The 115,343-nt window shown below is 52.5% G+C and carries 92 protein-coding genes and 2 pseudogenes (2 of these 94 running past the window's edge); 36 read left to right on the forward strand and 58 right to left on the reverse strand.

Translation table 11 applies throughout. The features are described from left to right. The 4 genes from M2371_RS05695 to M2371_RS05710 form a co-directional block, all read right to left on the reverse strand. Positions 1 to 802, reverse strand: the 5' end (the start) of a protein-coding gene (locus tag M2371_RS05695) for a glycoside hydrolase family 94 protein (protein ID WP_259267127.1). 7,787 nt of this gene lie to the left of the window's left edge; only the first 802 of its 8,589 coding nucleotides appear in the window; the start codon lies at positions 800 to 802; its stop codon lies beyond the left edge, outside the window. 182 nt (positions 803 to 984) lie between these two features. Continuing rightward, positions 985 to 1,149 (reverse strand): YnfU family zinc-binding protein, encoded by a 165-nt coding sequence (locus M2371_RS05700; protein ID WP_156104872.1) that lies wholly within the window; start codon positions 1,147 to 1,149, stop codon positions 985 to 987. A gap of 155 nt (positions 1,150 to 1,304) precedes the next feature. Then, positions 1,305 to 1,667, reverse strand: a complete 363-nt coding sequence (locus tag M2371_RS05705) for a VOC family protein (RefSeq protein ID WP_259267128.1) — start codon at positions 1,665 to 1,667, stop codon at positions 1,305 to 1,307. 10 nt (positions 1,668 to 1,677) lie between these two features. Next, entirely contained in the window at positions 1,678 to 2,133 is a 456-nt protein-coding gene (locus M2371_RS05710) for an NUDIX hydrolase (protein ID WP_259267129.1), read from the reverse strand. Between the two features lie 199 nt (positions 2,134 to 2,332). Between M2371_RS05710 and M2371_RS05715 the strand changes: the two genes are divergently transcribed. Continuing rightward, positions 2,333 to 3,940 (forward strand): ABC-F family ATP-binding cassette domain-containing protein, encoded by a 1,608-nt coding sequence (locus tag M2371_RS05715; RefSeq protein WP_259267130.1) that lies wholly within the window; start codon positions 2,333 to 2,335, stop codon positions 3,938 to 3,940. A gap of 40 nt (positions 3,941 to 3,980) precedes the next feature. On the opposite strand, the gene M2371_RS05720 is transcribed toward M2371_RS05715, so the two are convergent. Both M2371_RS05720 and M2371_RS05725 read right to left on the reverse strand, forming a co-directional pair. Further along, complete coding sequence (locus M2371_RS05720; RefSeq protein ID WP_259267131.1) at positions 3,981 to 5,147, reverse strand: methyl-accepting chemotaxis protein; 1,167 nt, start codon at positions 5,145 to 5,147, stop codon at positions 3,981 to 3,983. A gap of 230 nt (positions 5,148 to 5,377) precedes the next feature. Further along, the gene (locus M2371_RS05725) at positions 5,378 to 5,968 is read right to left on the reverse strand and encodes a YSC84-related protein (RefSeq protein WP_259267132.1); all 591 of its coding nucleotides are present in this window, start codon (positions 5,966 to 5,968) and stop codon (positions 5,378 to 5,380) included. 194 nt (positions 5,969 to 6,162) lie between these two features. Here M2371_RS05725 and M2371_RS05730 point away from each other — a divergent pair, with 194 nt between their 5' ends. Beyond that, entirely contained in the window at positions 6,163 to 6,888 is a 726-nt protein-coding gene (locus M2371_RS05730) for a substrate-binding domain-containing protein (protein WP_259267276.1), read from the forward strand. Here M2371_RS05730 and M2371_RS05735 read toward each other — a convergent pair. The 3 genes from M2371_RS05735 to M2371_RS05745 are packed head-to-tail and all read right to left on the reverse strand — an operon-like array spanning position 6,872 to position 9,667. Beyond that, positions 6,872 to 7,624: an ABC transporter ATP-binding protein gene (locus tag M2371_RS05735; protein ID WP_259267133.1), complete on the reverse strand. Its 753-nt coding sequence runs from the start codon at positions 7,622 to 7,624 to the stop codon at positions 6,872 to 6,874. The genes M2371_RS05730 and M2371_RS05735 overlap by 17 nt on opposite strands. After that, positions 7,621 to 8,625, reverse strand: coding sequence for an iron ABC transporter permease (locus tag M2371_RS05740; RefSeq protein WP_259267134.1), 1,005 nt, complete (start codon positions 8,623 to 8,625; stop codon positions 7,621 to 7,623). Before M2371_RS05740 ends, M2371_RS05735 begins: the two co-directional genes overlap by 4 nt. Further along, positions 8,612 to 9,667: an ABC transporter substrate-binding protein gene (locus tag M2371_RS05745; protein WP_259267135.1), complete on the reverse strand. Its 1,056-nt coding sequence runs from the start codon at positions 9,665 to 9,667 to the stop codon at positions 8,612 to 8,614. The genes M2371_RS05740 and M2371_RS05745 overlap by 14 nt, the downstream gene beginning before the upstream one ends. Before the next feature lie 145 nt (positions 9,668 to 9,812). Between M2371_RS05745 and M2371_RS05750 the strand changes: the two genes are divergently transcribed. From M2371_RS05750 to M2371_RS05760, 3 genes are all read left to right on the forward strand, one after another. Then, positions 9,813 to 10,610, forward strand: a complete 798-nt coding sequence (locus tag M2371_RS05750; RefSeq protein WP_259267136.1) for an ABC transporter ATP-binding protein — start codon at positions 9,813 to 9,815, stop codon at positions 10,608 to 10,610. Positions 10,611 to 10,723: 113 nt separating this feature from the next. Further along, positions 10,724 to 11,680, forward strand: coding sequence for an ABC transporter substrate-binding protein (locus M2371_RS05755; RefSeq protein WP_404979372.1), 957 nt, complete (start codon positions 10,724 to 10,726; stop codon positions 11,678 to 11,680). Further along, positions 11,680 to 12,684, forward strand: a complete 1,005-nt coding sequence (locus M2371_RS05760) for an iron ABC transporter permease (protein ID WP_259267137.1) — start codon at positions 11,680 to 11,682, stop codon at positions 12,682 to 12,684. The genes M2371_RS05755 and M2371_RS05760 overlap by 1 nt, the downstream gene beginning before the upstream one ends. A gap of 3 nt (positions 12,685 to 12,687) precedes the next feature. On the opposite strand, the gene M2371_RS05765 is transcribed toward M2371_RS05760, so the two are convergent. Beyond that, positions 12,688 to 13,197, reverse strand: a complete 510-nt coding sequence (locus M2371_RS05765; RefSeq protein ID WP_034495333.1) for an Rrf2 family transcriptional regulator — start codon at positions 13,195 to 13,197, stop codon at positions 12,688 to 12,690. A 224-nt stretch (positions 13,198 to 13,421) separates the two neighbouring features. On the opposite strand from M2371_RS05765, the gene M2371_RS05770 reads away from it, so the two are divergent. Beyond that, positions 13,422 to 14,621, forward strand: a complete 1,200-nt coding sequence (locus tag M2371_RS05770) for an NAD(P)/FAD-dependent oxidoreductase (protein WP_259267138.1) — start codon at positions 13,422 to 13,424, stop codon at positions 14,619 to 14,621. 47 nt (positions 14,622 to 14,668) lie between these two features. Here the strand turns inward: M2371_RS05770 and M2371_RS05775 are convergent, their stop codons facing one another. After that, the gene (locus M2371_RS05775; protein ID WP_259267139.1) at positions 14,669 to 14,956 is read right to left on the reverse strand and encodes a VF530 family protein; all 288 of its coding nucleotides are present in this window, start codon (positions 14,954 to 14,956) and stop codon (positions 14,669 to 14,671) included. 134 nt (positions 14,957 to 15,090) lie between these two features. Here M2371_RS05775 and dsbG point away from each other — a divergent pair, with 134 nt between their 5' ends. Beyond that, the gene (dsbG, locus tag M2371_RS05780) at positions 15,091 to 15,855 is read left to right on the forward strand and encodes a thiol:disulfide interchange protein DsbG (RefSeq protein ID WP_259267140.1); all 765 of its coding nucleotides are present in this window, start codon (positions 15,091 to 15,093) and stop codon (positions 15,853 to 15,855) included. A gap of 24 nt (positions 15,856 to 15,879) precedes the next feature. Here the strand turns inward: dsbG and M2371_RS05785 are convergent, their stop codons facing one another. The 5 genes from M2371_RS05785 to sad form a co-directional block, all read right to left on the reverse strand. Further along, a complete protein-coding gene (locus M2371_RS05785; protein ID WP_259267141.1) occupies positions 15,880 to 16,815 on the reverse strand; it encodes a zinc-dependent alcohol dehydrogenase family protein in 936 nt (311 codons plus the stop codon). A 134-nt stretch (positions 16,816 to 16,949) separates the two neighbouring features. Next, positions 16,950 to 18,401, reverse strand: a complete 1,452-nt coding sequence (locus M2371_RS05790; protein WP_259267142.1) for a tagaturonate reductase — start codon at positions 18,399 to 18,401, stop codon at positions 16,950 to 16,952. A 152-nt stretch (positions 18,402 to 18,553) separates the two neighbouring features. Then, positions 18,554 to 19,993 (reverse strand): sensor domain-containing diguanylate cyclase, encoded by a 1,440-nt coding sequence (locus M2371_RS05795; protein ID WP_259267143.1) that lies wholly within the window; start codon positions 19,991 to 19,993, stop codon positions 18,554 to 18,556. A gap of 144 nt (positions 19,994 to 20,137) precedes the next feature. Next, positions 20,138 to 21,064: a glutaminase B gene (gene glsB, locus M2371_RS05800; RefSeq protein ID WP_259267144.1), complete on the reverse strand. Its 927-nt coding sequence runs from the start codon at positions 21,062 to 21,064 to the stop codon at positions 20,138 to 20,140. A 49-nt stretch (positions 21,065 to 21,113) separates the two neighbouring features. Further along, entirely contained in the window at positions 21,114 to 22,490 is a 1,377-nt protein-coding gene (gene sad, locus M2371_RS05805; RefSeq protein WP_259267145.1) for a succinate-semialdehyde dehydrogenase, read from the reverse strand. Between the two features lie 101 nt (positions 22,491 to 22,591). Here sad and M2371_RS05810 point away from each other — a divergent pair, with 101 nt between their 5' ends. Beyond that, on the forward strand, positions 22,592 to 23,452 hold the full coding sequence (locus M2371_RS05810) for a putrescine utilization regulator PtrR (RefSeq protein ID WP_259267146.1): 861 nt from the start codon (positions 22,592 to 22,594) through the stop codon (positions 23,450 to 23,452). On the opposite strand, the gene M2371_RS05815 is transcribed toward M2371_RS05810, so the two are convergent. Further along, the gene (locus tag M2371_RS05815) at positions 23,449 to 24,243 is read right to left on the reverse strand and encodes a PhzF family phenazine biosynthesis protein (protein ID WP_259267147.1); all 795 of its coding nucleotides are present in this window, start codon (positions 24,241 to 24,243) and stop codon (positions 23,449 to 23,451) included. The two genes, M2371_RS05810 and M2371_RS05815, sit on opposite strands and share 4 nt — an antisense overlap. A 167-nt stretch (positions 24,244 to 24,410) precedes the next feature. Between M2371_RS05815 and M2371_RS05820 the strand changes: the two genes are divergently transcribed. Further along, positions 24,411 to 25,604 (forward strand): sugar transporter, encoded by a 1,194-nt coding sequence (locus M2371_RS05820; protein WP_259267148.1) that lies wholly within the window; start codon positions 24,411 to 24,413, stop codon positions 25,602 to 25,604. Between the two features lie 43 nt (positions 25,605 to 25,647). Here M2371_RS05820 and M2371_RS05825 read toward each other — a convergent pair whose 3' ends face one another. Then, positions 25,648 to 26,319 (reverse strand): MarC family NAAT transporter, encoded by a 672-nt coding sequence (locus tag M2371_RS05825; protein WP_259267149.1) that lies wholly within the window; start codon positions 26,317 to 26,319, stop codon positions 25,648 to 25,650. A 200-nt stretch (positions 26,320 to 26,519) separates the two neighbouring features. Here M2371_RS05825 and marR point away from each other — a divergent pair, with 200 nt between their 5' ends. The 3 genes from marR to marB are packed head-to-tail and all read left to right on the forward strand — an operon-like array spanning position 26,520 to position 27,611. Continuing rightward, on the forward strand, positions 26,520 to 26,954 hold the full coding sequence (gene marR, locus M2371_RS05830; RefSeq protein ID WP_034495310.1) for a multiple antibiotic resistance transcriptional regulator MarR: 435 nt from the start codon (positions 26,520 to 26,522) through the stop codon (positions 26,952 to 26,954). 20 nt (positions 26,955 to 26,974) lie between these two features. After that, a complete protein-coding gene (gene marA, locus M2371_RS05835; RefSeq protein WP_034495308.1) occupies positions 26,975 to 27,349 on the forward strand; it encodes an MDR efflux pump AcrAB transcriptional activator MarA in 375 nt (124 codons plus the stop codon). A 52-nt stretch (positions 27,350 to 27,401) separates the two neighbouring features. Next, on the forward strand, positions 27,402 to 27,611 hold the full coding sequence (gene marB, locus M2371_RS05840) for a multiple antibiotic resistance regulatory protein MarB (protein WP_034495306.1): 210 nt from the start codon (positions 27,402 to 27,404) through the stop codon (positions 27,609 to 27,611). Between the two features lie 45 nt (positions 27,612 to 27,656). Here the strand turns inward: marB and eamA are convergent, their stop codons facing one another. Then, entirely contained in the window at positions 27,657 to 28,550 is an 894-nt protein-coding gene (gene eamA / locus M2371_RS05845; protein WP_259267150.1) for an O-acetylserine/cysteine exporter, read from the reverse strand. A 188-nt stretch (positions 28,551 to 28,738) separates the two neighbouring features. On the opposite strand from eamA, the gene ydeE reads away from it, so the two are divergent. Next, the gene (gene ydeE, locus M2371_RS05850; RefSeq protein ID WP_259267151.1) at positions 28,739 to 29,944 is read left to right on the forward strand and encodes an efflux MFS transporter YdeE; all 1,206 of its coding nucleotides are present in this window, start codon (positions 28,739 to 28,741) and stop codon (positions 29,942 to 29,944) included. Between the two features lie 23 nt (positions 29,945 to 29,967). On the opposite strand, the gene M2371_RS05855 is transcribed toward ydeE, so the two are convergent. From M2371_RS05855 to M2371_RS05905, 11 genes are all read right to left on the reverse strand, one after another. Beyond that, on the reverse strand, positions 29,968 to 30,606 hold the full coding sequence (locus M2371_RS05855) for a hypothetical protein (protein WP_259267152.1): 639 nt from the start codon (positions 30,604 to 30,606) through the stop codon (positions 29,968 to 29,970). A 73-nt stretch (positions 30,607 to 30,679) separates the two neighbouring features. After that, the gene (locus M2371_RS05860; RefSeq protein WP_259267278.1) at positions 30,680 to 31,846 is read right to left on the reverse strand and encodes a GNAT family N-acetyltransferase; all 1,167 of its coding nucleotides are present in this window, start codon (positions 31,844 to 31,846) and stop codon (positions 30,680 to 30,682) included. Between the two features lie 116 nt (positions 31,847 to 31,962). After that, a complete protein-coding gene (urtE, locus tag M2371_RS05865) occupies positions 31,963 to 32,661 on the reverse strand; it encodes an urea ABC transporter ATP-binding subunit UrtE (protein ID WP_259267153.1) in 699 nt (232 codons plus the stop codon). 108 nt (positions 32,662 to 32,769) lie between these two features. Then, on the reverse strand, positions 32,770 to 33,567 hold the full coding sequence (gene urtD, locus M2371_RS05870) for an urea ABC transporter ATP-binding protein UrtD (RefSeq protein WP_259267154.1): 798 nt from the start codon (positions 33,565 to 33,567) through the stop codon (positions 32,770 to 32,772). Then, positions 33,567 to 34,640 carry an urea ABC transporter permease subunit UrtC gene (gene urtC, locus M2371_RS05875; RefSeq protein WP_259267155.1) on the reverse strand — a complete coding sequence of 358 codons (1,074 nt, stop codon included), beginning with the start codon at positions 34,638 to 34,640 and terminating at the stop codon, positions 33,567 to 33,569. Before urtC ends, urtD begins: the two co-directional genes overlap by 1 nt. Then, the gene (urtB, locus tag M2371_RS05880; RefSeq protein ID WP_259267156.1) at positions 34,640 to 36,130 is read right to left on the reverse strand and encodes an urea ABC transporter permease subunit UrtB; all 1,491 of its coding nucleotides are present in this window, start codon (positions 36,128 to 36,130) and stop codon (positions 34,640 to 34,642) included. The genes urtC and urtB overlap by 1 nt, the downstream gene beginning before the upstream one ends. Before the next feature lie 117 nt (positions 36,131 to 36,247). Then, positions 36,248 to 37,519: an urea ABC transporter substrate-binding protein gene (gene urtA, locus M2371_RS05885; protein WP_034495292.1), complete on the reverse strand. Its 1,272-nt coding sequence runs from the start codon at positions 37,517 to 37,519 to the stop codon at positions 36,248 to 36,250. Between the two features lie 20 nt (positions 37,520 to 37,539). After that, positions 37,540 to 38,217, reverse strand: a complete 678-nt coding sequence (locus tag M2371_RS05890; protein ID WP_259267157.1) for a GntR family transcriptional regulator — start codon at positions 38,215 to 38,217, stop codon at positions 37,540 to 37,542. A gap of 97 nt (positions 38,218 to 38,314) precedes the next feature. Then, the gene (gene uca, locus M2371_RS05895) at positions 38,315 to 41,935 is read right to left on the reverse strand and encodes an urea carboxylase (protein WP_259267158.1); all 3,621 of its coding nucleotides are present in this window, start codon (positions 41,933 to 41,935) and stop codon (positions 38,315 to 38,317) included. Positions 41,936 to 41,945: 10 nt separating this feature from the next. Continuing rightward, positions 41,946 to 43,742 (reverse strand): allophanate hydrolase, encoded by a 1,797-nt coding sequence (gene atzF, locus M2371_RS05900; RefSeq protein WP_259267159.1) that lies wholly within the window; start codon positions 43,740 to 43,742, stop codon positions 41,946 to 41,948. Positions 43,743 to 43,922: 180 nt separating this feature from the next. Next, positions 43,923 to 46,877, reverse strand: a complete 2,955-nt coding sequence (locus M2371_RS05905) for an autotransporter outer membrane beta-barrel domain-containing protein (protein ID WP_259267160.1) — start codon at positions 46,875 to 46,877, stop codon at positions 43,923 to 43,925. A 279-nt stretch (positions 46,878 to 47,156) separates the two neighbouring features. On the opposite strand from M2371_RS05905, the gene dtpB reads away from it, so the two are divergent. Then, positions 47,157 to 48,635 (forward strand): dipeptide/tripeptide permease DtpB, encoded by a 1,479-nt coding sequence (gene dtpB, locus M2371_RS05910; protein WP_259267161.1) that lies wholly within the window; start codon positions 47,157 to 47,159, stop codon positions 48,633 to 48,635. 68 nt (positions 48,636 to 48,703) lie between these two features. Here the strand turns inward: dtpB and M2371_RS05915 are convergent, their stop codons facing one another. From M2371_RS05915 to M2371_RS05925, 3 genes are all read right to left on the reverse strand, one after another. After that, positions 48,704 to 48,937 (reverse strand): DUF2526 family protein, encoded by a 234-nt coding sequence (locus M2371_RS05915; RefSeq protein WP_034495278.1) that lies wholly within the window; start codon positions 48,935 to 48,937, stop codon positions 48,704 to 48,706. A 65-nt stretch (positions 48,938 to 49,002) separates the two neighbouring features. Beyond that, the gene (locus tag M2371_RS05920) at positions 49,003 to 49,758 is read right to left on the reverse strand and encodes an alpha/beta fold hydrolase (RefSeq protein ID WP_259267162.1); all 756 of its coding nucleotides are present in this window, start codon (positions 49,756 to 49,758) and stop codon (positions 49,003 to 49,005) included. Positions 49,759 to 50,033: 275 nt separating this feature from the next. Next, positions 50,034 to 50,747 carry a glutamine amidotransferase gene (locus M2371_RS05925; RefSeq protein ID WP_259267163.1) on the reverse strand — a complete coding sequence of 238 codons (714 nt, stop codon included), beginning with the start codon at positions 50,745 to 50,747 and terminating at the stop codon, positions 50,034 to 50,036. Positions 50,748 to 50,942: 195 nt separating this feature from the next. Here M2371_RS05925 and M2371_RS05930 point away from each other — a divergent pair, with 195 nt between their 5' ends. Genes M2371_RS05930 through M2371_RS05940 form a run of 3 tightly spaced genes read left to right on the forward strand, consistent with a single transcriptional unit; the run spans position 50,943 to position 57,375 of the window. Further along, positions 50,943 to 52,268 (forward strand): SrfA family protein, encoded by a 1,326-nt coding sequence (locus M2371_RS05930; protein ID WP_259267164.1) that lies wholly within the window; start codon positions 50,943 to 50,945, stop codon positions 52,266 to 52,268. A 2-nt stretch (positions 52,269 to 52,270) separates the two neighbouring features. After that, positions 52,271 to 55,243, forward strand: coding sequence for a virulence factor SrfB (locus M2371_RS05935; RefSeq protein ID WP_259267165.1), 2,973 nt, complete (start codon positions 52,271 to 52,273; stop codon positions 55,241 to 55,243). Next, a complete protein-coding gene (locus M2371_RS05940; protein WP_259267166.1) occupies positions 55,240 to 57,375 on the forward strand; it encodes a virulence factor SrfC family protein in 2,136 nt (711 codons plus the stop codon). The genes M2371_RS05935 and M2371_RS05940 overlap by 4 nt, the downstream gene beginning before the upstream one ends. 43 nt (positions 57,376 to 57,418) lie before the next feature. Here the strand turns inward: M2371_RS05940 and M2371_RS05945 are convergent, their stop codons facing one another. Beyond that, positions 57,419 to 58,222 (reverse strand): MBL fold metallo-hydrolase, encoded by an 804-nt coding sequence (locus tag M2371_RS05945; protein ID WP_259267167.1) that lies wholly within the window; start codon positions 58,220 to 58,222, stop codon positions 57,419 to 57,421. Between the two features lie 507 nt (positions 58,223 to 58,729). Here M2371_RS05945 and M2371_RS05950 point away from each other — a divergent pair. After that, on the forward strand, positions 58,730 to 60,463 hold the full coding sequence (locus M2371_RS05950; protein ID WP_259267168.1) for an ABC-F family ATP-binding cassette domain-containing protein: 1,734 nt from the start codon (positions 58,730 to 58,732) through the stop codon (positions 60,461 to 60,463). 63 nt (positions 60,464 to 60,526) lie between these two features. Here the strand turns inward: M2371_RS05950 and M2371_RS05955 are convergent, their stop codons facing one another. The 5 genes from M2371_RS05955 to M2371_RS05975 all read right to left on the reverse strand — a co-directional run bounded on the left by M2371_RS05955 (position 60,527) and on the right by M2371_RS05975 (position 67,175). Next, complete coding sequence (locus M2371_RS05955; protein ID WP_259267169.1) at positions 60,527 to 61,363, reverse strand: 4Fe-4S binding protein; 837 nt, start codon at positions 61,361 to 61,363, stop codon at positions 60,527 to 60,529. A 39-nt stretch (positions 61,364 to 61,402) separates the two neighbouring features. Then, positions 61,403 to 62,251, reverse strand: a complete 849-nt coding sequence (locus M2371_RS05960) for a DmsC/YnfH family molybdoenzyme membrane anchor subunit (RefSeq protein ID WP_259267170.1) — start codon at positions 62,249 to 62,251, stop codon at positions 61,403 to 61,405. Between the two features lie 2 nt (positions 62,252 to 62,253). Beyond that, entirely contained in the window at positions 62,254 to 62,874 is a 621-nt protein-coding gene (locus tag M2371_RS05965) for a DMSO/selenate family reductase complex B subunit (protein WP_259267171.1), read from the reverse strand. After that, positions 62,871 to 65,249: a DMSO/selenate family reductase complex A subunit gene (locus M2371_RS05970; RefSeq protein WP_259267172.1), complete on the reverse strand. Its 2,379-nt coding sequence runs from the start codon at positions 65,247 to 65,249 to the stop codon at positions 62,871 to 62,873. The genes M2371_RS05965 and M2371_RS05970 overlap by 4 nt, the downstream gene beginning before the upstream one ends. A gap of 246 nt (positions 65,250 to 65,495) precedes the next feature. Next, positions 65,496 to 67,175: a methyl-accepting chemotaxis protein gene (locus M2371_RS05975; protein WP_259267173.1), complete on the reverse strand. Its 1,680-nt coding sequence runs from the start codon at positions 67,173 to 67,175 to the stop codon at positions 65,496 to 65,498. A gap of 142 nt (positions 67,176 to 67,317) precedes the next feature. Here M2371_RS05975 and M2371_RS05980 point away from each other — a divergent pair, with 142 nt between their 5' ends. The 4 genes and pseudogenes from M2371_RS05980 (at position 67,318) to M2371_RS06000 (ending at position 71,661) form a co-directional block, all read left to right on the forward strand. Next, positions 67,318 to 67,554, forward strand: a complete 237-nt coding sequence (locus M2371_RS05980; RefSeq protein ID WP_259267285.1) for a hypothetical protein — start codon at positions 67,318 to 67,320, stop codon at positions 67,552 to 67,554. A gap of 69 nt (positions 67,555 to 67,623) precedes the next feature. Beyond that, positions 67,624 to 68,315 (forward strand): annotated as a pseudogene (locus M2371_RS05985) (hypothetical protein). A 284-nt stretch (positions 68,316 to 68,599) separates the two neighbouring features. Continuing rightward, positions 68,600 to 68,941, forward strand: a pseudogene (locus M2371_RS05995) (Hcp family type VI secretion system effector); the annotation flags it as partial. A gap of 329 nt (positions 68,942 to 69,270) precedes the next feature. After that, on the forward strand, positions 69,271 to 71,661 hold the full coding sequence (locus tag M2371_RS06000; RefSeq protein ID WP_259267174.1) for a glucose/quinate/shikimate family membrane-bound PQQ-dependent dehydrogenase: 2,391 nt from the start codon (positions 69,271 to 69,273) through the stop codon (positions 71,659 to 71,661). A 46-nt stretch (positions 71,662 to 71,707) separates the two neighbouring features. On the opposite strand, the gene M2371_RS06005 is transcribed toward M2371_RS06000, so the two are convergent. Further along, positions 71,708 to 73,312: an ABC transporter substrate-binding protein gene (locus M2371_RS06005; RefSeq protein WP_259267175.1), complete on the reverse strand. Its 1,605-nt coding sequence runs from the start codon at positions 73,310 to 73,312 to the stop codon at positions 71,708 to 71,710. 121 nt (positions 73,313 to 73,433) lie between these two features. Here M2371_RS06005 and pepT point away from each other — a divergent pair, with 121 nt between their 5' ends. Then, a complete protein-coding gene (gene pepT, locus M2371_RS06010; protein WP_259267176.1) occupies positions 73,434 to 74,663 on the forward strand; it encodes a peptidase T in 1,230 nt (409 codons plus the stop codon). Between the two features lie 62 nt (positions 74,664 to 74,725). Here pepT and M2371_RS06015 read toward each other — a convergent pair whose 3' ends face one another. Together M2371_RS06015 and hrpA are read right to left on the reverse strand one after the other, a co-directional pair. Then, on the reverse strand, positions 74,726 to 75,490 hold the full coding sequence (locus M2371_RS06015; protein ID WP_259267177.1) for an SDR family oxidoreductase: 765 nt from the start codon (positions 75,488 to 75,490) through the stop codon (positions 74,726 to 74,728). A 63-nt stretch (positions 75,491 to 75,553) separates the two neighbouring features. Next, the gene (gene hrpA / locus M2371_RS06020; RefSeq protein ID WP_259267178.1) at positions 75,554 to 79,453 is read right to left on the reverse strand and encodes an ATP-dependent RNA helicase HrpA; all 3,900 of its coding nucleotides are present in this window, start codon (positions 79,451 to 79,453) and stop codon (positions 75,554 to 75,556) included. Between the two features lie 205 nt (positions 79,454 to 79,658). On the opposite strand from hrpA, the gene azoR reads away from it, so the two are divergent. After that, a complete protein-coding gene (azoR, locus tag M2371_RS06025) occupies positions 79,659 to 80,264 on the forward strand; it encodes an FMN-dependent NADH-azoreductase (protein WP_115628733.1) in 606 nt (201 codons plus the stop codon). 564 nt (positions 80,265 to 80,828) lie between these two features. On the opposite strand, the gene M2371_RS06030 is transcribed toward azoR, so the two are convergent. The 5 genes from M2371_RS06030 to M2371_RS06050 all read right to left on the reverse strand — a co-directional run bounded on the left by M2371_RS06030 (position 80,829) and on the right by M2371_RS06050 (position 87,216). Further along, positions 80,829 to 82,298, reverse strand: a complete 1,470-nt coding sequence (locus tag M2371_RS06030) for an aspartate aminotransferase family protein (RefSeq protein WP_259267179.1) — start codon at positions 82,296 to 82,298, stop codon at positions 80,829 to 80,831. A gap of 17 nt (positions 82,299 to 82,315) precedes the next feature. Beyond that, positions 82,316 to 83,701, reverse strand: a complete 1,386-nt coding sequence (locus M2371_RS06035) for a diaminobutyrate--2-oxoglutarate transaminase (RefSeq protein ID WP_259267180.1) — start codon at positions 83,699 to 83,701, stop codon at positions 82,316 to 82,318. Positions 83,702 to 84,047: 346 nt separating this feature from the next. Beyond that, positions 84,048 to 84,374: a YdbL family protein gene (locus M2371_RS06040; RefSeq protein ID WP_259267281.1), complete on the reverse strand. Its 327-nt coding sequence runs from the start codon at positions 84,372 to 84,374 to the stop codon at positions 84,048 to 84,050. A 2-nt stretch (positions 84,375 to 84,376) separates the two neighbouring features. After that, positions 84,377 to 84,577: a YnbE family lipoprotein gene (locus tag M2371_RS06045; RefSeq protein WP_259267181.1), complete on the reverse strand. Its 201-nt coding sequence runs from the start codon at positions 84,575 to 84,577 to the stop codon at positions 84,377 to 84,379. Next, positions 84,574 to 87,216, reverse strand: coding sequence for a YdbH family protein (locus M2371_RS06050; RefSeq protein ID WP_259267182.1), 2,643 nt, complete (start codon positions 87,214 to 87,216; stop codon positions 84,574 to 84,576). Before M2371_RS06050 ends, M2371_RS06045 begins: the two co-directional genes overlap by 4 nt. Positions 87,217 to 87,428: 212 nt before the next feature. On the opposite strand from M2371_RS06050, the gene M2371_RS06055 reads away from it, so the two are divergent. Then, a complete protein-coding gene (locus M2371_RS06055; protein WP_259267183.1) occupies positions 87,429 to 88,418 on the forward strand; it encodes a 2-hydroxyacid dehydrogenase in 990 nt (329 codons plus the stop codon). Between the two features lie 702 nt (positions 88,419 to 89,120). Beyond that, a complete protein-coding gene (gene hslJ / locus M2371_RS06060; protein WP_034495233.1) occupies positions 89,121 to 89,546 on the forward strand; it encodes a heat shock protein HslJ in 426 nt (141 codons plus the stop codon). 10 nt (positions 89,547 to 89,556) lie between these two features. On the opposite strand, the gene M2371_RS06065 is transcribed toward hslJ, so the two are convergent. Then, positions 89,557 to 89,823: a DUF333 domain-containing protein gene (locus tag M2371_RS06065; protein WP_034495231.1), complete on the reverse strand. Its 267-nt coding sequence runs from the start codon at positions 89,821 to 89,823 to the stop codon at positions 89,557 to 89,559. A gap of 286 nt (positions 89,824 to 90,109) precedes the next feature. Here M2371_RS06065 and nifJ point away from each other — a divergent pair, with 286 nt between their 5' ends. Both nifJ and M2371_RS06075 read left to right on the forward strand, forming a co-directional pair. Beyond that, positions 90,110 to 93,640, forward strand: a complete 3,531-nt coding sequence (nifJ, locus tag M2371_RS06070) for a pyruvate:ferredoxin (flavodoxin) oxidoreductase (protein ID WP_259267184.1) — start codon at positions 90,110 to 90,112, stop codon at positions 93,638 to 93,640. 173 nt (positions 93,641 to 93,813) lie between these two features. After that, positions 93,814 to 94,767: an alpha/beta hydrolase gene (locus M2371_RS06075; RefSeq protein WP_259267185.1), complete on the forward strand. Its 954-nt coding sequence runs from the start codon at positions 93,814 to 93,816 to the stop codon at positions 94,765 to 94,767. 75 nt (positions 94,768 to 94,842) lie between these two features. Here M2371_RS06075 and M2371_RS06080 read toward each other — a convergent pair whose 3' ends face one another. The 3 genes from M2371_RS06080 to M2371_RS06090 all read right to left on the reverse strand — a co-directional run bounded on the left by M2371_RS06080 (position 94,843) and on the right by M2371_RS06090 (position 98,608). After that, on the reverse strand, positions 94,843 to 95,904 hold the full coding sequence (locus M2371_RS06080) for a YncE family protein (RefSeq protein WP_259267186.1): 1,062 nt from the start codon (positions 95,902 to 95,904) through the stop codon (positions 94,843 to 94,845). Between the two features lie 108 nt (positions 95,905 to 96,012). After that, positions 96,013 to 97,452: an aldehyde dehydrogenase gene (aldA, locus tag M2371_RS06085; RefSeq protein ID WP_259267187.1), complete on the reverse strand. Its 1,440-nt coding sequence runs from the start codon at positions 97,450 to 97,452 to the stop codon at positions 96,013 to 96,015. Positions 97,453 to 97,663: 211 nt separating this feature from the next. Next, on the reverse strand, positions 97,664 to 98,608 hold the full coding sequence (locus M2371_RS06090) for a sugar-binding transcriptional regulator (RefSeq protein ID WP_259267188.1): 945 nt from the start codon (positions 98,606 to 98,608) through the stop codon (positions 97,664 to 97,666). 211 nt (positions 98,609 to 98,819) lie between these two features. On the opposite strand from M2371_RS06090, the gene M2371_RS06095 reads away from it, so the two are divergent. From M2371_RS06095 to M2371_RS06130, 8 genes are all read left to right on the forward strand, one after another. Then, entirely contained in the window at positions 98,820 to 99,761 is a 942-nt protein-coding gene (locus M2371_RS06095) for a D-ribose ABC transporter substrate-binding protein (RefSeq protein ID WP_172894305.1), read from the forward strand. Positions 99,762 to 99,774: 13 nt separating this feature from the next. Then, on the forward strand, positions 99,775 to 100,377 hold the full coding sequence (locus M2371_RS06100) for a DUF2291 family protein (protein WP_259267189.1): 603 nt from the start codon (positions 99,775 to 99,777) through the stop codon (positions 100,375 to 100,377). Continuing rightward, positions 100,377 to 101,894 carry a sugar ABC transporter ATP-binding protein gene (locus M2371_RS06105; protein WP_115628780.1) on the forward strand — a complete coding sequence of 506 codons (1,518 nt, stop codon included), beginning with the start codon at positions 100,377 to 100,379 and terminating at the stop codon, positions 101,892 to 101,894. Before M2371_RS06100 ends, M2371_RS06105 begins: the two co-directional genes overlap by 1 nt. A 1-nt stretch (position 101,895) precedes the next feature. Continuing rightward, on the forward strand, positions 101,896 to 102,996 hold the full coding sequence (locus M2371_RS06110) for an ABC transporter permease (protein WP_034495216.1): 1,101 nt from the start codon (positions 101,896 to 101,898) through the stop codon (positions 102,994 to 102,996). A gap of 86 nt (positions 102,997 to 103,082) precedes the next feature. Then, positions 103,083 to 103,913, forward strand: a complete 831-nt coding sequence (locus M2371_RS06115) for a transketolase (protein WP_259267190.1) — start codon at positions 103,083 to 103,085, stop codon at positions 103,911 to 103,913. Further along, the gene (locus M2371_RS06120; RefSeq protein WP_034495213.1) at positions 103,906 to 104,850 is read left to right on the forward strand and encodes a transketolase family protein; all 945 of its coding nucleotides are present in this window, start codon (positions 103,906 to 103,908) and stop codon (positions 104,848 to 104,850) included. The genes M2371_RS06115 and M2371_RS06120 overlap by 8 nt, the downstream gene beginning before the upstream one ends. Before the next feature lie 2 nt (positions 104,851 to 104,852). Next, complete coding sequence (locus M2371_RS06125) at positions 104,853 to 106,343, forward strand: FGGY family carbohydrate kinase (protein WP_259267191.1); 1,491 nt, start codon at positions 104,853 to 104,855, stop codon at positions 106,341 to 106,343. A 24-nt stretch (positions 106,344 to 106,367) separates the two neighbouring features. Then, complete coding sequence (locus tag M2371_RS06130) at positions 106,368 to 107,786, forward strand: L-fucose/L-arabinose isomerase family protein (protein WP_064518734.1); 1,419 nt, start codon at positions 106,368 to 106,370, stop codon at positions 107,784 to 107,786. Positions 107,787 to 107,790: 4 nt separating this feature from the next. Here the strand turns inward: M2371_RS06130 and M2371_RS06135 are convergent, their stop codons facing one another. The 7 genes from M2371_RS06135 to M2371_RS06165 all read right to left on the reverse strand — a co-directional run. Beyond that, positions 107,791 to 108,591: a YdcF family protein gene (locus M2371_RS06135; protein WP_259267192.1), complete on the reverse strand. Its 801-nt coding sequence runs from the start codon at positions 108,589 to 108,591 to the stop codon at positions 107,791 to 107,793. Between the two features lie 176 nt (positions 108,592 to 108,767). Beyond that, the gene (locus M2371_RS06140) at positions 108,768 to 110,417 is read right to left on the reverse strand and encodes an alpha-glucosidase (RefSeq protein WP_259267193.1); all 1,650 of its coding nucleotides are present in this window, start codon (positions 110,415 to 110,417) and stop codon (positions 108,768 to 108,770) included. A gap of 3 nt (positions 110,418 to 110,420) precedes the next feature. Then, positions 110,421 to 112,061: an alpha-glucosidase gene (locus M2371_RS06145; protein WP_259267194.1), complete on the reverse strand. Its 1,641-nt coding sequence runs from the start codon at positions 112,059 to 112,061 to the stop codon at positions 110,421 to 110,423. An 80-nt stretch (positions 112,062 to 112,141) separates the two neighbouring features. Next, complete coding sequence (locus M2371_RS06150; protein ID WP_259267195.1) at positions 112,142 to 113,260, reverse strand: ABC transporter ATP-binding protein; 1,119 nt, start codon at positions 113,258 to 113,260, stop codon at positions 112,142 to 112,144. A 2-nt stretch (positions 113,261 to 113,262) separates the two neighbouring features. Beyond that, positions 113,263 to 114,108, reverse strand: a complete 846-nt coding sequence (locus M2371_RS06155) for a carbohydrate ABC transporter permease (RefSeq protein ID WP_232903620.1) — start codon at positions 114,106 to 114,108, stop codon at positions 113,263 to 113,265. Next, positions 114,108 to 115,025: a carbohydrate ABC transporter permease gene (locus M2371_RS06160; RefSeq protein WP_259267196.1), complete on the reverse strand. Its 918-nt coding sequence runs from the start codon at positions 115,023 to 115,025 to the stop codon at positions 114,108 to 114,110. Before M2371_RS06160 ends, M2371_RS06155 begins: the two co-directional genes overlap by 1 nt. Continuing rightward, positions 115,026 to 115,343, reverse strand: partial view of an ABC transporter substrate-binding protein gene (locus tag M2371_RS06165; protein ID WP_259267197.1) — the end only. It continues 948 nt past the right edge of the window; the window shows 318 of its 1,266 coding nt (coding positions 949-1,266); the start codon falls outside the window, past its right edge; it ends in the stop codon at positions 115,026 to 115,028.

The raw sequence follows: 115,343 nt of genomic DNA on the forward strand, positions 1-115,343 counted from the left end.
GTTCAACCCAGGTCAGCGGCAAAGAGAGCATATTCCCTCGCCCCTGTAAGCGGCGAACCAGTTCCGCCACAAAAGCACTGCTTAATGGTGGGCGCGAACGTGCCATATCCGCAATCACCATAATCAAATCGGCTGGCGTGTTTTCGGCACATTCAAAAATTCGCGTCACCCAGACATCTGCCAGATTGCGCTCTTTCTGAGCTTCGGCCACTTCGATACTGACCCGGCGTAAATTCTCAATCAGCGCCAGGCGCAACATGCCCGGCAGCGCCCAAAGCTCGCCGAGCGTTAACGGTGTTACCTGCTGATACGCCGCAATATAACTGGTGAGACTGACCGCATCCCAACGCCCATCGGCATGCGCAATGGCTTCGGAGGCAATATCATAAATACGTGGGCAATTGTGCGGCGCGGCAAGCGGTGGAAGCCCCTTGCCAAAGTTCTTGGGCAAATGATGGCGAACCACGCGGATCTGTTCTTCGATCAGATAATAGTTATCCAGCAGCCATTCACCCGCAGGCGTAATACCCGATTTTTCACCCGCGTTGAGCAGATAACAGTTGCTGGTAATGATCGCTTCGTTATCTTCCAGGCGTTTCAGCAAATAGTAAGGCAGCCTGGTGGTCGATATTTTATGGGAACGCGCCAGCTTCTGGCCGTAACGTTCCATTTGAGCAGCAGAAAATAGCTCTGATTTGATAGGGCTTTCATTTGCGGGTTCTGTACCCAACCAGCCGGGGATTTCTGAATGGGGCTCCAGTGTGTTACTCGCGGTAAACCACTGTTTTAAATTTAATTTCATGAATTTGCTCGTCAGGCGATGTGAACGCGCAGGAGCAGTTGTTCAATCAAATCAGAAACGTTCTCTCAGGATGGGGTGTCAGGCATCAGGGATTTAACAGCTGCAAGATTCTTCAAAGTATAGGTTAAAACTTGTTCGTTTTATTCTTGCGGGATTTTCGTCAGGCGTGCCAAAAAGAATAATCAGCGCGGAACGACGAAGAGTGATTTGCATTTTGGGCAGAGCAAGGTTTGCCCCTGACGGATTTTGCTGGCGGCAAACTGGGATTTGTTGCCACAGATCGGACATGTCACGGTGCCGTTAGCGGCATTTTTGAAGCGTTTCATTGCGGAATCTAAGAAGGACATGATGATTTACCTTTCAATGAATGAGGTTCATCGTATCACGCCCTGAATAAATAACGCACAGTTATCGGTTGGTCTGTTTCAATAGATTAGCGAGCCAGGCTGGAGTCTTTGAAAAAGGTTTCAAGTTTGCGTTTCTGCGCGCCGTTCATGAAATCTCACCAGGCTTCAGGTTCGCGCAGCATATGAACGATATTACACGGACTCATCACCCATCCTCCTTTAAAACCCTCTGGTAGCGGCTCGACCGCATCACAGCGAACAACACCAGAATCTGCAATATGTTTTTCAGCCAGCTTGAAATCCGGGGTAAACAGTTCGAGCCAGACTTCAGCCTGGCTTAATGCTGGCGCTTCATCTATCCACAAGCGGTTCGGGCCAAGTTCGAACCCGGTGGCGGGCGGTTTATCGGTAATCTCAGGAAGCCCGAGAACATTGCGGTAAAAGTCGAGTGTCTGTTGAAACTGATGGGGTGGAACTTTGATGGCAATATCAATCCCACCTTTAAATTCTGCGCTCATAAAGTTCTCCTTATTGATGGTTTTTAAACGCTGTTTCGATCATTTCAGTCAGATTGTGCGGATAAACCAAATCAGAAGTCGCGAGCAACTCGTCTGCACTCCACCAGTGATGGTCGCTGATTATTTTAACTTCATTATGGCTCCAGCACTGGGTATTTATCGCATGACTGCCCGAGCGCACCACGTAATATCGCTCCTGCGCCTGAACGACTTCTCCGCTGGGTAGCTTCATGATGAAGTCTCTGCGCGCGACAGACTCCCCCATATCCTGGCAAACAATGCCTGTTTCTTCCTGTAGTTCCCTGATGGCGGCTTGCTCGAAGGATTCACCTGCTTCAACTCCGCCACCCGGCGTGGCCCAATAAGACTTGCCTGCCAGCGCATCATCCTTGTGGGTGTATCTGAACAGTAATAGTCGCCCTGCTTCGTCAATAATCAACAATCTGGCTGCGGGTCGCTTTCTCAATTTTATTCTCCTGTCTGACGAGGCGATTCTGCTCAAAAAAAATCCGATTCTTTACTTTATCGTTTCCTGAATTAAAATAGCTCACTTCATTTCTTCTCTATAGGTATTCGTCCAATGCGCTATTGATGCTGCCGTCACCGTGACGGCCAATGTTCTTGCCCCGGTTTCCGGGTCAGTTTCTGGCATCTGTGGAGTACCTATGACGAATATTTATATCGCGCTGGAAAGCGTTGGTTTTACCTTACCTGACGGCACCCCGCTGTTCACCCAACTTAACGAAAGTTTCGACTCACGACACACCGGCCTGGTCGGGCGCAATGGCGTAGGGAAAAGCGTGCTTGCGCAAATTCTGGCGGGCAAAATCCCTCCGTCTTTCGGGCGCTGCATCCGTTCCGGCTCGGTGTATTACCTCGCGCAACAAGTTACCGCCAGGGCAGACAAAACCGTCGCTGAACTGGCGGGTGTCGGGAATATTATTGCTGCGCTGGAACGTATCGAAATGGGCAGTGTGTCTCCCCTGGATTTTGATACTGTCGGCAACCGCTGGGATATCCGTCAGCAGCTACAACATGAACTGGAGCGCTGCGGCCTGGGATACCTGGAAGCATCAACGCCCGCCCAACGGTTAAGCGGCGGTGAATCTATGCGCGTTTCACTGATTGGCGCATGGCTTTCCGAAGCCGATTTTTTGATTCTGGATGAACCCAGCAACCACCTCGACCGCGCCGCCCGACAGGCACTCACTGCACAGTTACAGCGCTGGCCCGGAGGATTATTGGTAGTCAGCCATGACCGGGATCTACTGCAATCCATGTCGCGAATTGTGGAGCTGTCATCGCAAGGATTGAGCAGCTACGGCGGTAACTATTCGCTCTATGCACAGCTCAAAGCGCAGGAAACACAAGCCACGCTGCAACAGTATGAATTACGCAAACGCGAACGTCAGCGTGAACAAAAAGCCCTTCGCGAGCAAAAAGAACGCCTTGAAAAACGGCAGGCGCGAGGAAACCGCCAGGGGCGCGAAGCCAATCAGGCTAAAATTTTACTCGGCGGACAGAAGCAACGAAGTGAAGCGTCAGCGGGTAAATTGCACCAGCAGCATGCCGCTACTCTCTCGACTCTCGACCAACGGGTGCGCGAAGCGGCAAGCCAGGTGGAGGAAAACGCCGCCATCGTCGTGCATTCGCTGGCAGTGAGTTCACTCTCGCGTCGCCAGATTGGCGAACTAAAGGATGTCCAACTTCCCTTCGTGGCTAACTTTGTCTCACCGTTGAATCTAACGTTAACCGCCCAGCAACGTATCGGTGTCGTCGGGAATAATGGCTGTGGGAAATCCACCTTATTGAAAGTACTGGCGGGGAAACTCAAGCCTTCAGCCGGAGAGTGCCGGGTTGTTGAGCAGAGTGTCTGGCTTGATCAACACCTCGCCACACTTGATCCACGTCGCACGGTTCTTGAGCAAATGCTGGAAACCAATCGCATATCAGGGGAAGCCGATTTGCGTATGCGGCTGGCGCAGATTGGCCTGCACGCAGATAAAATCCAGGCGCCCAGCGGCTCACTGAGCGGTGGCGAACGCTTGAAAGCCGCGCTAGCTTGTGTGCTGTATGCCGATCCCACGCCGCAATTACTTTTGCTTGATGAACCCGGAAACCATCTGGATTTACCGTCAATTCAGGCACTCGAAACCATGTTGTGCTACTACCAGGGGGCAATGGTTGTGGTTTCACACGATGAGATGTTCCTGAAGAATCTGAATTTAACCGAGCGTTTATCGCTTGCTGAAGGGAATTGGTGTCTGGAATAAATGGGTTTATAGGGTGGATAAGCGTCATCCACCCTACAAGTTAAAATGTCTGCCAGTGCCCTTCTGGTGCATTTTTAATTAACTTCTTTGGCACCGGTTGTGCAATTACCGCCGCCGCGACATTTTGCTCATCGCTCAAACGCAAATTGCTGGTTCTGTTTTGCAATTCGACGACCTGGTTTTTAAGCACGTCAGAGGATTCAGCGAGTTCATCAACGACTGCGGCATTACTCAGCGTGACCTTTTCCAGCTCGGACAAGGCAATCGTAATTTGCTGAATCCCTTTTTCCTGCTCGTTTGTCGATAAGAAAATATGCTCCATCAAAACATTAAGATCTTCTGACCCCGATACGATGGCCTGCATATTTTTTTCTGCCTCCGAGACCAGTTTGGCCCCCTGCAAAACATTAGTATTGGTCGTTTCAATCAGCGATTTAATGTTTTTCGCCGATTCTGAGCTTTTTTGCGCCAGCACCCTGACCTCACCGGCGACCACCGCAAATCCTTTACCATGTTCGCCAGCTCTCGCGGCTTCAACGGCGGCATTCAGGGCTAAAATATTGGTCTGGAAGGCAATGCCATCAATGATGCTGATGATTTCCGTCATTTTCTTCGAGCAATTGGTAATCGATACCATGTTCTCGGTCAGCTTCTGCATTAGCTCGCTGCCATGGCCTGCGGACTGATGAGCCTCGCTGGTAATAGTATTTAATTGACGGGTGTTCTCGGCGTTACTTTTCGTCCCTGCCGAGATTTCTTCCATACTTGATGCGGTTTGCATCAACATGGCCGATTGCTGCTCTGTTTTTACTGAAAGTTCGGCACTCTGATTAGCAAGCGTTGCGGATAATACACTGGCCGAATTAGAAGACTTTCTAATATCCATCACCAGACTGGAAATTTCTCGAGCGAGGCTGTTAATGCCAGGGATTAATTTACCTGCACAGTTATTACCAAATTCGCGGATAGATATTGATAAATTCCCGGAGTTGATTTCATCAATATTTCTTTTTACTTCATTAATCGGCTTCACCAGATATCGCGTCATGTAAAACCAAAGCGTTAAAAGTAATACGATGCCGATCCCATTTAGCATGAGGTAAAAATGCATATTTGCTGATAATAAATACGCCATGACATCCATCATGACCAGAGAGGCTGCTGTAAAAACAATGATAACGGTTCTGACGCTGTAATTGTTAAGCATGTTTAACTCTGGAGACTATTTTGTTGGTACCTTTATTTATTGCGGGTATTCAGGGAAAATCCAGTCCGGAATACAAATTGAAGCTATCTCCTGACATAAGTAAATGAAGGAGTCTTTTAAACTTCTTTACCTGTCGCGTGATAAATGGGTTTTGTAGGGTGGATAAGCGCAAGCGTCATCCACCGTTTATCTTTGTGATGCCGGATGACGCTTCGCTTAACCGACCGACATTATTTACCGTTCAGCGTATCATCAGGCCAGTATTTATAACCGTTGACCATCGCCTGGGCAGCAAGACCTTTTTCAGTAATCTCATAAACATCGACGGGTTTTGGAACCGAGATAGTACCCGGTGCTACGGCGCTGGCTGATGCGCTAACGGCTGGCAATCCTTTATCGTCATATTTAGCGGCGGCATTCGCATCTGCACCCACGATATAGCCATTCTTAACAAAATCGCTCAGCGCTTTGCTGTCATTGAACACCAGTACGGTACGCAATTGTTTCACGCCGATACCCACCCCGGCACCGGCCTGTGCCATTTTCATGTATGTGTCTTTGCCCGTTTTGAGGTCTTTTACCACGCCGTAGCCACTGCCAAATCCGAAGACAAAAATCTTGCTGCTGTTATTGGAGAAAACGGCATACCCTTTCGAGTTCAGAATTTCACTTCGCGCTTCGGGATGAATCTTATACAGTTTCGATAACGTATCAATTCGCATGTGTTGGATACTATTTCGTTGCTGACTCGCGGTATCCCCTTTCGCACTACAACCTGCCATCGCCAAAACAGCAATGAGGATCAATTTTTTATAATTCATGTGTACCCTAAAACAAAAAGACAATCGGCAAACCTTAAGCACTTAGCGGGTAAAGCTGCCAAAAAGAGCGCGCATGTTAGAGGAATGAGCCACTAAACTATTATTTTTTTGTGCGAGTTCTGAATCTAAATTGTTTAATTTTGCATAAAATAGGGTTGGATTTTAGCGAGCTTGTAATCTAAGGAACACAATTAATCATGTCTCCATTACACTTGTTTGCCGCAGGCAGTTTACGACTGGCTTTCACGCCGCTGCTGGCGCGATTTACGGAACTAACCGGCATTGAAGTGGCGGTTCAGTATGGTCCGGCGGGCCTGCTGCGAGAGCGCATTGAAGCAGGCGAACCCTGCGCCCTTTTCGCCTCCGCTAACCGTGAGCACCCGCAGCATTTGCTGGCAAGCGGCAAAGCGTGTGAAACCCACACCTTTAGCTGGAATCAACTGGCTTTAACGACGCAAAAAACGGGAGACTGGCTGACGTTATTGTGTGACCCCACATTACGTATCGGGACTTCCACTCCAGGTTGCGACCCTTCTGGTGATTACACTTGGGCGCTATTCGATAAGCTTGAACTGTATAAAACCGGCTTAGGGCAACAACTGCGTGAACGCTCGATTCCCCTGGTGGGCGGTCGCGACACGCTGCATATTCCGACGGGTGAACTTGCCAGCGCGTGGATCCTGCGCCAGGGGTTTGCAGATGTGTTCATCGGCTACGCTCATTACGCCAAAGCGCTGTCCGGGCAAACGGATATTCGCTGCATCACACTTGCGGATGATCACAATATTTTGTGTGAATACCAGTTGGCGGTGCTCGACAGCACACGCGAAGTCAACATGCTGGTCAGTTTTATTCTTAGCCCTGAAGGGCAAGCGTTTTTGACGGCTGCGGGCTTTTTAACTGTCACTTCTCAATCATAAACAGCGGCGCAATAAACGGGGTGGCGTAATTCTCCACCCTGAATTTACGCAACGCTAATCCATACGCCTGATGCATATTTTCTTCGGTTACGATGCTATCGGTCGCGCCGGCCAGCCATTTCCCTTCCGGCAAAAGCAGTAGCGTATGGGTTGCGACCTGTAATGCGTGAACCGGGTCGTGAGTGGTGAAAATAATGCCGCGCTGCTGGCGGTGCGCCAAATCGCTGATGAGCTGTAACACCACTTGTTGATTGGCTAAATCCAGAGCCGCACAGGGTTCATCCAGCAACAGCGTTTGACTAGCGGTCACTAACGCGCGGGCGATCATCACCAGTTGCTGCTGGCCGCCGGAAAGCGAGCTAAACGTGCAGGCGGCCAGATGCGCGATATTTAACTGTTCCAGTGCATCAATTACCGCCTGTTTATCTTTACGCCCCGGCTGTGAAAAAAGTCTCACATGTTGAGCGCGTCCCATCAGCACCACATCGCTCACCAGATATGGGAACGGCAGGTGCGAATGCTGGGCCACGATGCCGACACCGCCCTGCAGTTCGATACTCCCGCCCAGCGGTTTCAGGAACCCGGTAAGCGTATCGAATAACGTACTTTTTCCCAGCCCGTTGCGCCCGAGCACCGCCCAAATTTCTCCACGCTGGCAGTGAAAATCCATTGCATCAAAGAGCGGTGAATCATGGCCATATAACAATTGCTGAACGCGCAATTCCCCGTTTTTCATCGGCGCCCCCGGCGGCTGGCGTGAATTAACAGAACGGTAAACAGCGGTGCCCCCACCAGCGCCGTAATGATCCCAATGGGGATTTCGGCCTGCATCAGCGTGCGGGCGATATCATCGACGATAATCATAAAACCACCGCCCAGCAAAAATGCCGTGGGCAGCAAGCGCCTATGATCAACGCCCACCAAAAGCCGCGCCAGATGAGGGATCACCAGGCCCACCCAGGCAATACTGCCACTCACCGCAACTTGTGCTGCCACCAACAAAGCACAACAAAACAACACACAACGCCGCAATGTCACGACCGAAACGCCCTGCGCTCTTGCGTCTTTATCACTCAGGGATAACAGATTGATGCGCCAGCGCAACTGGAACAAAATTGCGGCAGCAATACTGACCGGGATCGCCAGCATCCAGACTTTGTGCCAGTTTGCGGTAGCAAAACTGCCCAACAGCCAGAACACAATGTTGGGCAAAACTTCTTCGGTGTCGGCCTGGTATTGAATCAGGCTCACCAGCGCGGCAAAAAAACCGCTCAGAATGATGCCGGAGAGAATCAGCACCAGCGCATTTTCTCGCCCTTGCAATGCCGCGATGGCGTACACCAGAATCAACGCGCTCAGCCCAAAAAAGAACGTTGAACCCATCATCAGCAATGGGTCGAGACCGAGCAAAATCGCCAGTGTGCCGCCAAAGGCAGAACCGGAAGTTACGCCGATAATATGCGGATCAACCAGCGGGTTGTGAAACACGCCCTGAAGTGTTGCGCCGCACAAACCCAAAGCGCCGCCCGCCAGTAGCGCCATTAAAATACGCGGCAAACGTACTGACCAAATCACCTGACCCGCGATACCCGAAGATTGCGAATAATGGGTTAGCTGGTGGAAAACGTCGCTTAACGGCAAGGGATAATGGCCGAGACTCAGCGAGCCGACCCCCAACGCCAGTACAGCGATAACCAGTGCCAGCTGCCGGGTAATAAAAGCCTTACTGCTTTGCATTGGTCTGCCAGTTCACGCGGTAAAAACGCTGATAATAATCCTGCGCCTGGGCATCCACATCGACGTTTTTATAGGCATCGGGATAGAGTTTTTTCGCCATCCACAACTCACCGATTGCCAGCGCTTCCGGCATAGGATAACCCCAGGCTTTCGCATATTCCGGCATTAACCAGACACGATGATTTTTCACCGCATCAATGCCCTGCCAGTTCGGATCGTTCTCGATTTCAGACACCACTTCCGGGTAGCGATCCTGCACAAAAATAACCTGCGGATCCCACTGCAACACCTGCTCAAGGGAAACCTGACGCGCGCCCTTCACACTCGCGGCTGCCACGTTTTGCGCCCCGGCGTGCTTCATCATCAGGCCGGTATATTTGCCAGAACCGTAAGTCATCAAATTCGGGTTCGCCATATAAACGCGGACTTTTTTGGCATCGGGAATGTTGGCTACTGGCGCATTAAATTTAGCGCGAGCGTCAAAGGTATATTTGATCAGCTCCTCACCTTGCGCTTTACGCTCCACCACATCAGCGATTAAACGAATCCCCTGTTTCAAGCCTTCGTTGTACGCCTGCTCTTCATCGCCCATCGTCGGGTTCATTTTGTCTTGCTGACCGTCCGCACCTTTTCTGAGCGAAACCGCCACGACCGGGATGCCCGCATTCTGAATCTGCTGAATCATCGCCTCAGGCGCGTAGTTGGCGACGAACACCACCTGCGGGTGGATCGCCAGCAGACTTTCTATATTCACCTCTGTCAGGTCGCCGGGCGTTGGCAACGAGGTAATCGACGGCATAAAGCGGGCAAACTCAGGGCCGAGCTGCTTTTTCCAACTCGTCATCACGCCCGCGATATCTTTTTGTGCATCAAGTTGCACCAACAGATTCAGCGTCTGATGCTGGAGCACCACTACCTTATTGACGTGATCGGGGATCGTGACCTGGCGGCCAAGCTGGTCGGTAATCATGCGGTCGGCGTGAGCGGAGGATGCGAAGAATGCACTGGCACAAACCAGCGCGATATGACGAAGAGTTAACATAAGTGCCATCTGGATAAGAAGAAAATTCGATGTATATTAAATTATATAACGAACTATCTGGCAACTGATTATCGCGGCTTTTGACTTGCCCAAGGCAACATGGCTGTTATGCTACCCGCCAAATTTTTAGTAAATGACATGCCCGATGAAATCGCCAAAGCCTGAATCCTTACTTTCAGTTCGTCACCTTACACACTGTTTTGCCGGTAAAACTCCGCAGGTTAATGCGGTGTCTTTCGATATTGATGCCGGAGAATTTGTGTCGATAATCGGGCCGAACGGGAGCGGGAAATCCACCGTGTTACGGCTGATCATCAGCGAACTGCAACCCGCCGGCGGTGAGATTGTCATTCAGGGTAAAACGCTCAAAACCATGAAGCCGCTGGAACGCGCTCGCACCGTGGCACTTCTGACTCAGCATGACAACGCCGATCTGCGTCTTACGGTCAGTGAATATGTGGCCCTGGGGCGTATTCCCTGGCAGGCTGAATACTCGAATGGTGAACATGAAAAAGTGATTACCGATGCGATCAACGATGTAGGCATCGCGCATTTACAGCATGTTTCTCTAGGGAAATTATCCGGCGGTGAGCGCCAGCGCGCCGGGTTTGCACGCGTTTTAGCCCAGCAGCCCGCGTTGTTATTGCTCGATGAACCGACGAATCACCTCGACCCGTTGGCCCGGCACCAGCTACTCAGCCTCATCAAACACAAAAACATGACGACCGTTGCCGTGTTGCACGACCTGGAATTGATTCAGCCCTTCTCCGACCGGGTTCTGATGATGAATCAGGGGGAACTGGTATGCAGCGGAACGCCTGCGCAAGTTCTGGACTCATCGTGGCTGGAGCAGGTTTTCGGCATGCAAAGTCTGCATGTCACGCATCCGTTGAGTGGTAAAACCCTGCGCATCTTCGAAGCCCTGCCTGGCGAAATTAATTAATCATAGTTTGATCTCAGCAGACCTATTCACTCCGTCAATTCCTGTATGGTGCAGCGGCTGGAATTATTCCGGCTGTTAAGTGAGGTGTAATTCCTCATGAATCAGGAGTATATGTGAACAAATTAGCAATCCCGGCGTTACTGGCCGTGATGTCCAGCCCGGCTATCGCCTCCGGTTTTCCCGTCACCATTGATAACTGCGGGCAATCAATGACCTTCACCGAAGCGCCAAAGCGCATGGTGGTTCATGATATCAATATGTCTGAAATGGCATTCGACTTACACCTGCAACCCCGCATGGTGGGCGTCAGCGGAATTACCGGCTGGTACAAAGATATTCCGGCATTTAACCGCCTACAGGGTTCCATCCCTGAAATTGCGCCTAAATATCCTTCGATGGAAACGCTGCTGGCCGTGAAACCCGATCTGTTTTTTGCTGGCTGGAACTACGGTTTACGGGGCGATGTCACACCTCAAGCTCTGGCAAAATTCAATATCAAAACGCTGATCCTGACTGAAAGTTGTATTCATGTTGATAGCCATCGCCCACGTGCCAGCATGGACCTGCTGTACGGTGATATGGTGCGTTTGGGCAAAGTATTCGGCAAAGAAGAAGACGCAGTAAAACTGGTTAATAGCTGGAAAAAACAGGTAGCCACCACACGAGCAAAAACCGCAGGGCTTAAACCCGTACGCGTTTTTCTTTATGACTCTGGCGAAGACAAACCCTTTACCAGCGGTGCGTACGCTATGCCCACGGCGATTATCGAAGCAGCGGGTGGCAAAAATGTGATGGATACCCTGAATAAAAGCTGGGCGACCACCAACTGGGAAAGTGTCGCCGCCACGGAACCGGAATTCATTATTCTGATGGATTATCAGTCTGATTATAACGGGGGTGCCGACGGGCTACGGCGCTTCCTGGAGCAGCATCCGTTGATGAAAAAAACGCCTGCGGTGCTTCATCATCGTTACCTCAAATTGAAATACCAGGAATTGACCCCAGGCCCCGCCAACATTACCGCCATTAACAAACTTGCCCGGGCGCTCTATCCGGCTGCATTTAATTAATGTTCGGCAATCAACGCTACGTGCTGGCATGGATTGTGGCCCCACTTCTGCTGCTGGGGCTGATTCTTACCAGCGTCGCGACTGGTAGCGTGCCGCTCTCGTTTACCGACGTTTTAACGGCACTGGGTTTAGCACACGGCGATATCAACGAGATGACCAAAAGCATTGTGCTGGAGCTACGTTTGCCGCGCACTTTGCTTGGCATTATTGCGGGGGCTGGGCTGGCGCTCGTCGGCGCCCTACTGCAAACCACGACGCGTAACGACCTTGCTGACCCTTTTTTATTCGGCCTGTCTTCCGGCGCGTCTGCGGGGGTGGTGCTGGTGATAACCCGCCTGGGCGACAGCCTTGGTGCCTGGACGCTACCCGTCGCCGCTTTTGTCGGCGGCATGTTATCGGCCGCAGCGGTAATCATCATCTTTATGTCTCAATCACATAAAGGTACGGAAAAGCTGATTATTTGCGGGCTGGCGGTGTCATTTTTATTTGGCGCCTTAACCAATTTCCTGATTTTTTCCGGCGACCAGCGTGCAGCCAGCAATGCCCTGTTTTGGGCGCTGGGAGGTTTAGGTCTTGCTCGTTGGGAGAACCTGGGATTTGCTGCCGCCGCGCTAGTTATCCTTATCGTGCTGATTTCAAGGCGTGGCCGCGCACTGGACGCCTTACTGGCGGGTGAGCAAACGGCCTGGTCACTGGGTATTAATGTCAGTCGCTTAAGAACCGAAGTGTTTATCTGTTGTTCGATGGCGACCGCAATTTTGGTTTCTCTGACCGGAGTGATTGGTTTTATCGGCTTGATGGTGCCTCATCTGGCGCGGCCATTTACCGGCGTGCGCCACAGACGGCTGTTACCTTTGGTGGGCGTTCTCGGCGCAGTACTGCTTTCCGCTGGCGACATTCTTAGCCGAACCCTCACCGCCCCTCAGGAATTGCCGATAGGAATTATCACGGCGGGTGTTGGCGGTGTGTTTGTGTTGGTCATTTTGCTGCGCCGCACCGGTTAGCACTCACGCATCTTTACGACGGTTGCCTATCCACTCTTCAATCTGGATGGGCAGCGCTTCCGGCGCTTTTCTGAACATTCTGCGCGCCAGATCCAGCACCGTATGCTGCGCGAGTGCTTCTTCCATTCGCTGCTGAGCAACCTGCATCACCTGGCGCACGCCGCAGATGCCCTCACATGCCCATGCGGGAGCTGGCTCATCGAAAATAGCCATGCGTTGGCGGATCTCCTTACAATCGAAAATGGATTTTTCCCCATCAATTGCCGCCACAATATCGAGCACGGTTATCCGATCGGCAGGTTTAGCGAGGCGAAAGCCCCCGCCTTTTCCTTCTGTACTTTCAACCAGTTGGGCCTTAGAGAGCTTGGTAAAAATTTTAGCCAGGTAGTCGTAAGGAACATTTTGTAACTCAGCTATTTCACGCACGCTCATCTCACGCCCGTCACCTTTGCTATCCACTAAACACATGAGGCTATGGATGCCATATTCCACACCTGAACTGTAAAACGCCATAAATGCTCCGCCCGAATGATTCTTAGTTAGATGATAAATCCTTCCTCCAGCCCAGGCAATTACCGCGCGCGGTAAATTTCATTTTAGTTTTAAATATCATATAAATTCAAATTGTTACCTGTCATTTCTTGTATGCAGCACGTAAAAGCCTTGAAAACATTAACTACGACAAATATGATCGCAGTTAAGAAATCAAATGACCACTGATACACCAGGGATACATAATGAAACAGCAAGTTCTTATTTTGGGTGCAGGTTTTGCAGGCATGTGGGCTGCACTGAGTGCAGCACGTTTAACCGATCTTCACGACAGCAACGAGATTGAAATCACCGTCCTGGCACCGCAGCCAGAACTGCGCATTCGTCCGCGTTTTTATGAAGATGGTGTTGAAAACTTTGCCGCACCGCTGCTGCCGTTATTTGCCGCGACTGGCGTTAAGTTTATTGCCGGTTCTGCCAGTGAGATTGACGTGGCGAACAAGCAGGTCTGGTATCACACCGCGCAAGAAAACCTGTCCGCCATGCATTACGACCGCCTCGTGCTGGCGACCGGGAGTCACATCAACCCGATGTTCCCCGGCGCGAAAGAACATGCCTTTGATGTCGATCAACTGGAAAGTGCTGCACGCTTTGAGCAGCATTTAAATCAGCTGGCACAGCTGCCGGAAAGTGATGCGCGTAATACGGTGGTGGTTTGCGGCGGCGGCTTTACCGGTATCGAACTGGCGACAGAACTGCCTGCTCGCTTGCGTGCCATTTTGGGTGAACGTGCATCAACACGTGTGATTATCGCCGACCGCAGCCCGGTTGTGGGTGGCCGTTATAGTGAAGAACTAAGCGCTGTTATCACCCAGGCAAGTGAAGAGCTGGGCGTGGAATGGAAACTCAATGCTGAAATTGCGGCAATAGATGCGCAAGGCGTGACGTTCAGGAATGGCGATTTTATCGCGTCCAACACCGTGGTGATGACCATGGGTGTGCAAGCCAGTCCGTTGACGTCACAAATCCCTGCCACACGCGACGCGCAAGGCCGTTTACATGTCGATGAAAACTTAAAAGTCGTCGGTCAGGAAGACATTTACGCGACCGGCGATGTGGCGTTCGCCCGTACCGATGACCAGGGCAATACCGCCCTGATGACCTGCCAACATGCGATTATGTTAGGGCGTTTTGTTGGTAACAACGTCGCCGCTGAACTGCTCGGCGTGGCTCCGCACCCGTATCGCCAGGTGAATTATGTCACCTGTCTGGATTTAGGCGGATTTGGCGCGGTTTACACCGAAGGTTGGGATCAGGTGGTGAAATCGACGCGCTCAGAAGGCAAGAAAATCAAAGTAGCGATTACCAACGAACTGATTTACCCGCCGAAAGCTGAGAAAGAAATTGCCTTTGCGGCTGCCGATCCGCTGGCTGCGTTTGTTTAAGTTCTAATCTAAAAAATCATGGCGAGTGAGATTTCACTCGCCTTCTCTTATTCCTGACCTTTCTTACTCTGCCAGTTCGCCCACGGGTTATCAGCCGGGATCTCTTTTTCAACCACATCCGTTTCTAACGAATCGATATACAAATCTTCGACTTCTTTTCGCGCCCACGGCGTGCGTCGCAAAAATTTCAGGCTGGATTTAACGCTTGGGTCGCTTTTAAAACAATTAATGTTGATACGTTTCGCCAGTTCTTCCCAGCCAAAACGCGCAACCAGCGCATTGACAATGGCTTCAAGCGTCATGCCGTGTAGAGGATCTTTTGAAGGATGGGTCATAGTGAGTCCAGTGATTCTAAAAAATTGCGCATACCATAACAAAATAACGCAGATTCATCTTTCTTTCCTTCCGTGCCAACGACCTGTAGCCTAGCTGGGCATACATTCATCAAGAGAATGATAAGGATTACGTAATGAAAAAAGCAGTATGGACTCTCTCGGTTGCCCTGTTATTCAGTTCCTCCGTGCTGGCCGCAGAAGTTAAGCTCCCTGCTCCAATTATCGCCCTACAGCAGCAAGGCTTTGAGCTCAAAGGCGAATTTAAAGGCCCCGGCGATTTACCTGGCTACGTGATGCAGATCCAGGGGCAAGGCACCACAGTGTTCCTGACGCCCGATAAACAGCACGCCATTATGGGGAATCTGGTCGATGCCGCGGGGAAAAACCTCAGTGATGAGCAGGTCGAGAAATGGGTTTATGCACCCATGGCAAAAGAGATGTGGCAAAAACTTGAGAAAAATCATTGGATAGCCGCGGGCAAAGCGGATGCCCCCCATGTGGTTTACACCTTTGCTGACCCGTACTGCCCGTATTGCACACAGTTCTGGGAAAATGCGCAGCCGTGGCTGAAATCAGGCAAAGTGCAATTGCGCGTGCTGATGGTCGGCATGTTGCGCCCGGATAGCGGCCAGAAAGCCGCCGCGATAATGATGGCGAAAGATCCTGCGAAAACCCTCGCGGAATATGAAAATTCCAAAGGGAAAATGGAGCTGAAAATCCCTGCCACCATCAAGCCTGAAATCACGAAAGCACTGGAAGACAACCTGGCGCTGATGGATACATTAGGAGGAACGGCCACGCCTTCTATTTATTACCTGAATAAAGACGGACGACTGCAACAACATCAGGGCTTACCTGATGAAGAAACTATGAAAGCAATCATGGGCAGCGATAAGTAACGCTTTAAAGGTGACGTTGTCACGCTAAAAAGCCAGTACTGGCTTGCAACGTCGCCCTTGCGTAGCAAACTCACGTAGCGCATCCCGCCATTCTTCCAGGTTAAACAACTTAACTTCCGGCAATCGGCTATTCGCAAGCAAGGGCCATAGATCGGAAAACCACGACTGCCATTCAAGCGAATCCGCCACGGCCAGGGTATCCCGCAAATGAAAACGCTGCGGTTTTGCCTGTGCGCTGCGCGCATCGTAAGGTTGCCCGCTCAACATACCGTATGAGACAAAATCAGCTTCTGCGTTCAGATTGGTCAGCAACAATGTAGCAAGTGCTCCCCCGACGGCATCAAACACCACATCAGCCTGTTGTGCGACACCGCGAAGCATTGCGGTGTCGTTAATAAGAACGGGCGTAATGCCGTTCTGGAGCAAAGCCGCTTTTTGCCCTTCACTCCGACAAACACCGTAGACATGCACCGCGCCATAAATCACAGCCCACTGCGCCAGCAGCGCTGCGCAAGATGAGTTCGCCGCGGTCAGTAATACTGTTTTTCCTTTTACCGGCCATTTTTTTAGCATCACAAATGCCGCCAGCGGGTTGATGTAACCGCGAGCAGCCAGAAGATCGGGAATAAAATCTGGAACCGGAACCGCCCAAAGCGGTGAACAATCCAGCCAGCGCTGCCAGGTTCCATCGCCACGCAACGGCAAGACTCGCTGCCCGATCATTTCGGGATTGTCGGCATCCGTCACCACGCCCATCCCTTCATAGCCCACAACGCGCGGCGGGCTTACGCGATGACGATAGGCACCGGCAACGGGGATTAAATCGGAGGGGTTAATCGGCGCATAACGCATTTGCACGCGCAGCATGCCGCTCGGGCGCGGTAAGGTTTGTGAATGTTCGAGGGAGATAACGTGTTCAGGTTGGCCAAACTGGCGAAACCAAAGAGCGGTGTTGTGCATAAAAAAATGCCTGTAAGCAACGTTACAGGCACTATATCAAGGTTTTACCCTTAGTTCAGTCGGATGACGCTTCGCTTATCCGACCTACGCTTCGGGTGGATAAGCGCACGCGCCATCCACCAATATCACAAAACTTAGCAGTAACGTGCGAGCGCAGCACGCATGCCCAGGCTTTGAATAGCCTGTAAATCTTCGCTCACTTTCGCTACCAGACCTGGAACTTTAGTCAGATCCTGATCCCAGTGAACGCTATCACTCAGTACCGCTTCAACCAGCTGCTGCTCATTGATTTGTTTGTCACCCAGAGCCGCCCACAGCTGCTGATAACGCACCAGCCAGTGCTCGTCATCCTGCAACGGATAGGTTTCTTCGCCGCGCTCGCCTTTATAGAAAGCAATCAGCGCTGCCAGGGCGAAAGTCAGACGCGGAGGCAAAGTGCCGGTCGCCTGCTGGCCTGCCAGCAATTGCGGCAGAATACGGGTACGGAACTTCGTCATGCCGTTAAGCGCGATAGACAGCAACTGATGCTGAATGTACGGATTCTGGAAACGGCTGGTCACCGCTTGTGCAAAGGATTGCAACTCGTCGCGAGGCAAATCCAGCACCGGAATAATCTCTTCCGCGATAGTTTTTTCCACGAATGCGCAAACTTCAGCATCGTTCATGGACTCGCCCACGGTGTTCAGGCCCGCAAGATAAGCGACTGGCACCAGCGCTGTGTGAGCACCATTCAGAATCGCCACTTTACGTTCTTTATAAGGCTTGATGTCATCGACAATCAGCACGTTCAGCGGGAACTTACCCAGACGCAGTTCTTGCGCAAGCGTTGCTGGCCCCTGAATCACGAACAGGTAGAAGTGTTCTGCTGCCGCCAGGAAGCTGTCTTTGTAACCCAAAGATTCTTCAATTGCAGATGCTTCGTCGCGCGGATAACCGGTAACGATACGGTCAACCAGCGTAGAACAGAAAGTATTAGCCTCGTTCAGCCATTGGGTGAAGGCTGCTGGCAGCTCCCACTCTTGCGCGTAACGCAGAACCAGTTCTTGCAGCGCGTCGCCGTTGTAATCAATCAGTTCGCAAGGAATGATGACCCAACCTTTGTCCGCAGCGCCGTTGAAGTGGCTGAAACGTTCGAACAGCAAACGCGTCAGTTTGGCCGGGTAGCTTACCGCTGGCGCATCTTCAAATTTGTCGCCAGCGTGGTAGCTGATGCCCGCTTCGGTGGTGTTGGAGAAGACGAAACGCATCTCTGGGTTATGAGCCAGTTTCAGGAAGGTTTCATATTCTTGATAAACATTGATTTCACGGTTTACTGAGCGAATCAGACGCGCATCGCTTACCGCTTCGCCCTGCTCGTTCAGGCCACGGATAACCGTGGTATACAACCCATCCTGAGTAGACAGCGACGGCGGGAATGCGCTGTCGATTGGACGTACGATCACAACACCCGCATTCAGATCGGTGTGTTCATTCAGTAAATCAACTTGCCAGTCAATGAATGCACGCAAAAAGTTACCTTCACCAAACTGGATAATACGTTCAGGGTATTGAGCGCCAGGGAAGTCTTGACGATTAAGTGTTTTCACTATGTTGTTCCTTGGTGAGTACAGGATGGGCGAATAAAAATCCTCTCCAAACTATCAGAACTCAACAATGTGAAACCCCGTTTTGATCAAACTAGAGTTGTTATACCAATTTTTTTATTGATGTTTTTTGGTAGAACAACTCTCAACAGGCGCTAACTATTCAGCGCAAGCTCTTTATACGACGCGGTACTGGTCTGATTGCGACCATTACGCTTGGATAAATAGAGATATTTATCCGCTTCTGCCAGCAGCGAGTTAAACGCATCAAGCAGGGTTTGCTTTTCGGGCGTCACGGTCGCAAGGCCGATACTCACCGTAATGAACAACGTCTGTTGCTGATAACGAAACGCCGTAAGCTCAATGGTCTGGCGAATTTTCTCGGCGATCGCGAGACCTTTTTCTTCGGTACAGGTGCTACAGGCGACCACAAACTCTTCGCCCCCCAAACGGGCCACCAGCCCTTCGTCCCCCACCACTTTTCGCAATTGCTCGGCAAACGCGGCCAGCACCACGTCACCACATTCATGACCATAGCTGTCGTTTATGCGTTTGAAATAATCAATATCCAGCAACATCACGCACAGTTTTTGGTTGGGCAAATGCTTAGTCGGCATGTTGATTTTTAGCGCTTCATACAGACCGGAACGGGAATAAACGCCGGTAAGATAGTCGTAATCCGCGCGCAACGAGGTTTGCTGAATTAAGCGGTTAATCGCATCCACGCTCACCGACACAATCAGCGGGCAGATCGCCATAGTGGCAATCCCAAGACGGGCAGAGAACATCTCCGTCACCACCAGTGGGACATTGTGATGAATCACGACAATCGAGTTTGCTACCAGAATGATTTCCGTGCCGCCCGTCAAAAACGTGATTAATGCGGTTATAGGAAGTGGATAACGAATCGCGCACCAGATCAGTGCCGGGAGCGGAAACGCCAGGCTCCCGGCCCCGCCAATCACCACCGAGGCCATAACAGAGACGACAACCGCCACCAGCGGATAAATTTTCGACAAATGAAAAGCGGGCAACTTACTCCACTGCGGCCATTTCGCCATCAGCAAAAATGGCATCATCAACACACCAGTTGAAAATTGTTCGCTAAACCAGTCGGCAAACAGTGAAATAAACTGACGATAATCCGACGAAGGCCCGGTCGAGCCCATCGATCCTAATAAAGAGCTAAGAATCGCACCAATAAGGCAGGCGTAGAAAAGATTAAAAGCATTCAGCGCCCAATTACTTTCATCTTGCGTGCGGGAATAACGCAGTAATAACCGGGCAACAACAATAATAAACACCATGTTAGAGAGATTGATTATCGCCGACTGCCATCCCCAATTCGTGGTGAATGCGTCATAGACAATCATTGCGCTATAACAAACGAAATAATAAACCGGACGATTGAGGAACGGGGAGCGCACGAACACCGCGGCCAGTACCGCATTCAGCGGCCAGAAGAGCGACAACTCATCAATCAAGCGAAGCGAGGCGCCAAAAAAGTAAAACAATGTCGTAATGACAAAAATAGAAACGGCGTTAGCCAACCGTTTTTCAGGCGAACAGAACATAAACTTAGCTAAATTAGCCATGCTATTTTGACTCGTATTTATACGTGCACTGCGCAATGATTTAATACAACTGTATGAGTGCAAAAAATAATTTTTAGCTTAGCATATTATATCTGGTACGGCCTGTGGCTCAATCGATATAGACAAATATGCCAGGCTTGCAGTTTAAAAGATTGAACGCCCGATTCGCTGAGCCAGGATTTCGAGTGCCGCGGTACCGGCAAGCGAGTTTCCTGATGCATCCAGCTCCGGGCACCAGACCGCAATAGACATCTCATGCGGAACGATAGCAATGATCCCGCCGCCAACACCGGATTTCCCCGGCATCCCTACCCGATACGCAAATTCACCAGCACCGTCATACATGCCGCTCGTCACCATCAACGCGTTAATCTGCCGCGCTTGCTGTGCGGTGATAATCGGTTCATCAAGATGCAATGCCCGCCCCTGATTTGCCAGAAACAGAAACGCTTTCGCCAGCTCCAGACAGCTCATTTTCAGCGCGCAATAATGGAAGTAATTGTGCAGCACGGTAATCACGTCGTTATCAAAATTACCGAAGGATTTCATCAACCAGGCAATCGCGGCATTACGCGCCGAATGTTCAAACTCAGATTTAGCGACTCTGCCGTCGTAAGCCAGATCGGGTTGTTCCGCCAACGCGCGCACCACTTCCAACATACGCTGTTTCGGCGCACTCAGGCGAGTCTGCAACATATCGCACACCACTAACGCGCCCGCATTGATAAACGGGTTGCGCGGTTTGCCTTGTTCAAGTTCTAGCTGGAGCAAAGAGTTAAACGGTTGTCCCGAAGGCTCTTTCCCCACGCGCTGCCAGATTTCATGTTCATCGTAACGCCCCATCGCAAGCGTGAGACTCAGCACTTTCGAAATGGACTGTATCGAGAAACGTTCCGTCGCATCCCCTGCGCTAAAAACTTCACCATCGACGGTACACACTGAAATTCCCAGTTTGTTGCCGGGAATTTCTGCCAGAGCTGGAATGTAATCAGCCACTTTACCGCGGCCAATAAGCGGGCGAACCTGGGCGAGAATATCTTCCAGCAATTGATTATCTAACAGACCTGGCACTGCAAACTCCTGATTGGCGGGTATTTTACGCCCGCCAGTATATCAGCAACTAGCGGCGGTCTTTCCATACTGTCTGCACATTACAAAACTCATGCAGTCCAAAATGCGAAAGCTCGCGCCCGAAGCCACTTTTCTTCACGCCGCCAAACGCCACACGTGGATCGCTGGCGCTATAGCCATTGATAAACACGCCACCGCATTCAAGACGCGCCGCAAAGTCATCGGCAAGATGAGTATCAGAGGTGAATAACGTGGCTGAAAGGCCAAAGTCACTGTCATTTGCCAGTTCCAGGGCATGTTCCGCATTGCGCGCTCTGGTAATAGCCGCCACCGGGCCAAACAACTCTTCACGAAATGCCACCATATCAGGCGTGACATTCGCTAAAACGGTTGGCGCGTAGAAATTGCCCTTGCCTGCCATTTTCTCGCCGCCGAGCAGTAATTTAGCCCCCTGTTCAAGTGACGTTGTCACCTGTTTATGCAACTCATCACGCAGATCGTAACGCGCCATCGGGCCGATAGTGGTTGTATCAAGAGTGGGATCGCCGATTTGCAGCGCCTGAACGGCTGCAACAAACTTCTGGGTGAATGTGTCCGCAATCTCTTCTTCGATGATAAAGCGTTTCGCTGCCGCACAGACTTGCCCGGTGTTCTGGAATCGCCCTGCAACTGCCGCCTTCACCGCCTCATCAATATCAGCGTCATTGAGCACGATAAACGGGTCTGAACCGCCGAGTTCCAGCACGCATTTTTTCAATGCAGCACCTGCCTGCGCACCAATCGCCGCCCCCGCACGCCCGCTTCCCGTTACGGTGACAGCCGCAATTCGCGCATCCTTAATCGCATGGCTCACCCCTTCAGGCGTGACATTAATTACTTCAAACACGCCCTGCGGAAATCCCGCTTCGGCGAACATTTTTTTAATCAGTAACGCGCATCCCATGACGTTTGGCGCATGTTTGAGAACGTAACTGTTGCCCGCCAACAGAATCGGCACCGCACCGCGCAGGACTTGCCAAAGCGGGAAGTTCCACGGCATCACCGCCAGAATGGCACCCAAAGGCCGGTACTCAATCACCGCCTGATGGTTTTCCACCAGAGTGCCTTCGGTTGCCAGCATGCCTGGCCCGTGTTCTGCATACCAGTCACACAAATTCGCCGTTTTCGCCACTTCCGCACGAGCCTGGGTAATCGGCTTACCCATTTCTGCAGTGATCATTTGTGCCAGCGCTTCAGCGTGATGACGCAACGCCGCGCCCAGGTGGCGTAATTTATCCGCCCGCAGAGCCAGCGGCATATTCCGCCAGACGTTAAATGCCGCGTGGTTCCCCGCCAGCGCGGTATCGAGCTGCTCGGGCGTTTCAAACGGTATGGCGGAAAGCTGCTCGCCGGTGGCCGGGTTCATTGAAATAGCGTGATGGTTCATGGTTGCTCCTGTGTTCGCGTTATGCCCATACCTTAAACCTGCGTGACAATCATGAAAAATGAATAATAATGAGCGAGTCATTCACGTAACGAGAAAGGTTTATGGATCTCACGCAGCTTGAAATGTTTAATGCGGTAGCGGAAACCGGCAGCATCAGCGCGGCAGCGGCGAAGGTTCACCGGGTGCCGTCCAATCTCACCACGCGCATTAAACAGCTTGAGGCAGATCTCGGAGTTGAGTTGTTTATTCGCGAAAACCAACGCTTGCGCCTGGCCCCAGCCGGGCACAGTTTTCTCAGCTACAGCAAACGTATTCTGGCTTTGGTTGATGAAGCGCGGATGGCGGTTTCCGGTGACGAGCCACAAGGAACGCTGCCGCTAGGTTCGCTGGAAAGCACCGCAGCGGTGCGGATTCCGGGTTTGCTCGCGATGTTTAACCAGCGTTTCCCGAAAATTCAGCTCTCGCTTGCCACCGGGCCTTCGGGCGATCAGATTGATGGCGTGTTGGATGGGCGGCTATCGGCGGCCTTTGTCGACGGCCCGATATTGCATCCTTCCCTTGACGGTATTGCGGTTTACGAAGAAGAAATGGTGATTGTCGCCCCGGCGGATCATGACGCTATTACGGATGCAAACCAGGTCAGCGGCGTCAGCATTTATGCATTTCGCGCCAACTGTTCGTACCGCAGGCATTTTGAAAGCTGGTTTCACGCCCACCACTCGGTGCCGGGCAAAATTCATGAAATGGAGTCTTATCACGGAATGCTGGCGTGCGTGATTGCCGGAGCGGGTATTGCGCTAATGCCGCGCAGCATGCTGGAAAGCATGCCCGGCAGCCACCAGGTGTCGATATCGCCGTTGCCTGCTGACTGGCGTTATCTCAACACCTGGCTAATCTGGCGACGAGGGGCAAAAACCCGACAACTTGATGCGTTTATCGGGCTGCTTGAGCAAACGTCTTAGCGCAGTAATACTTTGCCGACTAAATAGGTGGTCGCCTGGCCGGACATTAACACCCTGTCGCCCACCAGTTGGCAACGTATATCCCCGCCGCGCGCGGAAACCTGACGCGCCAGCATCTGCGTTTTACCCAACTTTTCTGCCCAGTACGGAATCAACATAGTGTGAGTCGACCCGGTAACCGGGTCTTCTGTCAGCGCCGCCTTCGGAGAAAAGAAACGGCTGACAAAATCATAGCCTTCTGTTTGCGCGGGCGCGGTGATACACACTTTTTGATCCAGTTGACGCATCAGATCAAAATCAGGATTAATCGCCTCAACCTGCGCCTGGCTCGCGAGCAACACGGTATAGGTGCGCCCCAGCCGCACTTCCTGGTATTCGCTGATACCGAGCGAGTCCAGCAGCAACTGCGGCGGCTCAACGGGCTCACTGCCCGACGCCGGGAAATCAAGCGTCAACCAGTCGCCATTGCGCGTCACTGTAAGCGGGCCAACAAAGCGTGTCTCAAAATGAATCGTGGTTTCCGGGTAATTCAGGTACTCGAAAATCACATGAGCCGAAGCCAGAGTCGCGTGGCCACAAAGATTGATCTCCCCTTGCGTGGTGAACCAGCGCAATTCAAAACCGCTGTCGGTGGTAATAAAAAATGCTGTTTCCGACTGGTTATGCTGGCGTGTCATCGCCAGTAATGTTTCATCTGGCAACCATTCGGTGAGTGGACATACCGCCGCGGCGTTGCCACCGAAAGTGGTATCGGTGAACGCATCAACCATATAAAAATCAATTTGCTGCATGGTCTTTTCTTCCTGTGTGGCCTGATGACATCTACCATGCCACGCCTTACGTGATTCGCGGAACAATAAAATGAGAGTTAAATCACAAAATCAGTTGTATGGCTGGATTGATGGTTTTATGATCGCCTGCTCACCAAACCTTTCATTTATCAGCGCGAAACCCATCTATGACAACAAGCAACGTATCACGCAAAACGGCATGGTTACGCGTCGTTACGCTGGCGGTCGCCGCCTTTATTTTTAATACCACGGAGTTTGTTCCGGTGGGTTTGCTTTCTGACATCGCCGATAGTTTTGGTATGCAAACGCCGCAAGTCGGGATCATGCTGACGATTTACGCATGGGTGGTCGCGCTGATGTCGCTGCCGTTTATGTTGCTGACCAATAAGGTCGAGCGTAAGCGGTTGTTGATTTGCATTTTCGCTCTGTTTATCGCCAGCCACGTCGTCTCTTTTGCCGCCTGGAATTTCACCGTACTGGTGATCAGCCGCATTGGTATCGCCTTTGCCCACGCGATTTTCTGGTCGATTACCGTATCGCTGGCCATTCGTATGGCTCCTGCCGGTAAAAAGGCCCAGGCGATGAGCCTGATTGCTACAGGTACCGCGCTGGCAATGGTTTTAGGTTTGCCGCTCGGGCGCATGGTGGGGCAATATTTCGGCTGGCGCACCACCTTCTTAGGCATTGGCGCAATCGCCGCCCTGACACTGTTCTACGTCATTAAGCTGCTGCCAAAATTGCCAAGCGAGCATTCGGGTTCGCTGAAAAGTGTGCCTGAACTGTTCAAACGCCCGGCGTTGGTGAGCTTGTATGCGTTAGTCGCTGTGGTCGTCACCGCGCATTACACCGCCTACAGCTACATTGAACCGTTCGTGCAAAACGTGGCCGGCTTGAGCGCCAATATGGCAACTTTCCTGCTGTTAGTGTTGGGTGGTGCCGGAATTATTGGCAGCGTGATGTTCGGCAAATTGGGCAACCGACATTCATCGACACTGGTCAGCAGCTCCACTGGGCTATTGGTTTTGTGCCTGGCATTGTTGTTACCGTCTGCGCAAAGTACCGTGAATTTAACCATTCTGTGTCTGTTCTGGGGCATCGCGGTTATGGTTATCACGCTGGGAATGCAGGTGAAGGTTCTGGCGCTGGCGCCGGATGCAACCGACGTTTCGATGGCGCTATTCTCGGGGATTTTCAATATCGGGATTGGCGCGGGCGCGTTAGTCGGTAACCAGGTGAGCCTGCATTTTGAGATGTCCAGCATTGGCATGGTGGGAGCCGTGCCTGCTCTGGTCGCCCTGATTGGGTCAGTATTAATTTTCCGCCGCTGGCCGGTATCTTTAGAAGAACAGCATAACCATTAATGAAATGAAGGCGACGGCAATAAACCGTCGCCCTTTTTACCGCTTAACTTGCCGGGAAATGGGTCACTATTTCCAGTATGCCGTTAATAATAAACTGCACGCCCATACAGACTAATAAAAAGCCCATCAGACGAGAAATCGCTTCAATCCCGCTCTTACCTACCAGCCGCATTATCGCCCCGGAACTGCGTAAACTTCCCCACAGAATCAGGCCAACCAGTGCAAAAATGATTGGCGGAGCCACCAGCACAACCCAACCCGGGAAGTTCACACCGTGTTCCACGGTTGAAGAAGAACTGATTATCATCGCAATCGTACCCGGCCCGGCCGTGCTTGGCATGGCGAGTGGGACAAAGGCGATATTGGTATCCGGTTCTTGTTCAAGCTCCTCCGCTTTGCTGTGAGCCTCCGGAGACTCATGGACTTTTTGTTGCGGGAAAAGCATGCGGAAACCAATAAACGCAACAATTAAACCGCCAGCGATACGCAAACCGGGAATGGAAATACCAAACGTATTCATCACAACTTGCCCGGCGTAGTACGCAACCATCATGATGATGAATACGTTGATGGATGCCATCAACGAGGTTTTATCACGCGCCTTCTTGTTCATATCTCCGGCAAGCCCGAGGAACAATGCTACTGTGGTCAACGGGTTAGCAAGCGGCAGTAATACCACTAACCCCAGCCCAATAGCCTTAACCAAATCCATCATCTGCTGTCCTTTATTTCGGTGTCTTTTTGCGCTGCTGAGTATAGCAGCCAACCTGTCCCGCGTTGGTTATCAGAATTGTATCAATGTTAAAAACTGAACCGTTTTAGCTATTCGTGTCATCACTGATTCATAACGTTGACTTATGCTTGCCTGAGCAATAATATCTGCCGTGATTAAATATACTTGCCTGGGCAACCATAGTGAAAGATAAAAACGATCTGTTCAATGAAATGATCCCTCTCGGACAACTGATCTATATGGTTAACCAGTACAAGGAGCGCCTGCTCAACGAGCATCTTTCCCCGCTGGATGTCACCTCGACCCAATTTAAAGTGCTCTGCACCATCTATCGCGAAGAATGCATTACCCCGATGGAGTTGAAGAAATCGCTTTCTGTGGACCTCGGTGCGTTAACCCGCATGTTAGACCGCCTGATTTGCAAAGGATGGGTCGCGCGTTTACCGAATCCCAACGACAAACGTGGTGTGCTGATAAGACTGACTCCGGAAGGAGCCACGCTTTGCGAGAAATGCCGCAGCCTTTTGGGGAAAAGCATGCACCAGGAACTGATAAAAAATCTGACCGCTGATGAAGTCGACACGCTTTATCAACTGTTAACAAAGGTATTACCGTAAACCTGAAAAGAGGTGAAACGATGTCCAGACGGAACAATGATTCAATAACAATACAAAGCATATTGGACTGGATTGAAGAGAACCTGGAAAACCCCCTCTCCCTTGAGAAGGTTTCACAGCGTTCTGGTTACTCGAAGTGGCACCTGCAAAGGATGTTTAAAAAAGAGACCGGTCATTCGTTAGGCCAATACATCCGTAATCGAAAACTGACGGAAATCGCCCTCAAGCTTAAAGAAAGCAACGAGCCGATTCTGTACTTAGCAGAGCGCTATGGGTTTGAGTCGCAACAGACACTGACCCGCACGTTCAAGAATTACTTCTCTGTGCCACCTCACAGATTCCGCGTTGCATGTTCAGGTGGCGAAGGAAAGTATATTCATCCGCTAAATCATTAAAACTGTTTACAAACGCTATGCAACCGTCTGGTTATCCAGACACCGAGGATTTATGAAACGTATTATCTCCGCTGCGAGCCTGCTTCTGATTCTGGCTTCCGCAAATGTTATGGCGGAGCAATCAGGCAATTTCAGCACCACCCAGGCTAATCACGGCGGCATGATCATTCCCCCGTCTGAAAGCCGCGCACAGAACAGCAACACGATTGGCGATAAGTCTGAATTCCTGGGTACGCCGTACTACCAGGAAAATGCTAACTAATTCTCTGTTTGGCGGGCCTTCATTTTTGCCCGCCAGCTTTCCGTTTTAACTCACCACCGCCCGCCGGATCCGCAAACCAAATACGTTGATATACAACCCTCCCATAATCAACGCCGCACCCGCAAGTTGTGTCGCAGACAGCGTTTCATCCAGCAACCATGCCGCACTGGCCATTCCCACCACCGGAACCAGCAGTGACAGCGGAGCCACACGCCAGGTTTCGTAGCGCCCAAGCAGGCTTCCCCAAATACCGTAACCCACAATCGTTGCCACAAACGCCAGGTACATCAGCGATAACACCGTCGTCATATCTATCGTAATCAGGCTTTGCCATATCAGCGCCGGGCCGTCGAGCAGCAAACTGACGACAAAAAACGGGATGACCGGAATTAACGCGCTCCACACCACCAAAGACATAATCGGCGGACGCTGCTCGAGCTGCATAATCTTCTTATTGAAAATGTTACCGCAGGCCCAGCTAAATGCGGCTGCCAGCGTGAGCATAAACCCGAGCAAGGCAACGTGCTGGCCGCCAAGACTGCCTTCAATCAAAACCAATACGCCGATAACCGCGAGCGTGATCCCCGCCAGTTGCTTGCCTTGCAGGCGTTCCCCGAACACACACGCACCGAGAATAATGGTAAAGAATGCCTGCGCCTGAAGCACCAGTGACGCAAGCCCGGCAGGCATACCGAACTTTATCGCGCTGAAGAGAAACGCAAACTGGCCGAAGCTGATAGTCAGTGCGTACGCGGCCAGCAGGTGAAAAGGAATTTTAGGGCGAGCGACAAACAACAGCGCGGGGAAGGCCACCAGCAGAAAACGCAAACCGGCCAGTAACAGCGGAGGCATATTATGCAGCCCCATTTTAATCACTACGAAATTCAGCCCCCACACCACGACCACCAGCATCGCCAGCAGCCCATCTTTGCGCGTCATACCCTGCCCCTGTTTTATTGCAATTTTGTTAAAATCTAAGGCTATACCCAAATAATGAATAGATACAGATCGCACTTTTCAGCGGCGGTACAGAGAAAAAATTAACATAAGTACAACCTATACTTTGTTGATCCTTCATGATAAATCTTGTCTCCCCCCAACAAATACATTCTAAAAAAAACGATAAAATGGTTTCCCTGACGACACGCTTTTCTGGCAAGCAACTCTCCATCAGCGTTTTACTGCTCTCTTCGCTGCTCCTCACCGTGGGGCGCGGTTTAACGCTCCCGTTTATGACGATTTATCTATCCCGGCAGTACGGCATGCCGCTAAATGAAATCGGGATGGCGCTCACCCTCGCCCTGACGACAGGCGTGGTATTTAGTCTGTGGTTTGGCATTCTGGCCGATAAATTCGACAAAAAAATGTACATGCTGCTGTCGATTATTATTTTCCTCGGCGGGTTTGTGGCGATCCCATTGGTCAATAATGCCGTTCTGGTGGTGGTGTTTTATTCGCTGATAAACTGCGCGTACTCGGTGTTTGCCACGGTGTTAAAAGGCTATTTTTCCGATGTGCTGGAAATTCACCAGAAGCCGAAAATCTTCTCGCTCAACTACACCTTTGCCAATATCGGCTGGACGGTTGGCCCGCCAATTGGCACGCTGGCGGTGCTTTACAGCACTAATCTGCCATTCTGGTTATCCGCATTAACCGCCATCATTCCGTTTATCGTGATTAGCCGCTATGTACACAGCGTGTCGGCGAACGAAACGCAGGAAATCGACAACGTCAGGCTTTCTCCGGTGCAGATGCTCAAAGACAAAGCGTTGATGTATTTCACGCTTTCGGCATTCCTCGGTTCACTGGTGTTTGGCTCTTTCGCCGCCTGCTTATCTCAGTACGCGATCGCTATCTCGGATTCGGATCTGGCGCAAAAAGTGGTTGGCGTTGTGTTACCGGTGAATGCGTTTGTGGTGGTGGTTTTTCAGTATATGGTCGGCAAACGTATTCGCCCGGACAATATCAAAAAGCTGATGGGCTACGGCACACTGTTCTTTATGGCAGGATTGGCGGGCTTTATGATTTCGGGCGATAACCTGCTGCTGTGGGGCATTTCTGCTGCGGTATTTACCCTCGGCGAGCTAATCTTTGCACCGGGTGAATATATGCTGGTGGACAACATCGCCCCAGCAGGATTGAAAGCCAGCTACTTCTCTGCACAACAGCTCGGTTGGTTAGGCGGCGCGTGCACCCCACTTTTCACCGGTTTGATTCTGACCTGGTTGCCGCCCTATATGCTGTTCGTGGCGCTCATGGCGGCAATTGGATTGTCTTACCTGATGATTGTGAAAGGGATGGCGGTAAAACCGCAGCTAATCCATGGCAGATAAATCAATTATAAACACACAGAAATTTACTCTGCTTTTGATAAAGTCACTTGTATTTTATCAGCCACATAGTTTATTTCATTTATAACCAGCTTACATTTAACTTTCCCGACATGGAAAGTTTTCACTGTACCAACAATCATATTATCCTCAACAGTAGAAAGACCTGGTGTAACATAAGATATAGTTAAGGATGCATTCCCAGTTATCGAAATCGCATGTACACCGATAACAACACCATATTGTTCATCCGTAATTGACTGCCCTCGAGCCACCTCGTAACTTGTTGTTTTTATAGGTAGTAAGCCTGGCATCACAACATCATCTTGCCTAAGGCTCGCAATTAATTCATTTGCATCTTTATTATCTTTTTGAAGTTTTTTTATTTTCTCATAAAAAATCGGACTCACCTGTTCTGAATTCATAAGCCACTCTTTATATTGGTTATTTTCAGCCCGGGTTGCATCAACTTCTTTTTCCAGAATTTCTAACTTCGCTTTATAAACTGAAGTTTCTGCTTTAGATGTTTCAGTTTCTGCTTTAGCAAGCAATACTTTATTTTCAACTATAGATACTGATGCAAAATATACAGCCGAAGTATAAGCAAGAATTGACACAATAGGATGCTTTGATAATTGCCCTAATATATTATTGACTAATCCCATACCATTTCAGTTCCAAATTCCATGTATTAGAGTACTTTGAGAAAGTACTCTAAATTATTGAAAGATAAAAGACTTAGTAGAGATATTTCCGGTACTGAATAAACCCAGGCTTATCTGCCATTTTGTCGTATAGCGCCTGGCCTGCCGCGTTGGTTTCATGAGTATGCCAGTACACGCGCCCACAGCCTTTGTTCTGCGCATGTTGATAAACGCCTTCAATCAACGCCCGTCCAACACCTTTGCCGCGTGATTCCGGTGCGGTAAACAGATCCTCAAGATAACAATGATCCTCCGCCGACCACGTACCACGGTGGTAAACCATATGCGTAAACCCGAGCATTTTCCCCTGCTCATCAAACGCACCCAGCGCAAACATGGGTTCAGATGCATCAAGCATGCGCTGCCATGTCAGTTCGGTGATGTCTTCACGCAGTTGCGAATTGTAGAACGTCAGATAACCCTGCCACAGCGGCAACCATGCCGCCCGATCATTTGCTTCAAGCGCCCTGACCTGCACCACAGTTCTGTTCTTAGCTGGGAAACTGTCCTTCAGACTTTCACGAATCTGCGTCAGACCCTGCTGCTGCATACCCTCCGGCATATTCTCAGCCGACAGCCATGTTTCAAATGCCAGCTTAATCTGCGGCCATTCGCTGTCGAGAATCGAAAACCACGCGGTATCGCGGGTGCGCTGTTTATACACCGCCGCCTGGCGGAACAAACCTTCGTAACGGAACCCAAGACGGATTGCCGCATGGCGCGACGGGCCATTCAGGCTGTCACATTTCCATTCATAGCGACGATAACCCAGCTCGAAAGCATATTTCATCAACAGATAATGGGCTTCGGTCGCCTGAACCGTTCGTTGCAGCAATGGGGTATACATCACGAACCCGACTTCCACCACGCCGTTTGCCGGGTCGATACGCATTAACGACAGTGTCCCCACCGCCTTGCCGCTGTTATCGACCACAGCATAATGCAACGGATCGTTGCTCTGCACTGCGGTTTCAATAAACTCAGAAAACTGCTGCTGCCCACTAAATGGCCCGATGCTCAGATACGTCCAGCCGCGGCTATCTTTCGCGGTACTCCACGCCGCCCATAAATCATCAGTGTGGGTACGAGATAAAGGCTCCAGGCGACAATAGCGCCCTTGCAGCATGATCCGCTCCGGGCGAGGGCAAAGTTTCCAGTCGGGAAGAGAGTTGCCCACAGGTTGCTGATATTCATTTGTCATGCCAGTCAATTCAAGCCTCCACGGGCGCAATAACGATAAGTTACCTGAATATAAACAAGTTATGGCATAACTAACAGAACCATAATTTGGGGGATTTGGTAGACCATCGGCCAGAACTAAATCGCCACCAGGCCCCTAACCCCATCGCTTTCCATATCCGCACCTGCACCATGCTGAATAATTGCCCCGCGTGACATCACTAAATAATTGTCGGCAAGTTCAGCGGCAAAATCATAAAACTGTTCGACCAATAAAATCGCCATATCACCTTTAGCGGCGAGGCGACTAATAACCAGACCGATCTCCTTAATCACCGAAGGCTGAATCCCTTCGGTCGGTTCATCCAGAATTAAGAGTTGCGGCTTACAGGCCAGGGCGCGACCAATCGCCAGTTGCTGTTGTTGCCCGCCGGAAAGATCCCCACCGCGACGCTGTTTCATCTCTTTTAGCACCGGAAAGAGCTGATAAATCTCTTCCGACACCTGTTTAGCCTCGCGCCCACTAAAGCGCGAAAGACCCATCAGCAGATTTTCTTCCACTGTCAGGCGCGGGAAAATCTCCCGCCCTTGCGGCACATAGGCAATTCCTGCCTGCACACGCTGGTGCGGTTTGCGACTGGTGATGTTGTTCTGCTGCCAGTTTACGCTGCCGGATTTTGCCGGGATCAGCCCCATCAGGCATTTGAGCAGCGTGCTTTTCCCCACGCCGTTGCGCCCTAGCAGGCAGGTGACTTCGCCGATTTTGGCTTCAAAGGAAACACCACGCAGAATATGACTGCCGCCGTAGTATTGGTTTAGATCGTTGACTTGTAGCATTAACCACCCTCATCCCGGCCTTCTCCCTGAGGGAGAAGGAGAAAAACGAACGATCCCCTCTCCTGAGGGAGAGGGTTAGGGTGAGGGCGTCAATCCCCCACCACAAAATCACCGCCCCAAATAAACCTCTATCACCTGCTCGTTGGCCTGCACTTCACGCAGCGAACCCTCCGCCAGCACTTGCCCCTGGTGCAACACCGTCACGTGGTCGGCAATGGTTTCGACAAAGCCCATATCGTGCTCCACCACCATCAGCGAATGCTTCCCCGCCAGCCCGCGAAACAGCTCGGCGGTGTATTCCGTTTCTGCATCCGTCATGCCTGCAGCGGGTTCATCGAGCAGCAGCAAATGAGGTTCCTGCACCAGCAACATGCCTATTTCAAGAAACTGCTTTTGCCCGTGTGAAAGCAACCCAGCTTTACGATTTCGTTCCGCGCCAAGGCGCAAAGTCGCCAGCATTTCGTCGATGCGGTCACGCTGTTCAGAATTGAGTTTTGCCCGCAGGCTCGCCCAGACTGATTTATCCGCTTTCTGGGCAATTTCCAGGTTCTCAAACACCGTCAGCGCTTCAAACACCGTCGGTTTCTGAAATTTGCGACCAATGCCGCATTGAGCAATATCCGCGGGTTCTAAACGCATTAAATCGGTGGATTGATCGTAAAACGCCCTGCCGCTTTGCGGTTTCGTTTTGCCGGTAATCACATCCATCAGCGTGGTTTTCCCGGCTCCGTTCGGGCCAATCACGCAGCGCAACTCGCCCACGCCGATATTGAGCGACAAGTCCGTCAGCGCTTTGAAACCGTCAAAACTGACATTGATATTCTCCAGCATCAGCACCGGGTCGGTCTGGTCGCGGAAGCGGTCAGCTTCATGCTGGCGCGTAAAGAGCGGTTCACCGGGTTGCATTATTTCTCTCCTTTACGCAGCAGGCCAATCACGCCACGCGGTAAAAACAGCGTCACAACGATGAAAATCAGGCCGAGGAACAGTTGCCAATATTCCGGCACCGCCATGGTGAAATAGCTTTTTGCACCATTCACCAGGCCAGCACCAAGGATCGGGCCGATCAATGTGCCGCGCCCACCGAGTGCCACCCAAATTGCCGCTTCGATGGAATTGGTCGGCGACATTTCTCCGGGGTTAATAATCCCCACCTGTGGGACATACAGCGCCCCCGCCAGCCCGCACAATACGGCAGATAACGTCCATACCAGCAGCTTGAATCCCTTCGGGTCATAGCCGCAGAACACCAGGCGGTTTTCTGCATCACGCACCGCCGTCAACACGCGGCCAAACTTGCTGCGCGCAAGAGCAAATCCAATCCCCAGGCTTGCCATCAGGAGCAAAACGGTAGCAATAAACAGCCCGATGCGTGTGCCTGTCGCGGTGATCGGCATACCTAAAATCGTGGTGAAACCGGTAAAACCATTGTTGCCGCCAAAGCCGGTTTCATTGCGAAAGAACAGCAGCATGCCCGCGTAGGTCAGCGCCTGAGTCATAATCGAAAAATAGACACCTTTAATTTTTGAGCGGAAGGCAAAGAAGCCAAACACCAGCGCGAGCAGCCCCGGCACCAGCACAATCAGCGCCAATGCCCAGGCAAAATGCTGCGTGCCCCACCAGAACCACGGCAGTTGATCCCAGCTCAGGAACGACATAAACGCAGGCAGCCCGTCACCTGCAGCCTGGCGCATCAGATACATCCCCATCGCGTAACCGCCGAGGGCGAAGAAAATACCGTGCCCCAGTGACAATAGCCCGGCATATCCCCACACCAAATCCAGCGCCACAGCGACGATGGCATAGCAGAGAATTTTGCCGACCAATGTGAGCGTATAAGTGGAAAGACTCAGCGGGTGGCTGGCTGGCAATAGCGTTAAGAACGGCAATGTCAGCATCAGCACCACAATCAGAGAACCCAGCGCCATAGAGAGGCGCGGCGCTTTGCGGGCGAGCGTTAACGTTAGCGGCTGGCTCATCAATCAATAACCCTCCCTTTCAGGGCGAACAGGCCTTGCGGTCGTTTTTGAATAAACAGAATAATCAGCACCAGGATGAGGATTTTGCCGAGCACCGCACCAATTTGCGGCTCCAGTATTTTGTTAAAGATACCCAGCCCGAATGCTGCAGCCACGGTTCCCGCCAGTTGCCCAACCCCGCCGAGCACAACCACCAGGAAAGAATCGATGATGTAGCCTTGCCCCAGTTCCGGGCCAACGTTGCCGAGCTGCGAAAGCGCCACACCACCCAGCCCGGCGATGCCAGAACCGAGGCCAAATGCCAGCATATCCACGCGCCCGGTCGGCACTCCGCAGCAGGCGGCCATGGCGCGGTTTTGCGTCACGGCTCGCACATTCATGCCAAGACGCGTTTTGTTCAGCAGCAGCCAGGTAAACAGCAGCACCAGCATCACAAAACCCATCACCACCAGGCGGTTCCACGGCAGAATCAGGTTCGGCAACACCTGCACGCCACCCGACAGCCAGGCCGGGTTGGCGACCTCCATGTTTTGCGCGCCAAACACCATGCGCACAATTTGAATCAGCATCAGGCTGATGCCCCAGGTCGCCAGTAGCGTTTCGAGCGGGCGACCGTACAGATGACGAATAATCGTACGCTCCAGCGCCATACCGATTCCGGCAGTAATGCCAAACGCCACGGGCAGCGCCACTATCGGGTAAAACGTCAGCCATGCCGGGGCGTAGTGCTGAAAAGCGCTCTGCACCAGCCAGGCGGAATACGCCCCAAGCATCAGCATTTCGCCATGTGCCATATTAATCACGCCGAGCAAACCGTAGGTAATCGCCAGCCCGAGTGCCGCTAACAGCAAAATGGACCCCAGCGACAACCCCATAAACGCCTGGCCGAGAATGTCGCCCAGCATTAAACGATGCTGAATTTTTTGCAGCCCTTCTGCTGCGGCTATACGCACCGGTTCGTTAGATTCGATTTGCGGATCGGTAAGCGGTTTGAGCAACGCCTGGGTATCGGGGTCCGAGGAATGGCTGAGTAACTCCACCGCGTTCAGGCGCACTTTTGCGTCGGTGCTGGCGAGTTGCAGTTGTGCCAGCACGCCTTCAAGCGCATGGCGGACGTTTTCATCAGGTTCAGCTTTTAACCGCTGCTGCACAAGCGGCAGCAAATCAGGCTGCACGTCGCGTTGTAGCGCTTTTGCCGCTTGCAACCGCTCAGTGACGTTGTCACTTATCAGGTGATGACTGGCGAGTGCGCTGCCCGCAAGAATGCGTAAGCGGTTAGTCAGGCGCACTTTTTTATCGTTAATCACCAAGTTTTCTTGCGCCAGCGCGTTGAGTAACGGTAAACGTTTTGCATCCGGTGCCGCCGCCCAGGTTTGCAGCAGTTTGGCCTGCTGCGTGCGGTTGGCTGCGGCAAAATCTTCAGCATCTCCGGCATGAGCGAACCACGGCAGCAGCCAGGCTGCAATTAACAGGCAGCGTACAAATTTCATGGGTAACTCCTTTACTCGATCGATCCCCTCTCCCTTGAGGGAGAGGGTTAGGGTGAGGGGGATTAGCGACGGACGCCCTCACCCCGGCCCTCTCCCCCAGGAGAGGGAGAAAACGAGTTAGTTACTCGCCATTTTCACAGGCTCGTCAGATTTTTTATCGTTGCCGGTAATGAACGGACTCCACGGCTGGGCGCGTACCGGAGCATCGGTCTGCCACACCACGTTGAACTGGCCGTTCCCTTCGATTTCACCAATCATCACCGGCTTATGCAGATGGTGGTTGGTGGCGTCCATAGTCAGCGTAAAGCCAGACGGTGCCTTGTAGGTTTGCCCTGCCATCGCCGCGCGAACTTTGTCCACATCTGTAGTCCCCGCTTTCTCAACCGCCTGCGCCCACATATGGATACCGACGTACGTCGCTTCCATCGGGTCGTTGGTCACAACCGTATCGGCATTCGGCAGCTTGTGAGCTTTGGCATACGCTTTCCATTCGGCGACAAACGCTTTGTTGGTCGGGTTATCCACGGACTCGAAGTAGTTCCACGCCGCCAGGTTGCCAACTAATGGTTTGGTGTCGATACCACGCAACTCTTCTTCGCCGACCGAGAACGCCACCACCGGAACATCGGTCGCTTTAAGGCCCTGGTTTGCCAGTTCTTTGTAGAACGGCACGTTGGAGTCGCCATTAATGGTGGAGATAACGGCGGTTTTGCCGCCTGCGGAGAACTTCTTGATATTGGAAACAATGGTCTGGTAATCGCTGTAACCAAACGGCGTATACACCTCTTCGATATCTTTATCCTGCACGCCTTTGGAATGCAGGAACGCGCGCAGGATTTTGTTGGTGGTGCGCGGATAAACGTAATCCGTGCCCAGCAGGAAGTAGCGTTTCGCCGCCCCGCCGTCCTCGCTCATCAGGTATTCCACCGCCGGAATCGCCTGCTGATTTGGCGCCGCCCCGGTATAGAACACGTTTGGCGACATTTCTTCGCCTTCATATTGCACCGGGTAGAACAGCAATCCGTTCAGCTCTTCAAACACTGGCAGCACCGACTTGCGTGAGACCGATGTCCAACAGCCGAACACCACTGCCGCTTTGTCCTGGCTCAGTAACTGGCGGGCTTTTTCAGCGAACAACGGCCAGTTTGAAGCCGGATCAACCACCACCGGTTCGAGTTGTTTGCCCAGCACGCCGCCTTTGGCGTTGATGTCCGCGATGGTCATCAGCGCCACATCTTTGAGCGGCGTTTCAGAAATCGCCATCGTGCCGGAAAGCGAATGCATGATGCCCACTTTGATGGTGTCGGCGGCCTGAGCGCTAAAGGCCAAACCCATGCTGATAACGGACGCTGAGAGCGCAAAGGCTTTAATAAAGGTGCGACGCTGCATAATGTTTCACTCCAAAAGTATTAAGGTAAAACCCCATGCTTCGCCTGATGAAGCATATGGAGAGTAATTTGACGAACCTCTTTCTGACTTGCGGCGATATGGTCGTGTAAGCGGGTTTGCGCCTCCTGAAGTTGACGGTTCAAAATGGCGAGCAAAATCAGCCCATGCTCGAGATAAGTCGCACTAACGCGAGGCCGTTGGGTAAAATCCAGCCGCCGCACAATGCGAATTTTTTCAGTAATTTCCCGGTGAACTCGCGCCATTTCTGGGTTTCCCGCCGCTTCTACCAGCGTCATGTGGAAAACCTCGTCGTGGCTGGCGACTTCCCCGCCATCGGGTAACTGCGCGGAATCCATCCAGAACTGCTTAAGCGCCTGTAACGGCAGCGGGCGTACTTCGGCGGGCAACGCACACAGCCGTTTCACCGCTTCAAGCTCCAGCACAATGCGCAGATCGTAGAGCGACTCGAGATAGTCGAAGTCCACCGCTTTTATCTGCCAACCGCTGCGCGGCTGCACCTCGACATAGCCTTCTTGTTCAAGGGCATACAGCGCCTGGCGCACCGGAGTGCGGCTGGCGGCCATGCGTAGCGCGATATCGTTTTCGCTAAAGCGATCCCCCGGCAGCAACTGGAAATCGAAGATTTCCTGTTTCAGTAAGCGGTAGATACGCTCGGCAACGCCCTCGGTTTTTTTCATGCCCTCACCCTAACCCTCTCCCACGGGAGAGGGGATTGACCGGTTTTCTCCTTCTCCTGGGGGAGAAGGTCGGGATGAGGGCGTCCGTCCCCAAACATCACACCGCCTCCAGCCACAACAACGCATCACCCGGTCCCACCGGGCGACCCTGCTGGCAACTAATGCGGATAACCGTTCCGTCGCATGGTGCGCTCACCATCAGTTCCATCTTCATGGCTTCCACCACAATCAACGGATCGCCCTGCTTCACGCTCTGACCCGGTTCGACGAGGATCTTCCAGATATTGCCGTTCAGATCCGCGCTCACTAACTGACCTTCTTGTTCTTCTGGCACGGCTTGTTCCACGGACATCGCGCTGGCAACGGCGGCCGTTTCCTGCTCTTTCCAGTTCGCCACCTCCCGCTTGAAGGCCAACTGCTGGCGGCGGCGGAAATCCGTAATGTCATCGGCGTTATCGCTCAAAAACGCGTTATAAGCGGCGAAATCAAAATCGACTTCTTCGACGCGAACCTGGGCGCGTCCTTCGCGGAATGCGCTGCGCAACTCGGTCAACTCGTCTTCGGAAACCGGGTAGAAACGCACCTGGTCAAAAAACTTCAGCAGCCACGGCTCGTCGCCAAACTGTTCGTTTTTGAGGAATTTGTTCCAGATGGGCAGCGTGCGCCCGACCAGTTGGTATCCGCCCGGTGAATCCATGCCGTAGATGCACATATACATGCCTCCGATACCGACGGTGCCTTCGGCAGTCCACGTGCGGGCCGGGTTGTATTTCGAGCTAAGTAAGCGATGGCGCGGATCTAACGGCACAGCGCAAGGTGCACCGAGATACACATCCCCGAGGCCGAGAATCAGGTAGCTGGCATCAAACAGGATCTGTTTCACTTCGTCGCGGTGCGCCAGCCCATTGGTGCGCTGAATAAAATCAACGTTATTAGGCAGCCACGGCGCATCGGCGCGTACGGTTTCTTTGTAACGTTCCACCGCCGCAAGGGTGGCGCTGTCTTCAAAAGCCATCGGCAAATGGACAATGCGCGACGGGATTTTGAGCTTCGTGACATCGCCGAGCTGTTTCTCAAGCCCAAGCAGTAACGTCAGCAGTTGCGACTGGGAAATATGCTGGCTGTCATAACGCACCTGAAGTGAACGCACGCCGGGGGAAAGCTCTTCAACGCCGGAAACGCCAGCCTGTTTAATCGCCTTCATCAGCAGGTAAATTCGCAGGCGCAATGCCAAATCCAGCACGTTGTCGCCGTATTCAATCAGCACATAGTTATCGCCCGCCTGGCGGTAAACCACCGCAGGCAACCCTTGTTGTGCGTCCAGTTCTGCGAGGATTGCCGCACTCGACGTGGTGGTCGGTGTAATCGACGGATGCAAATCCGGCAGATTTAACACATGCAGCAAATTAGTCACCGCCACGTCCTGGGCGATTTCCAGCGACTGAGCGTGTTCAAAGGTGATCGCATGGAAGCGAATACGATCGCCCGGCTTCACCTGCCCGACTTTCCACAGCTCTGCTTTCGCGATAGTCACCGGACAAACAAACCCGCCGAGGCTTGGGCCATCACGCGTCAAAATCACCGGGAAATCTCCGGTAAAGTTCACCGCGCCAATCGCATATTCGCAGTCATGAACATTGGAAGGATGCAGGCCCGCTTCGCCACCGTCAGCACGCGTCCACTCCGGTTTCGGGCCAACTAACCGCACGCCGAGGCGGTTGGAGTTGTAGTGAACCTGCCATTCGGACTCAAAGAAAGTTTGCATGGATTCCGGCGTGAAGAAATCCGGTGCGCCGTGTGGCCCGTACAACACGCCGATTTCCCACACGTCGCTGTACTGCGGAATCACGGCGGGTTCCGGGGTTTTCGGCAGTGAAATTGGCGCAGGTGTGGTGCAGGCTGGCAAGCTCGGCTGGGAAATTGCCAGCACATCCGCCACGCGTAAGGTGCGCCCGGCATGGCCGCCAAACTGCCCGAGGGCAAACGTCGAACGGCTCCCGAGATACACCGGCACATCAATACCGTTACGCACCGCCAGATAGGTGCGGCAGCCTGAAGTCGCACGCCCCAGTTTTAGTGTTTGCCCCGCTTTCACAATCACCGGCTGCCAGTATGGAACCGCTTCATCATCAAGCGTCGCCGGGCAATCAGCGCCGGTTAGCGCAATAGTCGCAGCGCTGTGGAAACGCAGGGTTGGCCCTTGCAGGGTAAATTCCAGCCCGGCAGCTGACGGATGGTTGCCGACAATGCGGTTTGCGAGGCGAAACGCAAAATCGTCCATCGGGCCGGACGGTGGCACGCCGATATCCCAATAACCGAGGCGACCTGGGCTATCCTGCACGCTACTCCAGGTGCCGGGTTCCAGCACTTCAATGGCGTGTGCCTGATAAACCACGCTATCAAGCAGGCGCGTCCACATCATTCCGGCTTTAAATTCAGCGAGTTGAACAATTTGGCGCAGGTAATCGAGGTTTGTCGCAATACCGTGTAAACGCGTGGCGGCCAGCGCCGCGTTCAGTTTACTTAACGCCTGTTGGCGATCGTCGCCATACACGATCACTTTGGCGATCATCGGATCGTAAAACGCGCTCACCTCGCTGCCGGTGCTGACCCAACCATCGACGCGAACATCTTCCGGGAAGAAAACGTCGGTCAGCACGCCGGGGCTTGGCTGGAAGTTTTTCAGCGCATCTTCGGCATAAATTCGCACTTCAATGGCGGCACCTTTGGGTGGCAGTGCTAAACGCTGCCAGTCAAGCGTGACGCCCGCGGCCACGTTAATCATGCATTCGATAAGATCCAGACCCGTGACCATTTCAGTCACCGGATGCTCGACCTGCAAACGGGTGTTCACTTCGAGGAAATAGAACGCATCGCGGGCGGCGTCGTAGATAAATTCCACGGTGCCTGCGCTGCGGTAATTGACCGATTCGCCGAGTGCCACGGCAGCGGCGTGAATCGCTTCACGCGTGGCTTGCGGCAGATTCGGCGCGGGAGTTTCTTCCACCACTTTCTGATTGCGGCGTTGCAATGAACAATCACGCTCGCCCAGCGCCACCACTTTGCCTTTGCCATCACCAAAAATTTGCACTTCAAGATGACGAGCGCGGTCGACAAAACGCTCGATAAACACGCCATCGTCGCTGAAAAACTGCTGCCCCATGCGTTTCACGCTCGACCAGGCTTCAATCAGGTTCGCTTCATCATCACAGCGAGTCAGCCCTATTCCGCCGCCGCCCGCCGTGGTTTTTAGCATCACCGGATAGCCAATTTCAGCCGCCGCCAGCTGCGCTTCTTTGAGGGTTAACAGCAAACCGGTTCCCGGCGTCATCGGCACCTCGGCTTTAAACGCCAGGTCACGAGCGCAATGTTTCAGCCCAAAGTCACGGATTTGTTCCGCCGTGGGGCCGATAAAAACAAGGCCGTTTTCGGCGCACGCCTGGGCAAACTCAGCCCGTTCCGACAAAAAACCGTAGCCAGGGAATATCGCCTGTGCGCCGCTTTGTTTGGCTGCCGCGATGATTTTCCCGATATCGAGGTAACTGTCCGCGGCTTTCTCGCCACCCAGTGCAATCGCCACATCGGCGTCCATCACATGCTGTGCATTGGCATCGGGTTCGGAGTACACCGCCACGCTGGCGATACCCATTTTCTTGAGTGTTTTAATGGCGCGAACAGCAATTTCACCGCGGTTTGCTATCAATACTGAGCTAAACATTTTCATCTCCTCAGGCGCTGTGGTGACGGGCAAGCCAGGCTTTCCAGCCGCCCCACGCGGTAATATCCGTGGCGTCGTATAGTGCTGCGGGTTCGCAAATAAACCCTTTCACACTCCTGCCGTCTTCCAGAGTCAAAGTGCCGATCCCAAGCGGCGCGGGGATCTCCGCCACAAATTCCCCAAAACGAGCCAGCGGGATATCCCATAGCTCGACGGCAATCGGCTGCCCGGAGGGGCTTTTGGCAAGACCGGGTTTTGGCGGCTGAGTATTGGCCAGCGCATAAAGGCGATAATTGGCCGCGGTGCGGGATTCTTCGATAAACACCGCATGACGGGTGGTGAGCTGGTGGTTGAGCGGCATTCCGCGCAGATGTGCGCCGACAACGGCAACGCGAACGTGGTTTGCAGAGATTTTTGCGGCCAGGGTCGCAGGAAGCGTTTTTTCAGTGGCACCCAGCGGCAGGTTCAGCGCCTGTTGCCAGCTTTTCCCGAAGTGGCTCAAAGCCTGGTCGTGCCATGCGGGGGCGATAATCGTGATGCCTGCTGGTAAGCCGTCTTCACGGAAATCTCCCGGCAGCGCCAGCGCGCAGAGGTCGGCCAGATTGGTGAAGTTGGTGTAGGTGCCAAATTGCGAGTTGTATCGCACCGGCTCCTGCGCCATTTCAGCGAGGGTATGGATAGTCGGTGACGTTGGCACCACCAGCGCATCAAACTCGCTCAGTTGCGCGTTGATTTTTTGCGCCAGTTCCGCGCGGGTGTATTCCGCCTGCCAGGCATCGCAAGCCGTGTAGTTCAGGCCGTTGGCCACAATGCCGCGCACGGTGGGGTCCATCGCTTCAGGCTGATTTTTGAAAATTTCGCCTACCGCAACAGTCCGCTCTGCCACCCATGCGCCGTAATAAAGCTGCTCGGCTAACTGGTTAAAGGCGGTGAAATCGATTGGAATAAGTTCTGCGCCCTGCTGCTCAAGGCGTTGCAACGTTTTGGCAAAAGCCGCCTCGCTATATTTGTCGCCAAAAAACTCAAGCTGGTCGGGAATGGCAAAACGCGGCTGTTCATTAAAACGTGCCGGAGCCGTTTGCGGATTAGCGCGTGTGTACGGATCTTGCGGATCGATGCCGCCCGCAATGGAAGCCACGGTTTCGGCATCTTCAACCGTTAACGCGAATACCGAAACACAGTCATTGAGGCGGCAAGCAGGCACCACGCCTGCGATGGAAATCCAGCCTTTTGTCGGTTTCAGGCCCACGATATTATTGAAGCCCGCCGGTACGCGCCCGGAACCGGCGGTATCGGTACCCAATGAGAAGCAGACCAGGCCGCGCGCTACCACCGATGCAGAACCGGAGCTTGAGCCGCCGCTCACATATTCAGGGTTGAAGGTATTTTTGACTGCGCCAAACGGTGAGCGGGTGCCGACAAGCCCGGTCGCGAATTGGTCGAGATTTGTTTTGCCTACCACAATGGCCCCCGCCGCTTTCAGGCGGGATATCACAGTCGCATCTTTTTCAGGGGTGTAAGTAAATGCCGGGCACGCCGCGCTGGTGGGCATTCCGGCGACATTAATATTATCTTTCGCCGCAAAAGGAACGCCTAATAATGGAAAATCTGTTGCCTGCTTTTCACCAGAATTAATTTCCTGAAAAATTGTGGTTAATTGGGCATAGATTTCATCCTGCGTGGCGATATATATCCACGCATTATCATCGCGGGATAAGTTCGCATTTAATTGCTGATATGCCGCCACTAGCTGTTGCGGGTGCTGGCGGTAACTCACGACCCATTCAGACAAAGTTGCTACTGACATAAACTGGAATCCCATCTGGTATACAAGATGGAATCAATAAAGCATTAAACGTGCCAGATATTTATCGCGCTGTTATTTAAAGCAATAGTACGGAGCTATAATATTTACTTATATATCCCCGCACTATGGTAGCGCGCGATTTGTTTTTAATTTCCCGTGATGGTGCAACGATTAAAATAATTACCAGGTTACACGCACGCCAAAATTACCGGAATAATCACGGCGATGCTCAGAATCGAGATCGCTGGTTTGATTCACTGCCACATATAAAGCCGTTGCAGGATTTATTGTTGCCGATATTCCCGCCCCAACCTGCACCGCTTTACTGCCAGTGGCAGTATTAACGCCGTCTTCGCCCAGATAAAGCTGCGCGGTATGGTTTGCGCCTTGCCAGTAATTGACATTTATCCACGGCTGGATCTTTTGAACGTCCGACCCGTAATGACCCTGTAGCCGCAGTCCGATGCGCCCGGTATAAGTGGTTTCATCGTCATAACGAATCGTTGAAACCGCGTCGTGACTGTTATCAATGGAGAGATTTTGCACAATAAACTGCACCTGCGGCTCCAGTGTCACATTCCCGCTCAGGGGTAACGGATAGCCGCTTTCTAGCGATGCCGAGCGCAAGTTCCCGTTGATATCCGCATTCATATTGCGTTCAGATTCTTGCGAACCGGAAAGCCAGGTGTTCATCAGCACCGCATCCAGATACGCCTGGTTCTGCCAGATGTGCGTCCAGTACGCCCCGAGGCTATAGCCATTCAGCGTGGTGGAACCCGCACGGCGATTTTGCTCGCCTTCGACAAAACCGCGGACATCGCCAACCACCCGCGTATAGCCAAAAAATAACCCGGCATGATCGGTGGCGCTGGCGTAAAAATCTTGTCCCAACTGCACACCGCCGACGTTGCCGTCAAACGACGGGGAGATATCGCCGCGCCAGTGTTGGTCGGTGTGTGAGCCTAAAATTCGCCCCCAGCTACCGTTGGAAGTCCCGCTATGGGATAAAAAACTCTGCTCTCCCTGCCGTTCGTGGAAGGTGGCAATTTGCGTCAGGCCAATGTTGAAGGCCAGTGGAGTGAGTGCTGAATATAGCGGCACCTCTTCGCGATACAGAGGAATGATCTCTCCCGGCGTTGGAGAAGGGTTCGGTTCCGTCGGTGGCGTGACCGGGATTTCCGGGGTTACTGGAGTAACCGGAGTACCGGGGTCAACAGGCGTTTGCGGATCGACAGGCGTTTCTGGATCCACTGGCGGTTCCGGGTCAGTGGGTGGCGTAACAATTAGCGAGTTACGCAAAAACCACTTGTTCTCGCTGCCTGCAGTTATCCCCCCACGAAACAGGCGGTATTCATACGCCCCGGCACTCACCTGCCCGCCGGAAAGTGTAAAAGCATTGGCCGTGGTCGTTGCGCCATTGACGGTGTCAATCAACAAGATGCCATTCGCTAAAATCGCTGCACCCGGCCCTGAGACATTCACCACCTGCAATTGGGTGTTTCCGCTGGCTTCCCCATCAGAAATCGTCACTTTGTCGGACGGCGAACTGTCGTCACCGAGCACGGTTTGCAGGCGGATGATGCCATTTTGCCCGACATAGTTACCGTTGATGGTCAGATTATCTGACGTTGACGTGCCGCCGTTGGTTAAATCAATCTCGCCCGCGTTATTAACCGTGACGCGATTACCGGTTATCGATGACTGAATTTGTGCGTTACTTTGCTCGCCGGCCAACAACTGACTGCTGGCGTCGATATTAAGCACGCCAGTCCCCGTTACGCTGTCGCCTAAAACTAAAGGCGAGTCGAGCGTGAGTGCAGAACTGTTGGTGATATTGAGCGTTTCAAAGTTCACCAGACGGGCAGGATTACGGGCGGCGCTGTTATCCAGTTGCAAGCTGTCATTATCAGCTCCGCCGTCCAGCACCATGTTGTCACTCAGTTGCGCACTGGTGAGATTGCTCATAAACGCGCTGTCGTCCCCCGCATCCATCAACACCGAGCCTTGAATCACTCCCGAATCGTGCCAGATGAACTGGTCGTTACCTGCGCTGTACTGCACCGCCACACCGTTGCCACCGGTAATATTGCCACTGTTGTTAAGCACATCGCCTGGGGAGTTGAAAAACCAGATACCGTAATCACCACTGCCGGAGGTGAGACTGCCGGAGTTATTGACGGTGGTCGGCCCCACATCGTTTGTGATGGCGCTGCGCCCGGCGGTAATGCTGCCCGCGTTATTAATGATCCCTCCGGCTGAGAGATAAGCCCCATAGGCTCCCGCTGCATTAATCGTCCCGGTTGACGCATTGGTAAACGTGCCAGGGCTGCCAAAATATACGCCATTGGCATTGGTTGCTACGGTTGAAATCGTGCCGTTGTTGGTGGCATTCCCCACCGTTGGCGCACCGACATTATTGATACCGTTCGCCCCAGTTGCGTTAGTAGTTATCACGCTGTTATTGGTAATAACGTTATTCGCACCATTCCCCTCCAGACCATGAGCACCCGTGCCGGAGGTGGTAATACCACCGTTGTTGATAAGGGTATTTCCGCCACTTTGCGCGTATATCCCATCGGCACCGTCACCCAATGTCACAATGGTTCCTTCGTTTAACAAGACGTTATTGCTGGCGGCATTGTTGGAAATATTTGCCATTCCCGATGCGTTCGCACCGCTGGTGTTAATCAACCCCGTCGCGCTGTTGGTCAGCTGGTTGCCATTCCCTTCAGAGAACAACCCTTCAGACTGGATGCCGGTCGTAAAAATAGTGCCAGCGTTAATTTGCTGGTTGCCATCGCCGCGGGAAGAAATAGCGTCAAAGGTATCGCCGGCGATATTAATGGTCCCGAGGTTTTGCGCGGTGCTGTCAGTGTAAATCAGCACGCCGTTGTTATTAGCAATCGTCACTGTGGCATTGGGATCGATGATAACGGAGACCTGGGAGCTGTTCGTTTGTGCGGTAATAGGTTGTGTGACGGGGATCGGGTCAGGGCTGCACGTGGTTTGTTCACCGCTGGCAGGAGTAAAGTTGTCGCAGGCGGCATACGTGGTTTCTGTTTCCAGGGCCAACAACATGACGCCAAGCGAAGCCATTTTCAGTGAGCGCCGCGCGTTGAAATAGTTTTCTGCCATAGAGTAAACCCAAAAGCAGTGAGATATTTCAATAGTGTAGATGGATGTCAGAAATTCTGGAGGACTCCCACCGGATAAAAAATAGGGTGTTATTTTTGTAGTGTGATCAACCACCAGGAAAGCAAATTAACCATACAATACCCTAAGTATCGTCTCAAAGTCGGCATTAATACATCATATTGATGTACAAAAACAGAAGACGATTCCATCAGAGATCGACCTTAGGTATAGCGCCAATAGCCGCCTATACTTCCTTAAAATGTCTAAAGGCAAACGAACATGAACAAGCCCGCCCCTACCGGTTTATTGCAGCAACCTAAACCGTTTTTTATGATTTTTTTTGTTGAGTTATGGGAGCGTTTTGGATACTACGGCGTGCAGGGTATTCTGGCCGTATTTTTCGTTAAAGAGCTCGGTTTTTCACAGGAACAAGCCTTTGTCACCTTTGGTGCCTTTGCCGCTCTGGTTTACGGGCTGATCTCTATCGGTGGGTATGTTGGCGATCATTTATTAGGCACAAAACGCACAATGGTTCTTGGTGCCGTGGTACTGGCGCTGGGCTACTTTATGACCGGTTTGTCGCTGCATAATCCTGATATGATCTTTATTGCTCTGGGCACCATCGCGGTGGGCAACGGGCTATTCAAAGCCAATCCAGCCAGTCTGCTTTCAAAATGCTATCCGCCAAAAGATCCCCGTCTGGACGGCGCATTCACCCTGTTTTACATGTCTATCAACATCGGTTCTTTACTGTCTTTGTCGCTCGCGCCCGTCATTGCCAACAAATATGGCTACGCCGTGACCTACAACCTGTGCGGCATTGGCTTAGTCTTCGCATTGCTGGTTTATTTCTGCTGCCGTGGCATGGTGCGCGACATCGGCTCGGAACCCGATAGCAAGCCGATGAGCTACAAAAATTTACTGCTGGTTTTAGCAGGAACGGTGGTGATGATTTACGTCTGTGCGTGGCTGATGCATAACGTGAAAGTGGCGAATATCGTGTTAATTGTGCTGTCTATCATCGTGATTTTCCTCTTCTTCCGCGAGGCCGCGAAACAAAACAAAAGCGATCGCAACCGCATGTACGTCGCCTTTGTGCTGATGATTGAAGCGGTGCTGTTTTATATTCTGTATGCCCAGATGCCAACGTCGCTGAACTTCTTTGCTATCAATAATGTGCGCCATGAAATTCTCGGCTTTACTATCAACCCCGTCAGTTTTCAGGCTTTGAACCCATTCTGGGTCGTGGTCGCCAGCCCCATTCTGGCCACGCTGTATACCCGTTTTGGTGCCAAAGGCAAAGATCTGACGATGCCTGCCAAATTTACTCTCGGCATGTTCCTGTGTTCGTTAGGTTTTTTAACTGCCGCCGCTGCTGGCATGTGGTTTGCTGACGCACAAGGGCTGACTTCCCCTTGGTTTATCGTGCTGGTTTATTTGTTCCAGAGCCTGGGTGAGCTAATGATCAGCGCGTTAGGTTTAGCGATGGTCGCCGCACTGGTGCCGCAATATATGATGGGCTTTATTCTCGGGATGTGGTTCCTGACCCAGGCCGCAGCCTTCCTGCTCGGCGGCTACGTTGCCACCTTCACGGCAGTGCCGGAATCCCTTAACGATCCGCTGCAAACATTGCCGATTTATACCGGCGTGTTCAGCAAAATTGGCATCACGACCTTTGTGATCGCGCTGATTATGGCCGCGATGGTGCCGTGGCTAAACCGTATGATGAATATGCAACCGGAAGTGAAAACCGCTTGATTTCTACGCCTTGGTTTCTTTTCACGCCGCCTTCAACGAAGGCGGTTTTTAATAACACGTTTTAAAACTTAAATAATTGTGCCGCCTTTGGTTAAATCCTCGCGGCGCTGTTCCACTTCTGCTTTATGGTGATGGCCCTTCTGCGCGATGGCGATACGCAAACGCTGCTGCTGCGCGTAACGATCTTCGCGGGTTAACTCAGCATCATCGCTCAGTTCAATCAGCAACTCATTCATATGCTCAATCACATTCTCCGCCACCGCCGCGTCTACGCGGGCAATAACATCTTCCAGGTGCGCCATAACTATCTCCTTAAATTTTGAGGGTATACCTTATGACTCCCCGGTAATATTCTCAAGCTCATTAATCATTCGTGCTGTTTACAGAATGACTCTAATGCGCCGGCTAGTGCCGCTGGATTCTCCCATGACATGGAATGCCCGCATTCGGTCAATACCGCTGTGCTGATGCCCAACTTTTGGACTTGGGTGAAATCACTGTCAGGCAGCGATTGCTCACCAAAGATCAGCGAACGCGGTTTGTTCAGCTGCGCGAAAATCGTTAACCAGTGATTCCCCTTGATCAGGCTTTCCGCTCCGCGCCACACAGCCCAGGGAGCCGCTGCCGCTAAACTTCCTGACCATGGGCCATTTTCATTGTTAATCATTGCGTTATGCAGCTCTGAAACATAATTCGCTTCACTCACGCTGCAAATCTGTTGGCTAAAAAAGCCGCCGCCAGGATGGAAGTTAGGCTCTGAAACGATCAGCGCGGATAAATTTGCGGTCGATAAATCTGCAGCTTCAATACAGATACTGCCGCCCATGCTATGACCATAGAGAAAATACTTCTCCAGTTTCAGATGACCAATAAGTTCAGCCACCACTTGCGCCTGTTCTTTAATTGAATAACTGAAATCGCGGGGTTTTTCGCTATATCCATAACCGGGAAGGTCGATAAGAATCGCCCTTCGCCCAGCAAAATTTTTATCAGCAACGACGCGAGGATATTCATAAGATGAAGCGCAACCGAGGCCATGAACAAATACAAGCGGTGTGCCGCTGCCAGGCAATTCCAGCCAGCGGACGCGGCAGTTTGCAGTGGTTGAAAAAAATGACTCCATGTTGTTATTCCTGTCTTTTTAACGGTGGAGGTCGCTAACATTCATCCCTCCTACAACTGCTTTCATGTAGGGGGGATAAGCCGAAGGCGTCATCCACCATTAATGCCAATAATGTCGGAGGTCGCTACGCTAATCCGACCTACAAAAAAGATTATCAGTTCAATTTTGCTTTCGAGAAATCGCTGCCGTTCAGGCTGACGGTGTAACCCGTCACATTGCTGCGAGTGGCATAGAAAGTTTTGCCATTTGCCAGCGCGATCTACCGCCATTTATTATTACAATAACGCAACAAACCGCTGCAATATCGCCCGGGATTCAGGCGTGTCGCTGACTTTTGCCAGCAGTGCGTCACGGTCTTTCCCTTTCATCGCCACTCTTTCGCTGCGGCTGGTAATGATTTTATTCATCACCGGGGCGCTAAATTCCGGGTGGAATTGCACTGAGAATGCGGTTGGTGAGTAACGAACTATCTGATGCGGGTCATGGCTGGATGCGCCCAACACCACCGCACCTTTTGGCAGCGCGAGCACGCTTTGTTCGTGGCTTAAAAAGGTATCGAACGAATTTGGCAGGCCGCTAAGCAGCGGGTCGTGCTGGGCGGCGTCATTCAGCGTGACGGCAATTTGCCCCACTTCGCTACCCTGCGGATGGTAATTCACCGAGCCACCCAGCGCGTAAGCCATTAACTGGTGCCCGTAGCACACACCCAAAACCGGCACGCCCGCCTCGATAACTTCCCGCGCCCACTCGGCGGTGCGTTCGCTCCATTCTTCATGGTCCGTCACCATTGCCCATGAACCGGTAATCACCGCGCCGCTAAACGTGCCAACAGCGGGAAGTGCTTCACCTTCAAACGGACACACCACAGTCACCGGGCCAACATCACCTAATGCGGCGTGAAACCACTGCGGTTGCTCGCCGACGGCTTGACGAATATCCAGCGGTGGATGGCCCATCTGAACCAGTAATAACGGCAATTTTTCTGACATGGATTAAGCACTCCGGCGATGTAGAGAAGAATAATCAGTAGCACAAAACCATCGCGTCACCCAATGACTTAAGTGCAATCGCCCGATAATTAGAAAAAAGTGCCGCTTCCTCCGCCGTTTGCCTGGGCCGCGAATCCGTAAAATGGAAAGTGTGAAAATGGCTCAAGCGGAGCTGAAAACAGCAGGATTGATGACGTGGCAAAAACATTATTGCGCAGCGGATGCTTAGATGACTTCCTTTCGCTAGGCGAAAACGGGCAGACAGTATTCGACTCGGCACTACAAATTCGCGAAACATTGCGCTTACGCAAACAGCAAGCGGTGGTCGATAGCCTGGCGATTCCTCAGCCAAACGATGAAGGCGACCGGGTTGACTGGTACGCGCCCTGCGAGGGTTCAGTCATCAGTTGGGCTGCGGCCAGCGATGAACAACGCAAAAAAGCGCTGCGCTATCTCGATAATTGCCAGGCCAACGTCGCCTCGCTGATTCAGCGCTGCGGGCAGTCAGAAAAAACGGCGATTCAACTTTTTGGCTCCTTGCTCGCCAACGCATTGCAGTTTCCTGGCAGCCAGCATGTTTACCTGGTTGATGGCAAACCGGTGCTCACGTTTTGGGGATTTGTCAGCCTTAACAATAGCGCCCGCCCCGACCCACTCGATTGCTTGCGTATTGCCGAAGAACACGAACCGGTTATTGAGTTCCTTCCGGAGCCACCACCTGCCACGCCGCCCGTTATCGTATTGAGTGAACCGGATGAACCGCTGTATTCGATCTCCGCGCCAACACCCCCTACACCGTTGCCAGAATTACCGCCGCAGCCTGCGCCAGTCGAAGAAACCGTCACACCTGCGGCAGTGAAAAAACCGAAACGCTGGATATGGCCCGTTGCGGCGGCCATCGTGGCGGCTATCGCTGCTCCAGTGTCATATTTTGTGGTATCGGCTCCCCACGCCGAGCCTTTAGCGCAGAAAGTTGAAGACGTTAAACCGCAAGCCATTGCCCCTGCGCCCATGCAGGCTCAACCCGTTGTCGAGCATGTTTCCACGCTGCCTGTTGCTCAGGCCGCTGTTGTCGAAGCGCCCGCACCCGAACCAGAGCCGGTTGTCATCGCCGCAACAACGCCCGCTGATGTACCCAAAGGCGCGCTGATTTTACCCGCCGACGCGTTAAAAGTTGGCTCGACAAAATTCCTCAATGGCAGCTGGCGCGTCGCCATCAATATTAAAGATTCCATCACTGGCAAACCGCCGACGCTGCGTTACCAAATCGCCAATAACAAAGGCAACGTGCGCCTGGTGCATGGCGACAATATCGTCTGCAAAGCGGACGTGTTTTCCGGCCTGATGCAGTCCGGCACGTTGATGATCAAAACCCGTGGCAATGCGCGTTGCAGCGATGGTTCGCGTTATCCGCTGCCAGAAATCTCCTGCAAGCCGGACGAGAACGATGTGGCTCAGTGCAGTGGGCGCTACGACGGCGACACCGTGGTGCCTGTGACATTTAAAAAAGTGAGTGATTAATCATGTTTGCCACTTTGTATCCTTATAAGCCGAGCGTGACGCTCATTAAAGACAGCGGCATTCAGTTCCTGGACTTCGGCCTGGCACCTCAGCCAAACGCGCCACATACCGGGCGCTTTGTGCGTAAAACCGCCAACGGCCCACTGCTGCGCCTGGATTATGATGTCATTCCGGGCAAATTTACCCTGCCAGGTGCGTCGGGCTCCGCGCCTGAAGTTGTGAAACCCGAAAGCACGATTACGCTGGGCCATTCGCTGAAACTGCTCGATAAAACCTGGCTACCGCTGCCGTTCCTGCGCTTTAACCCGCCGCGCACCTTTGTTGGCGGGCCGCACAACTGGGCGCGGGTGCAGATTCGTTGCCTCGAAACGCCAGACTCCGCAGGCAATACGGTGCGAATCACGATTGCGCTGGATACCAAAATCCTCGCGGACGACAACCCGGCAGCGCATCTGGCTCCGACGCTCAACGATGTACGCAACGGCGCGCGCTTTGCCCTTGCCTGGCAAAACGAAGAGATCAACGACTTTATCGACCAGACCTGGGTCGATGGCTGGCTGCGCGAAGTGTTCACCCAATTTGCCACGCGCAACGAATCCCGAACCGAACGCGAAATCAGCAACGCGCTGAAAACGTTCGAATATCAGGCGCATTATCTCAATATTATCGAGATGCTCGGTGCGCAACTGGCGGTGCCAGAAGTCAAAATCGTCACCGCAACGTTGCAAGCCCCAGCGATTCCGGTCGATCTGGTGCTGGATGTCGGCAACACCCATACCTGCGGCGTGTTGATCGAAGATCACGGCGAAGCCAATGACGGCCTGCGCCAGACTGCCGAGCTGCAAATTCGCTCACTCAGCGAACCGCAAACCATCAACGAAGCGATGTTCACCAGCCGGCTTGAGTTCTCTGAAGCTAAGTTCGGCAAACAACACTTCTCGGTAGAAAGTGGCCGCGACGATGCGTTTGTCTGGCCGTCGATTGCCCGTGTGGGTGACGAAGCACGCAGTATGGCCTCCGCCCGTTTAGGCACCGACGGCGCAAGCGGTATCTCCAGCCCGCGCCGCTATCTGTGGGACGAAACGCCTGCCAGCCAGGACTGGCGCTTTAGCCAGATGGGAGTGAAAACCCAGCGCGAACCGCTGGCGACCGCTTATCCCTTAATGAACCTGATGAATGACGACGGGCAACCGTTGTATTCGCTGCCGCTTGACGAACGTTTACCGGTATTTTCACCGCAATACAGCCGTAGTTCGTTAATGACCTTGATGCTCTGCGAATTACTGGCGCAGGCGCTGATGCAAATCAACAGCGTCGGTTCACGGCAAAGCATGGGGCACCTTAATGCGCCGCGTCAGCTACGCCATTTAATCCTTACGTTACCTTCGGCCATGCCAAAACAGGAGCGTGAGATCTTCCGCCAACGCATGCAGGAAGCGGTCGGCCTGGTGTGGAAAGCGATGGAATGGCACCCGACCGACGACGGTTTTGACAGTGAACGCGATTTCCAGAAAAGCGTGGTTCCGGTGCCTGACGTGCAGATGGAGTGGGACGAAGCGACCTGCGGCCAACTGGTGTGGCTGTATAACGAAGCGCTGGTGAACTATGCCGGGCAAACCGGAAACTTCTTCCAGAGCCTCGCCCGCCCGGATCGCCAGCTGGCCGCAGACGAACTGCCTGGCAAAACGCTGCGCGTAGCGTCGATTGACATCGGTGGCGGCACGACCGACATGGCTATCACGCAATATCATCTTGATGACGGCGTGGGTAGCAATGTGAAAATCGCCCCGCGCCTGCTGTTCCGCGAAGGTTTTAAAGTCGCAGGCGATGATATTTTGCTGGATGTGATTCAGCGCTGCGTGCTCCCGGCGCTCCAGGCGCAAATTCACCAGGCGGGCGTCGTGGATACCACAGGTTTAATGACTACGCTGTTCGGCGAGTCCGGGCGCATGGACACACGCGGCACGCTGCGCCAGCAAACTGCGCTACAACTGTTTATTCCGCTCGGCCACGCGGTGCTCTCTTTCTGGGAAAACAGCGACCCGGACGACAAACACGCCGCTCTCGAAGCAACATTTGGCGAACTGCTCACCCAGCGCCCGACCGATAACGTGATTAATTACGTTCAACAAGCGGTGCAACACGCGCTGCCTGCAGATGCCCCGGCATTCGATCTGTTCAGCGTGCCGTTGCAGGTTGAGTTATCGGCGTTGCAGGACGCGCTGCTCGCCGGACAATTCACTCTGACCGCCCCGCTGCAAGCCCTGTGCGAAGTGATCAGCCATTATTGCTGCGACGTGCTGCTGGTGACGGGCCGTCCGGCCTGTTTGCCTGGTGTTCAGGCGCTGCTGCGCTATCAACAGCCCGTTCCAGTGAATCGCATCGTCTGGCTGGATAACTATCAGACTCATGAATGGTATCCGTTCAGCCAACAAGGCCGCATCGGCAACCCGAAATCGACCGCCGCCGTCGGCGCGATGTTATGCAGCCTGGCGATGGACCTGCGCCTGCCAGGTTTTAACTTCAAAGCGTCGGATATTCAGGCCTATTCCACCGTGCGTTTCCTCGGCATGCTCGACGGCAACAACCGGCTTGTGGATGAGAACGTCTGGTATCGCGATATCTGCCTTGACGACCCAAAATCGACGCTCGATACGCGTCTGCATTTCCCGCTGCGCGGCAACGCGTGCCTCGGATTCCGGCAGCTTGATGACGCTCGCTGGCCCGCAACGCCCTTGTACACGCTGGCGATCAATTCCCCGCAGTTGGCAAAAGCGATTGCCGGTGAAGGCGTATTAAACGTGCGTCTGCAACAAACCCGCGAAGCCGATGCTTTCGTACTGGCAGAAGCCTGGTTGCAGGACGGCAGCAAAGTGCCGCTCAATCAGCTGAGTTTTAAATTGAATACCCTGGCAGGAAGCTATAGCGGAGCCAGCCATTACTGGATTGACAGCGGGAGCGTGTACCAAAAATGAAGCCAATAACCTCAACGCTGCACCCTTTGGTGGACTGGATCCAACAAACTCGCCAGTCCGTACCGCGGATTGAAAATGAAGCCGATGGCTTGTTGCAAAAATTGGCGGCACTTCAGAATCGCCAGCAAAATATAGACTTGCAGACGGAGCAACCACTAACCATTGGGCTTTATGGCCACTCGGTTTCTGGTAAACATCATTTGTTGACCATGCTTTTGGGCGATCATCACGACCGCATTGAAATCTCACTTGGCGGCAAAGTGCTGGATTACCTGACGCACATTAATCCCGGCCATGCACCGAACGTTGCCGTGCGCTTTACGCGCCGTGAATTACCTATTGCGGAACACTATCCGTTACTGATTACCCTTTGTAGCAGCTCCACGCTGGCGCAGCGTTTGATTCGCCAGTATCACGCTGAACCGGGCGCACGATTTGCCCGCCACGAAGCGATCGCCGCGAGACTCAAAGAGCTTCAGGTTCGCCGCCAGACGCAATCGACAGCAGCGATAACGCAGCTGCAAGCCTCTGATATCGCTCAGACTTATCAACAGGTGGTGCGCCGCCAGCATCATCTTGAAAATGCCCTGTGGCAGCAAATCGCCGACCTGCTGCCGTGGTTGAATTGTGCGGATCAAGCCGCGTTGCTGGCCCCGCTTTGGGGCGATAACCCCGCCATAACCACGCAGTGGCAGCACCTGGCCGAAACGCTGAATCATCTGGGGAATGCCCAACAGGTTTTAGCCCCGGCAAGCCTTTTGGTAGACACGTTCTTATTGCCGGTTGAAGGTTTCCTGATTCCCGGAACACCAGATGAGCCCGAAATGGGCGCGGACGTCATGGTATGCCCGTTTTTCAATCATGAAATCGGCACGCAAGTCAGCCTGGCGCAGCGCGATTTACAGCAACTGTGCGCTGAAATTACACTTTCGCTTAACCATCAGCCGAAACTGGCTCAGGTCGATGTGGTGGATATTCCCACGGTGCAGCTCGACGATTACGCACCCTGGTTGCAACCCGATAAACTGGTGGTGTGCAATGCTGCTGCCGAGCGCGCGGATGTGAACGCGGCAGGTAAAATGCTGGCACGTTGGGTGGATAAAACCCAGGCCAGCAACGCCACGACACCGGGCCTGATTTGGGCGATTACCCCAGAAGATGCACGCTTTAGCGGTGCCAATCTGGACCACGGCGTGCAGAGAATTATCGGTCTGCCGGGTAAACGCTGGGGCACGTTGCAGGCGCTGGATAGCCGTAATATGCATCGCTTGCTGGAATGGCTGGCCGATGCCGTGGTTCCGGCTCAGCGCACACTGCGCATTGAAATGTTACAGGCCGCGCTGAATCAAGAAATCCGCGCCCTGTTCTCGCCTGTTATCGACGCTGAAAATATCACCCCGGATCGTGCGCGTTCCCAGGCCGAAGAGCTGGTGCGCGCCCTGCAAGCCAACGCGGCCCAGCACGGTGAATTGCTCGCCAGCCTGATACCTGAACGCCAGGCGCTGCAACAGCGCTGGTTAAGCCATCAACAATCCCGCATCCAACAACCTGCTGATTTCAGGCTTGATATCGACCTGTTCGCAGAAGATGACGGCCACGATGCGCCTACTCACGCCCCGGAGAGTTTTGCCAGCGTGGTGCATTTGCACTGGGTGAACCATCTGCGCCAACTGGCTGCACGCCGGGAAGTCGCCCAACTATCCGGGCTGGATAACACGCAACTCCAGACGCTTTACCAGTTGCTGATTGTTGCCAGTTATCGCCTGAAATTACCGGAACAACTGGAAACCGCACTGCGCCATGGCGACGGCAGCATGGCGCAGGAAATCACCTGTGTGAGCGCCGTACTGGGGGATTTTGTCAGCTGGTTGGGTTACGCGCATATCGAACCAACACTGCGCCCGGCAAGCCGCGTCAACAAAGGCTCGCCGGTATTTGCACCGCAAAAACAGGCAACCGCTGACGTGCGTCTGGTGCGTCTGGGCGAACAACCGGCACGCGGTAACACCATTTATGTGTACGACTGGCTGGTCGCGTTATACGCCCGCGCCGTGGAAAACATCGGTTATCGCCATCCGCTGGATGTGAGTGATGTGCAGAAAAAAGCGCTGAAAGATCTGTTGGCTTTGTAGGATTGGGGAGAAAACAAGGCTGATATTACCCCGCTCAATAACCCTATTTTCCCAACACAAAAGTCTCTCCGGTTGCCGGAGCAATCACATCCGGCAACCATAATCGTCCCCAGGAACCCGTGCAGTGACAGCCCATTATTTTCTGAACGTTAAGTTGACGCAAAAAGCGCCTGACTCGCAGTAATTCATGTGGCGAAGCGCAGCGCAGATGAAACCCACCAATCAATGCATAAACTTGTTTAATGCCGGTGATATTTTGACAATGGCGCACAATATCCACAATTCCCCGATGGCCGCACCCGGTGATGATGACAAGACCTAAATCAGATTTATAAATCAGTACGCCTTCGTCAATGACATAATCCACGGCAGTGCCTTCACCGCGGATCATTCCATAGGCTTTCGGTTGCGTAACGTTAATCTCACCCGACCACAAAAACCTTTCGCTGATCTCTACAGGCAAACGGCTGTATTCCATTCGATGGTGCGAGTAATCGTTATCCAGGGATAGTTTTTTAATTTTTAGGCTCAAGCCAGCAAACTTGATTACCGTATAACGTTCGTCGGCTATGCGTGGATGGCAAATAATTCGGCTGTTATTGGGTAACCAGGGTACGCCCCCGCAATGGTCGTAATGCCCATGTGAAAGTACCGTCGCAGTGAGTCCCTGGAGATCAATGCCCATCAGAGCCGCGTTATGCAAAAAGCTGCCATCAGGTCCGGTGTCAAATAAAATCGCCGTGGTTTCGTCCTGTACAAGCAGACTTAACCCTGCCTTAGCAATTAATGATTCTTCTGCTCCAGCAGCACGATGATTTTCTAATAACACCCTGATAGTTAATGCCATATTGGTTAGTTCCTGAGTAGAAATCCTTTTCTTTCAAGTATGGGGAAATATTCTGGATGGCGCAGTGACACATCCCTCATCCACCAAAAGAACGGCCTTCATGAATTGCCGTGGCTTCAGGAAAAATTTGACGTCAGCATTGTGTGGCATGAGCGCAACCATGGGTATGCGGGGCATCGCTGGCTCAGGGATTACATTCTCGATATACCGCTGTGAAAAAAGGCTAATTCTGGATACCAAATCGGTAGCTGGAAATTATTCGCAAACTCTGCCAGTATTTCCTCATCCATTAACTAACTGAATATATAAGGAGGATCCCATGCTGTTTTGTGAAATGTTGTTTATTTCGCAGACTTTTGGCGATCGTCATTGCTCAAGCGTTATCGATATCGCACTGCGATAATCCGGCTTGAGCGAAGCAAACCACTGAAAACCCTTCCCTCGGGCTTACCGGGTTATCGTCGAATCTGACGAGGCGTTTTATCGCCTGACTCTTGAGTAAGCAAAATGAGCACATTATTAACTGCACAATCTCTTAGCCTTGATACCGCTTTTGGCCCTCTGCTGGCTGACATCACCTTTACGCTGAAAAAAGGCGACCGCCTGGGCTTAATCGGCCATAACGGCTGCGGCAAAAGCACCCTTCTAAAACTGCTCGATGGCACTATTTCCCCAAATAGTGGCAGCGTGACGCGTGCGCATCACTGCCTGCTGGCACGTGTTGAGCAGCATTTGCCTGAAGATTTGCAAACGCTGACGCTTCTGGATGCGGTGATGGCGCGTCTTAATGAAGCGCAACAACATACCGACGGCTGGCGAGCGCAATCGCTGCTGGCAAGCATGGGATTTGACGAATCGGCGTGGCAACTGACCGCCGGAACCTTGAGCGGCGGGCAGCACACGCGTCTGTTATTGGCGCGGGCGCTGATCACCAACCCGGATCTTCTGCTGCTCGATGAACCGAGTAACCATCTCGATTTGCCGACGTTGCTGTGGCTGGAACAATTCTTACGCGACTGGAACGGCAGCTTTGTACTGGTTTCCCATGACCAACATCTGCTGGATAACGTCACCAACGGCACGTGGATTTTGCGCGACCAGCGGCTGAGTTTCTTCCAGCTTCCCTGCACTGAAGCACGTGCAGCGTTAGTTGAGCGAGACAAAACCGACGCCCATCGTCATCAGGCGGAACAGAAAGAAATCGACCGGATTGCGGCCAGTGCGAAGCGGCTCGCCATTTGGGGGCGGGTTTACGACAACGAAGACCTCGCCCGCAAAGCCAAACAAATGGAAAAGCGCGTCGACAAATTAAAGGACAGCCAGACTGAACTTGCGGCCCTGAATCAATGGCAATTAATCCTCAAAGGTGAAGCGTTACCGGCGGACAGATTGCTGGAAATGGAAAACCTGGCGGTTAGTCCAGCGCCCGATTGTCCACCGCTGTTTCACCTCCCGATTCAGCGCCTGAAAAGTGGCGATCGGGTCGCCATTATTGGCCGTAACGGTTGTGGCAAATCGTCGCTGTTGCGCCTGCTGTGGCAGCATTATCAGCAACCGCAAAATAACGACGCCATTCGCCTGCATCCGCGGGTGAATATGGGTTATTACGACCAGACGCTGCATCAGTTAAGAGATGGTGACACGCTGCTTGAAGCGCTGGAGCCCTTCGCGGCGTTAACCGAGCGCGACCGCAAAATGGCGTTAATCAGCGCTGGATTTGCCTGGTTGCGCCACGGGCAGACTGTCAGCACGTTAAGCGGTGGCGAACGTTCTCGCTTGCTGTTTGTTGGGCTGACGCTGGCGCGTTATTCGCTCCTGCTGCTGGATGAGCCGACTAACCACCTGGATATGGAAGGCAAAGAGGCGCTGGCGGAAACGCTGCAAAGTTACGACGGTGGCGTGTTACTGGTGACGCACGACCGGACGTTAATCGCCAAAAGCTGTAATCGCTTCTGGCTGATTGATAACGGCGAGCTAAGCGAATGGCACTCTCTGGACGGGCTTTACGCGCAGTTAACGGGTGAAAACGCCGTTGAAAAACTTCCGGTTTCAGCGCAGCAAAGCGTTGAAACCGTCGCCGCCAATCACACAGAAACGGAAGCCTGGTTTGAACGGCTGGTGGAGCTGGAGGAAAAACTTGCGCAGGATTTAGCGCGCAAGCAAAGCCACCAGAAACCGGCATTGCAGCAGGCGTGGCGCGAAGAGATAGCCGCGCTTAATCTGCGGTTAGAACTGGAGTAAGACAAGGCCCGTTATGCTAAAAAAGTGACATCGTAACGGGCTATCTGAAAATGGCCCCGTGCTTTAGTTTTCACGCATCCCAAAACGGTGGCGCTGGCATATCGGACATTCTGAAGTTTGCCCGGACCAGGCAGCAAACGGGCGACGGCAGGTGTGACAGCTATTTTCAACCAGCGGTAAAACGGTGGATGTGCTTTCAGCGTTTTCAACCACTTTTAGTGCCTTAGGGAAGCAAATATCTTCGCAGCATCCGCACCCCGTGCAGCGCGTGGGGTTCAAAGTCATCGACTCGCTATCGATCTGAATAGCCGCTTCAGGGCAAATTCTGGCGCATGCACCACAGAGATAACACAACGATTTATCCACCAAAACCTGATACTCGCTTACCTCAGAGAAGAAAGCCCTGCGCGCCCTTCGACCAGGCGTAACACTGCCGGTATTATCAGCACTATTTTTTAGCTGCAACCAGTGGCGACGCCTTTGATCAACGCATGCTTCCTGTGGAGGCAGGATGACCCAAAGCGGTTGCTTAAGTTTTTTGAGTCTGAGATTGAGTGCCGCCAGCGCAATAACCCAATTTGGGTGCTGCGCACTATCAAATTCGACCGCCCGGATCTCATATTGGGCGTGCCACATAAGTAGCTCATCAACGGCTGGCGGCGTCAGGCTAAGTGGCATCACCAGGCGTTGTTCCCGGAAATAACGTCGTGGAGGTTCAGGCGTTTCAATCGCACCGGTCGGGCAGGCAAACAGGCATGCCCCACAAGCGATGCAGGCATCCATATCAATATGCACACTGCCATTTTGCGCAATGACAGCGTTCGATGGGCATACCGCCAGGCAAGCCTGGCAATCACTTTGCGCAACGACATGATGAACACAAGAGCGCCCAACTCTCATCAGGGTTGGGCGTGTGTTTTGTGAAATGGAATGCATCAATTAATTGATGCTAAAGAAACTGAATCGCAGCAATACTTCTGCGACCACGACTAAGCCCCCACCCAGCACCAGCAAGGCTTTGCGAATGCCCCCCGAGCGTAAACTTAAAGCCAGCAGGCAAGCCCCCACGACCAAAGTTACCCACGCGGCGAGGCGTAAAACACGTTGATCCTTAAAGGCGTCTAATGGCTGATGCGGGAAGGTTACGACGTCGCTCAGGCTGACAGTGGCGAGGTAAGTCATATACAGCGGTTGAACCAGCAAACGCAGCAATGTGACGCCAAAAAGTATCAACACTGCCGTCACCATGAACTTTCTCACCGCTTGCATGGGCAATCGGGTCTGAATCGCGAATACCCACAAACAGGCAACTGCCCCCAGGCTGAGCGTGGTGCCAAAGAACATCACAAAAGTATTGAAATGCATCCATGTCACGACAGACGCGTGAAGATAAATTGCGCTCATACAGGCGATGTCGAAAAGCCCCAACAACGAAGCTAGCAGCAACAACATGGTAAAGACTTGCTTTTTCAGTAACGCAATCCAGGTCGCCAGCCCTAAAACCGCAAGGTATAAACTGGCGAACACAATTTCACGACTTAACCATGAGCTGCCAAAATGTGTGAGAGCGTGAAACGCATTAAGCGGATAGCCCAAATGCGCGGTGGATGCCATCAGTCCCAATGCCCCGACAATGAAAGCAACGAACATGGCGGGTAATCCAACAGAGTATTTTGCCTTCACGTTCAGTGTGCTACTGGCTGAAATAAGTGCCCAGGTGGTGAAAACGGTTAACCCAACAGAACCCTGCACTAACAGCGTGAAGATAACGAGTGGCCATTCATGCATGATTATTTACTCCCCTTTTCTGCACCCTGGTGCGGTTTGATGACCAGATTCGGATGCGTAATGGAGGAGTCCGGCAGCCCCTGTACATCACTCACTTCTCCATAAAGCGCGCGCAATTCTTTAATTGGACCAAATTTAATCGCCCCTAACGGGCAGGTCGCCACGCAGATTGGCTGCTGACCTGCGGCTAACAGATCGACACAGAAATCGCATTTTGACATCTGACCGGTGGCCTGGTTGAGCTGTGGAGCACCGTAAGGACACGACCAGGCACAATATCCGCAGCCAACGCATTTATCGGTATTGACGCGCACAATGCCGTCGCCCGGGCGTTTGTGCATCGCGGTCGTCGGGCAATTCACTGTACAAACCGGGTCTTTGCAGTGGTTACAGGATATCGACAAGGTGTAGGCGTAGACGTTGTTGTGCACACCGCCCTGCCCGGTGGCAATGAACCCGCCGCCTTTAACTTCGTATACACGGCGGAACCGACGCCCTACTTCGAGGTTATTTTTGTCTTTGCAGGCAACCTGACAGGCTTTACAGCCCGAGCAGCGCGATGAATCAATAAAGAAACCCAACTGTTGCTCGCTAACAGGGGCGTAATCAATAAATTTACTCATGCTTTTGCAACCTCCACGAGCATGGTTTGGTGGGAGTTTCCTTTTGCCAGCGCGGTGATTCGTGCGGAACTGAGCACATTGGCGCACCCGCCGTGGTCAACACCGTTTGCATCAGGTTGCCACCAGGCTCCTGCCTGCATGGCAACCACGCCAGGCATGATGCGTTGTGTGATTTCTGCCGGAATCTGAGTCACGCCACGGTCGTTGTGAATGCGCACGTTGTCGCCCTGCGAAATCCCGCGCTGTTGTGCATCAAGCGGGTTGATCCATAATTTCTGCGTTTGTACTTCCTGTAACCACGGATTAGCGTATTGCGTAGAGTTCGCGCGGTTTTTACCCTTCCACGTGATCAGTTGCAGCGGGTATTTCTCGGCCAGTTTATCTTCCGGGCCTTCATGGGCCGGAACGTAATGAGATAAGGCCGGAATTTCCGGGTGATTCATTTGATATAACCGCAGGGAGAATATTTCAATTTTCCCGGACGGCGTTGGGAACGGATTATTTTGCGGGTCATTTATGTTGTCAGCAAAAGCGATGTGCGGTTTGCCTTTAAATAAATGGCGACGTTTAACCTGCAATTCATCGAATGTCGGTAATTGTTCGTCCGGCATTGCTTTACGGGTGTTTTCCCAAATTTGTGTAATCCACTCTTTCTCATCACGACCCAGGCTAAACTCTTTTTCAATTTCCAGTTTCGCGGCAACTTCGCGCAACCAGTCATAATCAGATCGGCGTTCAAATTCGGGTTCGATCAGTTTTTCGGAAAGAATAAGATAATTCGCTGTGCCCCAGGTTTCGCCAATATTCCAGCGTTCCATAAAGCTGGTTTCAGGCAACAGCAGGTCAGCGTATTTCGCACTCGGTGTGAGGTATAAATCGCTAGCGACGATGAACTCTATTTTTGATTCATCTTCCAGAACTTTTATCGCTTGATGAATATCCGGGTTTTGGTTAGCTAAATAATTTCCGGCAAGCGAAAATAGCATCCGAATATTGCTGTTGAGTTTCTGCGCATCTTTCAGGCCATCTTCTGGCGTCACTTTGCTGGCGTCATCTGCCGCCTGCACCCAGTTCATCACCGAAATTTTTTCTTTGACTGGATTGTCTGGCATTTCAGGGCCGGTAGTGAATTTCCGATTCCCAATACCGCCGTAGCCCCCGGCCCAGCCCCCTTTCTTACCCACATTCCCGGTGATAGTGGCGAGTAGGGTTGACCCTCTTGCGGTACGCTCGCCGCAGTTATGCCTTTGCGGCCCCCAACCTTGTATCAGCGCGGCGGGTTTGGTGGTGGCGTAATCACGCGCCAGCTGGCGAATGGTCTGAGCCGGGACATGCGTAATCACTTCTGCCCATTCCGGGGTTTTCTTTACGCCGTCTTTCATGCCCATCAAATATGCCACCAGCGATTCATTTGCTGGCACGCCTTCCGGCATCGAGCTTTCATCAAAACCGAGGGTGTATTTTTCAATAAAATCTTTGTCGTGCAGATTTTCGCTGATGATGACGTACATCATCGCGTCCATTAGCGCGTTATCGGTGGACGGGCGCAACGGGATCCATTGTTCAGCAAGCGACGATGCGGTATCTGAATACCGCGGATCGACCACAATAAAGCGCGTGCCGTTCTGCTTCATTTGCTGGAAGTAATGGTTGGTATGACCAAAAATGGTTTCAGTTGGATTATGCCCCCACAGGATAACCAGCGGGGTTTCGCTCAACGTATCAAGTGTGTTTCCGCTGGCTGCGCTGCCATAAGTATACGGGGTTGCAGCTGCCGTATTCCCCATACTCACCGAGTGATAAGACTGGAGATAGCCACCGGTGAGATTAAGCAAACGGCGCACCATGCTGTCACCAGAAAATGCCCCGCCGCTAACCGCCGTGCCAACATGCACGTAGCGTGAAGCTGGCCCATATTGTTGCGTGATGCGCTTAAGATTATCTGCAATCAGCGTGGTCGCTTCATCCCAGCTAATGCGCTCAAACTTGCCTTCGCCGCGCTGGCCGACACGTTTCATTGGGTATTTCAAACGATCCGGGTGATAGACGAATTTACGATAGCCTCGTCCACGCACACAGGCGCGCATGATCGGCATTTCAGGGTCCAAATCTGCGTCGGGTTGTGTGGTTATACGGGTCACGACACCTTGTTGAACATGAGCGCGAATGTCGCATTTCCCGCCGCAGTCAAAGGTACTACAGGTTGGAATAATTCTTTCTGGGAGGGTGTCAGATTTGGCGCTGTTTGTTGATTCAGTTACGGCATTGACAAATTTAACACCGACAAAAGGAACCGCCGCTAATGCACTGCTGGTCTTAACAAAATGGCGACGCGTGATCCCTGAAGAAACATCGCCCTTATTTTTATTCGTCATCGCATTTACTCGAAAAGAAAATACATTATCTATTTTTCGATTAATTATCTTTATGCGTGACATCAAGTCTACTGGCGTCATTTGTAAATTCAGAATTTGTCTAATTGAAATTTAAACTTATAAAAGCGAGGAAATAGCGATGCAGGGTAAGTTTAATTAGCGACTGTCTATTTTTTTTGTCGTTTCTTAATCATGAAAGAGGCATTTAAAGAATGGGTAAACGTAGCGTTTACCCATCAGGGAAATTTAAAATGTTGCCCAGTTATCGTCATCGGCCACCACTTTGCGCGGTGCCGCTGTTGCTTTCTTCGGTTTTTCTACCTGGGCTGCCACCCCGTTCGGCTGATGATTCAGGCGGAAAATCCCCACCGCCGCGGTTAACCGCGCCGCTTGATCTTCCAGCGACACCGCCGCTGCCGACGCCTCTTCAACCAGCGAAGCATTTTGCTGCGTCACATTATCCATCTCGTTAATCGCAATACCAACCTGCTCAATGCCACGGCTTTGTTCATCAGACGCGGCGGCGATTTCTTGCATAATATCGGTCACACGACGCACAGCGCCAACAATGCCGGTCATGGTTTCCCCGGCATGAGCCACCTGTTTTGAACCGTTTTCAACTAACGACACCGACTCGCTGATCAACCCTTCAATTTCTTTAGCCGCCTGGGCACTGCGTTGTGCCAGTGTGCGTACTTCCGTTGCCACGACCGCAAATCCACGCCCTTGCTCACCGGCTCGTGCCGCTTCTACCGCCGCATTCAGGGCCAGAATATTGGTCTGGAAGGCGATGCTATTAATGACCGCTGTAATCTCGGAAATCTTTCTCGAACTGGCAGAAATGTTGTTCATGGTGCTGACCACGCCGGAGACAATACGTCCGCCATCGCTGGCTTTATGCGAGGCTTCTTCCGCCAGTTTTGTCGCATGATGGGCGTTATCGGCATTCTGTTTCACGGTGGCGGTTAGCTGCTCCATGCTGGCAGCGGTTTCTTCAAGGGCGGCCACTTGTTGTTCGGTCCGTGCCGACAAATCCGTATTCCCGGCCGAGATTTCACTGGTGCCCTGATAAATCGCTTCGGCACCGTTGCGCACGGCTCCCACCGTGTTCACCAGCGAAACCTGCATCTCCTGCAAATTCTGGTTCAGCTTGCCAATTTCGCTGTTACCAAAAGATTGCGGAGCCAGGGTTAAATCGCCCTGCGCAATATGTTCGATGCGTGTCGCCGCTTGTTGCAGCGGTTGCACCACCACGCGACGCAGCACGACAAAAGTGAAAATAGTTAAGAACACCGCCAGAGCGAAAGCGCCCGCCATCAACATGACGCTCAGATGTGAACGCGTCTGAGCCTGGTCTTTCAGCGCTTCGGCACGGTCCGTACGAATCTGCGCCGCCTGCACTAATACCTTGCTGTAATCTGCATCCAGCTTGCGGGCTTCTTCGTTTTCATGGTTGATGATGGCCTCGAACATACCGTTTTTGGCATATTTCATCATCGGCGCCATGCCTTTATTCAGGTAATCGTCGAACCGGGTGCGCAATTGGCTATCCAGCGCGTTCCCTTCTTCGACTTTATCCGCACGCGCCATATAAATATCGAAACTGGACTGCGCCTGCTTAATCAGACGATCGGCCTCGGCGATATTAAATTTCATATCCTCCATGTCAGCCACGCGCCCTGCGGCACCCGCATGAATGATATTTAAGCGTGCGCTGCGCAGATTCGCGGAGCTGTCCGAAAGACCAATACGCACCTGGATTTCATTGGTGACGTCTTGCAGCGCTTTATCGCTTTGAATCAGGAAGTAGCTCGCCATGCCCACGCATAAGGCGAACAGGATTAAGATCCCCGCGAGTATCGAGGTAAATAACGGCACAAGGCGAATGTGATGCCAGAAACGAACGGAGGTTGTTGTGTTTGCCATGTCCTTGGTTTCTCTTCTTATGTAGGGAGGTTGCTGTAAAAAGGTCATCGGCCTTGAGAAACAAAAGGTTGAGCAATAAGTTGTGGTTTTGTGGTGGGGTTAACAAATCGATAGCAAATAGTTAAGGCGATCACACTTATCCATGTTTTCTGTAAGGCTTACATCGAAGTTAAACAGGAGTAAACTCTATGTAAAAGTAAATGGCGTAGCCGCGTGCGGCTGGGGTTCACTCGAAGCCACCACTCGTTTTATTATCGACAGCAAACACGCCCTGAAAAACCTGCGCAATCTGATGCGCATGAATAAAGCCAAAGGCTTTGACTGCCTCGGCTGCGCGTGGGGTGACGATAACAAAAGTACTTTTAGCTTCGGGGTTTGAGGGCCAATGGAACGAAAACGTATGCTAGTGGACTAACGTACTGATATATCAAATTAACAAGGATTAGTTATGTACTACAGAAATGAAGTCATCAGTTATTTGCAGACTAATAAAATTCTGGTGTTGAAACTCGACCACGCATTAACGGGCGTGGGAAAGGCTGTATCAAATCAGATTGAAACGATAGGCACAGGTGCAACGCGCACACTGTATTACACATCCTGCTTTACTAATGAATATCAGGACGTATGCCAGAAGCAAAAAACTGAGGATATCCGATTCACCTGGGGGTTTACCATATTCTCAGGCGTGAGGATGTTGTGTGTGAAATGCTCAAAATATACTTTGAAGAATTATTTCGATACAAAACATCTGATCAAATAGAACATATCAAACAAATGTTAATGGCAGTAAATGTCCATATTGCCGCAAGCTCACTCACAAACGCCGGATTCGCTTTAGCTACAGCATCAGCCGTCGCCATTGGCATGAATTTAAGTCTTGAACTCAGTGCCTTGGCAGGGCGCAGCGCGGGTGGGGTTGTTGGGATTGTTGGCGTATATGGCATTGTGCAGAAAGCGGCAGATAGTGCGCATCGTCTTCACATTTCTTATCCAGCGTACTACTCGGCGCTATATATACAAGAGCTGGAAATGATGTACTTCCTGATAGAGCCATTGTTTCAACGAGCTGAGGCGTTTAAAGCTCAATGGGCATCGGATGGTGAGATTGCAGACATCATTACCAGGATTATTCGATAATCATTATGAATTTTATTAAAAGATTTTTCAGGCGGGTATTCAGATCGTTGATTTCGATGTACGGCCCTGCATTATTGACGCTTATATTTGCAGTTACCCTTTTCCAATTCTTCCCTGACGGCCCAATATGGCCCGTTCCCATATTCTCCGTCTTAGTGATCATTATTTTTTATCGGTATGTGAAATGGTAACTGTCAAAAACTAGCATTATTTTAAATTTATTTATAAGGAATTACATGTCTACTCCCGCTCACTTATGACTTGAAGATGAAAATGGTTCTCCGATTGTTGGCAGTTGTCTAATGCCACTGCGTCTGGGTTCTATAGAGTTAAAATCATTCTCCCACGGTGTAACTATTCCGGTTGATTCGAGCTGGGGAAAAATTACAGGAACGCGCGTTCACCGACCTATCACGATAGTAAAAGAATTTGACCAGACAACACCCCTCCTGTACCACGCTGTTTGCGAAGGCCGTACCTTGAATAAAGCAGCAATCAAGATGTATCGCATCCTGGAATCAGGTATCGAGGCCGAATATTGCAATATCATTTTGGAAAACGTTAAGTTCACTACGGTTGCTCCATATCTGTCTCCCAACGGGATGAGTAGCACTCACCCGGAAACGAACCCATTGGTTCCTTTAACCAGTATTGGTGATGACACAGGCACGCCGACCTCGAAATCTGTACCGGTAAAAATCAGCCGTACCCTTTCTGTTGAAAGCCAGCGTATCGCGTAATCTCCCCGCCCTTGTCCGTTAATGTCGGATAATGCCCTGTTATCCGACCTCGCAATCCACTCCATTACCTATTCGCAATAAATGCGAGATTTCTCATTAACAACTTTGCAATATTATAACGGGGGATTATGATACCCGCACAATTAACCATTTGGTTCGTTACGCGGTTTTTATCATAAAGAAGCAAAAGGAAAATGCTTCGACAGGAGAACGTTATGGCAATTTACACACCCCCACGCGGCCTGGCATTAGGGCTGTTATGGGTTCTCGGCGGGCTAATGGCGCTTATTGGCCTCGCGATAGGTATTGGCGGCGCTTACCTGGTCGCGCTCGGCGGCAGCGGGTATTTCCTGGTGATGGGCATCGTCATGCTTATTTCCGCCGTACTGATTTTGAGAAAGAAAACCTCCGGGCTGGTGCTGTACGGCGCGGCATTTATCGGCTCAATTATTTGGGCAATCAGTGATGCAGGTTGGGATTTCTGGCCGCTATTCTCACGCTTGTTTACGTTTGCTGTGCTGGCATTTCTGGCGGCGATTGCCTGGCCGATTTTGCGTGCAGCCAATAGTCATGCTCCGGTAAAAAAAGCGCCGGCTTATAGTCTCGCCGCACTGCTCGCGATCTGCATGCTGGTGAGCGCAGGCTGGATGTTTGTGCCGCAGGTGCAGGTGACGGCCAACGAAGATGTGCCCGTGAAACCGGTGGCACCAGGTGATGCGCAAAAAGACTGGAAGCACTGGGGCAACACCACTCACGGCGACCGTTTCGCTGCCCTTGATCAAATCAACAAAGGCAACGTTTCAGATTTAAAAGTGGCCTGGACTGCACATACCGGGGATATCCCGCAGAGCAACGGTTCCGGCGCGGAGGATCAGAACACGCCATTGCAGGTTGGCGACACGCTGTTTGTCTGCACGCCGTATAGCAAAGTGCTGGCGCTGGATGTCGATTCTGGCAAAGAAAAATGGCGTTTTGACAGCCACGCCACGGCACCAAACTGGCAGCGTTGCCGGGGTTTAGGCTATTTCGAAGAAACCACTCAGAAAGCCGCGGCAACACTTGCTGATCCCGCACAACCTGTGGCGTGCCCTCGCCGCCTGTTCCTGCCAACCACCGATGCGCGCCTGCTGGCGATTAACGCGGACAACGGCAAGCTGTGCGAAGACTTTGGCGAACACGGTACGGTCGATCTCAAAGCGGGTATGGGCGAAGTGAAACCGGGTTACTACCAGCAAACTTCCACGCCGCTTGTCGCCGGAAATGTGGTGGTGGTCGGTGGACGCGTGGCGGATAACTTCTCCACCGGCGAGCCTCCGGGCGTGGTTCGTGCTTATGACGTGCATACCGGCAAACTGGCATGGGCCTGGGATCCGGGCAATCCGGCTATCACCGGTCTGCCACCTGAAGGGCAAACTTACACGCGCGGCACGCCAAACGTGTGGTCCGCGATGTCATATGACGCGAAGCTGGGGCTGATTTATTTGCCGACCGGTAACGCGACGCCTGATTTCTTCGGCGGCACGCGTACTGCGCAAGACGACAAATACAGCTCGTCAATTGTCGCGGTAGATGCAGCAAGCGGCCAGGTGCGCTGGCATTTCCAGACCACTCACCACGATTTGTGGGACTTCGATTTACCGTCACAGCCGCTGCTTTATGACCTGCCAGATGGTAAAGGCAGCACCACGCCGGTGATCGTGCAGACATCCAAACAAGGCATGATTTTCATGCTCAACCGCGAAACGGGTGAACCGGTCGCGAAAGTGGAAGAACGCCCGGTTCCACAAGGCAACATTGAAGGCGAGCGCTATTCAAAAACCCAGCCGTACTCAGTCGGGATGCCAATGATTGGCAATGAAACACTGAAAGAGTCGGATATGTGGGGTGCGACGCCGATCGATTTGCTGATTTGCCGTATCGAGTTCAAAGGCATGCGTCACGAAGGTGTTTACACGCCACCAGGCCTGGATCGCTCGCTGCAATATCCAGGATCGCTGGGCGGCATGAACTGGGGCAGCGTTTCCGTTGACCCGAACAACAGCCTGATGTTTGTTAACGATATGCGTCTGGGTCTGGCGAACTACATGGTGCCACGCGCTAATGTGGCGAAAAACGCCAGTGGCATTGAGATGGGTATTGTTCCGATGGACGGCACGCCGTTTGGGGCAATGCGCGAGCGTTTCCTCTCGCCGCTGGGTATTCCATGCCAGAAGCCGCCGTTTGGGACGATGTCAGCCATCGACCTGAAATCCGGGAAAGTGGTGTGGCAGGTTCCGGTTGGCACCGTGCAGGACACGGGTCCGCTGGGCATTCGTATGCATCTGCCAATCCCAATCGGCATGCCAACGCTGGGCGCATCGCTTTCAACCCAGTCTGGCCTGCTGTTCTTTGCGGGTACGCAAGATTTCTATCTGCGCGCGTTTGATACCGCAAACGGCAAGGAAATCTGGAAATCTCGCCTGCCAGTGGGCAGCCAGTCCGGCCCAATGACTTATGTGTCACCGAAGACCGGCAAGCAATACATTGTGATTAACGCGGGCGGAGCGCGTCAGTCTCCAGACCGTGGCGATTACATTATTGCTTACGCGTTGCCAGACGCGAAATAAGCCAAAAAAAACGGGTGCTTTTGGCACCCGTTTCTACATTAAGTCATTACTTCACATCCACCTGGTAGAAAATGTGTTTACCAAACGGATCAACTTCATAGCCTGTCACTTCTTTGCGAACCGGCTCGAAAATCGTCGAGTGCGCAATCATCACCGCAGGCATTTGGTCATGCATCATCTGCTGCGCTTCTTTATACAATTCGACACGTTTTTCGTGGTCGCCTGAAGCTCGAGCTTCAAGAATCAGCTTATCAAACGGCTGATAACACCATTTCGCCGAGTTAGAGCCGCCATCAGCTGCACGGCAGGTAAACAGCGGGCCAAAGAAATTATCCGGGTCGCCGGTTGCCGTGGTCCAGCCCATCAGCGCCGCCTGATGCTCACCGTCTTTCACGCGTTTTAAATACTCGCCCCACTCGTAAGTCACCACTTTTGCCGTCACGCCAATTTTGGCCCAGTCGGCCTGGATCATCTCGGCCATGCGTTTAGCATTCGGGTTATACGGACGCTGCACCGGCATCGCCCACAGGTCGATAGTCAGTCCATCAGCAAAGCCCGCCTCTTTAAGCAGCGCTTTGGCTTTTTCCGGGTCGTATTCGTAATCTTTCAGCGACTCGTCAGCACTCCACACACCCGGCGGTAGCAGGTTTTTCGCCGCTGTTCCGGTACCACGGAATACCGCGTCAATAATCGCAGGTTTGTTGATAGCCATGGCCAACGCCTGGCGAACTTTCACATTATCCGTTGGTGCTTTTTGCGTGTTGAAAGACAGGAAACCGGTATTCAGCCCTGCTTTTTGCATCAGATTAATATCGGCGTTTTCTTTCAGGCGCGGGAGATCTGCCGGATTAGGGAATGGCATCACCTGACATTCATTCTTTTCAAGTTTTGCGACGCGTACCGAGGCATCCGGCGTTATCGAGAACACCAGTTTGTCGATTTTTGCTTTGCCCTGCCAGTATTCCGGGAATGCGGTAAACAGAATGCGTGAGTCTTTTTGGTATTGCGCCAGGCGGAACGGCCCTGTGCCGATCGGGTCCATATCCACGCGTTCCGGCGTACCGGCTTTTAACATGTTATCGGCATACTCAGCCGAAAGAATAGACGCGAAATACCAGCCGAGATCGGCAATAAATGGCGCTTCGGGGTGAGTCAGGGTGAAGCGCACCGTATTATCATCGACCTTATCAATAGCGGTGATTAATTTACCGAATTCTAAACTTTCGAAATTGGAATAGTTTCCGTTGGAAACATTATGATAGGGATGCTTTGGATCTTTCTGACGCATAAATGAGAAAATGACATCGTCAGCGTTGAAATCGCGCGTCGGCTTAAAATATTTGTTGCTCTGGAATTTCACCCCTTTGCGTAAGTGGAAGGTATAAACCTTACCGTCTTCGCTGACATCCCAGCTTTCTGCCAGGCCTGGCTGTAACTCAGTGGTGCCCACTTTAAAATCCACCAGTCGGTTATAAACTGGCACTGCGCTGGCATCAACACTGGTGCCCGAGGTATATAACTGCGGGTTAAAGTTTTCCGGCGATCCTTCAGAACAATAAACCAGAGTTTTTGCCGAAACAGTGGAACTGACTGTTACCGCCGCTATTATCAATGCAAGCTTTGTGGCTTTTCTTGTGATGTGAATGTTCATATTTGCCCTATTATTTATAATTTTCCTGACCCAGAAAGAATAACGCTTGTACTCAACAACGTAATACATAACATTAAATATCGATTGCAAACAAACGAATATATTCAATAAAGGAATAACAATGTCATCGCCACTTGCAGACCAATTAACACAACGCTTCTTCCGCTATCTGGCGATTACCAGCCAAAGTCAGGCTGGCGCTGCCACATTGCCAAGCACGCCCGGCCAACATGAAATGGCAAAATTACTGGCGCAAGAGTTGCGTGAATTCGGTCTGGATGATGTGGTTATCGACGAACACGCCACCGTTACCGCCGTCAAAAAAGGCAATATTCCCGGTGCGCCGCGCGTTGGGTTTATCACGCATATTGATACGGTTGATGTGGGGCTTTCACCGGATATTCACCCCCAGGTCCTGCGCTTTACCGGCGATGATTTGTGTCTTAACTCAGAGAAAGATATCTGGCTGCGTACCGCTGAACACCCGGAAATCCTGGCTTACCCGAACGAAGAGATCATTTTCAGCGATGGCACCAGCGTGCTGGGTGCGGATAATAAATCTGCCGTCACGGTGGTGATGACGTTGCTGGAAAACCTGACGGATGAAATGAGGCATGGCGATATTGTGGTCGCATTTGTCCCGGATGAAGAGATAGGTTTATGCGGTGCAAAAGCGCTGGATCTGGCCCGTTTTGCCGTTGATTTTGCCTGGACCATCGACTGCTGTGAATTAGGGGAAGTGGTGTATGAAAACTTCAACGCCGCTCATGCTGAAATCCGTTTTACCGGCGTCACCGCGCACCCGATGTCCGCCAAAGGTGTATTAGTGAACCCGCTGCTGATGGCGCATGATTTCATCAGCCATTTCGACCGCCAGCAAACACCAGAGAATACCGAAGGCCGCGAAGGTTATATTTGGTTTAACGGCATGAACACCACACAAAACGACGCAATACTGAAAGCCAATATTCGTGATTTTGACACGCAGAATTTTGAAGCGCGTAAACAGCAATTACGCGATGTCGCAGAAAAAATTGCCGCGCAACACCCTACCGCAAAAGTTGAAATTACTATCAGCGACACATACAGCAATATCAGTAATGCCATTAAAGACGACCGTCGCGCTATTGATCTTATTTTCGAGGCCATGAAGGAATTAGATATCGAACCTAAGGTTATTCCTATGCGCGGTGGCACCGATGGTGCGGCACTTTCAGCAAAAGGGTTATTAACGCCGAACTTCTTTACCGGTGCGCATAATTTCCATTCTAAGTTCGAATTTTTGCCGTTGAGAGCATTTGAAGCCTCTTATAACGTGGCGCTGAAACTTTGTCTGTTAGCGGCTAAATAAGTCCGGTCTTTTACATAACGGTGGATGAATCCGCATTCATCCACCCTACAAAAAAATAATGACTATACGCCGTTAATCGACGCCCCTCCGTCCACTAAGGACGCAGTACCCGTCACGAACGACGATTCATCAGACGCCAGCCATAATACGGCGCGCGCGATTTCTTCAGGTTTCCCTACGCGTTTGAGCGCGTGCAACCCGGTAATAAATGCCTGCGATTCCGCCGTATCATTCATATCGCGATACATATCGGTATCTACCGCGCCCGGTAAAACAGAATTGACGCGAATATTCTGCGGGCCAAATTCCGATGCTAACGCCTGCGTCAGCCCAATTAACCCGGCTTTGCTGGCGGCATACGACGCGACTTGCGGGAATGCGAAACTGTAGCCAACGAAAGTTGAAGTGAAGATAACCGAACCACCGCCGTGTTTGAGCATTTCGGCAATTTGATGTTTAGCTCCGAGGAAAGATCCGGTCAGATTGATGGCAACCGCATTGGCAAACCCTTCCGCTGAGACTTCAGTACTCGGGCCGTTTTCACCCAACGTCCCCGCATTGTTAAAGGCAATATCCAGACGCCCCCATGTTTGCACTGCTTTATCCACCAGCGCTTTAGCGTAGGCTTCTTCGCGCACATCGCCCGTGACGGCGACGGCCTCGCCTCCCGCAGCTTCGATTTCATCAACCAGTTGAGCAAGTTCGGCTTCACGCCTGGCACCGACGACCACTTTTGCGCCTTCAGCGGCGAACAGTTTGGCGGTGACATATCCGATGCCAGAACTGGCTCCGGTAACAATGGCAACTTTATCGGCTAATCGTTTCATGAGAGGACCCCAGTGGAGCGGTCAGAATTTGACCGCCCATGGAGTATAGAAGTGGAGCCGGGGTTACGCCGTAATCTGTTCCATCGCCTGCAAAATGCGCTTATCGGAAATCGGATAAGGCGTGCCGAGTTGTTGAGCAAAGAAGCTGACGCGCAACTCTTCAATCATCCAGCGGATTTCCTGTACGTCGTCGTCAACGCGGCGGGCTGGCGGCAGTTTATTCAGCCACTGCTGCCAGGTTTGCTGCACATGTTCCACTTTCAGCATTTGCACCCGGTCACGATGCGGATCGACCGCCATTTTCTCGAGGCGTTTCTCGATGGCATTCAGATAACGCAGCGTATCGCCGAGGCGTTTGTAGCCGTTTCCGGTGACAAAACCGCGATACACAAGGCCGCTCATTTGCGCTTTCACATCCGAAAGCCCCAGCGCCATGGTCATATCTACGCGCCCTTTCAGCCGCTTGTTGATATTGAAAACAGCCGTCAGGATTTGTTCGACCTGCTTGGCAATTTCCACCACGGTTTCGTTAAGTTCTGCGCGAACTTTCTCATGCAGCGCAGCAAAACCCTCTTCGCTCCAGACCGGGCCTCCGGCCTGCGCAATTAGCTTATCGACGCCGCAAGAAATGCAGTCATCAATCAAATCCATCACTTTGCCGTACGGGTTAAAGTACAGGCCGAGTTTGGCTTTGTTCGGCAGCTTTTCATGCAGGTATTTAATCGGCGAGGGAATATTCAGCAGCAGTAAACGGCGCAAACCCCGCCACATAGCCTGTTGCTGTTCGAGCGGATTATCAAACAGCTTGATAGCCACGCTCTCTTTTTCATCCACCAACGCCGGGAATGCCTTCATGCGGTAATTGCCGCGTTTTTGCTCGTAGCTTTCCGGAAGCGAGCCAAAGCTCCAGATGTGCAGCCCGCTTTGTTCGATACCGTCGTCTGCCACCGCCGAGAGGGTTTGCTGAACTTTGTCTTTCAGCCCGCCTTTCAACTCGGTGAGGTCTTTACCCTCTTTGAGCTTTTTATTGTGCTCATCAACGATACGGAACGTCATTTTCAGGTGATCGGGCACCTGATCCCAATGCCAGTCTTCACGGTCAATGGTAATGCCCGACATACGGCGGAATTCGCGCTCTAAACTTTCCAGCAGCGGCAACTCCAGCGGCGTGGCACGGCCTAAAAACGCTTCGGCGTAGTTTGGCGCAGGCACAAAATTGCGGCGTACTGGCTTAGGCAATGACTTGATCAGCGCAATCACCAGTTCGCGGCGCACACCCGGGATCTGCCATTCAAAACCGGCCTCTTCAACCTGGTTTAGCAGCGGCAGCGGAATATGCACGGTGACACCATCGGCATCCGCGCCCGGTTCAAACTGGTAAGTCAGGCGCAGCTTGAGATTGCCCTGATGCCAGAAGTTCGGATAGTCGAGCTTGCTGACCTGTTCCGCGCCCTCTTTGATCAACATGCTCTTTTCGAAATTGAGCAGGTCCGGCGTCTCTTTGCTGGTCTTTTTCCACCAGTTATCAAAGTGGCGAGCAGAAATGACATCGTGCGCAATGCGCTGGTCGTAAAACTCAAACAGCGTGTCGTCGTCCACCAGGATGTCGCGGCGGCGGGACTTGTGCTCAAGTTCTTCAATTTCATTGCGCAACTTGAGGTTGTCGCGGAAGAACGCATGGCGGGTCTGCCAGTCGCCTTCAACTAACGCATGGCGAATAAACAGCTCACGGCAAAGTGCCGGGTCAATCTGGCTGTAGTTCACGCTGCGGGCGGCAACTATCGGCAAACCGTACAACGTGACTTTTTCTGTCGCCATGACCGCGCCCTGCGATTTCTCCCAGTGCGGTTCGCTGTATGAGCGTTTGAGTAAGTGCTGCGCCAGCGGCTCTACCCATTCCGGGTCGATGCGGGCGGCAATGCGCCCCCACAGGCGGCTGGTTTCCACCAGTTCGGCGACCATCGTCCATTTAGGCGGTTTTTTGAATAAACCGGAGCCTGGGAAGATGGAGAAACGGGCGTTACGCGCCCCGGTGTATTCCTGTTTATCGGCATCTTTCTGGCCGATATGGGAAAGCAAACCGGTCAGTAATGCGCAATGGACGGAGCGGAAATCCGCTGGTTCGCTGTTAATCGGCAAACCAAGTTCTTTCACCACCTGGCGCAATTGGGTGTAGATGTCCTGCCATTCGCGCACACGCAGGTAGTTGAGATAATCGAGCTTGCACTGGCGGCGGAACTGGTTCGACGACAGATCTTTTTGCTGCTCGCCAAGATAATTCCACAGGTTCACAAAGCTAAGGAAATCAGACTCTTTGTCGTGGAAACGACGATGTTTTTCGTCAGACGCCTGCTGTTTGTCCATCGGGCGCTCGCGCGGGTCCTGAATCGACAAACCGGCGGTGATGATCATCACTTCACGCACACAGCCAAATTTCTGCGCTTCCAGCACCATGCGGGCAAGGCGTGGGTCGACCGGCAATTGTGCAAGCTGACGGCCAGAAGACGTTAACTTGTAGACGCTGAGATCGGCCTCGCTGGTAATCGCGCCGAGTTCTTCAAGCAGGCGCACACCGTCCTGAATATTGCGTTTGTCCGGCGCTTCAACGAACGGGAATGCGGCAATATCGCCAAGGCCCAGCGAAGTCATCTGCAAGATAACGGAAGCCAGGTTGGTGCGCAGAATTTCCGGGTCGGTAAATTCCGGGCGCGACAGGAAATCATCTTCGGAATACAGACGAATACAGATCCCGTCGGAGACACGCCCGCAGCGGCCTTTACGCTGGTTTGCCGACGCCTGCGAAACCGGTTCAATCGGCAAGCGCTGCACTTTGGTACGGTAGCTATAACGGCTGATACGCGCCGTACCGGGGTCAATGACGTATTTAATGCCAGGCACGGTGAGCGAGGTTTCAGCCACGTTTGTCGCCAGCACAATGCGACGCCCGACGTGCGACTGGAACACCCGGTTTTGTTCGCTATTCGATAAGCGTGCATACAGCGGCAGCACTTCGGTATGCGGCAGATTCAGCTTGTTTAATGCATCAGCGGTGTCACGGATTTCGCGCTCGCCGCTCATGAAAATCAGAATATCTCCGGCACTTTCGTGGCCTAGCTCATCAACCGCATCAAAAATCGCCTGTAGCTGGTCGCGGTCGGTATCGTCGGCATCTTCAACAATCGGGCGATAACGCACTTCTACCGGGTAAGTACGGCCAGAAACTTCGATAATCGGCGCATTGTTGAAATGGCGCGAGAAGCGTTCAGGGTCGATGGTCGCCGAGGTAATAATGATTTTCAGATCCGGGCGACGCGGCAATAATTCACGCAAATAGCCCAGCAGGAAATCGATGTTCAGACTGCGTTCGTGCGCTTCATCAATGATGATGGTGTCGTACTGCATCAGCAGTCTGTCTTGCTGAATTTCAGCCAGCAGGATGCCGTCGGTCATCAGTTTGACCATGGTGTTTTCACTGACGTGATCGGTGAAACGCACCTTATAGCCAACACAGCCGCCCGGTTCAGTTTGCAACTCTTCGGCAATACGGTTGGCGACGGTTCGCGCCGCCAGACGGCGCGGCTGCGTGTGGCCAATCAGCCCTGTTAACCCGCGCCCCAGTTCCATGCAAATTTTTGGCAACTGCGTGGTTTTACCTGAGCCGGTTTCACCCGCCACGATAACGACCTGGTTATCACGAATGGCGTCGTAAATATCCTGTTTCTTCTGGCTAACAGGCAGGTTTTCAGGGTAAGTGATTTTTGGGCGCGAGGCTGCGCGCAGCAGAACCTTACCGGCTGCCGCTTCGATTTCCTGGGCCAGTGCATCTAACACCGCCTGTTGCGATTCAGGATTTTTCACCTTCTTCGCGCCATGGATACGGCGGGAGAAGCGTTGTCTGTCGCGTAGCATTAAGCCGTCGAGGCGAGAGAATAATGAGGACAGTGAGGGTTTTATGTTTTCCATTGCGTAGTCATCTGGGCAGCGCACTGCCTGGTAAGTCTGTATCGTTAATTGGCGCTAGATTAGCACATCACGCCTTTTGACGCCTTGTTCAATAAAATCGAACATAGAGTTCGATATATTGCGCTATCACTGCAATCGGATTGTGAATAAAGTACTTCACAGAAACGGGCAATTTGTCCGAATGAACACAACAAAGGAATCACCCATGAGCAAAGTATTAGTTCTGAAGTCCAGCATCCTGGCAGGTTACTCTCAGTCAAATCAGCTGTCTGACTATTTCGTTGAACAATGGCGTGAAGAGCATAGCGCAGATGAAATCACCGTGCGTGATTTAGCTGCTAACCCAATCCCGGTATTGGATGGCGAGTTGGTTGGTGCACTGCGTCCAAGCGATGCCCCACTGTCTCCACGTCAGCAAGAAGCGCTGGCGCTGTCTGACGAACTGATTGCTGAGCTGAAAGCTCACGATGTGATTGTGATCAACGCACCAATGTACAACTTCAACATTCCAACACAGTTGAAGAACTATTTCGACCTGGTTGCGCGTGCGGGTGTGACTTTCCGTTACACCGAAAAAGGCCCAGAAGGCCTGATTACCGGTAAACGTGCTGTGGTTCTGACCAGCCGTGGCGGTATTCATAAAGATACCCCAACCGATCTGCTGGTTCCGTATCTGAACATTTTCCTGGGCTTTATCGGGATTACTGATGTGAACTACGTGTTCGCTGAAGGTATTGCTTACGGCCCGGAAGTGGCGACCAAAGCACAGACTGACGCGAAAGCGGCGATTGATAGCATCGTTACTGCTTAATCGTTCGATATTAATTTGTGAAAACGGCAAACGTTATGTTTGCCGTTTTTTTTATAACAACATAAAGATCAATAAGAACGCCGAGACTAAAAAAGAAAGCCCAAACCACTCTGTATAAAGCAATGCAAAAGCGAACAAGCAATTCATCACCCACCAAAGGAAAATGCGCTTGCGCAGTCCATTCCAGTCATATTGTGGGTAACAGAGTCTTAGAATAAAAATAGTTAATGTTGTCAGAATAATCAAAACGTTGTCATCCTTGAAACGCAGGCACAGTCAGTGAATGAACACTGTATAAGCTGATTATGTACGGAATACATTTTAAGCAATATTAACTGTCTGGAAATTGATTTGCAATTAGTGTTAATTGATTCTAATAAATAAAAATAATCACTTTAAATCAATAGCTTGAATTTAATCAGACAGGAATGAATAATTTTAATATATATAATATGAACAATGTATTCATGAAACAAATTGTATCGAGATGAATATTGACGGGGAATAAATCAGAAGTGGAATATAAGAGAGGCGGTTTAAAACCGCCTCTCTTTGGTAACATAATTAGCCGATTAATGGCTGGGCTGTTTTCTCAACCAACGCCAGCAGAAGTTTAATATCTTCCAGCGTTACGGTTGGGTTCAGCAATGTCATTTTCAGACAGGTCACGCCGTTGTGCTCGGTCACACCCACGTTCGCACGGCCAGAATCCAGCAGAGCATCACCGATTTTCTGGTTCAGCAGCGCAATGACTGCGTCATCGCTGCCAGCCAGTTGTTCAGGACGGAAACGGAACAGCACGCTCGCCAGTTGTGGTTTCATCACCAGTTCCAGAGACGGTTGTTCAGTTACGTACTGCGCAACTTGCTGCGCCAGCGTCACACCGTGGTCGATGATCGCGGCATATTGCTTCTGACCTAACGCTTCGAGGCCCATCCACAGTTTCAGTGCATCGAAACGACGAGTGGTCTGCAAAGATTTAGACACCAGATTCGGTACGCCAGCCGCTTCATCGAACTCAGAGTTCAGATAAGCCGCCTGGTAGCGCATCAATTCGTAGTGGCGAGCTTCTTTCAGCAAGAAGGCACCGCAGCTGATGGTCTGGAAGTATTGCTTGTGGAAGTCCAGGGTAATGGAATCCACTAATTCAATACCGTCCAGATAGTCACGGTACTTCTCGGACATCAGCAATGCCCCGCCCCACGCCGCATCAACGTGCACCCAAATCTGGTGCTGCGCCGCAAGGGCTGCGATTTCACGCAGTGGGTCGATAGCGCCCGCATCAGTGGTACCGGCAGTCGCGACAATCGCCAGGATTTGCTCGCCGTTGGCCTGAGCCTGTGCCACTTTCTCGCGCAGATCGTTAATATCCATACGCGCGAACTCGTCAGTTTTCACTAACGTCACGGACTGATAACCAAGGCCCATCAAAGCCATGTTCTTCTGCACGGAGAAGTGCGCATGTTCAGAACACAGGACTTTAATCTTACGCAGATCGCCAACCAGACCATCTTGTTGGATGGAATGACCCTGACGTGCAAAGAACGCGTCACGCGCCAGCATCAGGCCCATCAGGTTGCTCTGAGTGCCGCCGCTGGTGAATACGCCTGCGTCGCCAGCCTGATAACCAACCTGAGCACGCAGCCATTCAATCAGCTTCATCTCGATGATGGTGGCCGACGGGCTTTGGTCCCAGGAGTCCATGCTCTGGTTAGTGGCGTTGATCAGCACTTCTGCCGCCTGGCTGATAACCAGACTTGGGCAATGCAAGTGCGCAACACACTGTGGGTGATGCACTGACAGACTGTCTTTTAAGAAAAACTCAATCGCACGTTCAATAGCGACCTGGTTGCCCAGGCCCTGAGGATTGAAATCCAACTGAATGCGTTCACGCAATTCAGTCACGGATTTACCCTGATACATCTCAGGTTGCTGTAGCCATTGCACAACAGCCGCACTGGTCTGCGCAATGGCCTGCTTGTAGGCTTCAGTGCTTTCGGCTGAGCCTGCCAGAATTGGGTTTAGTTCGGACATCAGGTCACTCACTCCACTCAAACAGGTTTGATGCCAGACGCCAGCAGCGCTTGCTCAAACTTATCGAGGAAAATTGCCAGCTCATCGTTGGTGATAAGCAGGGATGGCAGCAGACGCAGTACGCAACCGTTACGACCACCGCGCTCCAGAATCAGGCCAGCTTTGAAGCAGTTTTTCTGCAACAGTGCGGACAGTTCTGGATCAGACGGGTAGCAACCCATGTGATCTTGCGCTTCGTTTGGTTTAACAATCTCGATACCGATCATTAAGCCCAGACCACGAACCTGGCCGATAACCGGGTAACGTTTTTGCAGGTTAGCCAGTTGGCCTTTCAGCCATTCGCCCTGTGCGGCAACTTTGTCAGCAATCTTGTTTTCAGTCAGATGCTTCAGTGTTGTCAGGCCGGTTGCCATCGCCAGTTGGTTACCACGGAATGTACCGGTGTGGTGACCTGGTGACCATGCATCGAACTCTTTCTTAATGCCCAATACAGCCAGTGGCAAGCCACCGCCCACTGCTTTAGACATAACGATGATGTCTGGCTCAATACCGGCGTGCTCGTAAGCAAACAGTTTACCGGTACGGCAGAAGCCAGCCTGGACTTCATCGATGATCAGCAGAATGCCATGTTCTTTAGTGACTTTACGGATGCGCTGCAACCATTCGGCAGGTGCCGGGTTAACGCCGCCTTCACCCTGAACCGCTTCCAGAATGACAGCTGCAGGTTTGCGCACGCCACTCTCAACGTCGTTGATCAGGTTTTCGAAGTAGTAAGTTAATGCTTTAACGCCAGCTTCGCCGCCAATACCCAGTGGGCAGCGGTACTGATGCGGGTAAGGCATGAACTGGACTTCTGGCATCATGCCGTCAACCGCTTCTTTCGGAGACAGGTTACCTGTTACAGAAAGTGCGCCATGGGTCATGCCATGGTAGCCGCCAGAGAAGCTGATAATGCCTGCACGGCCTGTGACTTTCTTAGCCAGTTTCAGCGCCGCTTCAACCGCATCCGCACCGGATGGGCCAGTGAATTGCAGGCAATACTCTTTACCCTGTCCTGGCAATAAAGAGAGAAGATATTCAGAGAACTGATCTTTCAACGGAGTTGTCAGATCCAAAGTATGTAACGGCAAGCCGCTGGTAATGACGTTTTGGATGCTTTGCAGCACATCAGGGTGATTATGACCAAGGGCAAGCGTACCTGCACCAGCCAGACAATCAAGATATTGATTATTCTCCACATCGGTGATCCAAACGCCGTTTGCCTGAGCGATAGCTAAAGGCAGTTTGCGCGGATAACTCCTGACATTCGATTCAAATTCAGCCTGTCGGGCCAAATAGGTTTCATTGTTACCATTTAATGAATTAGCACCTAAACTATCAATACGGACTTTATCCGTCATCATATCTCTCCCACAACTGCCGATTCGTTAATCAGCCGTTGAATAATTAAATGTAGAAAAACTGACCACTCTGTAAAAAACGCCGTCAATATAGGTTCTTTTCTCTCTCTACTCAATATTTTATTTTATTAATGTCTGTATGTTGTCTTAATGTTTTTATCTTGTACTTATTTTATGAAAATCAGTGCGTTATATAATCAACAGCCGTTAACTCTGCCAAATCATGTTTTAGCAGAGTTAAAGTCTGGAGGTGGGGTTTTTGCAGTGGGATCTTTCTTAGAAGGGTAAACACTTATAAACATTAAGAGATATATTTTGAACAATATAAAGCTCTGTTATAGGCATATTATTATTTACGCATCCACTGCCCATTTATTCCACGGACATACTCACCCGCTTGCGCGCGTGCCACTAACTTCTGCCCCGCCAGCTCCGCAACCTGATTTGCCGAGATGTTATTGCTATCTGCCAGCTTCTGATAATTTTGTGAACGCGCTTCGTTGATACTTTTTACCAGGGCCAGCGTCTCTTTATCTTGTTTAATCGGCGCAATATAACCGCTATAGGTTTCACCTACGCGCCCTTGCTGACGCGCCTCGGTGAGCGTCAACGCCATAACCTGCTGGCTCATCAACAAGCTCGTCAATAAAACAGCCTTGAGGATAGTTTTCATCAGGCTCACTCCTGGCCGAACAAATCACTGCGGTTTTTAAGCAGGGTTTCAACGTCTTTATCTACCTTAATATGAATCTCATGCTCAATTTTCACGTTCATATTAATGGTGATAGGTTCCTTGGGTGCGGCGACTTCAATACGCGGCGTGCATCCAGCAAGGGTGGCAAACTCTAAAATCATGAGCGTGGCGATGACGATTTTCATTGTGTTTCCTCACAAGCTATATCCCGTGTCTGACAACGCACATCCGGCAATTCGGTATGTTGCTCAAGCCAGGTTTGCAAATTATCCCCAAAACGCAAACTGCGCCAAAGCGTAAAGAGGTTTTCCTGATGGCTATAGTTCAGCCGAACCGCATTCCTTTTCCCTTCAACCTGGCTTATGCCCTGCACATTCGCCTGCAAATTTAGCACGCCCAGATTATCTAAATTGATATGGGTCCAGGAATGAGAAATTTCCATATATCGCAACCAGTTAACTGCAACACCTGCGGCAATATTGTTTTCGACAATGGCGTCTGCCATGTCTTTATCCAACCTTAACGTCAACGGCCCAGGGTTGGTTAGCCAGCCATCTTTAATGATCCACTGCGGATGGTTGAGCCACAGGGGTAGCGCCCCGTTAACGCGCCCGGACATGGTAAATTGTTTAGGATTGACCGCCGTCACCAATTCACTCGAAGAGATGTTCTCTAAGCGTAGCAAGGCGGCGTCGTGCTGTGGCAGGCGGAGCTGTTGCACACGAAGTTTTCCACCAAGAATATCGACATTAACATTACTGAGCATCAGCGGCTGCGCTTCGCTCCACGGATACCAGCCTTCAAGATCGGCGGTTATATTGGTGGAGCTGAATTGGTTTTTAACTTCGGCAATGCGCAGCGTGACGGGGCCGTCCGTTCCCAATTGCCACGTGCTATGGCTAAAGCGAAACGGCAGCACAAAATCGACGCCATTAATCTGGTTATCGGGCATCCAGACGCTGCCGTTTTTCACCACGCCATGACCACCGGCTTCAAACCCCTGCCCGGCAGCCGCGGAAAATGCGATCTGCGAATACAGCGTTCCCTCTTTTAAGGTCATCTTCCAGTCGGCGGGGATAAGAGGCTGGAACACGGTCAGGCCCTGTTGCGGCCACCACGCATTGCCTCGCAGGCGCTCGCCATCCCAGCGGCCATTCACGCGCACCGGGCCAATCGCCCCCGCGTGTAAGTCTCCTTTATACTGGAACGAAGTCGGGTCTTCGCCGTTCACGCTGAACGTTAATATTGAAGGTGGGAGCGTGCTGCCGCCGCTAAAAGTAGTTTCTCCGGCATTCAGCGTGAATGTTCCATCAAACGACGGCGCATTTGCGGCGCGTTGCCAGTGCAATGGTTTTTCCAGTTTCAGGCGCGGTTGAGTGACTAACATCGAGCCATACTGAAGTTTATCGAACCCTGTGGAAAGCGAGCTGAGTTCGATGACGCTATCGCGCCATTCACCCTGACCACGCACATCCCACTTCGCCTGCATTGGATTGAACTCGCCATTACCCCAGTATTTCCAGCGCCACAATCCGGCATCGGGTAAAAAGTTGTCCGCTCGCCCATCCAGGTGAAGCACGAAACTTCCCATCTCGTTTTCATGAGCGCGAACAATCGCCTGCAAACGCCCATCCACACCTTGCTGCGAAACACTGACGCCCGCCAGCGGCCAGCGAATTTCATCTACATCAATAGAATCAATAACCCGGCCACGTGAACGTAAAAGCGCGCCAGGGCGGAACAGCAGTTTAGGGTCGGCTATGGCACCGCTAATTTCCCCAGGCAACATCGCGTAAAACACCATCCCATTTTGCTTTGCCTCACCGGTTAACTGTACCGGCAATGCGCTGTTTTCAAGGCTGAGTTTCCCTGGGCCAATATTGAGCACCGCGTTGCCTTTACCAGCGCTGCCCTGAGTGATGACGTTCATCCGACCGCTGATCACCGCGTTTTCCAGCCCCTTCTTCCAGTCATCCACCCGCAGGGCAACCCCACCACGCAACGGGAAACCGGCGTACGGCCAGAACCACTGTCCACCATTCACTTCAAAAATGTTTTCACTGATTGCCCAGGGCAAACTGAGCAGCGCTTCGGCGGAGCCAGGTTTAGACACGATAAAGGTGCCCTCTTCTTCACTCCAGTCCAGCACCAGATCCACCAGTTCAGGCTCCTGCGGAATGCGCAACTTCGTGGATAAATGCCCCTGTTCCGGCACTCCATCAGTCATTAATGGCAGTGTGACGTTTCCCGCTAACTCCAGCGGTTCCATGCCCGCCAATGCCTGAATTTTTAGTTTTTTCAGTTCCAGTATTTGACCGTTCAACTGCGCATCAACATTTATTGATGGCCCATCGTAATGCAGGGATTGTTGCTGGGGAGTCAACGTCAGACGCAAAGCGCCGGAGAACTGTTGAAACGGGGTCACATTGACCCTATCTATAGTTAACAAGCTTTCAGGCAGCAATGATTGCCACTCTTGCAAAGAGCGAGGTGCCGCAGGTGCGGAGGCGTCAGACGGAATTTTACTCAGGCAATCAACGTTCAGATTCAGCGTGTTCAGATGGATGCGCCAGCGTTTTGGGTGACTGAGCGTGGCATCTTTGAGGGTGGCGAGATCACAATCCCCGGCAAGGTAGCGCAGATCGGGCACCAGAATGGCACCCCGGGCAAAACGTGGGCTGGCCTCCATGGCGATTCGCGTCCCTTGCGGCAGCCAAATTCCGGCAAGCGTCGGTAGCCAATGGGCTATAGTCATCAAGAGCGTTAGTGGCAACAGAATGAGTATCAGCACCAGTGCAATAATGGCTTTATATTTACCCTTCATGGGTGGTTAATATCCTGATTCAGCGACAATTTAAGCCGACATATGCAATGATTCTTGCATGATTCGGTCCGGGCGTGAAGGTCGTGTCTGGTTTAAGCGTAGCTAACCTTCAGTTAGCAGCAGAATTATGTCGCTAAAAATAAATTTTAAGATTTGTAAGAATTTTTTAAGCGTGGTAATTTTACACTAATATCATTCTGGAGATAAGTCCCATGAAACTCGCAGTGTATAGCACAAAACAGTACGACAAAAAGTATCTGGAGCAGGTTAACAATGAATATGGCTTCTCTCTTGAATTTTATGACTTCTTGCTGACCGAAAAAACAGCCAAAACTGCTCATGGCTGTGACGGGGTGTGTATCTTCGTTAATGACGATGTTAGCCGCCCGGTTCTCGAAGAGCTTAAAAAGCAAGGTGTGAAGTTTATCGCGCTGCGCTGCGCGGGCTTTAACAACGTCGATCTCGACGCGGCCAAAGAGCTCGGTTTGCCTGTGGTGCGCGTTCCAGCCTATTCACCTGAAGCGGTCGCCGAGCATGCCATCGGTATGATGATGTGCCTGAACCGTCGTATTCACCGCGCTTATCAACGTACCCGTGATGCCAACTTCTCACTCGAAGGGCTGACCGGCTTTACCATGTACGGTAAAACGGCGGGTGTCATTGGTACCGGTAAAATTGGCATCGCAACGCTGCGAATTTTGAAAGGTTTTGGTATGCGTTTGTTGGCATTCGACCCATACCCAAGTGCTGCAGCGCTTGAACTTGGCGTGGAATACGTCGATTTGCCGACGCTGTTCGCGCAGTCAGATGTGATTTCCCTGCACTGCCCGCTGACGCCGGAAAACTACCATTTACTTAACCATGCTGCGTTTGATCAAATGAAAGATGGCGTGATGGTGATCAACACCAGCCGTGGCGGTTTGATTGATTCCCAGGCCGCAATCGACGCGCTGAAAAACCAAAAAATTGGTGCGCTGGGCATGGACGTCTATGAAAACGAACGCGATTTATTCTTCGAGGATAAATCAAATGACGTGATTCAGGATGACGTATTCCGCCGCCTGTCCGCCTGCCACAACGTGCTGTTTACCGGGCACCAGGCGTTCCTGACAGCAGAAGCGTTGACCAGCATTTCCGAGACAACGCTGGAAAACCTGCGTCAGTTAGAGAATGGCGAGCCTTGTGTTAATCAGGTGAACTGATGGGATCTGGATTCCTGCCGGGCAGGAGAAGGTTCCGTTCACTAGACGATTAGTGTTCTCTGTAATCACCGAAACGGTGAACGCGCCAAGGGTGCTACCGCAGCACCCTTCGCAATCCCGGCTCCCGGTCTTTAAATCGCCGCTGCGCGGTAAACCTCCGTTTTTCTTTTCAGTCCCAGGGTCGGTTATGATTCGCTCCCGGCGATCACAACCTCTCGCCGTTCCTGACGGCTCGACCCGGCCTTACAGTCAAAACGGAGGCGATTTATGCCGGACTCAAAGGTCAACGTCAAAAGCTAAGGTCAAAAGCCGAACCGGTTTTGACCTTGTTCCCGGTATAAATTGCCCCAGCGTTACCCATAAGTCAGGGTTGAGCTGCCGGGAGCGGCGAAAGTGAGCGATCGCCGGGAGCGAGTCGCGAACGACCCTGAACGTTGGGGATAAGCTGGGGTTTACCGCGCAGCGGCAATTTAATGGCTGGGCGCCAGGATTATCAAGGAGAGGGAGTTCTCTCCTTGATACGTTCACCGTTCACAGAACAGTCTGGGATCGAATAACGTTCAGGTGAACGGAAAACAGCGAGACTTATCGATCAGAACCTCAGCATCAGGATGGCTTTAAGAATATCCTTATAATAATCAGATATAATTTTGATATAGTCATTTAACTCATTGATGAACTGAATAACTTAGGGAAAAGAAGATGAAAAAATTAGCTTCACTGGCTCTGGCTGCAATGGTACTCGCCGGTTGCGCACAATCGAACGACAAATCCACTGTTACCGCGCAAGATCTGCAACACCATCGTTATGTCCTGCAAAGCGTTGACGGCAAGCCGCTAACGGGCATTGATCGCACGCCGGAACTGAGCTTCGGTGAGAATATGCATGTTTCAGGTGCGATGTGTAACCGCTTTATGGGCCAGGCCACACTTGAAGACGGTACGCTGAAAGCGAAAGGTCTGGGAATGACCATGATGATGTGTGCCGAGCCACAGCTTAACGGGCTTGACCATATGATTAACGATATGCTGACCAGCGGCGCAAAAGTGGATTTAGCCCCGCAACAGCTGACGCTGAAAACCAGCCAGCATACTTTAGTTTATAAACTGGCCGACCTGGTCAACTAGATCTGAACAGCTAGTACGTTCCACATGTTCCGGCGGCAAGCGCGTTTTCACTACAACGTTTGCCGTTGGGCATCGCACACATACCAATAGCCGAACCATCCAGCTGACGAGCAACACTCAGCGTCCCACCAATCATTGCACAACTTGCTTCACCCTGATTCGACATTGCCGCACGCATTCCTGGTGGAACGTGGGCCGCAGTGGCTTGTTGCGGTGGTTCATTACTACATGCCGACAATAATATTGCCGCACAACCGGCTAAAAACGCAGCGCGCATGACTCTACTCCCCCTAAACGTTGCAAAACCTAAGAATCATAAGCGCAGGCGTTAGGTTCCGTCGAGGCCGTAAAGCCATAAAATGTGTGTGATTTTGCAAAGCAGATCACTTTATTGTGCAAAACATCACCAATTACCCTTTTTACAACCTCAATCAAAGCGCAACGCAGGACACAAAAGCGAAAATCACCTTTTGTGTCCTTTGCTAGAATTAAAAGATTATTCTTCGACTCGCGCAAGCATGCGGGTCATTTCAGTTCTTATTGCGCAATGTAAGGGTGTTCTTATGATCACAACCGACGGCAATGGTGCAGTCGCGTCTGTCGCGTTTCGTGCCAGCGAAGTAATTGCCATCTACCCGATAACTCCCAGCTCCACCATGGCAGAACTTGCCGATGCGTGGTCCGGGGACGGGCGCAAAAACGTCTGGGGCGATACGCCTCGCGTGGTAGAAATGCAGTCCGAAGCCGGTGCCATCGCCGCCGTTCACGGCGCTCTGCAAACCGGCGCGCTCTCGACCTCGTTCACTTCATCGCAGGGTTTACTGCTGATGATCCCAACACTCTACAAACTGGCCGGGCAGCTCACGCCGTTTGTATTGCATGTCGCGGCGCGAACGGTTGCGACTCACGCCCTTTCGATTTTCGGCGACCACTCCGATGTGATGGCCATTCGCCAGACGGGCTGCGCCATGTTGTGTGCCAGCAGCGTACAAGAAGCTCAAGACTTCGCGCTGATTTCCCACATTGCGACACTCAAAAGCCGTGTGCCATTTATTCATTTCTTCGATGGTTTCCGCACTTCGCATGAAATCAACAAAATCGTCCCGCTGGCTGACAGCACCCTGCTGGAACTGCTGCCGCAAAAAGAGATTGATGAACACCGCGCTCGGGCACTGAACCCAGAGCATCCTGTGATTCGCGGGACTTCCGCCAACCCGGATACCTATTTCCAGTCTCGCGAAGCCAGCAACCTGTGGTACGACGCGGTTTACCAACACGTTGAGCAGGCGATGGACAGCTTTGCCGCAGCCACTGGCCGCCAGTATCGCCCGTTTGAATACTACGGCCACCCGCAAGCCGAACGCGTGATTATCCTGATGGGTTCCGCCATTGGTACGTGCGAGGAAGTGGTTGATGAACTCCTGACGCGTGGCGAAAAAGTAGGCGTGCTGAAAGTTCGCCTGTTCCGCCCTTTCTCCGCCGACCATTTGCTGGAAGTGTTGCCAGAAAGCGCGCGTCAGATTGCTGTGCTTGACCGCACCAAAGAACCGGGTGCACTCGCAGAACCGCTGTATCTTGATGTGATGACCTCTCTTGCCGAAGCCTTTAACCGTGGTGACCGCGAAACGCTGCCGCGCGTGATTGGCGGGCGTTACGGTCTGTCATCGAAAGAGTTTGGCCCGGATTGCGTGCTGGCGGTGTTCAACGAACTGACACAAGCCAAACCGCGCCCGCGCTTTACCGTCGGTATTTACGACGACGTGACCAATCTTTCTTTGCCGTTGCCAGAAAACACCCTGCCCAACCGCGCCAAACTCGAAGCGCTGTTTTATGGCCTGGGCAGCGATGGCAGCGTGTCAGCAACCAAAAACAACATCAAAATAATTGGTAACTCGACGCCGTTCTATACCCAGGGTTATTTCGTCTATGACTCGAAAAAAGCGGGCGGCCTGACGGTTTCACATCTGCGCGTCAGCGAACAACCGATTAATTCCACTTACCTGATCGATAAAGCTGATTTTGTCGGCTGCCACCAGTTGCAGTTTATCGATAAATATCAAATGGCCGAGCGCCTGAAACCCGGCGGCATTTTCCTGCTCAACACGCCGTATGGCGCGGATGAAGTGTGGCACCGATTGCCGCAAGAAGTTCAGGCGGTGCTGAACCAGAAAAAAGCGCGTTTCTTCGTGGTGAATGCGGCGAAAATCGCCCGTGAATGCCAGTTGGGTGCGCGTATCAACACCGTCATGCAGATGGCGTTTTTCCATCTCACCCACATTCTGCCGGGCGACAGCGCGCTGGCTGAGTTGCAAGGTGCGATTGCCAAAAGCTACAGCAGCAAAGGCCAGGAACTGGTTGAGCGCAACTGGCAGGCGCTGGCGTTAGCGCGTGAATCGCTCGCCGAAGTCACGCTGCAAGAAGTCAACGAAACCAGCCCGATGCGCCCGCCAGTAGTTTCTGATGCCGCGCCAGATTTCGTCAAAACCGTCACCGCCGCCATGCTCGCGGGCCTTGGCGACGCGCTGCCGGTTTCCGCACTGCCGCCTGACGGCACCTGGCCGATGGGCACCACGCAGTGGGAAAAACGCAACATCGCCGAAGAAATTCCCATCTGGAAACCGGACATTTGTACCCAGTGTAACCACTGCGTCGCCGCCTGCCCGCACTCGGCGATTCGTGCCAAAGTTGTGCAGCCAGAAGAGATGGAAAACGCCCCTGCCGCACTGCAATCACTGGATGTGAAATCCCGCGATATGCGCGGTCAGAAATACGTGTTGCAGGTGGCACCGGAAGATTGCACCGGCTGTAATTTGTGCGTCGAAGTGTGCCCGGCGAAAGACCGCCAGAACCCAGAAATCAAGGCCATCAATATGATGTCGCGCCTTGAGCATGTGGAAGAAGAAAAAGAGAATTACGACTTCTTCCTCAGTCTGCCGGAAATGCATCGCACCAGTCTCGAACGCATTGATATTCGTACTTCGCAACTGCTGCAACCGCTGTTCGAATATTCAGGCGCGTGTTCCGGCTGTGGCGAAACGCCGTACATTAAATTGCTGACGCAGCTGTATGGCGACCGTATGTTGATTGCCAACGCCACCGGTTGCTCGTCAATTTATGGCGGTAACTTGCCTTCTACGCCGTACACCACCGATGGCAACGGACGCGGCCCTGCGTGGGCAAACTCACTGTTTGAAGATAACGCCGAATTTGGCCTGGGCTTCCGCTTAACCGTTGACCAGCACCGCGCCCGCGTGATGCGTCTGGTGGATAAATTTGCTGGCCAACTGCCCGCCGAACTTAATGAGCAGCTTCACACCGAAGCCACGCCAGAAGTTCGCCGCGAACAGGTTATCGAACTGCGCAAACATCTGGCAAATATCGACGACCCGGACGCTCGCCAGCTCCTCACCGACGCCGACGCGATGGTTGATAAATCCATCTGGCTGATTGGCGGCGACGGCTGGGCGTATGACATCGGTTTCGGCGGCCTGGATCACGTGTTAAGCCTGACCGAAAACGTTAATATTCTGGTGCTCGATACGCAGTGTTATTCCAACACTGGCGGCCAGGCATCGAAAGCCACACCATTGGGTGCGGTAACTAAATTCGGCGAACACGGCAAGCGTAAAGCGCGTAAAGATCTCGGCGTCAGCATGATGATGTACGGGCATGTTTATGTGGCGCAGATTTCACTTGGCGCACAGCTTAACCAGACGGTGAAAGCCATTCAGGAAGCCGAAGCGTATCCGGGGCCGTCGCTAATTATTGCTTACAGCCCTTGCGAAGAACACGGTTACGACCTCGCACTGAGCCATGACCAGATGCGCCAGCTCACCGCGACCGGTTTCTGGCCGCTATATCGCTTCGACCCGCGCCGTGCCGATGAAGGTAAATTACCGCTGGCGCTGGATTCGCGTCCACCGTCTGATGCACTGGCCGATACGCTAATGAAAGAGCAGCGTTTCCGCCGCCTGAATGCGCAGCAACCGGAAGTCGCCGAGCAACTGTGGAAAGACGCCGCCGTCGATTTGCAAAAACGCTATGATTTCCTGGCGCAAATGGCCGGGAAAGCGGAAAAAGCGGATAGCGAGTAACCGCTAAACGTCACGCTCATCAGTCATCTGGTGAGCGTGACGCTTCTTTCAGATAAACTTCAAAATACTATTTCAATAATTTCGCCCGCCTGATTCATAAATGAGCACTCCATCCCTTTTCTGATATTAACGGTATGTTATATCTCGGTTAATTATTCTAAAAAGGAAACGTTATGTTAGGTCGAACTCTGCTCGCCACCTCAATTTTGCTGTCAATGAGCGGTGCCGCATTCGCGCTGCCTGAATTTCCTGTCTGGCCGGAAGGCGAAGCCCTGGGCGCTAAAAACAGTCCCGTCAAAGAAGAAACTGTCGACAGGCGTAAAACGGGTGGGCTGGCAGACAGAGCCGTAACAGGGATACGCACCCCCACCATCACCGCTTATTTACCTAAAAACCCCAATGGCGTTGCGTTGCTTGTCACGCCAGGCGGATCCTATCAGCGTGTGGTGCTCGACAAAGAAGGCAGCGATCTGGCCCCTATCTTCAACGCCAACGGCTACACGCTGTTTGTCATGACCTACCGAATGCCCGCCGACGGACACGCCGAAGGAGCCGATGCGCCACTGGTGGACGCGCAACGAGCGATTCGCACACTGCGAGCAGATGCGCAAAAGTGGAAAATTGACCCGCAGCGTATCGGTGTGCTGGGCTTTTCGGCTGGCGGTCATGTCGCGGCAAGCCTGGCGACTCGCTATGACGAAGCGGCTTATCCCGCCACAGATTCAATAGACAAACTAAGTGCTCGCCCAAACTTTCTGGCGTTAATGTATCCGGTTATCACCATGGAGAAAAATACCGCCCATCCCGGTTCACGCAACGCATTGATTGGCGATCATCCGAAGCCTGAACAGATTAAGAAATATTCACCAGAACAGAATGTGACGCAGCAAACCCCACCAACCTTTATTGTTCACGCGGTTGACGACCCTTCCGTGCCGGTCGATAACAGTGTGGTCATGTTTAACGCGCTGCGTGCCCACCACGTGCCAGTGGAAATGCATCTTTTTGAGCACGGTAAACATGGTTTTGGGATCCGCGGAGCGGTCGGGTTACCAGCGGCCAGTTGGCCTGAATTGCTGATGAACTGGATGGAGGCGTTGCCTGGTTCTGGCGAAAATGGTGCATGACAGCTGCGGCTTCGGGAGTTTTGAAGGTCGGGTAAGCGTCGCGCCACCCGATACCTTCTGAACTATTTTTAAATTTTACTTAAAGCTAATGCGCACGATATCGTCCGGGCTGGTTGGCTCTTTTTCGCGGCTGCCCGGCTGTTTCACACTGACAAACAACTGCTGCCCGTCAGGAGACAACGCGAGGCTATTTGGCAGCGCTGGTGTGTCGATGGTTTCCAGCACTTTGTAGGTTTTCGCATCAATCACGCTAACTTTTCCTGCTTTGCGATGCGTCACGTAAATCTCATTACGCACCGGGTTAAACAGCACATCCAGACCCAGCGGCACATCTACTTTGTTCAGCACTTTGCTGGTTTTGGTGTCCACAACCAGCAACTGCGGTGTTTTAGAATCGCTGACGAACGCGCGGTTATTTGCGGCATCCAGCGCAATATTCAGATAGAAATGCTCGCCTTCGGTGTCCAGTTTTGAGCGCGAGACAACTTTGTCCGTTTTGCTATCGATAACGATAAATTCGTTGTCGGCGTTGGTCATGTAAATGCGTGATGCTTTCGCATCAATCGCCAGTCCCGTCGCCATTTTGCCGAGATCTTTAATCGTATCGCGCAACGTTAACGTGCCGCCGTCAATCACCCACAGCACGCTGGATTCACCCAACCCGCCCATGTATAGCGTATTGGTCGCTTCATCCACCACCAACTGGCGCGGCATCAACGGACGCGTGGTTTCGGTGCGTTTGGTTTCATCCACCACCAGCGTCTTAATCACATCTCCCGTTTTGCTATTAATCGCCGTCACCGCGCTGCTGGTGGTGTTGCCGAGGAACAGCGTGCCTGTTGTTTTGTTGAGCGCCACACCGAACGGTTTCAGGTTGTTATGAATCGCCTGAGTCACTTCAAGAGTCGCGGGATCAAGGCGGTAAACCACCCCACCTTTGTCCGTTTTGCGGCTCTGGGAAGTGGCAACATACAGGGCAGATTGGTCTGCGCTATAGGCCATTTCGTACGCGCCTTTGCCAACGGGTTTTCTTTCAACCGTGAATGAGGTGTCGGCAAATAAAGAAGTGGAAAACAGCAGGCTGGAAAGCATGAGCGCAGGTAATACGCGCAGACGGGTTTGGGGTAAAACTGGCATAAATGTCCTTATCAATAGCGTGGATAAACCCTTAGCTAACATAACGTTAGCTAAGGGTGAAAAATACTATTGATAACTATTATCATTTATAGATGAGAAAGTAAATCATTACACCTGCAAGTAGACCATCTGCGTTTGCAGATACTCATTCAGTCCGTGGCGGCCATCGGCACCACCAATACCCGATTTACGCCAGCCCGCATGGAAGCCCTGCATCGCTTCAAAGTTTTCACGGTTGATGTAGGTTTCGCCGAACTTCAGCCCTTTTATGGCTTTCATGGCGGTGTTTAAATCACGGGTATAGACCGACGATGTCAGGCCGTAGTCGCTGTCGTTCGCCATTTCCAGCGCTTGCTCCAGCGTTTCAAACGTCGTGACAGGCAGCACGGGACCGAAGGTTTCGTCGTGCATAATCGCCATTTCCTGACGCACATCCACCAGCAGCGTTGGCGGGTAGAAATACCCTTTTCCTTCCGGCGCTTTGCCGCCCACTACCACACATGCGCCTTCGCTTACCGCATGAGCGACTTTCTGCTCCACGCGCTCAAGTGCGGCGGCGTTAATCAACGGTCCCATCGACACATCGTTACGTTCACCGGTATCGCCAAAGCTCACCTGTTTGAAGGCTTCGCTCAGGCGAGTAATAAATTCGTCGTAAATCCCTTTTTGCACATACACGCGCTCGGCGCAGTTACACACCTGCCCGGTGTTAATCATGCGCGAGTCGACAATCGCTTTCACGGCGATATCCAGATCCGCATCATCCATCACGATAGCTGGCGCTTTACCGCCCAGTTCCAGGCACACTTTGGTGATGTTTTTGGCCGCCGCCGCCATGATTTTCTCGCCCGCGCCGACGCTGCCCGTCATGCTGACCATCGCCACTTTCGGGTTGCCTGCCAGTTCCTGGCCGACCGTTTCACCGCGCCCCAATACAAGATTAAACACCCCTTTTGGCAGCCCGATATCATGCACAATCTCCGCAAAAGCGATGGCGTTATTAGGGGTGAATTCGCTTGGTTTGATAACAATGGTATTGCCGGTAATCAGCGCAGGTGCCAGTTTGCGGGCAATCAGGAAGAACGGGAAGTTCCACGGCAAAATCCCGGTCGTCACGCCCAGCGCACGTTTAAATACCAGAATGTTTTCCCCTGGGCGGTCACTTTGCAGAATTTCACCTTCGTAACGACGCGCCCATTCGGACATGTAATCAAGATAATCGGCGGTGAACGCCACTTCGACCTCTGCCAACTGCTGCGTTTTACCGCCTTCAGCCACAATCAGCGCGCTGATGGCTTTTGCACGCTCACGAATACCTGCAGAAATTTTGCGCAGCCAGCCAGCGCGCTCGATGGCAGGTAACGCTTCCCAGCCCGCCTGTGCTTTTGCAGCGGCCTCAATCGCATCACGCGCCTGCTGCGCGGTGCCGTCAGGAATGCGCGAAATCAGCGCTTCAGTGGCAGGATTAATCACATCAATCCACTTCTCGCCCTGCCATTGAACAAATTGACCATCAATATACATCGGGTGTTGTACAGGTGCTGTCATGACCGGCTCCTTTGCGTTCGCTATTTTGTGTCGTCTATGTAAAGCATTTGTGAATACTTTAGAGTTCAACAACAGCTATTCGGGCAAAACGGTCATGAAGTGTGATGGGACTCAATAAAAACAACAGAAAATTAGCAAATTAGCTACATATTATAAACATAGAAATGACCGTTTTCAGCGCGGAGGGTTGAAAACGGTCATTATGGGAGAATTAGAGCAGTTGGCGGGCTGTCGGATAGTCAGTTATCAGCACGTCGATATAACCGCCGTGCAGCGCTCCACGAATGGCATTGGCTTTGTCATTTCCGCCTGCAAGTGCCACCACATGCGGGCAGTCACGAACCTGGCTGAGCTCCATGCCGATAACCGGATCTTCTTCTTTGCTCAAAACCGGCTCGCCCTGCGCATTGAAATAGTGCAGGCAGATATCCCCCACCGCACCGCGTTCGGCCAACGTTTTCAGCATCACTTCGCCATAATAGTTGCCCGAGTTTTTCAGCAGTTGGGACGGTTCAAGCTCACCGATACCGAGAATAGCCACGTCCACTTCGGCGAATTTATTCACCACTTCGGCGACATCGTCACTGGCGACCAGTTTGGCGCGCTCTTCTACGGAATGCTCAATACTTTGCGACGGTAGCAGCCAGGCTGGGCAGTCGAGTTGTGCCGCCAGGTTTTGCGTCAGAATCGTCGCCTGCACGTTGCCGTTTGGCCCCACACCACCGAGCAGTTGAATCACACCGCGCGCTTTAATGCTCTGCGGGTGCAGCTCGTCAACCATTGCTCGAATGGTGGAACTCCAGGATGAAATCCCCACCAGGTCGTTTGGCCGTAAACGCGTTTCAACATAGTGCGCCGCCGCGCTGCCTATCGCATGTTTGATTTGCGAGGCAGGGGCTGACTCATCGACATCCACCACAATCGCCTGGCGAATACCGTACTTTTTCTCCAGCGCCTGCTCGAGCGAGAGAAAAATATTGGCGGGCTGGATAACACTGATTTTTACCACGCCCTCTTTCTGGCAGCGTGTGATGGCGCGTGAGACAAATGATTGCGACAGGTGCAATAACCCGGCGATTTCTGACTGCTTCATCCCTTCTACAAAGTAGAGCGTCGCAATCTTGACCAACAAACGTTGTTCATCCTGCTTTGACATATGCGCCTCCTGATTCTCTACCTGATATTTTTATTCAAGCCTGCATAAATAACAAGACAGCATTCCTTTTGCCGTTAATTCGTACGATTTGTGATCACATTCGCCTTTTTATCATTTTGATCAATTCCACATGGACAGAACCATAAGCGGGGCATATCGTTACATTGAATAATAAATCATGTTTGAATATATATTCAATGTGGAGATAAAAATGAAATTTACCCTGGTCAAGACCTCACTCGTTGCTGCACTGCTTGCTTCATCTGCCCATCTCTATGCCGCTGATAATGGGCTGATTGCCATTATTACCCCATCGCATGACAACCCATTCTTTAAAGCCGAAGCCGATGGTGCGATGGCGAAGGCAAAAGAGCTGGGCTACACCACGTTGGTCGCGTCACACGATGATGATGTGAATAAACAAAACCAGCTGATTGAGACCGCTATTGCCCGCAAAGCAAAAGCCATCATTCTGGATAACGCTGGGGCGGATGCCACCGTCGGCCCATTAGAAAAAGCCAAAGCCGCTGGCGTTCCTACCTTCCTTATCGATCGTGAAATCAACAAAACTGGCGTTGCCGTGGCGCAGATTGTTTCCAATAACTATCAGGGCGCGCAGTTGGGTGCAGAGAAATTTGCCAAATTGCTCAACGGCAAAGGCAAATATGTTGAATTGCTGGGCCGCCAGTCAGACACCAACGCCCACGTGCGCTCGCAGGGTTATCACGACATCCTCGACGACTACCCGGATATGAAAATGGTGGCGCAGCAAACCGCTAACTGGAGTCAGACCGAAGCCTTCACCCGCATGGAATCCATCTTACAAACTCAGCCCGACATTGTTGGTGTGATTTCCGGTAACGACACCATGGCGCTTGGCGCAGAAGCCGCCTTAAAAGCCGCTGGGAAAACCAACGTCATCGTGGTGGGTTTTGACGGCAGCGACTATGTGCGCGACTCGATTATCGCCAAGAGCAATATCAAAGCCACCGTGTTGCAACCGGGTTGGGAGCAAGCGCAAATGGCGGTTGTACAAGCGGATTTCTACCTGAAAAACGGCAAACCGCAGCTACAGGAAAAACAGTTGATGGACTGCGTATTAATTGACGATAGCAATGCCAATCAGCTGAAAACCTTCAAGCTGGCTAAGTAGTCCGGGAGGCTGTATGTCGCTCAAACAATGGGGTATTGGCTGGTTATGTTGCAGTGCCCTGTTGCTCACTGCCTGCCGGGTGGTGGATCTGGATGAAAACGGGCAACCGATTATTCCGCCAGATCCGAATGCGAAAGCGAGTTTCGCAAACCAGACACCCGCGCAGATAGCGCAACAAACCTGGAACAGCAAAGTACTGACTCCCGCGCAGAGCCAGGCACTGGATAGTACTACCCTGAAAACCCGCGCCGCCAACGCCAACAACGAAAGCGTATTCGTCAAAGTACAAGGCAAAGTCGATAGCGTTTCTCTGGATAACGAACGCGAGCGCACGGTGACCGTCACCGTTAATGATCAGCCACTGCAAGTGCAGGTCGGGCCGATGATTCGCGGCAACGCAATTCGTGATGCGACCGGCTACAAGTTCGAAGATTTCACCAACCAGGTGCAGTTCGCGCAGCTGTCCAAAGCCTATAACCGCGAAGCAGCAAAACACCTGCCGAAAGTCGATGAAAGCTGGCAGCAGCAACCGGTCACCGTAGTGATGGCCGTAACGATGCGTAACGGTGCATTAAGTGACGCGGCGGCAATTTCACTGGAACGGGGGCAACCATAATGTCGCAAGATCCTGTCATTCTGCGCACCCGTGGTATTTCGATGCTGTTCCCCGGCACCGTGGCGCTGGATAACATTGATTACAACGTCTGGCGCGGCAAAGTGAACGTCATCATCGGTGAAAACGGCGCGGGTAAATCGACGCTGATGAAGATTCTGGCGGGCGTTCAACAGCCGAGTCTCGGTGAAATGCGCCTGAATGGTGAAGTCGTGCAGTTTAATAGCACCCGCCAGGCGGCCGCGCATGGCATCGGCATGGTTCACCAGGAACTCAATCTTTTCGAAAACCTGACGGTTGCCGAGAACATTTTCCTCGGGCGCGAACTGCAACACGGTTTGTCGCCCATTGATGAAGCCACGCAACAGGCACGCAGCGCGGAGTTGCTCAAGCGCCTGGATCAGCCTATTTCCCCGAAAGAGATAGTGGCAAACCTGAAAGTTGGCCAACAGCAGCTGGTAGAAATCGCCAAAGCGCTGGCTGAAGACGCGGACATTTTAATTCTTGATGAACCGACCTCGGCATTAAGCAAAACCGAAGTGGAAATTCTGTTCCGGGTGATTCGCGAACTCACCCGCCAGGGCGTCACCATTATTTATATTTCCCACCGCCTCGAAGAATTAATGGCAATTGGCGACGTGATAACCATTTTGCGCGATGGCAAATTTCAGGCCGAAGCACAGGTGTGTGATATCGACGTGCCATGGATCGTGCGCGAAATGCTCGGTAGTGAACCGGTATCCAGCTTCCTTAAACCGGGGCGTGATTTTGGTGCCGCGATTCTGGAAGCGGAACACATTACCTGCGTCAATTCCGCAGGAAACACGGTGGTGAACGACGTCAGTTTTCAAGTACGCGCAGGTGAAATCGTCGGCATTTATGGGCTGATGGGCGCTGGACGCACGGAGTTGTTTGAATGCCTGTTGGGTACGCAACGCAACTATCTGGGCAAATTATGGCTCGACAGCAAACCGGTGCCGCCGCGCCTTGCCACCGCCGAACGCATTCGCATGGGCATGAGCCTGGTGCCAGAAGATCGCAAACGCACCGGGATTTTCCCGATATCGTCGGTCGCCAGCAACCTGACGATTGCCAGTTTATGGCGGCGTTTACAGCGTGGTTTTGCGATTTCGCAGGTTGATGAAACGGCGGTCGTGGCCAGCACCATCGGCAACCTCTCGATTAAAGTCTCATCCCCGGATGTGGAAATTCAGGCACTGAGCGGAGGGAACCAGCAAAAAGTTGTGATTGGCCGCTCGCTGCTGACCAACCCGAAACTGCTGCTGCTCGATGAGCCAACGCGTGGGATCGACGTGGGTGCGAAAGCCGACGTGTTCCGCATGATGGTTCAGCTTTCCGAACAAGGGATTGCGGTGGTGTTTTCCACCTCCGATCTCAAAGAGATTATGGCGGTTTCCGACCGCATTCTGGTGATGTCCGGCGGCAAAGTCACCGCCGATATTCCCCGCGAACACGCCGAAGAGTCGGCATTGGTTTCCGCTAGTGCACAAGGGTTCTGATATGAAAACGAATGATACTGTCGCGCTCAACGCCAGACCAGGCTCGCCGTTCAGCTCGCGGGAAAATCTGCTGCTGTTACTGCTTAAACTGCGCACCTTTATTGCGCTGTTTTTGATTGTCGGTTTCTTCGCCATCATGGTGCCGGATTTCCTCGCCATGGGCAGCATGGTAATCATGATTAAACACATTGCTATCAACGCCTTCCTGGCGCTCGGCATCACGTTTGTCATCATCACGGCGGGCATTGACCTGTCGATTGGCGCCACACTTGGGCTGTGCGGCATGATTGCCGGTTGGCTTATCACCAAGGGCATTGTGCTGCCGATGTTTGGTATCGCCATTTTCCCAAGCGTGTGGGTGATTGTGCCGCTGGTATTACTGATTGGCGGGCTGATTGGCGCGGGCAACGGCTGGATTATCACTCGCTATAACGTCGCACCATTTATCTGCACACTCGGCACCATGTACGTGCTGCGTGGGGCCGCCATGTTGACCTCGGGCGGTGAAACCTTCCCCGGACTTTCCGGCAACCCACAGCTTGGCAATACCGGTTTCGACCTGATTGGCTCCGGCAATTTGTTCGGTATCCCGTGGGCTATCTGGATGATGATTGTGCTCGCCATCGCCATTGCGTATGTGGCTCGCCGCCTGCCCTTTGGCCGCCATGTTTACGCGATTGGTGATAACGAACGCGCCGCAGAACTCTCTGGCGTCAAAGTCCGCCAGGTAAAAATTTGGGTCTACACGCTGTCTGGTTTTTGCGCCGCCATCGCCGGGATTGTCGTTTCCGCGCAATTGGTTGCCAGCCACCCGGCAAACGGCACGGCATTTGAGATGAACGCTATCGCCGCGGTTGTGCTCGGCGGAACATCGCTGGCAGGCGGGCGCGGCACCATTCTTGGCACCCTCGTCGGCGCATTCGTGATTGGCTTTCTGGCTGACGGCCTGGTGATGATGGGCGTGAGTGAGTTTTGGCAAATGGTCATCAAAGGCATCGTGATTATTGTGGCGGTCATCATCGACCAGATGCAAAACCGCATGCAGCAAAAAGCGGCGGTCGTGGCCCAGAAAGCAATCATGGAAAGTAGTGGGAAGGTGTAGCGCGTCACAGATCCTGAATGGCGGGTATTTTTTTACCTGCCATGAATAATTATTCACATATGGTTTTTAATGCAAGGGGTAACACTATGAATCCGTTCGCACTGTCAGTTACGGATCTGGAAAAGAGAGCGCGCGCCGTCCGTCGCCGCATCGTCCTGCTCAATGCCAACAGCCCGGCTGGCGGCCATACCGGGGCTGATTTATCACAGGTAGAAATCTTAACCGCCCTGTACTTCCGGATACTGAATTGTTCGCCGCAGCTGATTAACAGCGATGAACGTGACATCTACATTCAGTCCAAAGGCCATGCGGTAGGCGGTTATTACTGCGTATTGGCCGAAGCCGGGTTTATTCCCGTGGAGTGGCTGCCGACTTATCAGCATGCCGACTCTCACCTGCCCGGCCACCCGGTGAAACACAAAACGCCGGGTGTTGAGCTGAATACAGGTGCGCTCGGTCACGGTCTGCCGGTCGCCGTTGGCATCGCGCTGGCGGCCAAACGCAACAACAGCCAGCGCCGCGTCTTTGTGGTGACCGGCGATGGTGAGCTGGCGGAAGGCAGCAACTGGGAAGCGGCGCTGGTCGCGGCGCATTACCAGCTCGATAACCTGATCATTATTAACGACAAAAACAATCTTCAACTCGCGGGCTCGACCAAAGAGATCCTCAATACCGACCCGCTCGATGAGAAATGGCGCGCGTTCGGCATGGAAGTGACCGAGTGTCGCGGCAATGACATGGCTGATGTGGTCGCCACAATTGAAGGATTACAGCCGCACGGTAAACCGCACGTTGTGATTGCCAACACCACCAAAGGCGCGGGCATCTCCTTTATTCAGGGGCGCGCGGAGTGGCACCACCGGATACCAAAAGGTGACGAAATCGAACTGGCGCTGGAGGAACTGAAAGATGAGTAATAGCGAACACCTGGCAACCGTAATGGTGAATGCCTTTATTGACGCCGTCGAGCGCGGCGTAGACCTGGTACCGGTGGTTGCAGACTCAACCTCTACGGCAAAAATTTCACCCTTTATGAAGCAGTTTCCTGACCGACTGGTGAATGTCGGGATTGCAGAGCAGACGCTGGTGGGCACGGCGGTTGGCTTGTCGATGGGCGGCAAAATCGCCGTGACCTGCAACGCGGCACCGTTTTTGATTTCGCGCGCCAACGAACAGATCAAAGTCGACGTTTGCTACAACAACAGCAACGTAAAACTGTTTGGCCTCAATGCCGGAGCCAGCTATGGCCCGCTCGCCAGCACCCACCACAGCATTGACGACATCGCCGTGCTGCGCGGTTTTGGCAACATCGAAATCTATGCGCCATCATGCCCGATTGAATGCCGCCAGATTATTGACTACGCGCTGGAACACGTCGGCCCGGTCTACATCCGCCTTGATGGTAAAGCGTTGCCGGAACTGCACGATGCGGATTACCAATTCAAACCCGGTGCCATTAATCAGCTGCGCGAAGGCGATGATGTGGCATTAGTCGCCATGGGCTCAACAGTGCATGAAATCGTCACGGCGGCGGCACAGCTCGCAGATTTGGGTATTAATGCGGCGGTGATCAACGTTCCGTCTATCCGCCCTTGCGATACCGCACAACTTCTCACCATGCTTAAAAATTCACGCCACGTGATAACCGTTGAAGAGCACAACGTGAATGGCGGTGTCGGCAGCCTGGTCGCTGAAGTATTAGCGGAAGCCGGATGCGGTATTCCGTTGTTGCGGCTCGGCATTGCAGACGGTAGCTATGCTATTGCGGCGGATCGCAAGGAGATGCGTGCCCATCATGGAATTGATGCCGCAGGGGTAACACGTTCCGCCACGGCGCTTTGCAAAGGAGCATAGCCATGTCCAGCCCGATAATTCTGGCTATTGATGAGGGCACCACCAACGCCAAAGTGGTGGCGGTGAATCGTAACGGGGAAATCTGCGCCCGTTGCAGTGTCGGCGTGGCAATGACGCACCCGGCACCAGGGCTTGCGGAACAAGACCCCGTTGCACTTTGGCATGCCGTGTGTGAAGCATTGAGCGGCTGCCTGCAACAACTCGGTACAGCCAACGTCGCGGGCATTGCGATAAGCAACCAGCGTGAGTCAGTGTTGGTATGGCAGCGCAATAACGGCCAACCGCTAACACCCGTTGTGAGCTGGCAAGATCGCCGTTCAGAACAAACTTGCGAGCAACTGTTAACGCAGGGCCATGGCGAACGGATCGCTCGCCTGACTGGCCTGCCCGTCGATCCGTTATTCCCGGCGGCGAAAATCCGCGCCCTGCTCGATGCCATTCCGGACGGCATGAAACGCGCAGAAGCGGGTGAACTGTGTATCGGGACAATTGATTCCTGGTTGAACTGGCAACTGACCGCCGGGCATTCGTTCACTACCGACTACTCCAATGCCGCCCGCACCCAGCTGTTTAATATTTACCGGGGCGAATGGGACGACGAATTACTCAAATTATTCGGCATTCCGCGTGCGGCACTTGCTGAAGTGCGCCCATCTTCCGGGCACCATGGCGAAGTGCAAATCAACACCATTGCAGGTTTGCCGATTGGCACGCCGGTGCTGGCACTGATCGGTGATTCACATGCGGCACTGTACGCCCAACGCAGTGTCTGTGGCCACGTGGTGAAAGCCACTTATGGCACCGGTTCTTCTTTGATGCTTTCACTCCCGGAGCCGGTAAACCGCAGTAACCGCCTGAGCACCACACTTGCCTGGCATGACGGTGAACTGAACTACGCGCTGGAAGGCAATATCACTCATACCGGTTCCGGTGCCGCCTGGCTGGGGAAAATGTTAGGTATCACCGATCCGGCAAAACTCACCGAGCTTGCGCAATCGGCAGAAAGTAACCAGGGCGTCTATTACGTGCCGGCGCTTTCCGGGCTCGGTGCGCCGTGGTGGGATCTCCACGCACGCGGCATGATTTGTGGCCTGACGGACGCCGCTACCCCTGCGGTGCTGGCACGAGCCGCACTGGAGTCGCTGGTCTATCAAATTGCAGATGTATTTTTCGCTATGGAACAGGCGACCGGCGAGCGCCTCGAATCATTGTGCGTGGATGGCACCGCTACCCAAAACCGCTGGCTGATGCAATTACAGGCAGATGTGCTGCAACGCCCGTTAATCATTCAACCCGCGGCTGAAATATCCGCACTCGGCGCGACGCTATTAGCCGGGAAAACTCTAGGCTGGTGGCAAGACGGAACACCGCTTGCGGCACTGGCCCACTGTGGCGAGCGTTTGCAGCCGCAGGCAGAACAACAAAAAACAATGCAAGAAAACTATAAACAATGGCTTGAAGCCGTGGCCCGTTGCCGCTTTCAGCCAAATTAAATCTATTTTGAGCGGAGTGAAGCTATGTCCAGAATCCCTAAACAACTGACCTTCGGTGTGATCATCGGTAACCGCGGGTTCTTCCCAAGCTATTTAGTGGCGCAAGCGCATGAACAGGCCGAAGCGCTATTTGGCAAACTGGGTATCAAAACCGTGATGCTTAAAGATGGGCAAACGCATCTCGGCGGTGTGGAAACCCGTCAGGATGCAAAAGTCTGTGCCGAACTGTTCCGCCAGCATCGTGACGACATTCATGGAGTGGTGGTGCTGTTGCCAAACTTTGGCGATGAAAAAGCCGTGGCAGAAGCGATTCGTCTTTCCGGTTTGAAAGTCCCGGTGTTAATCCAGGCCGAAGAGGACAATCTCGACAAAATGGGCCTGGCGACGCGCCGCGACAGCTTCTGCGGGAAAATTTCCCTGTGCAACAACCTGCGCCAGTACAACATCCCCTTCACGCTCACCACGCAGCATGTGTGTGCGTTAAGCGGTGAAGTATTCGAACAAGATTTACAGCGTTTTGCGCAAATCTGCCGTGTGGTGAAATCGATGCAGGGCGTGCGCATCGGGGCAATTGGTGCGCGCCCGGCCAGCTTTAACACCGTGCGTTACAGCGAAAAACTGCTCGAAAAAATGGGCGTGGCGGTTGAAACCCTCGACCTGTCTGAAATTTTCACCCGCATCAAACATATCAGCGATGACGACCTGCGTGTGCATGAGAAGCGCGGCATCTTAATTGAAAACGCCGATGCCAGCGGCATTCCCGCCGATAAGTTAACCCAAATGGCAAAACTGTTTGTGGTGATCAGCGAATGGGTCGTGGCAAACGATATCGACACCACGGCGATCCAGTGCTGGACGTCGCTTCAGGAAAACCTCGGCATTAATGTTTGTTCGATTATGAGCGTGATGTCCGGGCAGTTGATGCCAAGCGCCTGTGAAGTCGACGTGATGGGCGCATTGTCGATGTATGCCCTCGCAAGTGCGTCGCTTAACCCGGCCTCGATTGCCGACTGGAACAACAACTTCGGCGACGATCGCAACAAATGCGTGTTATTCCACTGCGGGAACTTCGCCAGCAGCAGCCTGGAATCCCCGTCGATGGGTACTGCCGATATTATCGGCACGACGGTCGGTAAAGAGAACACCTGTGGCGCAGTACATGGTCGTCTGAAAAGCGGCCCGCTGACTTACTTCCGCCTCTCTTCTGATGATTTTACCGGTGAGGTGAAAGCCTATGTCGGCGAGGGGCAATCCGTTGATGATGCGTTAGATACCGTCGGCTGCCGTGCGGTGATTGAAGTCCCGCATCTGGAAAATTTACTGGCGTGGATTTGTAACAATGGTTTTGAGCACCACGTCGCCATGAACCATTCGGCGACGGGTGTGGTTTTGCAGGAAGCATTCAGTAAGTATTTAGGGGTGAACTGTTACCTGCATCGTTAATCATTTACAAGCCGCGCTCGTGCATTAATTGCGCCAGCGCGGCGTCATTAGCCAGAATTTCCCAGGCACTACTCACCGCAAGCGGAATATCAACATGGCTAATAAAGTCACGCCCTTTCGGCCCGTAGCCCTGCGCATCATCTCTGATTCGCGGGATTTCCCCCAGCGCCAGCGAAATATACCGTTCAACCGGCCATAAGCCCTTTTCATGCAGGCTAAACGCGGTATGAGTTTCGTCACTGACTAACCGAGGCACAAAACCCGGCCAACTGCGCCATTGCGGCTGATGCGCATCACGTTGCCAGACGCGTTCAAAGGTTGCGACGGTACGGCGCTGCATGGTTGGGTCCTGAATGATAATCGCGCGAGCGGGCGTTATTTCCCGCGTTTGCATCAAATCATAAGTGAAGCGTGCGTTCTCACCACAGTTAGTGGACTTCTCTTCGGTCAGCACTTTTTCTGCCGGGACTTTCCAGAACTCGGTCGCAATGTCTTTAATAATTGCGGCTTCTGCGCGGCCAGTGGTGGGAATAGTGTTGTAGCGCGGGTGCTGAGCGATCGCCGCATATAAAAAAGTGGTCGAATGGCCAATCCCGCCGGTAATCAGCAGCGGCAATTCACTATTGGCGGCAAGCTCGCAAGCTGCATCAATGGTAGGGATAACGGCATTACCCGCGAGGATAATCAATTCACCATCGCAAACCGCAGGTGGCGCGGCAAACTCATTGTGAGAGAGCCACTCGCCAAGGGTATTAATGGCATTGATGGTCGTCGGCTGCAAAGCTGGAAATGTTGTCGTCAACATAACCCCTCCTTGTTAAAAACCAGCGCACATCATACCGCAGGCCATGCCGTTACTACATAAGGTTGCTCTGAGACTTCGAGTCGCCTGGCGCAAACGGTGGATGACGCTTGCGCTTATCCACCCTACAAAACCGTTTTTCGTAGGTTGGATAAGCGCAGCGTCATCCGACAGGCCTTTTATGCCAACTTATAAATTCGTGCTTCCCACGGGTGCAGCCGATAGAGTTCATCAACCTGCGGATAATTCCCCAACACACATTCTGCCCATTCGAGCGGCAACTCATCGCTCGTCCAGCGGGCCGATTTCGAGGACATATTGCACAGCACCACGAACTCCGCGCCGTCGAGCACGCGCCGGTACGCGTAAATTTGCGGGTTGTCTTCCAGTTCCAGCTCATAACGCCCGTAAATCAGCGCTCGCTCCTTTTTGCGTAGCTGAATTAAAGCGCGGTAGAAATTCAGCACTGAGTCCGGGTCTTGCTGCTGGCTGGCAACGTTAATCATTTCAAAGTTGGCATTCACCTTAAACCACGGCTCGCCATCGCTGAACCCGGCGTTCGGCCAGGCATTCCATTGCATTGGCGTGCGGGAATTGTCGCGCCCGGTATTGGTGAGAAACGCAATAATCTCTTCTTCGCTTTTGCCCTGCGCTTCCATTTCACGCCACATATTTTTCGCTGACACGTCATCAAAATCGTCGTGGCTATTGAATCGGGTATTGGTCATACCGATTTCCTGGCCCTGGTAGATAAACGGCGTGCCCTGCATCAGAAAATAGAGCGCGGCGATGCAGGTCGCACTTTCCCGCCAGTGGTGTTCGGTGTCGCCCCAACGCGAGGTAATTCGCGTCAGGTCGTGGTTTTCCACATACAGCGCGTTCCAGCCTTTTCCTTCCAGCGCTTCCTGCCAGGCGGTGAAAATTTTCTTTAATACCGCAGGTTCCGGGCGCAATCCGGCTTCCGGTTCCCACAACCGCACGTGTTCGAACTGGAACACCATACTCAGCCGGTTACGATGTTCCCCGACCCATTCTTCGGCGTGATCGGCAAACAGGCCGTTCATCTCACCAACGGTGACAATATCGTAGTGCTGCAAGACGTTACGGCTCATGTCATCGACGTAATCGAGCAGCCCATCGTAGTTCAGGTGGCTTTTCATCGACGGCGCATAGCGCAGTTTGTCAGGATTAGGCACATCCGCCAGCAGCGGCTCTTTTTTCAGGTGCGCGATGGCGTCGATACGGAACCCGTCGATGCCTTTATCCAGCCACCAGCGCATCATGTCGTACACGGCGCGGCGCACATCGTGGTTTTCCCAGTTCAGATCCGGCTGGCGGCGGGTAAACAGATGCAGAAAATATTGCTCTGTTACCGGGTCAAACTCCCAGGTTGAGCCTTTAAAAATCCCCTCCCAATTATTGGGTTCTGCACCATTTTTACCGTCGCGCCAGGTGTACCAATCACGTTTTGGGTTATCGCGCGAGGAACGGGATTCGAGGAACCACGGGTGTTCATCTGACGTGTGGTTCACTACTAAGTCGATAATCAACCGCATTCCACGCGCATGAACTTCACTCAGCAGGCGGTCAAAATCAGCCATCGTGCCAAATTCCGCCATGATCTCCTGATAATCGCTGATGTCGTAGCCGTTATCATCATTCGGAGATTTGTACATCGGGCAGATCCAAATCAGATCGATTCCGAGGTCTTTGAGGTAATCGAGCTTTTCGGTGATTCCGTTCAGATCACCAATGCCATCGCCGTTGCTGTCCTTAAAACTGCGCGGATAAATCTGGTAGGCCACCGCCTCTTTCCACCAGCTCGCCATCGTTTACCTCCCGATTAATAAAGCAAAAGATTCATAAGGTTGCAGCTCAAGACTCACCGCCAACTGGTCGCGCGGTGCGTAGTTGCTGATCAAACATTCACCGTGCCAGTTCTGCATTTCAGGCGGAATGTCGAGCGTCAGGTGCTCGGCGGTAAAGTTGTTGACCACCAGCAATCGCTCGCCATCAAGTGCCCTCAGCCAGGCAAACACCTGCGGATGCTCACGCAAAACAGGCTGGAAATCGCCGTAAACCAAAACCGGGTACTGTTTACGCAGCGCCACCATTTTCTGGTAATGCCACAGAATTGAATCCGGTTCGGCGAGGGCTGCGGCCACATTGATCTCGCGGTAATTCGGGTTAACAGCTATCCACGGCGTGCCCGACGTAAATCCGGCATTCGGGCTGGCGTCCCACTGCATCGGTGTACGGGCGTTATCGCGCCCGTTAGCATGGATACCGAGCATCATTTCGTCATGGCTGACACCTTCTGCCAGCCGCTCGTGATAAAGATTCAGGCTTTCAATATCGCGGTAATCATCAATCGTTTCGAACCGCACGTTGGTCATGCCGATTTCTTCACCCTGATAGATATACGGCGTGCCCTTCAGGCAATGCAGTGCGGTGGCGAGCATTTTTGCCGAAGGCACACGAAACACCCCTTCGTCACCAAATTTTGACACTGCACGCGGTAAATCATGGTTGCTCCAGAACAGAGAATTCCAGCCCTGATGCGCCAGTGCGGTCTGCCATTTTTCAATCACCGCTTTAAAGCTCGCCAGTTCAAAGGGTTTGCTGCGCCATTTCCCGGCGTGCTCATCCCAGAACTGTTTGATGTGGTCGAACTGGAAAACCATAGAGAGTTCTTCGCGCTCAACACCGCTGTACAGCAGCGCGTCATCGGTTGTGGCACTCCAGGTTTCCCCGACGGTCACGTAATCCCCTTTGCCAAATGTGGCGCGGTTCATCTGGCGAATTAACGCATGCAGATTTTTACCGTTCGCCATGATTTGCTGATCCACTTCTTTGCCAATCAGGTCGATAACGTCCATACGGAAACCGCCGATGCCTTTCGCCAGCCAGCGGTTCATCATGGCGTGGACTTCATCGTGAACGCGCGGGTTGTCCCAGTTGAGATCCGGCTGGCGTTTTGAGAATTGGTGCAGATAATATTCGCCGCTGGCCTCATCTAGCGCCCAACCGCTACCGCCAAAGTACGAGCGAAAATCGTTCGGCGGGCCGCCATCTGCCGCAGGTTTGCGCCAGATATAAAAATCACGGTACGGGCTATCTTTTGATTTCAGCGCTTCGATAAACCAGGGATGTTCATCTGAGGTGTGGTTGACGACTAAATCCATCAGGATATGAATATCGCGCTGTTTCGCCTGCGCAATCAGGGTTTCCATCTGCGCCATGGTGCCAAATTCGGCGGCAATATCTTCATAGTCGGAAATGTCGTAGCCGTTGTCATCCATCGGCGAGCGGTACACTGGCGAGAGCCAAATCAGGTTGATGCCAAGCTGTTGCAGGTAGTCGAGTTTACTGATGATGCCATTGATGTCGCCGATACCATCACCGTTGCTGTCCATAAAACTACGCGGATAGATTTGGTACACCACCGCATTGTGCCACCATTTTTGTTCCACCGATTTCTCCTTTTTTGTCGAGCGCCCTCACCCTAACCCTCTCCCCCAGGAGAGGGGATCTTATGTTTTCTCCTTCTCCCTCAGGGAGAAGGCTGGGATGAGGGTGAAATTCGCACAAACGCCTGGCCGTCGCTGTTAAACAAGTAGCAATTCTCAGGCGGTAGCCGCAGGCCGATGCGTCGGTCAGCTTTTATCTCAAGCCTGAAAGTATGGCGCATCACCAGCGGTTCGCTACCATAACCGCTATTTACGTAGAGCAAAGTCTCGTTGCCCATCTGCTCAACGAACAAAATTTCCCCTTCGATATCCGCCTGCGCAAGCTCGGTTAGCTGGATATGTTCCGGGCGGATCCCAAGCTGCACCTTTTGCCCCTCCGGCACGCCAGCGCCGTTAACCGGCAGCGAAATCAGCTGGCGGTTTTCCAGCATTACATCGGTACGCTGGGCGTTGCCGCTCACCAAAACGCCGGGGATCAGGTTCATTTTTGGCGAACCAATAAACTGCGCGACAAACACGTTTGCCGGGCGGTCGTACAACTCAAGCGGCGTGCCCACCTGCTCGATTTGCCCTTGATTGAGCACCACAATGCGGTCGGCAAGCGTCATCGCTTCGACCTGATCGTGGGTGACATACAAAATCGTGGCATTAATCCGTTTATGCAGCGCCGCGATTTCCATGCGCATCTGCACGCGCAATGAAGCATCAAGGTTCGAGAGCGGTTCATCGAACAAAAACAGGCTCGGCTCGCGCACAATCGCCCGCCCGATAGCCACGCGCTGGCGCTGGCCGCCTGAGAGATCTTTGGGGCGACGGTCGAGCAAATGCTCGAGTTGCAAAATACGCGCGCTTTCACGCACTTTCTCATCGATGGTTTTGAGCGGCAGTTTCGCCATTTCCAGCGCGAACGCCATATTCTGGTATACCGTCATATGCGGATAGAGCGCGTAAGACTGGAACACCATGCCGATACCGCGCTCAGACGGGGAATCATCGTTGACGCAAACCCCGTCAATGCGCATCTCGCCGCCGCTTATCTCCTCAAGACCCGCCACCATACGTAGCAGCGTTGATTTCCCGCAGCCGGACGGCCCAACCACCACCACAAATTCGCCGCTGTTGATTTCCAGATCGAGCGGTTTGATCACCTCTGATGCCGCGCCGTAGCGTTTTTGAATTTTATCGAGTACGAGTTGCGCCATGGTTATCCCTTAATCGCTCCGCTGGTCAGCCCGCTGACAATGCGTTTCTGGAAGATAAGTACCAACACGATAATCGGCAGCGTCACCACCACCGACGCCGCCATAATGCTGCCCCACGGCAGCTCAAAGGTTGACGCGCCGCTGAACATACTGATGGCGACCGGCACCGTGCGTTTGTCGCCAGAAATAATAAACGTCAGCGCAAACATGAACTCATTCCACGCACCGATAAACGCCAACAGCCCAGTGGTGACCAGCGCGGGGGCGAGAATCGGAGCAAACACCCGGCGGATAATGGTCCAGGTTTTAGCGCCATCAACAATTGCCGCCTCTTCCAATTCAACGGGAATCGACTTCATAAACGTGGTGAGCACCCAAACGGTGAACGGCAGCGAAAACGTGGTGTACGACAGCACCAGCGCACCGAGCGAATCATAAAGCCCGAGAAAACGCACCAGCTCAAACATGCCGGTCAGCACCGCCACTTGCGGGAACATCGAGACACACAAAATGGTGAACAGCAGGAATTTACGGCCACGGAAAGGCACGCGTGCCAGTGCAAAAGAGGCGGTAATCGATACCAGCAGGCAGATGCCCACGGTTATCGTCGCCACCAGCACCGAGTTAAGCAGGCTGCGGGCGATGCCGTTATCCACCAGCGCGGTGACGTAGTTGCTCCAGTGGTAACCGCTCGGTAAATAGGCGGGTAAAAAAAGCTCCTGCCCGGTGCGCAGTGACGTAATAATCGCGTAATAAAACGGGAATACGCAGAACAGCACGGCGCAGGTCGCGCCAAGGAAGATAACCATGCTATGGCCGAATTTGCGCTGCCGACGGGTTATTTTCATCACCGCTTCTCCTTCTCGTTCAGGCGTGAGACGCGGATAAAGCAGGCCGCTATGCCCGCTACCATCATAAACACCAGCACCGATGCCGCCGAACCCATGCCCATATCCTGATAAGAAATAATTTGTTCACGGGCGTAGCCGGACACCGACATCGTGGCCTCGCTGTTGGAGGTCAGCACGAAGATCAGATCGAAAATGCGCATCGCGTCCATCACGCGGAAAATCAGCGCCACAATCATCGCTGGCATAATCAGCGGTAGCGTAATACGTTTAAACCGCTGCCACGGGCTGGCACCATCCACGCGCGCCGCCTCGTAAAGATCGTTTGGGATCAGTTGCAGTGCTGCCAGCAACATCAGCGCCATAAACGGCGTGGTTTTCCAGACATCGGCAATCACCACCGCCCACATCGACAGCGACGGCTCGGCAATCCACGCCAGATGCGCCTGATAGCCAAATATTTTCGCCAGCAAATCGTTTACCACGCCGTACTGGTCGTGGAACATCCAGCCCCACATTTTGGCGCTCACAATCGTCGGAATCGCCCACGGCACCAGAATCGCGGTGCGCACTAAGCCCTGGCCGCGAAACTTCTGGTTCATTAGCAGCGCCAGCAACATCCCGAGAAATAGCTCCATGCCGACCGATACCACGGTAAACCACAAGGTGTTGCCGACAGCCTGCCACCACAGCGGGTCAACCAACACCCCGCTGCTGCCGCCGTCATGTGTCGCGTAATAGTTTGCCAGCCCCACCATCTGGTACTCAGACGGATTGTCGAGCATCGCGTTGGTGAAGCTGAAAAAGAAGGTACGCACCAGCGGCCATCCCGCCGCCAGTGCCAGAAGTAACAGCGCTGGCGCCACCAGTATCCATGCGATACGGCGACGCCGTTGTTGATAGCCTGTATGTGCCAATTAATGCCAGTCCTTACCCTTCACGCGCTCAAGGCGTTTTTGCAGATCGGCGACCGCAGTTTTGCCGTCGCTGCTGCCGTTGAGCACTTTAAAGGTCACGTTAAAGATGGCATTGGAAACGCGCGGATACTGACTTTTGGTGGCCGTTGCCGGGCGAGGTACTGCATTGGCGAAAATGTCCTTAAACATCGTCAGATGCGGTGCGGTTTCCAGAACCGCTTTGTCTTCATACAGGGCCGAACGCGTCGGTGCGAAGCCGAGATATTTCAGCTGCATTTTCTGCGAATCCGCATCGGTGAGGATTTTCAGCAGTGCAAT

It is taken from the genome of Buttiauxella sp. BIGb0471 (assembly GCF_024807715.1).
GTDB lineage: Bacteria > Pseudomonadota > Gammaproteobacteria > Enterobacterales > Enterobacteriaceae > Buttiauxella > Buttiauxella agrestis.

Bases quoted from the DNA above. Each gene is read 5' to 3' on its own strand.
- M2371_RS06105 (WP_115628780.1), top strand. From the start codon at position 100,377: ATGTCGCAAGATCCTGTCATTCTGCGCACCCGTGGTATTTCGATGCTG.
- M2371_RS05810 (WP_259267146.1), top strand. From the start codon at position 22,592: ATGGATCTCACGCAGCTTGAAATGTTTAATGCGGTAGCGGAAACCGGC.
- M2371_RS05915 (WP_034495278.1), bottom strand. From the start codon at position 48,937: ATGGCGCACCTGGAAGATGTTATTGCCCGCGTAGACGCGGCGGTGGCG.
- M2371_RS05760 (WP_259267137.1), top strand. From the start codon at position 11,680: ATGTTCGGCAATCAACGCTACGTGCTGGCATGGATTGTGGCCCCACTT.
- azoR (WP_115628733.1), top strand. From the start codon at position 79,659: ATGAGCAAAGTATTAGTTCTGAAGTCCAGCATCCTGGCAGGTTACTCT.
- M2371_RS06065 (WP_034495231.1), bottom strand. From the start codon at position 89,823: ATGCGCGCTGCGTTTTTAGCCGGTTGTGCGGCAATATTATTGTCGGCA.
- M2371_RS05700 (WP_156104872.1), bottom strand. From the start codon at position 1,149: ATGTCCTTCTTAGATTCCGCAATGAAACGCTTCAAAAATGCCGCTAAC.
- M2371_RS05820 (WP_259267148.1), top strand. From the start codon at position 24,411: ATGACAACAAGCAACGTATCACGCAAAACGGCATGGTTACGCGTCGTT.
- M2371_RS05785 (WP_259267141.1), bottom strand. From the start codon at position 16,815: ATGCACAACACCGCTCTTTGGTTTCGCCAGTTTGGCCAACCTGAACAC.
- M2371_RS05735 (WP_259267133.1), bottom strand. From the start codon at position 7,624: ATGAAAAACGGGGAATTGCGCGTTCAGCAATTGTTATATGGCCATGAT.
- M2371_RS06000 (WP_259267174.1), top strand. From the start codon at position 69,271: ATGGCAATTTACACACCCCCACGCGGCCTGGCATTAGGGCTGTTATGG.
- marA (WP_034495308.1), top strand. From the start codon at position 26,975: ATGTCCAGACGGAACAATGATTCAATAACAATACAAAGCATATTGGAC.
- atzF (WP_259267159.1), bottom strand. From the start codon at position 43,742: ATGTCAGTAGCAACTTTGTCTGAATGGGTCGTGAGTTACCGCCAGCAC.
- aldA (WP_259267187.1), bottom strand. From the start codon at position 97,452: ATGACAGCACCTGTACAACACCCGATGTATATTGATGGTCAATTTGTT.
- M2371_RS05890 (WP_259267157.1), bottom strand. From the start codon at position 38,217: ATGAAAAAAACCGAGGGCGTTGCCGAGCGTATCTACCGCTTACTGAAA.
- hrpA (WP_259267178.1), bottom strand. From the start codon at position 79,453: ATGGAAAACATAAAACCCTCACTGTCCTCATTATTCTCTCGCCTCGAC.
- M2371_RS05720 (WP_259267131.1), bottom strand. From the start codon at position 5,147: ATGCTTAACAATTACAGCGTCAGAACCGTTATCATTGTTTTTACAGCA.
- M2371_RS06075 (WP_259267185.1), top strand. From the start codon at position 93,814: ATGTTAGGTCGAACTCTGCTCGCCACCTCAATTTTGCTGTCAATGAGC.
- M2371_RS05970 (WP_259267172.1), bottom strand. From the start codon at position 65,249: ATGACGAATAAAAATAAGGGCGATGTTTCTTCAGGGATCACGCGTCGC.
- urtB (WP_259267156.1), bottom strand. From the start codon at position 36,130: ATGAAATTTGTACGCTGCCTGTTAATTGCAGCCTGGCTGCTGCCGTGG.
- M2371_RS06090 (WP_259267188.1), bottom strand. From the start codon at position 98,608: ATGTCAAAGCAGGATGAACAACGTTTGTTGGTCAAGATTGCGACGCTC.
- M2371_RS05815 (WP_259267147.1), bottom strand. From the start codon at position 24,243: ATGCAGCAAATTGATTTTTATATGGTTGATGCGTTCACCGATACCACT.
- M2371_RS05855 (WP_259267152.1), bottom strand. From the start codon at position 30,606: ATGGGATTAGTCAATAATATATTAGGGCAATTATCAAAGCATCCTATT.
- pepT (WP_259267176.1), top strand. From the start codon at position 73,434: ATGTCATCGCCACTTGCAGACCAATTAACACAACGCTTCTTCCGCTAT.
- M2371_RS05925 (WP_259267163.1), bottom strand. From the start codon at position 50,747: ATGTCAGAAAAATTGCCGTTATTACTGGTTCAGATGGGCCATCCACCG.
- M2371_RS06050 (WP_259267182.1), bottom strand. From the start codon at position 87,216: ATGAAGGGTAAATATAAAGCCATTATTGCACTGGTGCTGATACTCATT.
- hslJ (WP_034495233.1), top strand. From the start codon at position 89,121: ATGAAAAAATTAGCTTCACTGGCTCTGGCTGCAATGGTACTCGCCGGT.
- sad (WP_259267145.1), bottom strand. From the start codon at position 22,490: ATGAACCATCACGCTATTTCAATGAACCCGGCCACCGGCGAGCAGCTT.
- M2371_RS06110 (WP_034495216.1), top strand. From the start codon at position 101,896: ATGAAAACGAATGATACTGTCGCGCTCAACGCCAGACCAGGCTCGCCG.
- M2371_RS06080 (WP_259267186.1), bottom strand. From the start codon at position 95,904: ATGCCAGTTTTACCCCAAACCCGTCTGCGCGTATTACCTGCGCTCATG.
- M2371_RS05935 (WP_259267165.1), top strand. From the start codon at position 52,271: ATGTTTGCCACTTTGTATCCTTATAAGCCGAGCGTGACGCTCATTAAA.
- M2371_RS06125 (WP_259267191.1), top strand. From the start codon at position 104,853: ATGTCCAGCCCGATAATTCTGGCTATTGATGAGGGCACCACCAACGCC.
- M2371_RS05725 (WP_259267132.1), bottom strand. From the start codon at position 5,968: ATGAATTATAAAAAATTGATCCTCATTGCTGTTTTGGCGATGGCAGGT.
- M2371_RS06015 (WP_259267177.1), bottom strand. From the start codon at position 75,490: ATGAAACGATTAGCCGATAAAGTTGCCATTGTTACCGGAGCCAGTTCT.
- dtpB (WP_259267161.1), top strand. From the start codon at position 47,157: ATGAACAAGCCCGCCCCTACCGGTTTATTGCAGCAACCTAAACCGTTT.
- dsbG (WP_259267140.1), top strand. From the start codon at position 15,091: ATGAAAAAAGCAGTATGGACTCTCTCGGTTGCCCTGTTATTCAGTTCC.
- M2371_RS06005 (WP_259267175.1), bottom strand. From the start codon at position 73,312: ATGAACATTCACATCACAAGAAAAGCCACAAAGCTTGCATTGATAATA.
- M2371_RS06150 (WP_259267195.1), bottom strand. From the start codon at position 113,260: ATGGCGCAACTCGTACTCGATAAAATTCAAAAACGCTACGGCGCGGCA.
- M2371_RS05940 (WP_259267166.1), top strand. From the start codon at position 55,240: ATGAAGCCAATAACCTCAACGCTGCACCCTTTGGTGGACTGGATCCAA.
- M2371_RS05765 (WP_034495333.1), bottom strand. From the start codon at position 13,197: ATGGCGTTTTACAGTTCAGGTGTGGAATATGGCATCCATAGCCTCATG.
- eamA (WP_259267150.1), bottom strand. From the start codon at position 28,550: ATGACGCGCAAAGATGGGCTGCTGGCGATGCTGGTGGTCGTGGTGTGG.
- M2371_RS05905 (WP_259267160.1), bottom strand. From the start codon at position 46,877: ATGGCAGAAAACTATTTCAACGCGCGGCGCTCACTGAAAATGGCTTCG.
- ydeE (WP_259267151.1), top strand. From the start codon at position 28,739: ATGGTTTCCCTGACGACACGCTTTTCTGGCAAGCAACTCTCCATCAGC.
- urtA (WP_034495292.1), bottom strand. From the start codon at position 37,519: ATGCAGCGTCGCACCTTTATTAAAGCCTTTGCGCTCTCAGCGTCCGTT.
- M2371_RS05705 (WP_259267128.1), bottom strand. From the start codon at position 1,667: ATGAGCGCAGAATTTAAAGGTGGGATTGATATTGCCATCAAAGTTCCA.
- M2371_RS05980 (WP_259267285.1), top strand. From the start codon at position 67,318: ATGTTTTCTGTAAGGCTTACATCGAAGTTAAACAGGAGTAAACTCTAT.
- M2371_RS06035 (WP_259267180.1), bottom strand. From the start codon at position 83,701: ATGATGACGGATAAAGTCCGTATTGATAGTTTAGGTGCTAATTCATTA.
- M2371_RS05745 (WP_259267135.1), bottom strand. From the start codon at position 9,667: ATGTTAACTCTTCGTCATATCGCGCTGGTTTGTGCCAGTGCATTCTTC.
- M2371_RS05960 (WP_259267170.1), bottom strand. From the start codon at position 62,251: ATGCATGAATGGCCACTCGTTATCTTCACGCTGTTAGTGCAGGGTTCT.
- M2371_RS06130 (WP_064518734.1), top strand. From the start codon at position 106,368: ATGTCCAGAATCCCTAAACAACTGACCTTCGGTGTGATCATCGGTAAC.
- M2371_RS05950 (WP_259267168.1), top strand. From the start codon at position 58,730: ATGAGCACATTATTAACTGCACAATCTCTTAGCCTTGATACCGCTTTT.
- uca (WP_259267158.1), bottom strand. From the start codon at position 41,935: ATGTTTAGCTCAGTATTGATAGCAAACCGCGGTGAAATTGCTGTTCGC.
- nifJ (WP_259267184.1), top strand. From the start codon at position 90,110: ATGATCACAACCGACGGCAATGGTGCAGTCGCGTCTGTCGCGTTTCGT.
- M2371_RS05920 (WP_259267162.1), bottom strand. From the start codon at position 49,758: ATGGAGTCATTTTTTTCAACCACTGCAAACTGCCGCGTCCGCTGGCTG.
- M2371_RS05860 (WP_259267278.1), bottom strand. From the start codon at position 31,846: ATGACAAATGAATATCAGCAACCTGTGGGCAACTCTCTTCCCGACTGG.
- urtD (WP_259267154.1), bottom strand. From the start codon at position 33,567: ATGCAACCCGGTGAACCGCTCTTTACGCGCCAGCATGAAGCTGACCGC.
- M2371_RS06135 (WP_259267192.1), bottom strand. From the start codon at position 108,591: ATGTTGACGACAACATTTCCAGCTTTGCAGCCGACGACCATCAATGCC.
- M2371_RS06100 (WP_259267189.1), top strand. From the start codon at position 99,775: ATGTCGCTCAAACAATGGGGTATTGGCTGGTTATGTTGCAGTGCCCTG.
- M2371_RS05740 (WP_259267134.1), bottom strand. From the start codon at position 8,625: ATGCAAAGCAGTAAGGCTTTTATTACCCGGCAGCTGGCACTGGTTATC.
- M2371_RS05795 (WP_259267143.1), bottom strand. From the start codon at position 19,993: ATGGCTAATTTAGCTAAGTTTATGTTCTGTTCGCCTGAAAAACGGTTG.
- M2371_RS05715 (WP_259267130.1), top strand. From the start codon at position 2,333: ATGACGAATATTTATATCGCGCTGGAAAGCGTTGGTTTTACCTTACCT.
- M2371_RS06115 (WP_259267190.1), top strand. From the start codon at position 103,083: ATGAATCCGTTCGCACTGTCAGTTACGGATCTGGAAAAGAGAGCGCGC.
- M2371_RS06155 (WP_232903620.1), bottom strand. From the start codon at position 114,108: ATGAAAATAACCCGTCGGCAGCGCAAATTCGGCCATAGCATGGTTATC.
- urtC (WP_259267155.1), bottom strand. From the start codon at position 34,640: ATGAGCCAGCCGCTAACGTTAACGCTCGCCCGCAAAGCGCCGCGCCTC.
- M2371_RS06120 (WP_034495213.1), top strand. From the start codon at position 103,906: ATGAGTAATAGCGAACACCTGGCAACCGTAATGGTGAATGCCTTTATT.
- M2371_RS06045 (WP_259267181.1), bottom strand. From the start codon at position 84,577: ATGAAAATCGTCATCGCCACGCTCATGATTTTAGAGTTTGCCACCCTT.
- marB (WP_034495306.1), top strand. From the start codon at position 27,402: ATGAAACGTATTATCTCCGCTGCGAGCCTGCTTCTGATTCTGGCTTCC.
- M2371_RS06140 (WP_259267193.1), bottom strand. From the start codon at position 110,417: ATGGCGAGCTGGTGGAAAGAGGCGGTGGCCTACCAGATTTATCCGCGC.
- M2371_RS05750 (WP_259267136.1), top strand. From the start codon at position 9,813: ATGAAATCGCCAAAGCCTGAATCCTTACTTTCAGTTCGTCACCTTACA.
- M2371_RS05955 (WP_259267169.1), bottom strand. From the start codon at position 61,363: ATGAGAGTTGGGCGCTCTTGTGTTCATCATGTCGTTGCGCAAAGTGAT.
- M2371_RS06030 (WP_259267179.1), bottom strand. From the start codon at position 82,298: ATGTCCGAACTAAACCCAATTCTGGCAGGCTCAGCCGAAAGCACTGAA.
- M2371_RS05945 (WP_259267167.1), bottom strand. From the start codon at position 58,222: ATGGCATTAACTATCAGGGTGTTATTAGAAAATCATCGTGCTGCTGGA.
- M2371_RS05825 (WP_259267149.1), bottom strand. From the start codon at position 26,319: ATGATGGATTTGGTTAAGGCTATTGGGCTGGGGTTAGTGGTATTACTG.
- M2371_RS05770 (WP_259267138.1), top strand. From the start codon at position 13,422: ATGAAACAGCAAGTTCTTATTTTGGGTGCAGGTTTTGCAGGCATGTGG.
- M2371_RS05965 (WP_259267171.1), bottom strand. From the start codon at position 62,874: ATGAGTAAATTTATTGATTACGCCCCTGTTAGCGAGCAACAGTTGGGT.
- M2371_RS05775 (WP_259267139.1), bottom strand. From the start codon at position 14,956: ATGACCCATCCTTCAAAAGATCCTCTACACGGCATGACGCTTGAAGCC.
- M2371_RS05975 (WP_259267173.1), bottom strand. From the start codon at position 67,175: ATGGCAAACACAACAACCTCCGTTCGTTTCTGGCATCACATTCGCCTT.
- M2371_RS06055 (WP_259267183.1), top strand. From the start codon at position 87,429: ATGAAACTCGCAGTGTATAGCACAAAACAGTACGACAAAAAGTATCTG.
- M2371_RS06095 (WP_172894305.1), top strand. From the start codon at position 98,820: ATGAAATTTACCCTGGTCAAGACCTCACTCGTTGCTGCACTGCTTGCT.
- urtE (WP_259267153.1), bottom strand. From the start codon at position 32,661: ATGCTACAAGTCAACGATCTAAACCAATACTACGGCGGCAGTCATATT.